The sequence below is a fragment of the Tigheibacillus halophilus genome, from assembly GCF_042683165.1.
Lineage (GTDB): Bacteria > Bacillota > Bacilli > Bacillales > Amphibacillaceae > Tigheibacillus > Tigheibacillus halophilus.
In genome coordinates, this window is the sequence record NZ_JBHUIZ010000003.1 from 146,242 (window position 1) to 261,584 (window position 115,343).

General features: G+C 41.7%; 115 protein-coding genes, 1 tRNA gene, 1 other RNA gene, 1 pseudogene and 2 riboswitches (1 of these 120 running past the window's edge). Of the genes and pseudogenes, 95 read left to right on the plus strand and 23 right to left on the minus strand.

What is annotated here, in order from left to right; translation table 11 throughout:
* Positions 1 to 454: 454 nt before the first annotated feature.
* The 6 genes from ACFSMW_RS01185 to ACFSMW_RS01210 all read left to right on the plus strand — a co-directional run bounded on the left by ACFSMW_RS01185 (position 455) and on the right by ACFSMW_RS01210 (position 7,430).
* Positions 455 to 2,203: an ABC transporter ATP-binding protein gene (locus ACFSMW_RS01185; RefSeq protein WP_390352290.1), complete on the plus strand. Its 1,749-nt coding sequence runs from the start codon at positions 455 to 457 to the stop codon at positions 2,201 to 2,203.
* Positions 2,200 to 4,230: an ABC transporter ATP-binding protein gene (locus tag ACFSMW_RS01190; protein WP_390352292.1), complete on the plus strand. Its 2,031-nt coding sequence runs from the start codon at positions 2,200 to 2,202 to the stop codon at positions 4,228 to 4,230. Before ACFSMW_RS01185 ends, ACFSMW_RS01190 begins: the two co-directional genes overlap by 4 nt.
* Positions 4,231 to 4,416: 186 nt before the next feature.
* Positions 4,417 to 4,758 carry a hypothetical protein gene (locus ACFSMW_RS01195; protein ID WP_390352294.1) on the plus strand — a complete coding sequence of 114 codons (342 nt, stop codon included), beginning with the start codon at positions 4,417 to 4,419 and terminating at the stop codon, positions 4,756 to 4,758.
* A gap of 62 nt (positions 4,759 to 4,820) precedes the next feature.
* The gene (locus ACFSMW_RS01200) at positions 4,821 to 4,961 is read left to right on the plus strand and encodes a hypothetical protein (RefSeq protein ID WP_390352296.1); all 141 of its coding nucleotides are present in this window, start codon (positions 4,821 to 4,823) and stop codon (positions 4,959 to 4,961) included.
* Positions 4,962 to 5,512: 551 nt separating this feature from the next.
* Positions 5,513 to 6,247, plus strand: coding sequence for an RNA polymerase sigma factor SigI (gene sigI / locus ACFSMW_RS01205; protein WP_390352297.1), 735 nt, complete (start codon positions 5,513 to 5,515; stop codon positions 6,245 to 6,247).
* A complete protein-coding gene (locus ACFSMW_RS01210; protein WP_390352298.1) occupies positions 6,240 to 7,430 on the plus strand; it encodes an anti-sigma-I factor RsgI family protein in 1,191 nt (396 codons plus the stop codon). The genes sigI and ACFSMW_RS01210 overlap by 8 nt, the downstream gene beginning before the upstream one ends.
* Before the next feature lie 42 nt (positions 7,431 to 7,472).
* Here the strand turns inward: ACFSMW_RS01210 and ACFSMW_RS01215 are convergent, their stop codons facing one another.
* Positions 7,473 to 7,712 carry a YhdB family protein gene (locus ACFSMW_RS01215; protein WP_390352299.1) on the minus strand — a complete coding sequence of 80 codons (240 nt, stop codon included), beginning with the start codon at positions 7,710 to 7,712 and terminating at the stop codon, positions 7,473 to 7,475.
* Between the two features lie 204 nt (positions 7,713 to 7,916).
* On the opposite strand from ACFSMW_RS01215, the gene ACFSMW_RS01220 reads away from it, so the two are divergent.
* The 5 genes from ACFSMW_RS01220 to map all read left to right on the plus strand — a co-directional run bounded on the left by ACFSMW_RS01220 (position 7,917) and on the right by map (position 12,805).
* Entirely contained in the window at positions 7,917 to 8,603 is a 687-nt protein-coding gene (locus tag ACFSMW_RS01220; protein WP_390352301.1) for a YhcN/YlaJ family sporulation lipoprotein, read from the plus strand.
* A gap of 294 nt (positions 8,604 to 8,897) precedes the next feature.
* Positions 8,898 to 9,371 carry an S-ribosylhomocysteine lyase gene (locus ACFSMW_RS01225; protein ID WP_390352302.1) on the plus strand — a complete coding sequence of 158 codons (474 nt, stop codon included), beginning with the start codon at positions 8,898 to 8,900 and terminating at the stop codon, positions 9,369 to 9,371.
* A 159-nt stretch (positions 9,372 to 9,530) separates the two neighbouring features.
* Complete coding sequence (locus ACFSMW_RS01230) at positions 9,531 to 10,901, plus strand: dipeptidase (RefSeq protein ID WP_390352303.1); 1,371 nt, start codon at positions 9,531 to 9,533, stop codon at positions 10,899 to 10,901.
* Positions 10,902 to 11,059: 158 nt separating this feature from the next.
* Entirely contained in the window at positions 11,060 to 11,821 is a 762-nt protein-coding gene (locus ACFSMW_RS01235) for a (S)-benzoin forming benzil reductase (RefSeq protein WP_390352305.1), read from the plus strand.
* Positions 11,822 to 12,052: 231 nt separating this feature from the next.
* On the plus strand, positions 12,053 to 12,805 hold the full coding sequence (gene map / locus ACFSMW_RS01240; RefSeq protein WP_390352306.1) for a type I methionyl aminopeptidase: 753 nt from the start codon (positions 12,053 to 12,055) through the stop codon (positions 12,803 to 12,805).
* Between the two features lie 95 nt (positions 12,806 to 12,900).
* Here the strand turns inward: map and nhaC are convergent, their stop codons facing one another.
* Positions 12,901 to 14,283 carry a Na+/H+ antiporter NhaC gene (gene nhaC / locus ACFSMW_RS01245; RefSeq protein WP_390352307.1) on the minus strand — a complete coding sequence of 461 codons (1,383 nt, stop codon included), beginning with the start codon at positions 14,281 to 14,283 and terminating at the stop codon, positions 12,901 to 12,903.
* Positions 14,284 to 14,686: 403 nt separating this feature from the next.
* Between nhaC and ACFSMW_RS01250 the strand changes: the two genes are divergently transcribed.
* The 16 genes from ACFSMW_RS01250 to ACFSMW_RS01325 all read left to right on the plus strand — a co-directional run bounded on the left by ACFSMW_RS01250 (position 14,687) and on the right by ACFSMW_RS01325 (position 28,509).
* A complete protein-coding gene (locus ACFSMW_RS01250) occupies positions 14,687 to 15,424 on the plus strand; it encodes an AzlC family ABC transporter permease (protein WP_390352308.1) in 738 nt (245 codons plus the stop codon).
* Entirely contained in the window at positions 15,421 to 15,714 is a 294-nt protein-coding gene (locus ACFSMW_RS01255) for an AzlD domain-containing protein (RefSeq protein ID WP_390352310.1), read from the plus strand. Before ACFSMW_RS01250 ends, ACFSMW_RS01255 begins: the two co-directional genes overlap by 4 nt.
* A gap of 150 nt (positions 15,715 to 15,864) precedes the next feature.
* Complete coding sequence (locus tag ACFSMW_RS01260) at positions 15,865 to 16,224, plus strand: phage holin family protein (RefSeq protein WP_390352311.1); 360 nt, start codon at positions 15,865 to 15,867, stop codon at positions 16,222 to 16,224.
* 211 nt (positions 16,225 to 16,435) lie between these two features.
* Positions 16,436 to 17,374, plus strand: a complete 939-nt coding sequence (gene hprK / locus ACFSMW_RS01265) for an HPr(Ser) kinase/phosphatase (protein ID WP_390352313.1) — start codon at positions 16,436 to 16,438, stop codon at positions 17,372 to 17,374.
* A gap of 15 nt (positions 17,375 to 17,389) precedes the next feature.
* The gene (gene lgt, locus ACFSMW_RS01270) at positions 17,390 to 18,226 is read left to right on the plus strand and encodes a prolipoprotein diacylglyceryl transferase (RefSeq protein WP_390352315.1); all 837 of its coding nucleotides are present in this window, start codon (positions 17,390 to 17,392) and stop codon (positions 18,224 to 18,226) included.
* 53 nt (positions 18,227 to 18,279) lie between these two features.
* Positions 18,280 to 18,933 carry a pyrophosphatase PpaX gene (ppaX, locus tag ACFSMW_RS01275; protein WP_390352317.1) on the plus strand — a complete coding sequence of 218 codons (654 nt, stop codon included), beginning with the start codon at positions 18,280 to 18,282 and terminating at the stop codon, positions 18,931 to 18,933.
* On the plus strand, positions 18,917 to 19,435 hold the full coding sequence (locus ACFSMW_RS01280; protein ID WP_390352319.1) for an acyltransferase: 519 nt from the start codon (positions 18,917 to 18,919) through the stop codon (positions 19,433 to 19,435). The genes ppaX and ACFSMW_RS01280 overlap by 17 nt, the downstream gene beginning before the upstream one ends.
* Before the next feature lie 16 nt (positions 19,436 to 19,451).
* On the plus strand, positions 19,452 to 19,997 hold the full coding sequence (locus ACFSMW_RS01285) for a glycerol-3-phosphate responsive antiterminator (RefSeq protein ID WP_390352321.1): 546 nt from the start codon (positions 19,452 to 19,454) through the stop codon (positions 19,995 to 19,997).
* 360 nt (positions 19,998 to 20,357) lie between these two features.
* Positions 20,358 to 22,019, plus strand: coding sequence for a glycerol-3-phosphate dehydrogenase/oxidase (locus ACFSMW_RS01290; protein WP_390352323.1), 1,662 nt, complete (start codon positions 20,358 to 20,360; stop codon positions 22,017 to 22,019).
* A gap of 213 nt (positions 22,020 to 22,232) precedes the next feature.
* Positions 22,233 to 23,246, plus strand: a complete 1,014-nt coding sequence (locus ACFSMW_RS01295; protein ID WP_390352325.1) for a tetratricopeptide repeat protein — start codon at positions 22,233 to 22,235, stop codon at positions 23,244 to 23,246.
* A 78-nt stretch (positions 23,247 to 23,324) separates the two neighbouring features.
* Complete coding sequence (trxB, locus tag ACFSMW_RS01300; RefSeq protein ID WP_390352327.1) at positions 23,325 to 24,281, plus strand: thioredoxin-disulfide reductase; 957 nt, start codon at positions 23,325 to 23,327, stop codon at positions 24,279 to 24,281.
* Between the two features lie 318 nt (positions 24,282 to 24,599).
* Positions 24,600 to 25,073 carry an NUDIX hydrolase gene (locus ACFSMW_RS01305; RefSeq protein WP_390352329.1) on the plus strand — a complete coding sequence of 158 codons (474 nt, stop codon included), beginning with the start codon at positions 24,600 to 24,602 and terminating at the stop codon, positions 25,071 to 25,073.
* Between the two features lie 39 nt (positions 25,074 to 25,112).
* Positions 25,113 to 25,994, plus strand: a complete 882-nt coding sequence (gene rapZ, locus ACFSMW_RS01310; protein WP_390352331.1) for an RNase adapter RapZ — start codon at positions 25,113 to 25,115, stop codon at positions 25,992 to 25,994.
* Position 25,995: 1 nt separating this feature from the next.
* On the plus strand, positions 25,996 to 26,952 hold the full coding sequence (locus ACFSMW_RS01315) for a gluconeogenesis factor YvcK family protein (RefSeq protein ID WP_390352333.1): 957 nt from the start codon (positions 25,996 to 25,998) through the stop codon (positions 26,950 to 26,952).
* 206 nt (positions 26,953 to 27,158) lie between these two features.
* Complete coding sequence (gene whiA / locus ACFSMW_RS01320) at positions 27,159 to 28,100, plus strand: DNA-binding protein WhiA (protein WP_390352335.1); 942 nt, start codon at positions 27,159 to 27,161, stop codon at positions 28,098 to 28,100.
* Positions 28,101 to 28,233: 133 nt separating this feature from the next.
* Positions 28,234 to 28,509: an HPr family phosphocarrier protein gene (locus ACFSMW_RS01325; RefSeq protein ID WP_390352337.1), complete on the plus strand. Its 276-nt coding sequence runs from the start codon at positions 28,234 to 28,236 to the stop codon at positions 28,507 to 28,509.
* 57 nt (positions 28,510 to 28,566) lie between these two features.
* On the opposite strand, the pseudogene clpP reads toward ACFSMW_RS01325, so the two are convergent.
* Positions 28,567 to 29,157 (minus strand): annotated as a pseudogene (gene clpP, locus ACFSMW_RS01330) (ATP-dependent Clp endopeptidase proteolytic subunit ClpP); the annotation flags it as partial.
* A gap of 255 nt (positions 29,158 to 29,412) precedes the next feature.
* Here clpP and ACFSMW_RS01335 point away from each other — a divergent pair.
* Together ACFSMW_RS01335 and mscL are read left to right on the plus strand one after the other, a co-directional pair.
* A tRNA-Arg gene (locus tag ACFSMW_RS01335) sits at positions 29,413 to 29,486 on the plus strand.
* 272 nt (positions 29,487 to 29,758) lie between these two features.
* Positions 29,759 to 30,193, plus strand: coding sequence for a large conductance mechanosensitive channel protein MscL (gene mscL, locus ACFSMW_RS01340; RefSeq protein WP_390352339.1), 435 nt, complete (start codon positions 29,759 to 29,761; stop codon positions 30,191 to 30,193).
* A 43-nt stretch (positions 30,194 to 30,236) separates the two neighbouring features.
* On the opposite strand, the gene dpsA is transcribed toward mscL, so the two are convergent.
* Positions 30,237 to 31,112, minus strand: coding sequence for a dipicolinate synthase subunit DpsA (dpsA, locus tag ACFSMW_RS01345; protein WP_390352341.1), 876 nt, complete (start codon positions 31,110 to 31,112; stop codon positions 30,237 to 30,239).
* Positions 31,113 to 31,287: 175 nt separating this feature from the next.
* On the opposite strand from dpsA, the gene ACFSMW_RS01350 reads away from it, so the two are divergent.
* Together ACFSMW_RS01350 and ACFSMW_RS01355 are read left to right on the plus strand one after the other, a co-directional pair.
* A complete protein-coding gene (locus ACFSMW_RS01350; RefSeq protein ID WP_390352343.1) occupies positions 31,288 to 32,004 on the plus strand; it encodes an FAD-dependent oxidoreductase in 717 nt (238 codons plus the stop codon).
* 94 nt (positions 32,005 to 32,098) lie between these two features.
* A complete protein-coding gene (locus ACFSMW_RS01355; RefSeq protein ID WP_390352345.1) occupies positions 32,099 to 33,079 on the plus strand; it encodes a diaminopimelate dehydrogenase in 981 nt (326 codons plus the stop codon).
* Between the two features lie 200 nt (positions 33,080 to 33,279).
* On the opposite strand, the gene ACFSMW_RS01360 is transcribed toward ACFSMW_RS01355, so the two are convergent.
* Complete coding sequence (locus ACFSMW_RS01360; protein WP_390352347.1) at positions 33,280 to 33,477, minus strand: hypothetical protein; 198 nt, start codon at positions 33,475 to 33,477, stop codon at positions 33,280 to 33,282.
* Positions 33,478 to 34,031: 554 nt separating this feature from the next.
* Here ACFSMW_RS01360 and rpoN point away from each other — a divergent pair.
* The 8 genes from rpoN to eno all read left to right on the plus strand — a co-directional run bounded on the left by rpoN (position 34,032) and on the right by eno (position 43,021).
* Positions 34,032 to 35,318: an RNA polymerase factor sigma-54 gene (gene rpoN, locus ACFSMW_RS01365; RefSeq protein WP_390353871.1), complete on the plus strand. Its 1,287-nt coding sequence runs from the start codon at positions 34,032 to 34,034 to the stop codon at positions 35,316 to 35,318.
* A gap of 18 nt (positions 35,319 to 35,336) precedes the next feature.
* Entirely contained in the window at positions 35,337 to 35,582 is a 246-nt protein-coding gene (locus ACFSMW_RS01370) for a glutaredoxin family protein (protein ID WP_390352349.1), read from the plus strand.
* Positions 35,583 to 35,898: 316 nt separating this feature from the next.
* Positions 35,899 to 36,918 (plus strand): sugar-binding transcriptional regulator, encoded by a 1,020-nt coding sequence (locus ACFSMW_RS01375; protein ID WP_390352351.1) that lies wholly within the window; start codon positions 35,899 to 35,901, stop codon positions 36,916 to 36,918.
* A gap of 54 nt (positions 36,919 to 36,972) precedes the next feature.
* The gene (gene gap, locus ACFSMW_RS01380) at positions 36,973 to 37,980 is read left to right on the plus strand and encodes a type I glyceraldehyde-3-phosphate dehydrogenase (protein WP_390352353.1); all 1,008 of its coding nucleotides are present in this window, start codon (positions 36,973 to 36,975) and stop codon (positions 37,978 to 37,980) included.
* A 200-nt stretch (positions 37,981 to 38,180) separates the two neighbouring features.
* A complete protein-coding gene (locus ACFSMW_RS01385; RefSeq protein ID WP_390352354.1) occupies positions 38,181 to 39,368 on the plus strand; it encodes a phosphoglycerate kinase in 1,188 nt (395 codons plus the stop codon).
* Positions 39,369 to 39,411: 43 nt separating this feature from the next.
* Positions 39,412 to 40,170 carry a triose-phosphate isomerase gene (gene tpiA, locus ACFSMW_RS01390; protein ID WP_390352356.1) on the plus strand — a complete coding sequence of 253 codons (759 nt, stop codon included), beginning with the start codon at positions 39,412 to 39,414 and terminating at the stop codon, positions 40,168 to 40,170.
* A complete protein-coding gene (gene gpmI / locus ACFSMW_RS01395; RefSeq protein ID WP_390352358.1) occupies positions 40,167 to 41,708 on the plus strand; it encodes a 2,3-bisphosphoglycerate-independent phosphoglycerate mutase in 1,542 nt (513 codons plus the stop codon). Before tpiA ends, gpmI begins: the two co-directional genes overlap by 4 nt.
* Before the next feature lie 26 nt (positions 41,709 to 41,734).
* Complete coding sequence (eno, locus tag ACFSMW_RS01400; RefSeq protein ID WP_390352360.1) at positions 41,735 to 43,021, plus strand: phosphopyruvate hydratase; 1,287 nt, start codon at positions 41,735 to 41,737, stop codon at positions 43,019 to 43,021.
* A gap of 209 nt (positions 43,022 to 43,230) precedes the next feature.
* Here the strand turns inward: eno and ptsP are convergent, their stop codons facing one another.
* Positions 43,231 to 44,946 (minus strand): phosphoenolpyruvate--protein phosphotransferase, encoded by a 1,716-nt coding sequence (gene ptsP / locus ACFSMW_RS01405; RefSeq protein WP_390352362.1) that lies wholly within the window; start codon positions 44,944 to 44,946, stop codon positions 43,231 to 43,233.
* A gap of 350 nt (positions 44,947 to 45,296) precedes the next feature.
* On the opposite strand from ptsP, the gene secG reads away from it, so the two are divergent.
* The 9 genes from secG to ssrA all read left to right on the plus strand — a co-directional run bounded on the left by secG (position 45,297) and on the right by ssrA (position 54,878).
* On the plus strand, positions 45,297 to 45,524 hold the full coding sequence (secG, locus tag ACFSMW_RS01410) for a preprotein translocase subunit SecG (RefSeq protein WP_390353873.1): 228 nt from the start codon (positions 45,297 to 45,299) through the stop codon (positions 45,522 to 45,524).
* A 106-nt stretch (positions 45,525 to 45,630) separates the two neighbouring features.
* Entirely contained in the window at positions 45,631 to 46,374 is a 744-nt protein-coding gene (locus ACFSMW_RS01415) for an alpha/beta hydrolase (protein WP_390352363.1), read from the plus strand.
* Between the two features lie 67 nt (positions 46,375 to 46,441).
* Complete coding sequence (gene rnr, locus ACFSMW_RS01420; RefSeq protein ID WP_390352365.1) at positions 46,442 to 48,655, plus strand: ribonuclease R; 2,214 nt, start codon at positions 46,442 to 46,444, stop codon at positions 48,653 to 48,655.
* Positions 48,656 to 49,301: 646 nt separating this feature from the next.
* The gene (locus ACFSMW_RS01425) at positions 49,302 to 50,045 is read left to right on the plus strand and encodes a metal ABC transporter ATP-binding protein (protein WP_390352367.1); all 744 of its coding nucleotides are present in this window, start codon (positions 49,302 to 49,304) and stop codon (positions 50,043 to 50,045) included.
* Positions 50,046 to 50,900, plus strand: coding sequence for an iron chelate uptake ABC transporter family permease subunit (locus tag ACFSMW_RS01430; RefSeq protein ID WP_390352369.1), 855 nt, complete (start codon positions 50,046 to 50,048; stop codon positions 50,898 to 50,900).
* Positions 50,901 to 50,934: 34 nt separating this feature from the next.
* Positions 50,935 to 51,888, plus strand: coding sequence for a metal ABC transporter solute-binding protein, Zn/Mn family (locus ACFSMW_RS01435; protein ID WP_390352371.1), 954 nt, complete (start codon positions 50,935 to 50,937; stop codon positions 51,886 to 51,888).
* Positions 51,889 to 52,030: 142 nt separating this feature from the next.
* Positions 52,031 to 52,498, plus strand: coding sequence for an SsrA-binding protein SmpB (gene smpB, locus ACFSMW_RS01440; protein ID WP_390352373.1), 468 nt, complete (start codon positions 52,031 to 52,033; stop codon positions 52,496 to 52,498).
* Positions 52,499 to 52,718: 220 nt separating this feature from the next.
* Entirely contained in the window at positions 52,719 to 54,410 is a 1,692-nt protein-coding gene (locus ACFSMW_RS01445) for a M20/M25/M40 family metallo-hydrolase (protein ID WP_390352376.1), read from the plus strand.
* A 102-nt stretch (positions 54,411 to 54,512) separates the two neighbouring features.
* Positions 54,513 to 54,878: a transfer-messenger RNA gene (ssrA, locus tag ACFSMW_RS01450) on the plus strand.
* A 78-nt stretch (positions 54,879 to 54,956) separates the two neighbouring features.
* Here the strand turns inward: ssrA and ACFSMW_RS01455 are convergent.
* Positions 54,957 to 55,319, minus strand: coding sequence for a hypothetical protein (locus ACFSMW_RS01455; protein WP_390352378.1), 363 nt, complete (start codon positions 55,317 to 55,319; stop codon positions 54,957 to 54,959).
* Positions 55,320 to 55,932: 613 nt separating this feature from the next.
* Positions 55,933 to 56,070: riboswitch (FMN riboswitch) on the plus strand.
* 299 nt (positions 56,071 to 56,369) lie between these two features.
* On the opposite strand from ACFSMW_RS01455, the gene ribD reads away from it, so the two are divergent.
* From ribD to ribH, 4 genes are read left to right on the plus strand one after another with little or no spacing between them, the layout of a single operon-like run.
* Positions 56,370 to 57,491: a bifunctional diaminohydroxyphosphoribosylaminopyrimidine deaminase/5-amino-6-(5-phosphoribosylamino)uracil reductase RibD gene (gene ribD, locus ACFSMW_RS01460; RefSeq protein ID WP_390352379.1), complete on the plus strand. Its 1,122-nt coding sequence runs from the start codon at positions 56,370 to 56,372 to the stop codon at positions 57,489 to 57,491.
* Entirely contained in the window at positions 57,446 to 58,087 is a 642-nt protein-coding gene (locus ACFSMW_RS01465; protein WP_390352381.1) for a riboflavin synthase, read from the plus strand. Before ribD ends, ACFSMW_RS01465 begins: the two co-directional genes overlap by 46 nt.
* Before the next feature lie 14 nt (positions 58,088 to 58,101).
* Positions 58,102 to 59,334 (plus strand): GTP cyclohydrolase II, encoded by a 1,233-nt coding sequence (ribA, locus tag ACFSMW_RS01470; protein ID WP_390352383.1) that lies wholly within the window; start codon positions 58,102 to 58,104, stop codon positions 59,332 to 59,334.
* Entirely contained in the window at positions 59,315 to 59,788 is a 474-nt protein-coding gene (ribH, locus tag ACFSMW_RS01475; protein WP_390352385.1) for a 6,7-dimethyl-8-ribityllumazine synthase, read from the plus strand. The genes ribA and ribH overlap by 20 nt, the downstream gene beginning before the upstream one ends.
* Before the next feature lie 40 nt (positions 59,789 to 59,828).
* Here ribH and ACFSMW_RS01480 read toward each other — a convergent pair whose 3' ends face one another.
* The gene (locus tag ACFSMW_RS01480) at positions 59,829 to 60,305 is read right to left on the minus strand and encodes a PCYCGC motif-containing (lipo)protein (protein ID WP_390352387.1); all 477 of its coding nucleotides are present in this window, start codon (positions 60,303 to 60,305) and stop codon (positions 59,829 to 59,831) included.
* Positions 60,306 to 60,616: 311 nt separating this feature from the next.
* Here ACFSMW_RS01480 and ACFSMW_RS01485 point away from each other — a divergent pair, with 311 nt between their 5' ends.
* Positions 60,617 to 61,672, plus strand: a complete 1,056-nt coding sequence (locus ACFSMW_RS01485; RefSeq protein ID WP_390352388.1) for a M42 family metallopeptidase — start codon at positions 60,617 to 60,619, stop codon at positions 61,670 to 61,672.
* 146 nt (positions 61,673 to 61,818) lie between these two features.
* On the opposite strand, the gene trhA is transcribed toward ACFSMW_RS01485, so the two are convergent.
* A complete protein-coding gene (gene trhA, locus ACFSMW_RS01490; protein WP_390352390.1) occupies positions 61,819 to 62,466 on the minus strand; it encodes a PAQR family membrane homeostasis protein TrhA in 648 nt (215 codons plus the stop codon).
* Between the two features lie 137 nt (positions 62,467 to 62,603).
* Here trhA and ACFSMW_RS01495 point away from each other — a divergent pair, with 137 nt between their 5' ends.
* The 13 genes from ACFSMW_RS01495 (at position 62,604) to ACFSMW_RS01555 (ending at position 74,913) form a co-directional block, all read left to right on the plus strand.
* Positions 62,604 to 63,197, plus strand: a complete 594-nt coding sequence (locus tag ACFSMW_RS01495) for a DUF1836 domain-containing protein (protein ID WP_390352391.1) — start codon at positions 62,604 to 62,606, stop codon at positions 63,195 to 63,197.
* 214 nt (positions 63,198 to 63,411) lie between these two features.
* Positions 63,412 to 64,023 carry a DedA family protein gene (locus ACFSMW_RS01500; RefSeq protein ID WP_390352393.1) on the plus strand — a complete coding sequence of 204 codons (612 nt, stop codon included), beginning with the start codon at positions 63,412 to 63,414 and terminating at the stop codon, positions 64,021 to 64,023.
* A 264-nt stretch (positions 64,024 to 64,287) separates the two neighbouring features.
* Complete coding sequence (locus ACFSMW_RS01505; protein WP_390352395.1) at positions 64,288 to 64,641, plus strand: lmo0954 family membrane protein; 354 nt, start codon at positions 64,288 to 64,290, stop codon at positions 64,639 to 64,641.
* Between the two features lie 20 nt (positions 64,642 to 64,661).
* Positions 64,662 to 65,285, plus strand: a complete 624-nt coding sequence (locus ACFSMW_RS01510) for a PspA/IM30 family protein (protein ID WP_390352396.1) — start codon at positions 64,662 to 64,664, stop codon at positions 65,283 to 65,285.
* Positions 65,286 to 65,569: 284 nt separating this feature from the next.
* Positions 65,570 to 66,295 (plus strand): cell wall-active antibiotics response protein LiaF, encoded by a 726-nt coding sequence (gene liaF / locus ACFSMW_RS01515; RefSeq protein ID WP_390352398.1) that lies wholly within the window; start codon positions 65,570 to 65,572, stop codon positions 66,293 to 66,295.
* Entirely contained in the window at positions 66,292 to 67,326 is a 1,035-nt protein-coding gene (locus ACFSMW_RS01520; protein ID WP_390352400.1) for a histidine kinase, read from the plus strand. Before liaF ends, ACFSMW_RS01520 begins: the two co-directional genes overlap by 4 nt.
* Complete coding sequence (locus tag ACFSMW_RS01525; RefSeq protein ID WP_390352402.1) at positions 67,319 to 67,948, plus strand: response regulator; 630 nt, start codon at positions 67,319 to 67,321, stop codon at positions 67,946 to 67,948. The genes ACFSMW_RS01520 and ACFSMW_RS01525 overlap by 8 nt, the downstream gene beginning before the upstream one ends.
* A 466-nt stretch (positions 67,949 to 68,414) precedes the next feature.
* Positions 68,415 to 69,716 carry a C40 family peptidase gene (locus tag ACFSMW_RS01530; protein ID WP_390352404.1) on the plus strand — a complete coding sequence of 434 codons (1,302 nt, stop codon included), beginning with the start codon at positions 68,415 to 68,417 and terminating at the stop codon, positions 69,714 to 69,716.
* Positions 69,717 to 69,901: 185 nt separating this feature from the next.
* The gene (locus ACFSMW_RS01535) at positions 69,902 to 70,489 is read left to right on the plus strand and encodes a nitroreductase family protein (protein WP_390352405.1); all 588 of its coding nucleotides are present in this window, start codon (positions 69,902 to 69,904) and stop codon (positions 70,487 to 70,489) included.
* 152 nt (positions 70,490 to 70,641) lie between these two features.
* Positions 70,642 to 71,862 carry a DUF58 domain-containing protein gene (locus ACFSMW_RS01540; protein ID WP_390352407.1) on the plus strand — a complete coding sequence of 407 codons (1,221 nt, stop codon included), beginning with the start codon at positions 70,642 to 70,644 and terminating at the stop codon, positions 71,860 to 71,862.
* On the plus strand, positions 71,855 to 73,087 hold the full coding sequence (locus ACFSMW_RS01545) for a DUF4129 domain-containing protein (RefSeq protein WP_390352409.1): 1,233 nt from the start codon (positions 71,855 to 71,857) through the stop codon (positions 73,085 to 73,087). The genes ACFSMW_RS01540 and ACFSMW_RS01545 overlap by 8 nt, the downstream gene beginning before the upstream one ends.
* Positions 73,065 to 74,009 (plus strand): AAA family ATPase, encoded by a 945-nt coding sequence (locus tag ACFSMW_RS01550; RefSeq protein ID WP_390352411.1) that lies wholly within the window; start codon positions 73,065 to 73,067, stop codon positions 74,007 to 74,009. Before ACFSMW_RS01545 ends, ACFSMW_RS01550 begins: the two co-directional genes overlap by 23 nt.
* A 97-nt stretch (positions 74,010 to 74,106) precedes the next feature.
* Positions 74,107 to 74,913, plus strand: coding sequence for a VLRF1 family aeRF1-type release factor (locus ACFSMW_RS01555; RefSeq protein ID WP_390352413.1), 807 nt, complete (start codon positions 74,107 to 74,109; stop codon positions 74,911 to 74,913).
* Between the two features lie 177 nt (positions 74,914 to 75,090).
* Here ACFSMW_RS01555 and ACFSMW_RS01560 read toward each other — a convergent pair whose 3' ends face one another.
* Genes ACFSMW_RS01560 through ACFSMW_RS01570 form a run of 3 tightly spaced genes read right to left on the minus strand, consistent with a single transcriptional unit; the run spans position 75,091 to position 77,129 of the window.
* Complete coding sequence (locus ACFSMW_RS01560; RefSeq protein ID WP_390352415.1) at positions 75,091 to 75,504, minus strand: Fur family transcriptional regulator; 414 nt, start codon at positions 75,502 to 75,504, stop codon at positions 75,091 to 75,093.
* Positions 75,501 to 76,355, minus strand: a complete 855-nt coding sequence (locus ACFSMW_RS01565; RefSeq protein WP_390352416.1) for a metal ABC transporter permease — start codon at positions 76,353 to 76,355, stop codon at positions 75,501 to 75,503. The genes ACFSMW_RS01560 and ACFSMW_RS01565 overlap by 4 nt, the downstream gene beginning before the upstream one ends.
* An 18-nt stretch (positions 76,356 to 76,373) precedes the next feature.
* Positions 76,374 to 77,129, minus strand: a complete 756-nt coding sequence (locus ACFSMW_RS01570) for a metal ABC transporter ATP-binding protein (protein ID WP_390352418.1) — start codon at positions 77,127 to 77,129, stop codon at positions 76,374 to 76,376.
* A 341-nt stretch (positions 77,130 to 77,470) separates the two neighbouring features.
* Between ACFSMW_RS01570 and ACFSMW_RS01575 the strand changes: the two genes are divergently transcribed.
* From ACFSMW_RS01575 to ACFSMW_RS01625, 11 genes are all read left to right on the plus strand, one after another.
* Entirely contained in the window at positions 77,471 to 79,870 is a 2,400-nt protein-coding gene (locus ACFSMW_RS01575) for a 3-hydroxyacyl-CoA dehydrogenase/enoyl-CoA hydratase family protein (RefSeq protein ID WP_390352420.1), read from the plus strand.
* Positions 79,871 to 79,887: 17 nt separating this feature from the next.
* Complete coding sequence (locus ACFSMW_RS01580; RefSeq protein WP_390352422.1) at positions 79,888 to 81,063, plus strand: acetyl-CoA C-acetyltransferase; 1,176 nt, start codon at positions 79,888 to 79,890, stop codon at positions 81,061 to 81,063.
* A 64-nt stretch (positions 81,064 to 81,127) separates the two neighbouring features.
* The gene (locus tag ACFSMW_RS01585) at positions 81,128 to 82,912 is read left to right on the plus strand and encodes an acyl-CoA dehydrogenase family protein (RefSeq protein ID WP_390352423.1); all 1,785 of its coding nucleotides are present in this window, start codon (positions 81,128 to 81,130) and stop codon (positions 82,910 to 82,912) included.
* A 217-nt stretch (positions 82,913 to 83,129) separates the two neighbouring features.
* A complete protein-coding gene (locus ACFSMW_RS01590; RefSeq protein WP_390352424.1) occupies positions 83,130 to 83,486 on the plus strand; it encodes an arsenate reductase family protein in 357 nt (118 codons plus the stop codon).
* A gap of 84 nt (positions 83,487 to 83,570) precedes the next feature.
* A complete protein-coding gene (gcvH, locus tag ACFSMW_RS01595; RefSeq protein WP_390353875.1) occupies positions 83,571 to 83,954 on the plus strand; it encodes a glycine cleavage system protein GcvH in 384 nt (127 codons plus the stop codon).
* Positions 83,955 to 84,125: 171 nt separating this feature from the next.
* Complete coding sequence (locus tag ACFSMW_RS01600) at positions 84,126 to 84,497, plus strand: toprim domain-containing protein (protein WP_390352426.1); 372 nt, start codon at positions 84,126 to 84,128, stop codon at positions 84,495 to 84,497.
* Positions 84,498 to 84,521: 24 nt separating this feature from the next.
* Entirely contained in the window at positions 84,522 to 84,839 is a 318-nt protein-coding gene (locus ACFSMW_RS01605) for a thioredoxin family protein (RefSeq protein WP_390352428.1), read from the plus strand.
* Positions 84,840 to 84,948: 109 nt separating this feature from the next.
* A riboswitch (SAM riboswitch) is annotated at positions 84,949 to 85,064 on the plus strand.
* Between the two features lie 147 nt (positions 85,065 to 85,211).
* Positions 85,212 to 86,246, plus strand: coding sequence for a methionine ABC transporter ATP-binding protein (locus ACFSMW_RS01610; RefSeq protein WP_390352429.1), 1,035 nt, complete (start codon positions 85,212 to 85,214; stop codon positions 86,244 to 86,246).
* Positions 86,236 to 86,904 carry a methionine ABC transporter permease gene (locus tag ACFSMW_RS01615; protein WP_390352431.1) on the plus strand — a complete coding sequence of 223 codons (669 nt, stop codon included), beginning with the start codon at positions 86,236 to 86,238 and terminating at the stop codon, positions 86,902 to 86,904. The genes ACFSMW_RS01610 and ACFSMW_RS01615 overlap by 11 nt, the downstream gene beginning before the upstream one ends.
* A gap of 17 nt (positions 86,905 to 86,921) precedes the next feature.
* Positions 86,922 to 87,749: a MetQ/NlpA family ABC transporter substrate-binding protein gene (locus ACFSMW_RS01620; protein WP_390352432.1), complete on the plus strand. Its 828-nt coding sequence runs from the start codon at positions 86,922 to 86,924 to the stop codon at positions 87,747 to 87,749.
* A 238-nt stretch (positions 87,750 to 87,987) separates the two neighbouring features.
* Positions 87,988 to 88,128, plus strand: coding sequence for a YuzK family famiily protein (locus tag ACFSMW_RS01625; protein ID WP_390352433.1), 141 nt, complete (start codon positions 87,988 to 87,990; stop codon positions 88,126 to 88,128).
* Between the two features lie 48 nt (positions 88,129 to 88,176).
* Here the strand turns inward: ACFSMW_RS01625 and ACFSMW_RS01630 are convergent, their stop codons facing one another.
* Positions 88,177 to 89,052, minus strand: coding sequence for a cation diffusion facilitator family transporter (locus tag ACFSMW_RS01630; RefSeq protein WP_390352435.1), 876 nt, complete (start codon positions 89,050 to 89,052; stop codon positions 88,177 to 88,179).
* A gap of 230 nt (positions 89,053 to 89,282) precedes the next feature.
* Between ACFSMW_RS01630 and ACFSMW_RS01635 the strand changes: the two genes are divergently transcribed.
* A complete protein-coding gene (locus ACFSMW_RS01635) occupies positions 89,283 to 89,516 on the plus strand; it encodes an IDEAL domain-containing protein (RefSeq protein WP_390352437.1) in 234 nt (77 codons plus the stop codon).
* Between the two features lie 173 nt (positions 89,517 to 89,689).
* Here the strand turns inward: ACFSMW_RS01635 and ACFSMW_RS01640 are convergent, their stop codons facing one another.
* A complete protein-coding gene (locus tag ACFSMW_RS01640; RefSeq protein ID WP_390352439.1) occupies positions 89,690 to 90,607 on the minus strand; it encodes a hypothetical protein in 918 nt (305 codons plus the stop codon).
* Positions 90,608 to 90,776: 169 nt separating this feature from the next.
* On the opposite strand from ACFSMW_RS01640, the gene fumC reads away from it, so the two are divergent.
* Together fumC and ACFSMW_RS01650 are read left to right on the plus strand one after the other, a co-directional pair.
* Entirely contained in the window at positions 90,777 to 92,162 is a 1,386-nt protein-coding gene (fumC, locus tag ACFSMW_RS01645) for a class II fumarate hydratase (protein WP_390352441.1), read from the plus strand.
* Positions 92,163 to 92,406: 244 nt separating this feature from the next.
* Positions 92,407 to 92,604, plus strand: coding sequence for a small, acid-soluble spore protein, alpha/beta type (locus tag ACFSMW_RS01650; protein ID WP_390352443.1), 198 nt, complete (start codon positions 92,407 to 92,409; stop codon positions 92,602 to 92,604).
* A 74-nt stretch (positions 92,605 to 92,678) separates the two neighbouring features.
* Here the strand turns inward: ACFSMW_RS01650 and ACFSMW_RS01655 are convergent, their stop codons facing one another.
* Positions 92,679 to 93,776: an ABC transporter ATP-binding protein gene (locus ACFSMW_RS01655; protein ID WP_390352444.1), complete on the minus strand. Its 1,098-nt coding sequence runs from the start codon at positions 93,774 to 93,776 to the stop codon at positions 92,679 to 92,681.
* Positions 93,777 to 93,905: 129 nt separating this feature from the next.
* Positions 93,906 to 94,799 (minus strand): PucR family transcriptional regulator, encoded by an 894-nt coding sequence (locus ACFSMW_RS01660; protein ID WP_390352446.1) that lies wholly within the window; start codon positions 94,797 to 94,799, stop codon positions 93,906 to 93,908.
* Positions 94,800 to 95,009: 210 nt separating this feature from the next.
* On the opposite strand from ACFSMW_RS01660, the gene ACFSMW_RS01665 reads away from it, so the two are divergent.
* Entirely contained in the window at positions 95,010 to 95,375 is a 366-nt protein-coding gene (locus tag ACFSMW_RS01665; RefSeq protein WP_390352447.1) for a YlbF family regulator, read from the plus strand.
* A 423-nt stretch (positions 95,376 to 95,798) separates the two neighbouring features.
* On the plus strand, positions 95,799 to 96,572 hold the full coding sequence (locus ACFSMW_RS01670) for an enoyl-CoA hydratase (RefSeq protein WP_390352449.1): 774 nt from the start codon (positions 95,799 to 95,801) through the stop codon (positions 96,570 to 96,572).
* A 48-nt stretch (positions 96,573 to 96,620) separates the two neighbouring features.
* Here the strand turns inward: ACFSMW_RS01670 and ACFSMW_RS01675 are convergent, their stop codons facing one another.
* Complete coding sequence (locus tag ACFSMW_RS01675; protein WP_390352451.1) at positions 96,621 to 96,806, minus strand: YhzD family protein; 186 nt, start codon at positions 96,804 to 96,806, stop codon at positions 96,621 to 96,623.
* A gap of 391 nt (positions 96,807 to 97,197) precedes the next feature.
* Between ACFSMW_RS01675 and ACFSMW_RS01680 the strand changes: the two genes are divergently transcribed.
* The 8 genes from ACFSMW_RS01680 to ACFSMW_RS01715 all read left to right on the plus strand — a co-directional run bounded on the left by ACFSMW_RS01680 (position 97,198) and on the right by ACFSMW_RS01715 (position 106,451).
* A complete protein-coding gene (locus tag ACFSMW_RS01680; protein WP_390352453.1) occupies positions 97,198 to 97,407 on the plus strand; it encodes a helix-turn-helix transcriptional regulator in 210 nt (69 codons plus the stop codon).
* A gap of 93 nt (positions 97,408 to 97,500) precedes the next feature.
* On the plus strand, positions 97,501 to 98,400 hold the full coding sequence (locus ACFSMW_RS01685; protein ID WP_390352455.1) for an ABC transporter ATP-binding protein: 900 nt from the start codon (positions 97,501 to 97,503) through the stop codon (positions 98,398 to 98,400).
* Positions 98,393 to 99,640, plus strand: a complete 1,248-nt coding sequence (locus tag ACFSMW_RS01690) for an ABC transporter permease (protein ID WP_390352457.1) — start codon at positions 98,393 to 98,395, stop codon at positions 99,638 to 99,640. Before ACFSMW_RS01685 ends, ACFSMW_RS01690 begins: the two co-directional genes overlap by 8 nt.
* 227 nt (positions 99,641 to 99,867) lie before the next feature.
* Positions 99,868 to 101,073, plus strand: coding sequence for a metallophosphoesterase family protein (locus tag ACFSMW_RS01695; protein WP_390352459.1), 1,206 nt, complete (start codon positions 99,868 to 99,870; stop codon positions 101,071 to 101,073).
* A 12-nt stretch (positions 101,074 to 101,085) separates the two neighbouring features.
* Positions 101,086 to 104,064, plus strand: a complete 2,979-nt coding sequence (locus ACFSMW_RS01700) for an ATP-binding protein (RefSeq protein WP_390352461.1) — start codon at positions 101,086 to 101,088, stop codon at positions 104,062 to 104,064.
* A 429-nt stretch (positions 104,065 to 104,493) separates the two neighbouring features.
* Complete coding sequence (locus ACFSMW_RS01705) at positions 104,494 to 105,045, plus strand: GbsR/MarR family transcriptional regulator (RefSeq protein ID WP_390353877.1); 552 nt, start codon at positions 104,494 to 104,496, stop codon at positions 105,043 to 105,045.
* 42 nt (positions 105,046 to 105,087) lie between these two features.
* Positions 105,088 to 106,077, plus strand: coding sequence for a 3'-5' exoribonuclease YhaM (yhaM, locus tag ACFSMW_RS01710; protein ID WP_390352463.1), 990 nt, complete (start codon positions 105,088 to 105,090; stop codon positions 106,075 to 106,077).
* Between the two features lie 176 nt (positions 106,078 to 106,253).
* Positions 106,254 to 106,451: a sporulation YhaL family protein gene (locus ACFSMW_RS01715; RefSeq protein ID WP_390352465.1), complete on the plus strand. Its 198-nt coding sequence runs from the start codon at positions 106,254 to 106,256 to the stop codon at positions 106,449 to 106,451.
* 95 nt (positions 106,452 to 106,546) lie between these two features.
* Here ACFSMW_RS01715 and ACFSMW_RS01720 read toward each other — a convergent pair whose 3' ends face one another.
* From ACFSMW_RS01720 to ACFSMW_RS01730, 3 genes are all read right to left on the minus strand, one after another.
* On the minus strand, positions 106,547 to 107,437 hold the full coding sequence (locus ACFSMW_RS01720) for a peptidylprolyl isomerase (protein ID WP_390352467.1): 891 nt from the start codon (positions 107,435 to 107,437) through the stop codon (positions 106,547 to 106,549).
* A 300-nt stretch (positions 107,438 to 107,737) separates the two neighbouring features.
* Entirely contained in the window at positions 107,738 to 107,923 is a 186-nt protein-coding gene (locus ACFSMW_RS01725) for a hypothetical protein (protein WP_390352469.1), read from the minus strand.
* Between the two features lie 186 nt (positions 107,924 to 108,109).
* Entirely contained in the window at positions 108,110 to 108,652 is a 543-nt protein-coding gene (locus ACFSMW_RS01730) for a DUF3267 domain-containing protein (protein WP_390352471.1), read from the minus strand.
* A gap of 168 nt (positions 108,653 to 108,820) precedes the next feature.
* Between ACFSMW_RS01730 and ACFSMW_RS01735 the strand changes: the two genes are divergently transcribed.
* Positions 108,821 to 109,222, plus strand: coding sequence for a DUF1878 family protein (locus ACFSMW_RS01735; protein ID WP_390352473.1), 402 nt, complete (start codon positions 108,821 to 108,823; stop codon positions 109,220 to 109,222).
* A 49-nt stretch (positions 109,223 to 109,271) separates the two neighbouring features.
* Here ACFSMW_RS01735 and ACFSMW_RS01740 read toward each other — a convergent pair whose 3' ends face one another.
* A complete protein-coding gene (locus ACFSMW_RS01740) occupies positions 109,272 to 109,757 on the minus strand; it encodes a GbsR/MarR family transcriptional regulator (protein ID WP_390352475.1) in 486 nt (161 codons plus the stop codon).
* Positions 109,758 to 110,291: 534 nt separating this feature from the next.
* On the opposite strand from ACFSMW_RS01740, the gene ACFSMW_RS01745 reads away from it, so the two are divergent.
* The 4 genes from ACFSMW_RS01745 to ACFSMW_RS01760 all read left to right on the plus strand — a co-directional run bounded on the left by ACFSMW_RS01745 (position 110,292) and on the right by ACFSMW_RS01760 (position 114,445).
* On the plus strand, positions 110,292 to 111,491 hold the full coding sequence (locus tag ACFSMW_RS01745; protein WP_390352477.1) for a quaternary amine ABC transporter ATP-binding protein: 1,200 nt from the start codon (positions 110,292 to 110,294) through the stop codon (positions 111,489 to 111,491).
* A complete protein-coding gene (locus tag ACFSMW_RS01750) occupies positions 111,484 to 112,326 on the plus strand; it encodes an ABC transporter permease (protein WP_390352479.1) in 843 nt (280 codons plus the stop codon). The genes ACFSMW_RS01745 and ACFSMW_RS01750 overlap by 8 nt, the downstream gene beginning before the upstream one ends.
* A gap of 66 nt (positions 112,327 to 112,392) precedes the next feature.
* Positions 112,393 to 113,304: a glycine betaine ABC transporter substrate-binding protein gene (locus tag ACFSMW_RS01755; protein ID WP_390352481.1), complete on the plus strand. Its 912-nt coding sequence runs from the start codon at positions 112,393 to 112,395 to the stop codon at positions 113,302 to 113,304.
* A 217-nt stretch (positions 113,305 to 113,521) separates the two neighbouring features.
* Positions 113,522 to 114,445 carry a glycine betaine ABC transporter substrate-binding protein gene (locus ACFSMW_RS01760; RefSeq protein ID WP_390353879.1) on the plus strand — a complete coding sequence of 308 codons (924 nt, stop codon included), beginning with the start codon at positions 113,522 to 113,524 and terminating at the stop codon, positions 114,443 to 114,445.
* A 172-nt stretch (positions 114,446 to 114,617) separates the two neighbouring features.
* Here the strand turns inward: ACFSMW_RS01760 and ACFSMW_RS01765 are convergent, their stop codons facing one another.
* Both ACFSMW_RS01765 and ACFSMW_RS01770 read right to left on the minus strand, forming a co-directional pair.
* The gene (locus ACFSMW_RS01765) at positions 114,618 to 114,977 is read right to left on the minus strand and encodes a YtxH domain-containing protein (protein ID WP_390352483.1); all 360 of its coding nucleotides are present in this window, start codon (positions 114,975 to 114,977) and stop codon (positions 114,618 to 114,620) included.
* A 165-nt stretch (positions 114,978 to 115,142) separates the two neighbouring features.
* Positions 115,143 to 115,343 carry the end of a tryptophan transporter gene (locus ACFSMW_RS01770; protein ID WP_390352485.1) on the minus strand. The gene runs 318 nt beyond the window's last position, so the window shows 201 of its 519 coding nt (coding positions 319-519); its start codon lies beyond the right edge, outside the window — the gene reads right to left on this strand; its stop codon occupies positions 115,143 to 115,145.

The following is a 115,343-nucleotide window of genomic DNA, read 5'->3' on the forward strand; positions in this document are numbered from 1 at the left end:
AAGGCGCCGCCGTTTCAGTTACATAACAAATAAATAGTTAAATTAAATTTGGAAAGAATTAAAATAATCATTGACGGATGAACATTCCGATATTATAATGAATGACAATGATAAAAGGAAGGGAGGTCACAATGATGGAAAAGAAAAATGTGTTGTTCAGTATCATGAATCAAATTCATATGAATCATCTTGTGGCCTTCTGCGGTGCCAGATAAACATATCTGGGATTTCTGCCAAAAGGCCGTATCGTCACGGCGTTTTGGCGGATACATAAGAAACCGTTGTATATTGCGGTCTCCTTTGTTGGCATACGTCCATGGACGTATGCTTTTTTGTATGTGTATAGGGCAGGCAATGCAACGACGCTGCCATTTATGGCGTTTCTTATGAGGATAACTGCAGAAGGACATGAAAATATTGGAAATCGGTAGAGAGAGAAAAGAAGGTGTTTACATTGTTTCAGGTATTTAAAAAGCTGGATTGGTTTTTCAAACATTACTGGAAGCGCTATATTTTTGCAATCATCGCTTTAATGTGTGCAAGTGCGCTTGGTCTGATTCCGCCAAAGCTGGTTGGATTCGCTATTGACCAAATCCAGTATGAGACATTGACGAAAAAATTATTGCTTATCCTGGTAGTCGGTTATTTGCTGCTGGCATTTATCCACTATACGATTTCGTTTTTATGGGATTATACATTGTTCAGTGGAGCAGCAATTTTAGAGCGCTGGACGAGAAGCCGCTTAATGGGGCATTTTTTGAACATGTCACCGACATTTTTTGGAAAGTACAGGACGGGTGACTTGATGGCAAGAAGTACGAATGATTTAAAAGCGATATCGCTTACGGCTGGCTTTGGGGTACTGACATTAGTTGATTCTAGCATGTTCATGCTGATGATTGTCGGGGTGATGGGCTTCACCATCAGTTGGAAGCTGACGGTTGCGGCATTGATTCCGCTGCCGGTGATGGCGGTAGTGATGAGTAAATACGGAGCGGCAATCCATGCGAGATTCATGAAGGCTCAAACCGCATTTGGTGATATGAATAATAGCGTACTGGAATCTATCCGAGGTGTTCGTGTCATTAGGGCTTTTGTGCAGGAAAAACAGGATGAACAGCGTTTCGATGATATGACGAGAGATGTTTACGATAAAAATATCGAGGTTGTGAAAATTGATGCCCTCTTTGAGCCGACGATGAAAATTCTTGTTGGCCTCTCTTATACAGTCGGACTCGGGTATGGAGCCATGCTCGTATTTGAAAATGCGATCACTCTTGGTGATCTGGTGACATTCAATGTGTATTTAGGGATGCTAATCTGGCCAATGTTCGCAGTTGGTGAGCTGATCAATATCCTTCAGCGAGGGAATGCCTCGTTAGATCGTGTGAATGAGGTACTGGATTATGAAGCCGATGTCAAGAATGCAAAATCTCCCAAACTGGTAGAAGAGCTTAGCAGCATCGATTTCAATGAAGTTAATTTTCAGTACCCGGCTTCCAATATCAAACAACTCCAAGGGTTCAACCTGCATGTGAACAAAGGGGAAACGATCGGTATCGTTGGAAAAACTGGAGCGGGCAAAACAACGCTTTTCAAATTGATGCTACGCCAATTTCCTGGCATTGAGGGAAGTGTATCTTATGACGGTGTTGAAATGGAAAGAATAGACATTGCTCAGCTTAGGGGATGGATTGGCTATGTTCCACAAGATCAAATCATGTTTTCCAAAACAATTCGGGAAAATATCCAATTCGGTAAACCGGATGCGAGCGATCAAGAAATTTATCGTGTGATGGAACTGGCTCATTTTCTAGATGATATTAAGCAACTTCCAAATGGATTAGATACGCAAGTAGGCGAAAGCGGCGTGACATTGTCAGGCGGGCAAAAGCAGCGGGTTGCACTGGCTCGGGCATTCATTAAGAAACCAGAGATTCTTATTTTGGATGATGCTATGTCCGCAGTGGATGGCAAAACAGAAGCGAAAATCATCCAACATTTACGACGTGAAAGAATCAATAAAACGACATTTATTGCTGCACATCGTATGTCAGCGGTTATGCATGCGGACCAGATTATCGTTTTGAATGAGGGGCAAATCCTCGAGAGGGGTACGCATAGTGAATTGATCGCACAAAATGGCTGGTACAAAGCGCAATACGATATGCAACAGCTTGATGAGGGCGAGGTGAAATCATGAATAAAAAGACAACTGAAAAAAGATTGTTGCAATATGCTATGCAATTTAAAAAAGGAATCCTTATTGGTATCGTTTGCCTGGTTATCGCTACAGCATTGGAATTGGCAGGTCCGCTCATCGCCAAGAAAATGATCGATGAACATATTGTAGGTATTGAAGGAACGTGGAATCTGGTTGCAAAGGGGGACGATCATTACACCGTTTCATTTCACGATAACTTCTATAAACGGGCAGACCGGATGAAGGATCAAGAGAAAGTATTTGGAAAAAATACAATACTGATGGTCGGGAAAGATTATTTTCTGGTGGACGGTTCAGTGCCACTCACGGGTAACAGACAATTCAAAAACGGTGAATTGCAGATAAAAACATCTTCTGCGACAAACAGCTATGCAGCCCAAAAACTGGCATTAGATGAATTATACACTTTTTTCAAACCTGAACAGCGGCCAATCATCTATTTATTGGGTTTATATGTATTGTTATTGATTATCGCGGGATTTTTCCAGTTCAGCCAAACATATTTGCTGCAAAAAACCTCCAATCAAATCGTACGCAAAATGCGTAAAGATATTTTTGCACATACACAGCGAATCCCGATCGATTATTATGTGAATCAGCCCGCTGGTAAAATTGTGGCCAGAGTAACAAATGACACAGAGGCAATCCGTGATTTATATGAGCGCGTGTTGTCGATCATTGTCACGAGCATCATTTATATGGGTGGTGTCATGATTGCATTATTCATCCTGGACGTAAAATTGGCAGCCATCTGTCTGGTGGTCATTCCACTGATTTATTGCTGGATGAAGGTATACAAATATTTTGGTTCGAAATACAATAAAGTAATCCGCTCCACGATCAGTGCTATTAACGCCAATATCAATGAAGCGATACAGGGAATGCCGATCATACAAGCATTTCGAATGGAAAATAAAACCAAGGGAGATTTCGAAGTTTTGAACGAACGGAACTTCACCTACCAGCGAAAATTGGTCCGATTAAGTGCATTGACTTCATACAATCTAGTCACAGTATTTCGCAATTTGGCGTTTGTGCTCTTTATTTGGTATTTTGGCTCATCATCCCTTCATTTGGAAGGCGTTCTTTCCATTGGAATGCTATATGCCTTTGTCGATTATCTGACAAGGTTGTTTGAACCGGTGGAAAATATCGTTAACCAGCTGCCGTTGATTGAACAAGCACGTGTCGCTGGCGGGCGTGTATTCGAATTGCTGGACCATGAAGGAGAAAATGTAAAAACAGAAAATGTTAGCCGATATCAAGGAAATATACGTTTTGACAATGTTTCTTTTGCATATAATGAAAAAGATTATGTGCTCAAAAACATTTCCTTTGAAGTGAAGGCTGGTCAAACTGCGGCGTTCGTCGGACATACAGGTTCAGGGAAAAGCTCCATCATGAATTTATTGTTCCGATTTTATGATCCACAAAAGGGAGATATCACCATAGATGGCGTGAAAACGACCGATTGGTCACGTCAGCAGGTGCGCAGTTATATGGGTATTGTACTTCAAGATCCGTTTTTATTTAGTGGGACGATTTTATCCAATGTCACGATGAATGACCCTGCAATCACGAGAGAATCTGCTATTCGGGCATTGAAAGCAGTCGGAGCAGATCGCTTCATTGAAAAAATGCCGGATGAGTATGATGAAGAAGTGACTGAGGGCGGAACAACTTTTTCTTTAGGGGAAAGACAACTCATTTCTTTTGCTAGAGCACTCGCTTTCAATCCAGCAATCCTGATTCTGGATGAGGCAACTGCTAATATTGATACGGAAACAGAAAGTATTATACAGCAGGCATTGGAAATCTTGAAAAAAGGCAGAACAACACTTGTGATTGCACACAGGCTGTCGACTATCCAGCAGGCCGACCAAATCTTTGTGCTGGAACAAGGCAGTCTGATGGAAGAAGGAAACCACGAAAAACTTATTAGTGAGAAAGGGATCTATTATCAAATGTATCAAATGCAGCAGGGGAGTTCCCGACAGGCTGTTTAAAATTTTTTTATAATATGCATTGCATAGAAGGATGTTCCTGATGGGAGCATCCTTTTGAGATGAAAGAAAGCAAAACCATAAAAGCAAGGGAATAGACAGTCATTTTTCCAAAACGATATTCAAAAATGCTAACCGTCATGATAAAATGCTTGTAACTGGTGGATGTTGAAGAATGGAGGAATTGTGGTGGGAAATTTGAAGCGTAACCTATTGTTTGCTATCCTGTTTTCTTTCCTGGCGATTGGACAGATGCAACAGGTAAATATTTCCCAGGAAATGGATATATATGACAACCCGTCTGTTTCAGCTTATCATGGCGGGATTGTTACAAACGCCATTCAAATGAACGCTCATTCCAATTTACCGGCCCACCAGCCTGATCTCTTACACTTTCCTCCCCGGGCAGTTTGGAGCGGCATAAGAAAAGCAGACTTTGATTCTACACGGGGCTATGTACCTAATGTGCCTCCAATAGATACAACGGGGTTTCTGTCCGCGAGAAAATACCAGTCGGATTATCTCTCCTGATTCCTGTTCAAGAAGCAACTTCACCAAGGTGCATCTAGTTCAGAGAAAAGGAGAAAATTTAAATGAAAAATCCAAAGAATACCCACTGGAAAGATGTAATTATTTGTTATGTGGTCATTTTTTCTTCACTAGTTTTGTTTTTTGCTTATATTGGCATGTGCAGCTGGCTGTCAGGGACAGATGGGCTTTCATTATTGTTTTAAAACGGCTCTTCCTGAATGCGTGTTTGTTACGCGTAATGTATTATTTAAAGCGGCTATCCAATGTGATGTTGTAAGAATTGCGTATCAAACAATGATGGTCCTGTTCGTAGACTTTGCAGATGGCAATTGAAAACCGGCTTCAGATTAACAGGAAGAAATTCGGTGTAAAAAGCAAATCTCCAAATCAAAAGGCCAAAATGTCCTTAATTCAAATGGACGTTTTGGCTCTTTTCATGTGTGCCACTATAGAAGGATTGGGATCGCTATGCTGAAAAGCACTAACTGGAAAAAAAGACTGATGGCATTTAAAGGTATTTTCATCAACTTTTAAATAAACTGTAATTGTTTTGAGATGGCACTATGTATCGTGCTGGGGTACTATAGGATAGTATCTTCTCAGAAACAGAAAAAGATGGTGGAAGACTTAATGATAACAAATATAGCAATTAACCATAAAATAATGAAACGAAATTTGAAACGATATAATAATGATCATACACCCACAAACGATATTAATATAACGAAAATTATAAAGGCTGGAGGTGTTCCAGTTGTTGTTGCATAAGCCTTTACGTAAGATGCCTTTAGAGGATAAGATTATAAAGGCGCAGCAAGGGGACGAGCAGTTGATGAATGAACTGCTGAAAACGTACCAACCTTTTATTGCTAAATGTGTTTCAGAGGTATGCAAACGGTACATCGATACAAGCAGAGATGATGAATTCAGTGTTGGATTGTTCGCTTTTCATAATGCGATTCAAACTTACCGTCCAGACCGCGGGAGTTCTTTTTTGACATTTGCCAAGCTGGTGATCTCACGAAAAGTCATCGACTATATCCGATATACAAAAAAAGGCCCGGAAGCGGTTTCTTTGGATGAGAGCTATGATGAAGATCAAATGGAAAATCCTATGGAAATAGCGAAGGTGAGAGAACAATACCAGCTGGAGCAGGAAGCTTGGCAGCGCAGGCAGGAAATCGATGATTTTAAACAAAAATTGAAAGAGTATAAGCTGACGCTTGCTGAATTGGTTGAGGTTTCCCCGAAGCACAGGGATGCACGTGAATCAGCCATAAAAATTGCTCGAATGCTGCATCGTGAACCGGAATTCCATGATTTCGTCATGAAAAAAAGAAAGCTGCCCATCAAGGAGATGGTGAAGGTCGTTGATGTCAGCAAGAAAACCCTGGAACGCAACAGGAAGTATATCCTGGCAATTTTTATCGTGCTTGAAAATAATTATGTTTATCTGCAAGATTATTTGAAAGGGGTAGGACATGAGTAAGGGCATCGTTATGGAACAGCATCGAAAATATTTGATTGTCTTGACGACTGAAGGCATGTTTGAAAAAGCTGTTCCCGTATCAGGTGCGGATGTCGGGGCGGAGATTGCCTACCAGCCGTTACGTCCGGAAAAAAATATTATAAATATGCTAATGCAAAAAAAGAAAAAAGCAGGGCTGCTGGTAATCGCCTGTATGCTCGTAGTATTGCTTTTTCCGGTTTATTTTCTTAGTGATGCGACGAAAACATATGCCTATGTCAATGTTGATATCAATCCAAGCTTGGAACTGACAGTCAATGGCGATATGAAAATTCGTTCCATCAAGCCTCTGAATGCTGATGCAAAAAAACTGATACATCAAATGAAAGAATTAAAGGGACAAAAACTTACTGACGGCCTCAGAATAATTATGGCAAGCAGTGAGGAACAGCATTTGATTAAAAATGGCAAGCAGATGCTTATCGGTGTCAACCAAAAATCGGGGAAGATTGAAGTGGCAGAACGTATTTCTAATTTGCTCAACTCTGACAACGGTTGGCAAATTGCGGCAATCACCATACCTGATCATCTGAGAGAAAAAGCAGAGGAAAAACATGTTTCTATGAATAAAATGGTTGCTGAGCAAACACTGGAACCGGATGCAAACACTGCTGAGAAAGAAACGAAAGTGCACATTACTGAAAAAGAAAGAGCAATTATTCATCATATATATAAACAACCGGATCAACATAAGGAAAAGGTCAAAACGCAGCAAACATCCACAACCAGCAAAAAAAAATCAGTACCCAAACAAGACACAGATGAAGTTGAAAAAAAGAATAAAATCAAGAGCGGTAATAAAACAACCGAGAATAAACCGATCCAGACGAAACATGCTGCCTCCAAACACCAGCAAAATCAATCTCAGCATGTAAAAAATAATGACCAGCTCCAGCAAAATCCGGCAAAACAGCAAAAAAAGCCGGATCGAAGTCATGCTGCCAAAAAGCAGCTAAAACATATACCAAAGGCCCCCGCTAACCACAAACATATCAGGGGACATCATAAATATCATAATGATCCTAAAGTACATCGTAAACAGAAACACAAAACAGGTCCTGCTAACAAAACAGGACGGGAACACTATCGGCAAATGAAAAAAACCCATGGTCCTGTCCATGGCAACCATCATGGCCACCGATGAAAAAAGGGAAGGCTGCTCCCAGCCTTCCCTTAAGGTGTTTTTCTACAAATGCAAGAGAGCTTCCTCAGAATCATATTTCATGGCGTGATCCAAATAATATAAAAGGTTATCATGTGACTGAATCACCTTTGTTTCATCTCCTGCATAGTGAAATGCGTGCAGGAAATGCTGGATTTTTTTGGAAAGCAAATCATCTTTCGTTCTTACCATCAAAACAAGCAAATCATCCCATTGCCCCCACAACATATAGTAAAGTGCTTTATCATAGTCCATCTGATCCATCCATTTCCCCCTCCTTCATTTCAAGGGATACATGCTGCAGCTGCGGTCCCTGAATGAGGAACCCTTCTGTTTATTGTCCCCGCATTATAATATATTTTCCCGCACAAAAATGGTGAGCATGCCAAAAAAAGGATACAGCCTCAATCGTATAATTTCCATCGCGCAATCCAAACTAAAATCAAATTGAAAAGGAGGAATAAAGTAATGAAATTCAAGTGGAAACTGTTCGCTATACTTGCTGTGCTACTGGTAGCATTGGCTGCATGTAATACGAATGGGAATAATGATAATACGGGTAAAAACAAGACGAATACAGAACCGACCCGCTACAATAATAACGATCATTACCGTACAGATCGCAACAATACAAGGGATCGTATGGATGGGTTACAAAATGAAGCAAATGATCGTTTCCGTGACAATGATCGTATCAATGATGAGAATTATACGCGAAACGATCGTCATGGGAAAAATAGCCATTATCGTGTAGCCAAGGAAGCTGCTGACCGTATTACAGATCGCGTTCCTGGCATCAAGCGTGCTTACGTGTTGACTACTGACAACAATGCTTATGTTGCTGCACAGTTGGACACGAATAACAATAACGATAACGGCAATAATGGTACAATGAACAATGGTACTAACAATAATAACAGGTTGGGAAATGCAACGGATACGGGGCATGAACTGACTGATGATGTGAAAAAGGAAATTGCTGATATCGTTAAAGGTGTAGACCATGACATCGATAATGTTTATGTTTCAACAAACCCTGATTTTTTCAATTTGACTAACAACTATGCTACCGATACAAACAATGGAAAGCCTGTACGCGGAATGTTTGATCAACTGGGCAATATGATTGAACGCATTTTCCCGCAAAACAGATAATTAGCGAGGGAACAGCCTGGGTCTGTAAAACAGAGCCAGGTTTTTTTTTACTTTTATCACACAAGCCGGTTCTGTAAATTAATTTCAAATTTAAAATTTTCATTTCTTGGCGTTAGCGTGGACTGATCACTGAATCTATATCATTTTTTATTAGCGTATTCAATATTTCCTATCAGTTGGAAGTAACATAGCTATTTTTTCAGTATATGGCCGGGTCTTCACGCTTCTCTATGCTTCACACTACTATCAGCTTTTGGTACAATGATGGCATATGGAGAAGGAGGAGGAATCATCTTGCCTGAAAAAATGAACGTGGAAAGCTTCAATTTGGATCATACAAAAGTGAAGGCGCCATATGTACGACTGGTGGGAGTCACAGAAGGCGAGCACGGGGATAAAGTATATAAATATGATATACGTTTCAAACAGCCGAATAAGGCTCACATGGAAATGCCTGGATTACATTCATTGGAGCATTTGATGGCAGAAAATATCCGAAACCATATGAATTCGGTATTGGATATCGGGCCGATGGGCTGTCAAACAGGTTTTTACTTGTCATTGATCAATCATGATCATTATGATGACGTACTGAACGCCATTGAAAAAACGCTTCAGGATGTGCTGAAAGCGAAGGAGGTTCCCGCATGCAATGAAGTCCAGTGCGGATGGGCAGCAAGCCACAGCCTGGAGGGCGCGAAAGAAATTGCTGAAGAAATGTTGCAGCATCGAAATGAATGGCAGGAAGTTTTTGCTTCCGAAAAATAAATAAAAGAGATGTATCCCGTTATGTTGTCATAACGGGATTGTCTCCTTAGGTCCAAAAATGACTAAATTTACGCTATAATTTACCAGATAATTAGCAATGTTCACCTAAAGTGAATGAATATAAAAATATGTTAAAATGAAAAAAATGGAGGTGCTTTAATGAGTGATCAAGTATTGAACTATTTAACGGAAAATCGTGATCGTCTTTTGAATAAACTAAAGGAGTTTTTGGCTATTCAAAGCATCAGTACTGACAGCCTACATAAAAGTGATGTGCGGCAGGCTGCCGATTTTTTATATGCTTACTTAGAAAATATTGGATTCGACCAAATGGAAATCATTGAAACCCCGGGACATCCCCTCGTTTTTGCGGAGTACAATCAAGCGGGAAAGAATGCTCCTACCGTATTGTTTTATGGTCATTATGATGTTCAGCCAGTCGATCCGATAGAGGAATGGAAAAGTGATCCGTTCAGCCCAGAGGTTCGCGATGGACGTCTGTATGCGAGAGGGTCAAGTGATGACAAAGGACAGGTTTTCATGCAGCTAGCTGTTTTTGAAGCATATATGAAAACCAAAGGTAAAATTCCTGTCAATGTCAAAGTTTGCATTGAAGGAGAAGAAGAAATCGGCAGTGAACATCTATACCAAACGCTGTATGATAAAAAGGATATTTTTGAAGCGGATTTTGCGGTTATTTCTGACTCGGGGATGGTTGCCAAAAATCAACCGACCATCCTCTATGGACTTAAAGGCTTCACAGGCATAGAAATCAGAGTGGACGGTCCTGATCATGATCTTCATTCTGGTATGTACGGTGGTGCAATCCGCAATCCGAATATGGCACTGGCGCATATACTAGCATCCATGAAAAATATGGATGAAGTTGTGACGGTAGATGGCTTCTATGATGATGTGGAACCATTGTCAGATGCGGAGCGTAAACTGATTGAAACGGTGGCAGGGGAAGATTATGCGCAGGCTACCGGAGCTCCGTCTACTGCTTCAGAAAAGGGTTATACAGCAAAGGAGCATACGATGGCGAGGCCGACCTTTGAAGTCAATGGCATGTATGGCGGCTATCAGGGCGAGGGGACGAAAACGATCATTCCTGCCAGTGCGACAGCAAAAATTACGTGCAGGCTTGTTCCAGGCCAGGACCCAATAAAAGTTCAACAGCTTTTAAAGGCACATGTGGACAAAGCTGCTCCTTCGGGAGTTAAAGTAACTGTCAAAAAAGAAAAGCTTTCTGCCAATGCCTACAAGGTAGAGCCGGATCATCCACTGATCAAAAAAGCGGCTGAGAGCTATACAAAAGCCTTTGGCAAAGAGACAGTGTATGTACGGATGGGCGGTTCGATTCCGGTAGTGGAATGGATTGAAGGCTTATATCATATCCCAATCGTACTGCTTGGTTTTGGCACACCGGAGGATCGCCTGCATTCTCCAAATGAAAGTTTTCCACTAGACAGTTATGATAAAGGGATGGAAACATTGGTCTATTACTGGGAAACTTTCACAGAAAATTAATCAACTTACCAAGCCTCTCCGATGTGGGAGGCTTTTGACAAAATAGTGCATACATACCACGCAAAACGGGTATATACGGTTATTACATAATAAAAACTGACTGATATCTGCTCAGTAAATGAAAATCATTTAAAAAATATAGTTCAGGGGGAAGGAATTTGGAAGAAATAGCAATTATCACAGGTGTATCCAAAGGATTGGGCGAAGCGACGGCGAAGCTGTTTTTGCAGGCAGATAAGAAGGTAATTGGCATTTCGCGATCCGTTTCAAGGCAATTAGAGAAATACGCGGAAGAAAATGATTATGAATATCAACATTTCACATGTGATTTGGCGAATATGGAGCAGTTGTTGGATACGGCAGGAAAAATAGAAAAAGAAATTGCCGATTCTAAGCCTGAGACCATGTATTTGATCAATAATGCCGCAGTGATTGAGCCGATCAAACCGGTTGGCAAAATCGAAGGAAAAGACCTTAATCATCACGTCAATGTCAATATAAGCGCGCCAATGCTTCTTTTAAATGAATGTTTAAGAATCGCGGATCGCAGTGAAAGTGATTTTTCATGTGCTATGGTTTCATCCGGAGCAGGAGACCGTCCGATTTTTGGATGGGGCGCCTATTGCAGCGCAAAAGCTGCTGTCGATATGTTTGTAAGAACAGCGGCTTTGGAACAGAAGGAACTGCAGACACAGCACAAGATCATTTCATTTAACCCGGGTATCATGGATACTGGAATGCAGGAAACCATTCGCACCCAAACAGCAGCGGACTTTGCGGACATCAAAACATTCACCGCTTACAAGGAGAATAATCAGTTGAAAAATCCGAATGAAATTGCAGAGATTTTGTTCGATTTGATAACAGATGAAAGCAACCTGGAAAGTGGAAAAAAATATCAAGCAAAGGACTTTTTCTGACTTTTTGAAGTGAAGGCTTTCCCAAATAAAACCAGGCAAGCCAGGATTTCTGCATAAATGTAATGAATGTGATAAAATAATGAAGAGCTTTCAGGCCGGAAATTGGAAGATACCTTTGCATTCTGCTTGGTCAGTGAGGAAAGTGAAAATCCCTTTCCTGCTTGCATACATTCAATAATAGCATTCATGAAGGATGCTTGGTTTTCTAAGAAAGTTGAAAGGAAGAGTCAAATGATCACTAGAAAAAGCAAGCGTGAAATTGAGGAAATGCAAAAAGCTGCCGATTTGCTCGTGCTTGTCCACAAGGAAATCGCTAAGATGATCAAACCTGGTGTCACCACTATGGAAATTGATACATTCGTGGAAGATTTTCTGAGGCAACATGGGGCAACACCGGAGCAAAAAGGTTTTAACGGCTATAAATATGCCACATGTGCTTCTATCAATGATGAAATTTGCCATGGATTCCCACGAAAACAAAAACTTGCAGATGGCGACATTGTCACAATCGATATGGTCGTGAATGTGAATGGCGGACTCGCAGATTCTGCCTGGACATATGGAGTCGGTGACGTAGATAGTGACGGCAAGCGCCTGATGGGGGTAACACTGAATTCTCTTTATAAAGGAATTGAGCAAGCAAGAGATGGTAATCGTATTGGTGATATCGGCCATGCCATCCAGACTTATGCTGAAGCCGAGGGATTTTCTGTAGTCCGTGATTTCACAGGCCATGGTATTGGGCCGACGCTTCATGAGGAACCGCATATTCCTCATTTTGGTAAGCCTGGCAAGGGCTTGCGATTAAAAGAAGGTATGGTCATCACCATCGAACCGATGATCAACGAGGGAACATGGCAAAGCAAGATGGACAACAATGGGTGGACAGCACGGACAATAGATAAAGGCAGATCTGCTCAGTATGAGCATACAATTGTTATAACAAAGGGCGCACCAATTGTATTGACCGAACAAAATAGATAAACAAAATAAAAAATGCTTGAGCACAAATATAGGCTCAAGCATTTTTTGCAATTTCCCAAAAGAAGCTATCTTTTCACCCATTCCAAGTTGTTTCTTTACATAGCTTTATCATTTTTCGCCGCAGGTGAACGTCCGCCAAAAATAATGGTGATGATCGGACTCAACAGACAGAAAAATGCGAATGGCAGATAAGAAAGTACTGATACGCCAAGCACATCGGCAATGAAGACGCCGCAGACGCTCCATGGCACAAGCGGGTTGATGACAGTGCCTGCATCCTCAAGTGTCCGGGACAATGCCTTGCTTTTTAAACCGGCTTTTTCGTAAAGACTCTTGAATGTTTCCCCTGTCAGCAAGATGGACAAATATTGTTCACCGATCAGTACATTGATACCGATCGCTGTGGCTGCGGTCGCTGCAATAATGGAACGGATTCTTTTCAATTTGTCCTGAATTGTTTTCAGGATTGACGGTATGATTCCGGTAACGAATAGCAGCCCGCCAAATCCTAACGCCAGGAGGACCAGTGAAATGGTAAATAGCATACTTTCAATCCCGCCTTTGGATAACAATTCATTGACAGGTTCAAAACCGGTATCCGCTTGATAACCAGAAAACCAAATGTCCCAAGTGTTTTTCCAGCTTATATTGTGGTGTATCAGTCCCAATGCTGTTGCCAGAAGGCTGGTACAGCCAAGTGAAATGAAAGCTGGTATTTTAAAAAACGTGCATGCAACCAACAATCCCAATGGCAGCCAAGAAGTCCAGTGAATTAATCCGGTTGCCTGCAACGCATGCTGATAGCTTTCGGTTTGGGCGGGCGAAATGGTTGTGTCGGGCGAAAGGATCATATAAACGACAAAGGAAATGATGAATGCCGGAATAGTCGTTAAGCTAATATGCTTGATATGCTCGAATAAATCAACACGGACAATGGTTGAAGCGAGATTTGTCGTGTCAGACAGCGGAGACATTTTGTCACCAAAAAAGGCGCCTGAAACGATTGCCCCCGCAGTAATTGCGAGCGAAGCATCCGTTGCATGAGCAATGCCGATAAAAGCTACCCCGATGGTTGCGGTAGTAGTTAACGAACTTCCCAATGAGACACCAATGACAGCAGTAAGAGAAAAAACGATTGCGTAAAATGCGGTCCCGCTGGAGAATGAGAAGCCAGTTGAGATGAGAACTGGGATAGTTCCGCTCAAAATCCAGCTGCTGATCAATATTCCAATTAAAAAAAACAGAAAAACAGCTCCCATGCCTGTTTTGGCGCCTTCCACCATCCCGGTTTGCAAATCAGCAAAGGATATCCTCTTGATCAGCCCGAAAATAATCAGAACAAAAATGCCAAGTAAAATCGGTATATGCGGGTTTGATCCAGTACCAATGATGAAATAACTGATCATTGCCACCAATAGGATAAAAAAGATAAATGCTTCAGCAAATGATAAGTTACACTTCGGTTTTACCGGGAACATAAGAACACTCCTTTTCTTGATTGATACTAGGGTTTAGGGGAACACAAATAAAAAAAGCCCCATCCCTTGATAGGGACGAAGCCTGACTCCGCGTTACCACCCTGCTTGCTGCCAAAGTTGCACATGACAGCCACTTACAGAAGACATATCCTTCAAACAAATTGTGTAATTCAACTATTTTCTGCCAAAGCTTTCACCAACCGCTTTGTCTCTATTGCTGCTTAGAAAACAATCTACTTCGCAATTCGGATATCCATTATTTGATTTTCATGACGTGAAAATAATTAAACCGAATATACACCCTGAAATAAAATAAGTCAATTACTATTTTCATCGTTCAAAGGCCTTTTTTATTTATTAGAAATCCGCTATAATTGTTGCAATTCATGGAAAGGAAAGATATATGGTGGAAACAGCTAAATTGAAAAGTTCTCATGATAACCAATCATCATATATGTTTCGTCAAGGTTTCCTTGTCGGTTTTCCCATCATGATAGGTTACCTGCCGGTTGCTGTGGCATATGGCGTCCTGGCGAAGCAGGCTGGATTGTCCCTGTTCGAGTTGACAACAATGAGTGTCCTTGTTTTTGCTGGTGCGAGTCAGTTCATGGCGGTCAATATGATAGCAGTAGGGACAGGTATGCTTGAAATCGTTATCGCTGTCTTTATTTTAAATTTCCGTCACTTTGTAATGAGCTTGTCTTTCATGAACCGGATGCGCCCAGTGCACCTTAAATGGAAAGCGCCGCTTGCATTAGGATTGACGGATGAAACTTTTGCAGTATCATCGCTGCACCCGGAAAAAGCAGCGAAAAAACAAGGGAGCTTGTTTTATGTCATCTTATTTTTAACAGCATACATTGCATGGATTGGGGGTTCTTTCTTAGGAGGTATCCTTGGTGAAATAATTCCGGAAAGGCTCAGTCAAAGCATGGGTATAGCACTTTATGCCATGTTTATTGGCTTGCTTGTGCCCGCTGTGAAGAAACAGTGGCGGCTGGCTTTGATCGCTTTGATGGCCATGCTGATCAATGTTATATGTTTGGAAGGTATTCATATGAGCTCCGGCTGGGCGATTGTGCTTGGTACCGTCATTGGGGGCGCTAGTGGTGTGTTCTTGTTGAAGGAGGATGACGCATGATTCTGGCAATTATTATCGGTATGGCAGCAGTGACCATGATTCCTCGAGTCATTCCTGCATTTGTAGTCGAGAAACTGCAATTTCGCGGTTGGGTCAATCGCTGGCTGAATGCCATCCCTTTTGCTGCACTGGGTGCGCTTATCTTTCCAGGTATCTTGTATGTCAAGGAAGGAACTCCCTTGGTCGGGATTATTGGAGGGGTTGTAGCGATTGGATTGGGCATGCTCGGGCTGAATGTTATTCTAGTCGTGGCTGGTGCGATCCTTACTGTGTTCCTGTTACCGTTTTAAGAAGGAAGCATCATTGCGCTTCAATAGTGCCTTGTTTAGGGTTCAGCAGATATTGATTCCCATCCTTGCAGGATGATTGAACAGGAATAGCCTGAATGGTATGCTGTATGCTATACGGATTAAGACCCGAAGATGACGGGAGGAAAAGATATGCTTTTAAGAGGAATATTGTCCATTGTATTAAATGCAGTTGCTTTGCTGGTAGCCGCCCAAATTTTCAGCAACTTCCATTTGGATGGATTTTCCACAGCGATTGTTGCCAGTATCATTTTGGCGATATTGAACGTCATAGTCAAACCGATTTTAATTATATTGACGCTGCCGATTACAGTGCTGACGATGGGACTGTTCTTGTTTATTATCAATGCTATCACATTGATGATCACCCAATCCATTATGAAACCAGCGTTTGAAATTGATGGGTTTGGCACAGCGGTGATAGCTGCATTGGTCATTTCACTCCTCAACTTATTCTTAAACAAACTGATAAGAGATACGATGAGAACGTAGGCGTTACGCCTGCGTTTTTTCTTGGGAAAGCGGAATTTTCACGCTTTGCGTAAGATTTATTGGCACCTGAGGCCCTCTATTCGCAGGAAGTCTTCCAAAGAGGAGAAAGTAACAGCCTGATTTATTTGTTTCGGATAGTATATGAATGATTCTACCGTTTGCTGAAATATGCTACAATGTAAAACAGTTAGGAATAATGGAGGTGCTCCATATGACAATGGTCGTACGCACACAGGATTTGCTTGGACAATTCAATTTGACGCTTGTTGCTGGAAAAGATGGTGTACATAGAGAAATTACAACGAGTGATATCTCACGTCCGGGAATTGAAATGACAGGTTATTTCAAATATTATCCAGCTGAAAGGCTGCAATTGATTGGAAAGACAGAAATGGCCTATTTTCTGGATTTATCAGAAGAAGAACAGTGGGATCGGGCGAAACGTCTATGTACAGATGTAACCCCGGGGATTGTCATTTCCAGAGGCATGGACATTCCACAAACCATGATTGAAGCCGCAAACGATTCTGGTGTCCCCATCTTGCATTCCCCAAGAAAAACAACGAGGGTTATTAGTCGGCTGACAAATTATTTAGAGTTGAAATTCGCTCCCTCTACTGCTATCCATGGCGTGCTGGTAGATATTTACGGGGTGGGAGTTCTCATTACCGGCCAATCCGGGGTCGGCAAAAGCGAAACGGCATTGGAATTAGTAAAAAGGGGACATCGGCTGGTTGCAGATGACAGTGTAGAGATTCGTCAGGAAGATTATGATACATTGATAGGGAACTCCCCCGAATTGATCGAACACTTGCTGGAAATTCGTGGTCTTGGGATCATTAACGTCATGAAGTTATTCGGTGTAGGGGCTATCAGAAATTATAAAAAAATCTCTTTTATCGTCAATTTGGAGATATGGGATGAAAAAAAACAATATGATCGTCTGGGCCTTGATGAACAGACATTGAAAATCATGGATGTCAGTCTCCCGATGGCAACCATTCCTGTCAGACCAGGCAGAAACCTGGCTGTCATCGTCGAAGTGGCTGCAATGAACTTTCGCATGAAAAAAATGGGCGTCAATGCAGCTGAGGAATTTTCACAGCGATTGACCACAATGATTGAACAGGGAAAAGATGAAACGGAATAAGATGGGAGTGTTTTGATGTATTGTGACGCACCGACATACAGCCGTGTTTTTTTACAAATTGGATCACTGCCGATTTATTGGTACGGTGTCATTATCGCCGCAGGCGCGTTCTTAGGGCTGCTGCTGGCCACGAGAGAAGCAAATCGGCTTGGCATGCAGAAAGATTTGATGGTCGATTTAGTCGTTTTTGCTATTCCGATTGCCATCATTTGTGCAAGAATTTATTATGTCATATTCGAATGGAAACAGTATACAAGCGGACCTTGGTGGAAGCCATTTGCTATTTGGGAAGGCGGTATCGCTATTCATGGGGCTTTAATTGGGGCTGTCCTGACGGCAATTATCTATGCCAAAGCAAAAAAAGTTTCTTTTTGGAAACTGGCAGATATCGCTGCGCCAAGCCTCATATTGGGACAAGCCATCGGCCGCTGGGGAAATTTCATGAACCAGGAAGCCCATGGAGGGGCGATGACTGAATATGCGTATACACATTTTCATCAATTTGTCCCTGACTTCATTATGAATCAAATGTGTATCGACGGTATCATGTACTACCCTACCTTTTTATATGAATCTATATGGGATTTGCTTGTACTCATCTTCTTATTGGTTCTTCGAAGAAAGAATCCATTGAAGGGCGTCGTGTTTTTAAGTTACTTGATCGCATATTCCATCGGCAGATTCTTTATCGAAGGGCTGCGCACGGACAGTTTGTATATCATTGGCTCGCTGCGTACTGCGCAAGTGATTTCTATCGTGTTGATTCTAGGGGCGGCCATTTTAATGATTTACCGCAAATTTTCCGGGCTCGCGGACGAACGCTACAACGGTGAAAAAGTTTTAAAGAAATAAGTCTATTAGGAAAAAGAACTGGGAATTCATAAAATAACGAGGGGAGCCACTCCATGAAAATAGATACGATACTATTCGATTTGGATGGGACATTGATCGATACAAATGAATTGATCAATCAATCCTTTCTATACACATTCAAGCAGTATGGCCAGCGTTTCAGCGATGAAGAAATAAGGGCTTTTAATGGCCCGCCTTTGCTCGATACGTTCCGTGCGATTAGTGAAGAAAAGGCCGAGGAAATGATTGCGGCATACAAGCGCCATAATCTGCATTTTCATGATAGGTATGTTACTGCTTTTCCGGAAGTCATAGAGACAATCAGGAAATTGAAAGATGCCGGCATCAAAACAGCCATTGTCTCAACAAAGGCCAGGGAAAGTGTCCATAAGGGATTGAACCTGGTCGGTCTTGACGGAATGTTTGATGCTATTATCACATTAGATGAAGTAACGCATGCAAAACCGCATCCTGAACCGATCCATAAAGCACTTGGCCTTCTTGACAGCTCTGCGGAACATGCCCTGATGGTCGGCGATAACTATCATGATATCGAAGCAGGAAAAAATGCTGCTGTTGCTACTGCCGCTGTCGCCTGGTCACATAAAGGAGAGGCGTTTCTTCAGACATTCAAACCGGATTACATGCTGCATTCTATGGCGGATTTACTGGATATCACAGGGTGCTGTTATGCGAAAAACAGATAGATACCCTGTCGATCACGCCAATTCCTTGTGGAAAGTGTACCATACTGTTTCTTTTTGGAAAGTGGCCAGGAATTTCATCGTCATACAAATGGCGAGAATCACACCTTTTTTTAGCGTGAAAAACTGGATGTACCGTACATTTCTCGGGATGCATGTCGGTGAACAAACAGCGTTTGCGCTGATGGTTGTCCCGGATGTGATGTTTCCAGAGAAAATAACTGTTGGAAATAATTCTATTATTGGCTACGATACGACCCTGCTGGCGCATGAATATTTGATAGGAGAATACCGGCTTGGTGAAGTTCGTATCGGGGATCGAGTCATGATTGGAGCGAATTCAACCGTGCTTCCCGGTGTAACGATCGGTGATAATGCCATTATTTCAGCAGGTACGCTTGTGCATAAGGATGTACCGCCAGGCGCTTTTGCAGGGGGTAACCCGATGCGCATCATTTATACTGCCAAAGAGATGGAAGCACGTCGCCAGGAGCGGAAACCATGAAAGGAAAGATGCTGAGATGGAAATTCCAAGAGGTGTTCTGCCTGCAGTCAGGCGTATGAAAGATTTTGAAGATGCCTTGCAGACAAAGCAGGAGACCATTGTCCTGCTAGAAACCAGGATTTCGCAGCTTAAGAGTCTTGTCACCTATGCCAGACGCACTGCGAAAACAGTTTTGTTGCATGTGGATTTGATTCAGGGACTGAAGACAGATGAGTATGCAATGGAATTCCTGATACGGGAAGTGAAGCCGGACGGTATCCTATCCACCAGAGGCAATGTCATCAATCTTGCAAAAAAACATGGTTTGCTCACCATACAGCGCATTTTTTTGTTGGATAGTCTCGCATTAGAGCATAATGTTAGTCTCGCGAAAAAACTTAAGCCGGATTGTGTGGAGGTTTTACCGGGTTTGATTCCAAGTATGATCGAGCATATTCATGATCAGACTGGTTTACCAGTCATTGCAGGCGGCTTGATCAAAAGTGCCGAGCATATCGATATGGCATTGAATGCTGGTGCTGTAGCTGTCTCCACATCAGATAAACACTTGTGGAACAAATGAGTTGATAAACCCCTTATACCGTGGTAAAATATAATTAAGTTAATAAACATAGGCCGGAGATACGGAGAAACCGCGACAGCTGAATGCTTGGCATTTGGCATGTTTGCGGTTTTTTTGTGCAATATAATAGATGCGAATCGTCCTTTCATCACGTGAAATGGGTGGCGATAACCTTACACTTTTCAATGTGAATGAAATGCATTTGCTCGTTCAATCAGTAAATGAGGAGCTGCTCCGTCCCTGTGTGAATCATACATCCATACATGATTTTCCTGTAAAAAGGGTATAGTCGTAAAGGGTGAAAGTACGTGAATGGGCACAGCCCGGGAATGAATATTATAAATATAGGAGTGACTGGCAATGGGTGAATTTTCAAGTTTTGATCGTGAAAATATCAAAGAAAATATTAAAAAAACATCATTGGATGTACTTGTCATTGGAGGAGGCATTACGGGATCTGGAATCGCATTGGATGCAGCAACTCGTGGCTTGAATGTTGCTGTTTTTGAAATGCAGGATTTTGCTGCTGGTACATCTAGCCGTTCAACCAAACTCGTACATGGAGGTTTGCGTTACTTGCAGCAATTTGAAATCAAACTTGTTGCTGAAGTAGGGAAAGAACGCGCAATCGTGTATGAAAATGGTCCGCATGTAACCACACCAGAATGGATGATGCTGCCATTTCACAAAGGCGGTACATTCGGCCCTTTCACGACAAATATTGGTCTGCGTCTGTATGATTTTCTGGCTGGTGTCAAAAGATCGGAACGTCGCACAATGCTCAGCCCGGAACAGGCACTGAAAAAAGAACCACTGATCAAAAAGGATGAGTTGAAAGGCGCAGGCTACTATGTCGAATATAAGACAGATGATGCACGTCTAACTATAGAGGTAATGAAGAAAGCAATCGAAAAAGGGGCCTTGGCGCTAAATTATATCAAGGTGACCAACATGCTTTATGATGATCAAGGTAAACTGATCGGTGTGCAAGCAGAAGACCAGATATCCAAAGAAAAAATGGAAATACACGCCAAAAAAATCATTAATGCTGCCGGACCATGGGTAGACAAACTGCGTGATCTGGATAATTCCAACAAAGGAAAGCATCTGCAATTATCAAAAGGGGTTCATTTGGTATTTCCACAATCAGTCTTTCCGCTGCAACAAGCCATTTATTTTGATACACCGGACGGCAGGATGGTTTTTGCAATACCTAGGGAAGATAAAACGTATGTAGGGACAACAGATACTTTTTACGATGGTGATATTGCGCATACCACAATGACGACAGAAGATCGTGACTACATCCTTAAAGCGATCAACTATATGTTCCCTACTGTCAATTTGACAGCAGACGATATGGAGTCCAGCTGGTCGGGTGTCCGCCCGCTGATTTCAGAAGAAGGTAAAAAACCTGGTGAAATCTCTCGTAAAGATGAAATTTTCATTTCTGATTCAGGTCTCATTTCCATGGCTGGCGGTAAATTGACTGGTTACAGAAAAATGGCTGAGCAAGCAATTGATACGGTTGTGAAACAACTGAAAGACGAAAGCGGGATTCTATATCAAGATTCGGAAACAATGCATTTGCCGATTTCAGGTGGAGAAGTCGGCGGTTCCAAAGGGTTCATCTCCTTCAAAGAACAAAAGATACAAGAAGGCGCAAAACTTGGCATTGAAGAGGCTACTGCTGCCCATCTTGTACAAAAATATGGTTCAAACATTGATGCGATCTATGCGTATTATCAAGAAAAACAAAAAGAGGCCGATACGGAAGGTATCGATCCTGTCGTGTTCGCTCAGCTATTGTACGGCTTGGAACATGAACTTGTATATAAGCCGGTCGACTTTTTCGTTCGCCGGGCGGGTGCATTGTTCTTCCATATTCAGTGGGTGAGAGATCATAAAGAAGCTGTCATTGCTTATATGGCAAAAGCCTTGAAATATAGTGATGCACAATTGAAAGAATATACGGAAGAACTGGATACTCTGCTTTATGAAGCAACACATCCGGTAGACTGATGTAATGGATAACAAAGCTCCAAGAATACTGCAGCAAGCAGTAAATCTCTTGGGGCTTTGTTTTGGCTGGATGACGGCCTTGGTCGGGGTATGCTGCTGTTTAAAAGCCCAATGCGAAACATCCAGCATTATACTGTATAAAATGATTGTAATCTATGTTATACTTGTCAACAGAAATCAAGAAACGCACGAAATAAATGGGGTAAACATACTATGCAGCAATCGCAAAGCAAAACAAATCCGACAAAAAACCAGAAGATAATCCCTTTTGTCCCGGAAGGCGATTTTTATTTTGTCCGGGGAGTCAAAGCTTTTCAAAGAAGGAAATTTGACGCAGCGACAAAGTGGCTGAAAATCGCAATTGGCAAAAATCCGAAAGATCCCGTATTCAAATGCCAGCTTTCGGTCGTATATACTGAGATCGGTGCCTATCATGAAGCGAACCAACTGTTGACGGATGTATTGATGAACGCCAAAGACGTTTACGTAGATTGTTATTATCTGCTGGCAAACAACTATGCGCATTTAGGTCTCATGGATGACGCGAGAAAATACGCAAACCAGTATTTGAAAGAAGATCCTGAAGGTGATTTCGTGGAAGAAGCGAAGGATTTACTGGAATTGATTTCTTTTGAAGAAAGTGAAGAGGAAGAAAACGCAGAATGGGATTTGGAGGATGAAGATGAGCTGTTGATTTATCAGGAGACAGCTTTTTATTATGTAGAAAGCCGTCAGTGGCACAAAGCACTTCCTATATTGGAACAACTGCTTGAATCTTTTCCACAACATCAACAGGCGAAGCATGAGTATGCGCAGGCGCTTTTTTTCAGTGGTTCGAAGCAGCAGGCAATGGATATCGAAGAAGAGAATCTTGCCTTGAACGATCATTCGTTATACAGTCATGCCAATCTGGCACTGTTTTATTTCCTGGATGATCAGGAAGAAGCATATGAAAAGCATATTCGTGCATTACTAAATGTATATCCGATGCATGAACAACAGAAGCTGATGGTTGCCTGTACCCTAGCAAGGACCGGCCATTTGGATGAAGCTTTTAGGCGGTTTAGAAGCTTGAAAAAGGGAGATATGGATAGTCAGCTCTCCTATTTTCGCTGGTACAGTTATACACTTCACATAACCGGAAATCATGAAAAAGCTGTGGCCCTTTGGGGAAAAGGGCAGGCGAAACATCCTATTTTAAATATGGAGAATGCGCCTTGGGAATGATGAGCAGATAAATGGACGAAAAACGCACCATCCTTTAAGCTAGGGTTTGGTTAATATAGAAGAAAAGAGGCGACAAACATGTCAGAAGAAACAATGTATGATGTGATCATAGCGGGTGCGGGCCCGGCGGGTATGACAGCAGCCATCTATGCTTCACGCGCCAATATGGAAACGTTGATGATTGAAAGAGGAATTCCAGGCGGGCAGATGGCGAACACGGAAGATGTCGAAAACTTCCCTGGTTTTGAAAATATATTGGGCCCTGACCTATCTAACAAAATGATGGAGCATGCTAAGAAATTTGGTGCAGGGTATGCTTATGGCGATATTAAGGAAATCATCGATCATGGCGACTACAAGACAGTGGTAGCTGGAAAAAAAGAATACAAAACAAGAACATTGATCATCGCTACGGGAGCTGAGCACAAAAAACTGGGCATCCCGGGGGAAGATGAATTATCTGGACGTGGCGTCTCCTATTGTGCAGTTTGTGATGGCGCGTTTTTCAAAAATAAAGATCTGGTTGTCATCGGCGGAGGAGACTCTGCGGTGGAAGAAGGCATGTATTTGACAAAATTCGCGGACAAGGTTACTGTCATCCATCGCCGTGATCAATTACGTGCACAAAAAATTATCCAGGAACGTGCATTTAACAATGAAAAAATGGACTTTCTCTGGAATAAACAAGTGAAAACCATCAATGGTTCTGAGGGAAAAGTCGCCAGCGTCACTCTTGTTGACCGAATGACTAATGAGGAGACGGAGTTTCCAGCCTCAGGTGCATTCATTTATATCGGAATGCTGCCATTAAATGAACCATTCCGTTCCTTGGGAATCACAAATGAAGAAGGATACATCCTGACAAATGAAAACATGGAAACAAAGATTCCAGGAATTTTCGCTGCAGGAGATATTCGCGATAAAAAATTGCGTCAAATCGTGACTGCCACTGGTGACGGAAGTATTGCCGCAGAAGCAGCACAGGGATATGTAGCAGAATTAAATGACAGACTGAAATCTGCCGCAGCTGAGTGAGAAAGAAAATGTTGTCCGAAGTGAAAAGTAATTTCATTTTAACTTAGCTGTAACACCACCGCAATAAACTTTGGGTACAATATAAATAACTAATTGACCCCCTTTTTTATAAATAGAATTAGTTGTTTTGCACAGATGCCTATCATCTGTGCCTTTTTTTTTGCCCGCTTTGAATACAGCTTTTCTTCATACAGTTCACCGCATGATTTGTTAGAAAAAATGTATTTCGAAAGTGTTTTTTGCAGGATTGTCGCTTGCGATGACATTTCCCTGTATAATGGAATCAGTATGATTTTGATTGAAAAAGGTGGTCTTGCTATGCAACGTGTTGCGAATTGTATATTAATGCATGAAGGGCAAATACTGCTGCTGAAAAAACCGAGCCGGGGATGGTACGCGATGCCTGGTGGTAAAATGGAAACCGGAGAGACAATCAAGGAAGCTGCGGTTCGTGAATATAGAGAAGAGACCGGCATTCACCTAAGGGAACCTCAGCTTGCCGGCGTGTTCACTTTTAATATTTTTAACCAGGACCACTTGGATGATGAGTGGATGATGTTTACATTTGTGTGCAAAGAATTTTCTGGAGAACTGAATGCTTATTGCAGAGAAGGTGAGCTGGAATGGCAGCCGCTGGAACAAATAGCACATTTACCAATGGCAGCAGGCGACAGAAAAATTTTTGAACATGTGCTTGTTTCCAACAAGATACTATATGGAAATTTTGCTTATACAAAAGATTATGAATTACTGCATAGCCGGCTTGACCCGCAGCAGATGGATAATGGGTGAACATAATTAAATTAAATAAATAGGAAAGGAATGAAGTCGATGGCAACTGAACAAGAAACAAAATTAGTTATCATTACAGGTATGTCAGGAGCAGGAAAGACTGTTGCCATTCAAAGCTTTGAGGATTTAGGGTACTATTGTGTCGACAATCTGCCTCCGGCACTGCTGCCAAAATTTCTTGAATTGATGCGTGACACAACCAATAACATTCATAAAGTTGCATTGGTGATGGACTTGCGAGGCAGGGAATTCTTTGATTCGCTGGTTGAATCACTCGATGTTGTGGGTGATGAGGATTGGCTCCATGAGCATATCTTATTCCTGGATGCTCATGATGAAAAGCTTGTAAGCAGATATAAGGAGACACGGCGTTCCCATCCATTGGCTGTTGGAGATCTTCCTTTAAAAGGGATTCGACAGGAAAGAAAGCTTTTGGATGAACTGCGGGGCAGGGCACAGCGGATTATTGACACGACGGACCTGAAGCCGAAGGACTTGAGAGAAAAAATATTACGGGCTTATTCTGAAGAAAAACAAGAAATTTTTTCTGTTCATATGGTGTCCTTTGGCTTCAAATATGGCCTGCCAATCGATGCGGATCTGGTTTTTGATGTTCGCTTTTTACCTAATCCGCATTATGTTGCCACTTTGCAGCCTTTGACAGGGTTGAATCAGGATGTGGCTTCATATGTATTCAAGTGGAACGATACGCAGCGTTTTCAGGAGAAAGTGCTTGATTTATTGAGTTTCATGCTTCCACTTTATAAAAAAGAAGGTAAATCACAGCTTGTGGTCGCTATTGGATGTACAGGCGGACAGCATCGATCTGTCGCTCTGGCAGAATACTTTGCTAAAAAACTATCTCCAGAGTATATAACGCATATTAGTCATCGTGATATCGACAAAAGAAAGGGTCATTAATATGGACGAAAAAAAGCGAATCGTAGTAATTGGCGGGGGCACCGGGATGCCGGTCCTGCTTCGTGGGCTTAAAAATTTGCCAATTGATTTGACTGCACTGGTTACAGTTGCTGATGATGGCGGAAGTACCGGCAGACTTCGCAGTGAAATGGATATCCCTGCACCTGGCGACATCCGCAATGTGATTGCAGCCCTGTCGGATGTAGAGCCGATGTTGATAGAGCTTTTCCAGCACCGTTTTGCAAATGGGAATGGCTTGTCCGGGCATTCCATGGGAAACCTTTTGTTGGCCGCGATGACCTCTATCACCGGTGATTTCTATACCGGAATCAAGGAGATCTCCCGTGTGTTGAATGTAAAAGGTACCATTTACCCCATTTCAGATGAAAACCTTTATTTGCATGCTGAGATGACCGATGGTTCCATCGTTTCAGGGGAATCCAATATTCCGCTGGCACAAAAAAAAATCAAGCGTGTCTTTTTAAGTCCGCAACTGATTCATCCTTTTCCAGGAGCATTACAAGCAATTGAACAGGCTGATCTTGTCGTCATTTCTCCGGGGAGTCTTTATACGAGTATTATGCCGAATCTGATCATTCCAAGTGTGGATAAGGCAATTCAAAAAACGAATGCCCAAGTGGTTTATGTCTGTAATGTGATGACACAGGATGGAGAAACAACAGGTTACACTGCATCTGATCATGTGAAGGCGATCAGCGCTCATATCGGCAATGGCACTATTGACAAAATTATTGTACAGGATGAACCAATCAGCAAAGCGATGCAAGAGCGCTATGCAAAAGAAAATGCAGAACCAGTCATCAATGATGTTGATGTGCTAAAGAAAATGGGTCTGGACGTCATTGAAGGAGATATGATAGATCACCAGCGATCAGCCCTAAGGCATGATACAAAAAAAATCGCAAAACTGCTATATTCCATTATGTCGCAGAAATGAGGTTGGTTTATTTATGTATTATGTAAGAATCACCTTTCCGCATAAATAAAATGCGGTATTAGCAAAATCTGCATGGCATGTTTTCCGGTCTCCAATTACTACATACCAGATTGGCAAAGTCATTGGTACAACCAGAAAAAGTATGACCTGTCCCATGAATGCATAAAGAAATGCGGCAGGCATTTTAAATAAAGGGGGGCATCAGCTTGTCCTTTGCTTCAGAAATTAAAAAGGAATTGACGACGATTGTATCAGATCCATGCTGTATGCAGGCTGAACTGGCCGCATTGATTCGAATGAACGGCGTCATCTCTTTTTCGCAGCGCAGGTATACACTTGATGTGCAAACAGAAAACGCAGCTATCGCACGACGGATTTATACGCTGATTAAAGCGAAATATACGATGCCGCTTGAACTGCTTGTCCGCAAGAAGATGAAGTTGAAAAAAAATAATGTCTACATCGTCAGATTGAAAGAAGAAGTGCAGGAAATGCTTCAGGATTTGGAGATTTTCCAAGGACCATACCAGTTTTCTCGGAGTATTCCCAAAGTTTATGTAGAGAAGGACTGCTGTCTCAGAGCCTATTTAAGAGGAGCGTTTTTAGCAGGCGGCTCGATCAATAACCCCGAAACTTCCTCTTATCACCTGGAGATCTTCAATATTTACGAGGAACACAACCATGCTTTATGTGAGGCACTGAACCGTTTCAATCTTAATGCAAGGGAACTGGAGCGCAAGAACGGCTTTATAGTATATATGAAAGAAGCTGAAAAAATCACGGCCTTTCTGAGTATTATCGGGGCACATAATGCATTATTCAAGTTTGAGGACGTTCGTATTGTGCGTGATATGCGCAACTCTGTTAACAGGCTGGTAAACTGCGAAACGGCCAATTTGAATAAAACGATTGGTGCAGCATTTCGCCAAATAGAAAATATCAAGTTTATCGATGAATCTGTCGGTTTGCATAAATTGCCGGATAAATTGAAAGAAATTGCCATTGTTCGGGTGGAGCATAGTGATGTTTCCTTGAAGGAGCTCGGTGAGTTGATTCCGAGCGGTAAGATATCCAAGTCAGGAGTGAATCACCGTTTAAAGAAAATCGACGAATTCGCTGAAAAAATCAGACAAGGAGAAATTGTTTAGTTTCTTTGTTCATAATGAAAAAGATTCATGATATAATATGGACAGTAAATACTGTTGCCTTAATTGATTCTACATATGGGCGGCAGTCTTTTTGTACAAGATTGACAGCGTATACATGGAAAGGATGATGGAGTTGGTTGAGAGGTCTGTGACCGTCACGCTTGAAACCGGACTGCAGGCTAGGCCTGCTGCACAGTTCGTACAAGATGCAAATCGATATGCTGCGCATTTATTTCTGGAAAAAGACGGAAAAAGGATTAATGCCAAAAGTATTATGGGATTGATGAGTCTTGCTGTAACACAAGGAGAAACGATTTTGCTAATAGCGGATGGTCCTGATGAAGAGGATGCTTTAAACTATCTCACCACATTCGTTGAACAAAAGGAAGCAATGAGCGAAGAACAGTGATAATATAGCATAAGAAAAAACCCTACCAGCAATATGCCGATAGGGTTTCCATATTGATTAGTCAGGTTTTCTCTCCAGTACTTTGTCAATCAACCCATAGTCTACTGCATCTGCAGCATCCATGAAATTGTCACGGTCCGTGTCACGGTTAATCACTTCAATTGGCTGGCCGGTACGTTCAGACATAATTTGATTTAGTTTTTCACGCATTTTAATAATTCTTTTTGCGTGAATTTCAATATCTGTTGCTTGGCCCTGTGTGCCGCCAAGTGGCTGGTGAATCATGATTTCACTGTTTGGCAGCGCAAAACGTTTGCCTTTCGCGCCAGCGTTTAGCAAGAATGCTCCCATCGACGCAGCCATACCAGTGCAGATAGTGGAAACATCAGATTTAATGAATTGCATCGTATCATAGATTGCCATCCCTGCAGTGATAGATCCACCTGGGGAATTAATGTAAAGTGAAATATCTTTCCCAGGATCCTCAGCTTCCAAGAATAGTAATTGTGCTACAATCGTGTTGGCAACATTATCGTCAATCGCGCTGCCAAGCATGATGATGCGATCTTTCAACAGTCGGGAATAAATATCGTATGCACGTTCTCCGCGGTTGGTTTGTTCGATGACAGTAGGTATCAAAGCCATAAGTGTTTCCTCCTTATTTTTCGTTTAATTTTTATCATATTTACATGATAGCTAAATGGTCAATAAAGGTCAAACAATAACGCTTCAAAAATTGAAGAAATTACCTGCAAACATATTCTCCATTTTTCCCTTGGGAAACGCAAAATAAACCTTTATCATGCCCAGGTTTTAATTTCTGGAAAAGCAATCGTAAAAAGCCTTGTACATTCTGCACAAAGGAGTTATAATAGCCTATGTGCCCAAAATAGTAATAATGATGCGCTCGTAGCTCAGTCGGATAGAGCAATGGTTTCCGGTGCCATGTGTCGGGGGTTCGAATCCTCTCGAGCGCGCTAGTAGCAAACCTAATGGTATCAAGGGATAGAGCAATTATCCTTTGATACTTTTTTATTTATAAAATTCATTTTTCTAACCGATTTTCTGCCCTCCGTGTTTCGAATTATTTTTTTATGCACGTATAAAAGGAGGAAATTCAGTCTGCAATTATTCCGGCAACGGCAACGAGGTCATGATTCTTAGTATAGGGGAGAAGGGGAAAAAGGTTTTAATACACTGTTGCTCCACATATAAATAAGTACAAGCACGACAAGGGGGGCGACGAGTTTTGTGGTCGGATTTCAAGGCTTTTGCATTAAAGGGAAACGTATTGGATCTGGCAATTGCCGTTGTTATTGGCGGTGCTTTTGGAAAGATTGTTACATCATTGGTGGGAAACATTATCATGCCGCTGATAGGTGTATTATACAGTGGGGTGGATTTCACTCATTTAAAATATACGTTTGGTGATTCGGAAATTTTGTATGGCCAATTTATGCAATCTGTGTTTAATTTTGCAGTTATTTCCTGGTCTATTTTCATCGTGATGCAAATCATTGCGAAATGGAAACATGAAAAGGAACAGGGAAAAGAAAAGATCCCAAAACAGGATAAAAAAGAAGTGCTGTTAATTGAAATCCGAGATTTGCTAAAAAATGGATTGAAAAAGGAAAATATGATTATACATATTGGTACGCAAAAGCATAAAAGTAACAAAAAATAGAAGAGCCAAGGCAGTTGCTTCACCATGGCTCATGACCCATTGCCTAGCTTAGCAATGAAACAAATGTATCAGCAATGATGCTGCCTGCAGTTTTTGGAGCTACTTTCCCAGGCAGACCGAGTGCATGAATGGTCCTGATCCCTAACTCATCAGCAACTGAGAAATCGACGCCTCCAGGACTGGAAGCTAAATCTATGATCAGAGCCTTGCTGGAGACGATGTTCAGCAAAGATTCATCCAAGACCAAATCGGGGACAGTGTTAATGATGATTTGATACTGGCCAATTTCTTCGGACAGATGGTGCGTGTAAAGTGGTTTCAATCCCATTTCACGAACTCTTGCAGCTGCGGAATTCTTGCGTATTGCGACTGATACGTTGCAGCCGACGGCTGAAAATAACCGCGCTGTTGTCATGCCTACTTTTCCAAACCCCAGCACCATGACACTTGCGCTATGCATCGTATAATCAGTCTGCTCCATTGCAAGCTGTAATGCTCCTTCCGCAGTCGGGATAGAATTGTAAATGGCAATATCCTCCCTGGCCAAAATAGAAATGATTTCTTTTTGGAATTTTGAACCCATCCGTTTCAAAAATGATCCAGAGACACCTGTATATATCTTGCATGAGGGCGGCAGCTGTGAAATCATTTGCTCCGTGAGACACAATTGCTGATCAGTAAACGATGACATGGTGATGTTTCCTTCTCCATCTGTACCCGATACCGGGAGTAAGATAGCATATAAATTGGAGAAATTGACATCCTCCAATTTACTTATTTGTACACGCCCTGATGATAGCCCGGCTTTATCATATCCTGCCAGGACAACTGACGCTCCCAAATCATCTAACTTTCTAACCACTTCTAAATATCGCTCGTCTCCGCCAATCAGCAAAATTTTTTTATCCTTCAAATTCATTCCAGCACCTCCGCAGTTTTTACAATCAGTGATTTCTCCCACGATATTAAATTATGCTGTGATACCAGTAAACATAACATATGCTGTTTCCTTCACGACAGCAAGTTAATTTTCTTTGGAACAGGGAATAGTAGCAAAAGAGATTATTTAGTAAAAATAAAGAAGGGTGAACCATATGGCTACATTTAGTATTAAATTAAAGAAAAAGAAAGAAATAGCTGCGGATACATTTGCTTTTTATTGGCAAGTCCCTGAAGATTTCACATTCAAAGCGGGTCAATTTGCTGATTTCACACTGATCGACCCGCCTGAAACCGATGAAGAAGGAAACACAAGGGCTTTTTCATTCGTTTATGCACCACATGAAAATGAACTGGTGACTACCACACGTATTCGAGATTCAGCTTACAAAAGAGTGTTGCGTGATTTGAAAGAAGGTACAGAAGTTTCTTTTGATGGACCGCACGGTGGTTTCACTTTGCATAAGACGGAAAGTACGCCAGCTGTATTTATCATTGGCGGGATCGGTATTACACCTGTTCGCAGCATGATTGCACAGGCATTGAAAGAGGGGACATCCCACCAAATTACACTGCTGTTTTCTAACAAAACTTTAAAAGATGCACCATTCTTAGAAGAATTCGAACAGCTGGCCAAGGAACACGATAATTTCACATTCGTACCTGTGATGACCAGAAGCAACGAAGATGAATGGAACGGAGAGCGGGGGCACATCAATGAGGAATTGCTGAAACGTCATGTCAAAGATGTAGAGGCGCCCATATATTATTTATCAGGACCTGCCGATATGGTTCAAGCTATGCAGGAGATGCTGATTGCAGCGGGAGCCAATGAAGATAATATCCGGATGGAGGAATTCTCGGGATATTGACCAGGAACGCCAGTTACTACGGAGTTTATTTTTGCTCCCATAGCCAAAAAAAGTTATACTATAATCTAAGTTTTCGATAAGGATGTGGAGTAAAGTGGAAAAGAATATTCGCGTAGGTATTGTTGGCTATGGCAATTTGGGACGCGGGGTTGAAACAGCGATTGAGAAAAATCCCGATATGTCGCTTGTGGGTGTTTTTACCCGTCGTGATCCAAATAGTCTTCAAACAGCAAGTGATGCATCTGTATATTCATATGACAGTATCAAAGCGTTTCAAAATGACATCGATGTGATGATACTTTGCGGTGGATCAGCTACAGATTTGCCAGAAATGACCCCGGAAATTGTCAGCATGTTTAATATCGTTGACAGCTTTGATAATCATTCCAAAATACCTGATCATTTTGCAACGGTCAATAAGGCTGCAGTGGGCGCTAACAAAATCGGCGTGATCTCCGTCGGATGGGATCCGGGCCTTTTCTCCATGAACCGCTTGCTCGGTGAAGTTGTCCTGCCAGAAGGGGATACATTCACATTCTGGGGCGAAGGTTTAAGCCAGGGACATTCTGATGCAGTACGTCGTATTTCCGGCGTGAAAAAAGCAGTGCAATATACAGTGCCTATAGAGGAAATATTAGAAGATGCAAGAAAAGGCATTGGTGCTGACTTATCGTCTGCTGAGCGTCACAAACGTGTTTGCTATGTTGTGGCGGATGAAACAGAACAATCAAGGATCGAACAGGAAATCAAAACGATGCCTGATTATTTCGAGCCATATGATACAACGGTACATTTCATTTCTGAAGATGAATTCTCCGCGAACCATCAAAAAATGAAGCATGGCGGTGTAGTCATTCGCAATGGCAATACAAGTGCTGACAACAAAGAAACGGTTGAGTTTTCGCTTAACCTTGACAGCAATCCAGAATTCACTGCGAGCGTACTTGTCGCTTATGCCAGAGCCGCTTACCGACTGAATCAGGAAGGCGGTCACGGTGCGAAGACTGCATTTGATATCCCGCTTGCATACCTTACTCCAAAGTCGCACGAGGAAATTTTGAAGAATTTGTTATAATGTGGAACAGCCATCCGCGCAATGTGGGTGGCTGTTTTGTATTCACTCAATTCCAGGCTAAAATAGCAAGTAAACCTTGACTGGAGTGGCCGTTAGAGCTTATTTTGTTTATGAGAAAGCTGCGTTATTCATTTTATTTTCAGTCATTCGTGTAAAACCATGCGACGATGAATGGTATTCCATAGCTAAACGCTACAAGTTCAATCATTTCTTTTCTCTACAAAAAGTAAGATGAAAGTGGCCAGTGGTCCTGTAAACAATGAAAGCACAAACCAGTTAAATCCTGTACGGTTTTTCCCTTGCGCAAGTGCAGCATTAATCAATGCCAATGTCCCCCAACCCACAAAATATTCTTGACTCAATGATGACACCCCTTTATGAAAACTACATAAGTTCATTGTATATCTGGGTAGATGTTTATTCAATTGTTCAAATATACAAATCAATTCGAAACGGGAGGGACTTGCCGAAATTTGTCACCACCATCATCTTCTCACTGCGCATATTTTACTTCAAACAAGCTTGGAGAATTCTGTTTTTTGTGGCAGAATAAAAGAAAAGACCTGTGGTGATATGTTAGGAGAAAAATGATTATGATATTTGATTATCAAGGTTCAGTTTGTTTAATTGTCCCAAATAATCCTAAGACCATTATCTAGGAACTTCACGGAACATCCAACTGATTGACATATGATGCAGATATAAACTCATGGATGAAAAATTCACAAATTGCGTTACCTGAAACGAAAGGTGGCGACTCCTGTTGGAAAAGCATGAGCCTTGAGCCCCTACAGCGAACGTTTTTTGTGGGCGAGAAGGCTCAAGCCATACCCACGGAAAGCGTCCGCCTGTAGTGAAAGATAACGGGGCTACACAGCTTGTATATATCAGAATGGATAGGTTGAAAATCAATGTCTAAATATACTATACGAGGGGTAATGGGGTGAGAGAAATGCAGCCGAGATTGATACAGGAACAGTCTTTGCAATGGAAGATGAATCAATCTTTATTGCAAGCGATTCAAATCCTGCAGTTTTCCAGTGTGGAACTTCTTGATTATATTAAGGAGGTTGCCAATGAGAATCCCTTGGTGGATGAAATAGATACAAACTATAATGTCTACAGTGAATTAGGAGGAAGCGGATCGCAACCAGATATCGGGGAGATCAATTCTGCTGAACTATCCATGTTTGAAAGACTAAAGCGGCAGTTATTCACCTTGAATATGCCGGAAGAGATGCTTCCTGTTGTGATTTATGGTATCGATTCGCTGGATGAATCGGGTTATTTGACCATTGATTTGCAGACATGGGCAAACGATCTGCAAATCTCGCCGGAAACAGCCTTAGAAGCGCTGTCACTGCTGCAATCCCTGGATCCTCCTGGAATCGGTGCTCGGACATTAACGGAATGTATCCTGCTGCAGCTGCAAAAAACTGCTGGTATAAATAACTTGGCTGCTGCGGCTGACTTGCTGCACAATCATCTGGATTGGGTCGCGGATAATGATCTGCGAGCAATTACCAATGCATATGACGTGGACGAAAAACAAGCTGCAGATTTAATAGAGCATATACGCGCTTGTCACCCCAAACCAGGTAATTTACTGGCAGATAAGAAAGCGGACTACATTATCCCGGAAGCAGCAATAATAAAAGAAGACGGTCGATGGAAAATCTCTTTCTACAAGTGGAGCAAGCCGACAATTTCCTTGAACCATGACTATGAGAATTTGGCAGGTCTGAAAGAGGAAGATAAAACTTATTTGAAAGAAAAAAAACAGCAGATAGAGTGGCTGAATAATGCCATTGATTACCGTATCAGTACACTTGAAAAAATCATACACTTTGTAGTGCAAAAACAGCTGCTGTATTTTGAAGAAGGCACTGAAGCCCTAAGACCTTTAACCTTGAAGGAAGCCGCAGGCGAATTGGATATCAGCATTTCCACAGTAAGCAGATCTATCCAAAATAAATATGTGCAAACAACTCAGGGTGTTACACCTATCAAGTTCTTTTTTGCACGTGGGATTGACCAGGGAAATGGGAATACTACTTCCACATTTGCTATCAAACAAACAATCGCAAAAATCATTAATGGGGAAGACAAGGGAAAGCCACTGTCTGATGAGGGGATTAAGCAAAAGCTGGCGAATGAATATGATATTCATATCGCCCGGCGAACTGTAATGAAATATCGGGAACAATTGCGTATTCCATCCTCAATGAAACGAAAATGAATAATGGAGGGAAAAATATTGCGGGTAATTTTTTATACAAAAGAAAAATGTTCGTTATGTGAGGATGCCAAGGCTTTACTTGGCATGCTGCAAAACGAATACGCGTTTGACATGGAGGAACGGGATATTTATACAAACGATTTGTGGCTGGAAAAATATCAGCTGCTGATACCATGTGTGGAAATCGGGACGGAATTTTTGGATTGTGAACAGATGAATTTGCCCCGTTTAGAGAGAGTAATACAGGGTAATATAAAGAAGTGAGAAAGTGGAGCGCTCCAGGCGCTCGCGAATGCGGGGCGGCTGCTCGTAAAATCAGAGTAGTTGCTCGCGCCTTTGGGTTGTTGGTCGTAAAAGCAGGGCAGCTTTCCGCAGGGTGTCAATCCGGCAAGCCAATCTATTACTCACCTGCAAACAAATTTACATCTTCAAATGCATTTTCGTTGTATAATTTCTTTACTATGTTACAATAATATATAGAAAAGAAGCTTACTTCTTTCATTTTTTTGCCGGTTGTGGGGCAAAAATGTACCACGTGGGACTTTATACGACCAACAAAGGGAAAAAGGAGCATCTTTTCATGACGGCTTTGGTTAATTTGCTGAAAAAAATATATCCGGATATTCTCCATGAAGTTCAACAGCGGTATCGTATTCTGCAAAGTGTGGAATTACTTCAGCCTGTTGGAAGAAGGGGTCTTGCGGAGCAAACCCGCTTGACTGAACGCAATATCAGGGGCGAAATTGACCTGTTGCAAACCCAAGGGCTGCTTACAATCACGCCAAAAGGTATGCATTTGACGACAGAGGGCACCTTATTATTGGAACAATTATCCGGTTGGATGAATGAAATTAACGGTTTGAATGTTTTAGAAATGCAATTGAAGGAAAAATTACAACTGAAGGATGCTGTAATTGTTTCCGGAGATAGCGATAAGGATGCCTGGATTAAAAAAGACATGGGAAAAGCAGTTTTTTCTCTGTTAAAAAAAATCGTCAGGCCGGATGATATTTTTGCGGTTACCGGTGGCTCGACAATGTTCGCTGTTGCAGAGGCAATGAAGCCATTTGCCTTTGAAGGAAAGAATGTATTCGTACCAGCACGGGGCGGCATTGGAGAACAGGTGGAGAATCAGGCCAACACAATAGTTGCAACCATGGCAAAAAAAACAAATGGAGAATACCGCATGCTGTTCGTCCCGGATCTATTAAGTGAAGCATCTTATCAGTCGATTATTCAAGAGCCGGCAATTCATGAAATCTTAATGCAGATTCGATCTGCTGACATTGTGCTCCATGGTGTCGGGGATGCTATGAGAATGGCTGAACGGCGCCAAGCCAGTGCAGATATTATATCCGCACTGCGAGAAAAAAATGCAGTGGGTGAAGCTTTCGGTTATTATTTCGATGCTTCCGGCAATGTGGTCCATAAGGTCCAGACTGTCGGTATGCAGCTGAAGGATTTAGACAACGATAAATATGTTGTCACTGTAGCGGGAGGCAAGTCTAAGGGAAGGGCTATCGCTTCTTATTATAAACAAGGTAAAAGCGATGTGCTAATCACCGATGAAGCTGCAGCAAAAGAGATTTTAAGGGATTAATCCCTTGAAAATATATTTGCCAAAAAATAATCATACTCATAGGAGGAATATAAAATGGCTGTAAAAGTAGGTATTAACGGTTTTGGACGTATAGGAAGAAATGTGTTTCGTCAAGCATTGAAAAATGACGAGGTAGAAATTGTGGCAATCAATGATTTGACCGATGCTAACATGCTCGCACATTTACTGAAATATGATTCCGTACATGGTATTCTGCAAGAAGAGGTTTCAGTTGATAACGATAAATTGATCGTAGACGGAAAATCAATCGAAGTATTGGCAGAACGCGATCCAGCAAACTTGCCATGGGGAAAATTAGGCGTCGACGTTGTCATCGAATCCACTGGACGTTTCGTAGACCGTGAATCTTCTCAAAAGCATATTGACGCCGGTGCGAAGAAAGTAATCATCTCTGCACCAGCCAAAAACGAAGATTTGACAGTTGTATTGGGTGTTAATGAAGATCAATATGATCCTTCCAAACACCATGTGCTTTCTAACGCATCATGCACAACAAACTGTTTGGCACCATTTGCAAAAGTGCTGCATGAAAAATTCGGTATCAAACGCGGCTTGATGACAACTGTTCACTCTTATACAAACGATCAGCAAATCTTGGATTTACCACATAAAGATTATCGCCGTGCTCGTGCAGCTGCACAAAACATCATCCCGACAACTACAGGTGCTGCAAAAGCTGTCGGCAAAGTATTGCCTGAATTGAACGGTAAATTAAATGGTATGGCAATGCGTGTGCCAACTCCAGATGGCTCCATTGTGGATCTTGTTGCCGAATTGGATAAAAACGTAACAGTTGAAGAATTGAATAACGCATTCAAGGAAGCAGCTGAAGGCGAATTGAAAGGTATTCTTGAATACAGCGAAGAACCACTTGTTTCAACTGATATCGTGGATAACACTCATTCCTCTGTTCTTGATGGTCTCTCTACGATGGTATTGGAAGACAATATGGTAAAAGTTGTTTCATGGTATGACAATGAAATGGGTTATTCTTCCCGCTGTGTTGATTTGGCAGCATTCATGGCTAAAAAAGGCTTTTAATAGTATCTTAAACCTTATTTGACTGTCATATAGGGAGGAGGAAATACCTCCTCCCTATTTCCATGAGGGAAAGCAGTCGGATTTATTCGTACAAATATACAAATCCGGACCAATAGAGCTGATCAAACTGCTTGAAATTTGGATACCGGCAATAACTCCACTATAATGATAGTGGTTAATATGTGAAGGAGGCTACTGCAATGCATAAAAAGACGCTGAAGGATCTCGAATTGCAAGGGAAAAAGGTATTTTGCCGCGTCGACTTCAACGTACCAATGCAAAATGGCACGGTGACAGATGATACGCGCATTAAAGCGGCCTTGCCGACAATTAAGTACTTATCTGAACATGGCGCAAAAGTGATACTCGCTAGTCATTTGGGCAGGCCGAAAGGGGAAGCAGTGGATGAATTGCGTCTCGATCCAGTTGCCCAGCGCCTGAGCGAGCTGCTGGACAAGCAAGTGTTGAAAACCGATACGGTTTATGGGCCCGAAGTAGACGAAGCAATTTCCAAACTTGCTGATGGAGATTTACTTTTGATTGAGAATGTGCGTTTTGAACCAGGAGAAACGAATAATGACCCTGAACTGTCCAATCATTTTGCCGCAATGGCCGACATCTATGTCAATGATGCTTTCGGTGCCGCACACCGCGCTCATGCGTCAACTGCTGGCGTAGCAGAAAAACTGCCATCAGCCGCAGGATTTTTGCTGGAAAAAGAAATTAGTGTACTTGGCAAAGCCTTGGAAAACCCTGAACGACCGTTCACAGCTATTATTGGTGGAGCAAAGGTGAAGGACAAAATCGGTGTGATCGATAATCTGCTGGAAAAAGTGGATAAACTCATCGTTGGCGGTGGACTTGCTTATACATTTGTGAAGGCGCAAGGTCATGAAATTGGCAAATCTTTGCTTGAAGAGGACAAAATCGACATGGCGAAAAGCTTTATGAAAAAAGCTGAATCAAAAGGTGTTCGATTCCTATTGCCTGTAGATGTGGTAGTGGCCGACGATTTTTCCGGGGATGCCAATAAAAAAGTGGTTGACATCGATGAGATTCCTGCTGACTGGGAAGCTTTGGATATTGGTCCAAAAACACAGGAACTTTACAGTAAAATCGTATCCGAGTCAAAACTAGTCATTTGGAACGGCCCTATGGGGGTATTTGAAATTGACGCATTCGCCAAAGGTACAAAGGCTGTTGCCGAAGCCTTAGCAAATACTGACGGATATACGATTATCGGTGGCGGTGATTCTGCTGCAGCGGTAGAGAAATTCGCTTTGGCAGATAAAATGGATCATGTCTCCACTGGCGGGGGCGCCTCCCTGGAATTCATGGAAGGTAAAGAGCTTCCTGGCGTTACCGTGTTGGATGACAACGAACGATAGATAAGATATTAAAAATAGTCCAAATGATGAAGGAGCGTTTTTCATGCGGAAAAAAGTAATTGCTGGTAACTGGAAAATGAATAAGCTTGCGGCTGATGCAAAACAGTTTGTTGCTGACGCGGCAGGTAAACTTCCGAAATCGGAAAATGTGGAAGCAATTGTTTGTGCACCATTTCTTTACTTGCCGGAATTGGTGAAGCAGACAGAAGGAACAGATTTGAAGATTGCTGCGCAAAATATGCATTATGAGGAAAATGGCGCTTTTACTGGTGAGATCAGCCCAAGTATGTTGAAAGATTCAGGTGTGACACATGTCGTAATCGGGCACTCTGAGCGGAGACAATATTTTGCAGAAACAGATGAGACAGTCAATAAAAAGGTGCATGCTGCATTTGCCCATGAATTGACCCCGATTGTTTGTGTTGGAGAAACCTTGGAACAGCGAGAAGCGAATGAAACTAACTCACATGTGGAAAAGCAAGTGAGGGCCGCTATTGCGGGACTAGCAGAAGACCAAGTTGCTGAAACAATCATCGCCTATGAGCCAATTTGGGCGATCGGTACTGGCAAAACAGCCACCAGTGAACAAGCGAATGAAGTTTGTACGCACATTCGCCAAGTAGTTGCGAAAAATGTGTCCGAGAAAGCTGCAGAACAATTGGTCATTCAATACGGCGGCAGTGTCAAGCCTGCGAATGTCGACGAGCTGCTGGCTCAATCCGATATCGATGGTGCTTTGGTTGGCGGCGCAAGTCTTGAAGTTGATTCCTTCCTGCAATTGGTGGAGGCTGGTACAAAATGACGGAGGCAAATAAATTAGCAGCCATTATTATTTTGGATGGCTTTGGTATTCGCGGCGAAGAGAAAGGCAATGCTGTCAAACAAGCACATAAGCCGAATTTCGACCGTTTTTGGAAAGCATTTCCCCATAACCAGCTTGAAGCCAGCGGTGCGGCTGTAGGCTTGCCGGCAGGTCAAATGGGCAATTCTGAAGTGGGTCATTTGAATATTGGTGCAGGAAGAATTGTTTATCAAAACTTGTCCCGAGTGAATTTATCGATTGAAAATGGTGAGTTCTTCGAGAAAGAAGTTTTTTTGCAAGCAATGAGAAACGCCAAGAAAAACGATAAAGCACTTCATATTTTTGGTCTGCTAAGTGATGGAGGCGTCCATAGTGATATCCATCATATGTATGCTTTATTGAAACTGGCCAAAAAAGAAAATCTGGACAAAGTGTATATCCATGCATTCCTGGATGGACGTGATGTCGATCAGCAATCAGCGAAAGTGTATATTAAGGAAACACTTGAAAAAATGCAGGAATACGGTGTCGGCGAATTTGCCACCATTTCAGGCAGATACTATTCCATGGACAGGGATAAACGCTGGGATCGTGTGAAAAAATCCTATAATGCCATGGTTTATGGGGAAGGACCTAAATACCTTGATCCATATGAATTGATCGATGATTCTTATAAAAACGGCATTTATGATGAATTCGTCATTCCATCTGTCATGACAGATAAAGACGGGGAGCCGGTAGCAACTGTAAAAGACGGCGATTCCATCATATTCTACAATTTCCGTCCTGATCGAGCCATCCAGATTTCGAGAACATTTGCTGATAAGGATTTCCGCGGTTTTGACCGGGGAGAAAATCCGCCAGAAGATTTGGATTTTGTGATGCTGACGAAATTCGATGAGTCTATCGATGGCTATGTCGCATATGAGCCAGTAGGACTCGACAATACGATTGGCGAGGTTTTGGCACAAAATGACCTTAAGCAGCTGCGTATTGCTGAAACAGAAAAATATCCGCATGTCACTTATTTCATGAGCGGTGGCAGACATGAAGAATTTCCGGGTGAGAAACGTATACTGATCAATTCGCCTAAAGTGGCAACATATGATTTGAAGCCGGAAATGAGTGCATATGAAGTGACAGATGCTTTAGTGGCTGAACTGGATAAAGGTGAAATGAATGCTGTCATCCTGAACTTTGCAAATCCCGATATGGTAGGCCATTCGGGCATGCTTGAGCCAACGGTAAAAGCGATAGAAGCCGTTGATGAATGTCTTGGAAAAGTTGTAGACAAAATATTGGAATTAGGCGGACATGCCATTATCACAGCGGACCACGGGAACTCAGATGAAGTGGTTACAATGGAAGACAGACCAATGACGACACATACAACCAATCCAGTGCCAGTCATTGTCACGAAAAATGATGTCGACCTCAGAGATGGTGGAATACTTGCGGATTTATCACCAACTTTGCTTGATTTGTTGGATGTTGAAAAACCTAAAGAAATGACTGGAAGCTCTTTGATCAAAAAATAACAACTATCAAAAGGAGAGAATTTGTTATGCCATACATTACAGATATTTATGCACGCGAAGTACTGGATTCCCGCGGAAATCCTACAGTAGAAGTTGAGGTTTATACAGAATCAGGTGCTTTTGGTAAGGCATTGGTTCCAAGTGGTGCATCAACAGGCGAATATGAAGCAGTTGAACTGCGTGACGGCGACAAAAGCCGTTACCTTGGCAAAGGCGTTCAAAAAGCAGTGGATAATGTCAATGAAGTGATTGCTCCTGAATTGCTTGGTGTTGACGTAACAAGACAAAATATCATTGATAATATCATGATTGAGCTTGATGGTACGGATAACAAAGGTAAATTGGGTGCAAACGCGATTTTAGGTGTATCCATGGCTTGTGCACATGCTGCTGCAAATTATTTGGAACTGCCGCTTTATAACTATCTTGGAGGTTTCAATGCCAAAACATTGCCAACACCAATGATGAACATCTTAAACGGCGGAGAGCATGCCGATAATAACGTGGATATTCAAGAGTTCATGATCATGCCTGTCGGCGCTTCCGAATTTAAAGAAGCATTGAGAATGGGTGCTGAAATTTTCCACGCATTGAAAGGTGTATTGAAAGAAAAAGGCTACAACACTGCAGTGGGTGATGAAGGCGGCTTTGCGCCAAATCTTTCTTCTAATGAAGAAGCACTTGAAACAATTGTAGAAGCAATCAAAGCTGCTGGTTACAAACCTGGTGAGGAAGTCAAATTGGCAATGGATGTTGCTTCTTCAGAAATATATGAGGGTGGAAAATACAACCTCAAAGGAGAAGGCGTTGTTCGTACTTCTGAAGAAATGGTACAGTGGTATGAAGATATGGTTAACAAATATCCAATCATTTCCATTGAAGACGGTTTGGATGAAGATGACTGGGACGGTCATAAACTGTTGACAGAACGTCTTGGGGATCGCGTCCAGTTGGTAGGAGACGACTTATTTGTAACAAACACAAAACGTCTAAAACAAGGTATCGAACAAGGTGTTGGCAACTCTATCCTTGTTAAGGTGAACCAAATTGGAACTTTGACGGAAACTTTTGAGGCAATTGAAATGGCTAAACGTGCAGGTTATACTGCTATCATTTCCCACCGATCAGGTGAAACAGAAGACGCGACGATTGCTGATATTGCGGTTGCAACAAATGCCGGCCAAATCAAAACTGGTGCACCTTCACGTACAGACCGTGTAGCGAAATATAACCAGTTACTTCGTATTGAAGATGAACTTGCTGGTCTTGGTGTTTATGGTGGTCTTGATGCGTTTTACAACTTGAAAAAATAAAGTATTTGAAACAGCTCCTTTGATCAATGATCGGGAGCTGTTTTTTATGGAGATCGTTTATAATTGTATTTGGCGACAAAATGTATATCTCTCCTCTACAAGTTGTCAGATCATGATTTTAATAAAATGCTTGAAGTCATAACAGCATCAGTGAAAGAAATATCCATCAAAAAAAGAGCCCGCGGGCTCTTTTTTTTGATTTGCACCTATTATTCTGCCGTTTTTTCCCTGATGAAGGCGACAACTTCTTCTGCAGTGCCCATCGAGAGGATTTTGTCCTTATAGGATGCCAATTTCTCTTTGGACAATTTGCTCATTTGTGTTCTTGCAGGGAGAATGGAAGTCGCACTCATGCTGAATTCGTCCAGTCCAAGCGCCAAAAGTAATGGGATAGCAACTGGATCTCCTGCCATTTCTCCGCACATGCCGGCCCATTTTCCTTCTGCATGGGCAGCTTCAATGACATTATTGAGCAAGTTCAGAATGGCTGGGTTGTAAGGCTGGTATAGATAAGAAACACGTTCGTTCATCCTGTCAGCAGCCATGGTATATTGAATCAAATCGTTCGTACCTACACTGAAGAAATCTGCTTCCTTGGCAAATTGTTTCGCAAGAACTGCTGTGGCAGGTATTTCTACCATGATGCCTATCTCGATATCATCAGAGATAGTGACACCCTCGTGCTGCAGCTTTTCCTTTTCTTCAAGCAGCATTCCTTTTGCCTGGCGGAATTCGTCCAATGTGGCGACCATCGGGAACATGATTTTCAAGTTGCCATGTGCACTTGCTCGCAACAATGCCCGCAACTGTGTACGGAAGACAGTCTGTTCATCCAGACAGAAACGGATCGCACGGAATCCAAGGAACGGATTCATTTCTTCAGGCAAGTCGAGATAGCTGATTTTTTTATCGCCACCTACATCCAGTGTACGGACTACGACTGGTTTGCCTTCCATTTTTTCAAGAACTGTCTTGTAAGCCTGATATTGTTCTTCCTCTGTCGGCATTTCATTTTTTCCCATGTAAAGGAACTCTGTACGATAAAGTCCGACACCTTCACCACCGTTGGCTAGGACGCCATCAGCATCTTCAGGGGTGCCAATATTTCCGACCAGCTCCACCTGCTCGCCATCTTTTGTAAATGTAGGCTCATCTATTAATTTTGCCCATTCTTCTTTTTGTGCCTCATAGGATGCTTGTTTGTCCCTATAAGCAGCTAGTTCCTCTTCGGAAGGGGCGACAACAACAGTGCCGTCTATCCCATCAACAATGACCAGTTCATTATTAGAAATTTGCTTGGTGATATCCTTTGTTCCGACTACAGCTGGGATCTCCAGAGATCTGGCCATAATAGCTGAGTGGGAAGTCCTTCCGCCAATATCTGTTGCAAATCCTTTGACAAATTGCCGGTTAAGCTGAGCTGTATCGGACGGAGTCAGGTCGTTTGCCAGAATGATGACCTCTTCGTCGATCAGCGCCGGGTCTGGGATGCTCACCCCAAGCAAATGCGCCATCACTCTTTGTGTAACATCCGCAATATCTGCAGCACGCTCGCGCATATATTCGTTATCCATCGCTTTGAACATCTCGATGAATGTAGTGGCCGTTTCCTTTAAAGCGGTTTCTGCAATAACGTTGTCAGCCTGGATTTTTTCCTTCATCGGTTTGATCAGTTCCGGATCACTTAAGACAAGTAAATGTGCAGAAAAAATTTCTGCGTGTTCGTCACCCAATGTTTCCAGTGTATGCTCTTTTATTTTTTGCAGCTCTTGTTTGGATTTTTCCAGTGCAGTATCCAAACGATCTATTTCCGCTTTCGGATCATCCGTCTTTTTATTTTCAAAAGTTAAATCAGGTGCAGTAAGCTGGTATGCTTTTGCAATTGCTATGCCGTTGGAGGCCGCAATACCTTTTGTGGTAGCCATAAACTATTCACCTTTCTCCTAAATGTTAGTCTGCAATCTTATTGTAAGCTGTTTGTATTCACTGATTCAAGCATTGCGTGTTGTTTTTATGATGTAAACGTTTTATTCATCCGATATATGATAATATGTTATCGGATAACAGGTTTTTATACAAATAGTGTGTCATGTTTTGGCAACTTTTGTGGTTTTGATTCTGTCTCTTTTTGTATTATTCAGGCTGTTTTCGTTACATACAAAAAATACTTGCCATCTCTATAGTATTAATGCTAAAGTAAAGAATAGATATCATCGTGAATAGTATATTTTGCACTGATTTTCGAAGGATTTCTGGGGGGTATCTGAAATTGATCATGCTCGTTAATATTTTGCTTGTGATAGACGCAATCATCATGATTGTACTTGTTTTATTGCAAAGTGGTAAAAGTGAAGGTTTATCCGGCGCTATTTCCGGTGGAGCTGAGCAATTGTTCGGCAAACAAAAAGCGAGAGGCCTCGATTTGGTGTTGCATCGCGGCACAGTAATCACCGGTGTACTATTCTTCGTACTTGCATTTTTGAGTGCGTTCATACTGCAATAAACAAAGAAACCCTTATCTTACATTTGATAAGGGTTTTTAGTTTGTATAAATCCACTGAAAGGGTAAAGTAATGTTAGCATAGAAGATAGTGTAAGGAGAATTGAAAATGAAGATAAAGAAACCAGAACCGTTTACATTTGAAGCAGGACCGAGAGCGGTGTTGCTGCTTCACGGGTTTACAGGTAATTCAGCGGATGTTCGCATGTTGGGGAGATTTCTGGAAAGACAAGGATATACCTCTCATGCACCAATTTACCGCGGCCATGGTCTGCCGCCGGAGGAATTGACCAAAGCGAATGCAACACAGTGGTGGGAGGATGTACTGCAGGCATACACCCATTTAGAGGAACTTGGCTATAAGGAAATTGCTGTCGCTGGTCTTTCATTAGGCGGGGTCCTTGGACTCCGTCTCGCGTATTCTAAAAAGGTCAAAGGGGTGATACCGATGTGTGCACCGATGTTTTTTGATAATAAAACACAACTGACAAAGGGATTTCGTTTCTTTGCCAAGGAATACAAAGAACTGGAAGGCAAAGAAGCTGCAGTCATCTCAGAAGAAGTGGACCAGTTGATGGATCACTCCGAAGAGATGTTTCAGGAAATTGCTGATACCATTTCGCAAGTGAAAGAAAATGTCGAGTTGATTTATGCCCCTTCCATGGTCGTACAAGCCAAAAACGATGAAATGATCAATATGGACAGTGCAGCATATATATATGATAATATTCAATCTGATTCGAAGGCTATTAAATGGTATGATGCTCCGCATGTCATTACACTTTCAAATGCTAAACAAGCACTGCATGAGGATATTCATATGTTTCTGGAGTCATTGGATTGGGAACAATAAGTAATGTTAATTAATTGGAATAGATTATATCTACGTAACCAATGTAAACAGAAAGAAGGTGCAAAATATGGACAAGGATGCTATTAAAGTGAAGGTCAGGGCTTACTTTGCACAAAATGATGCAAAACCGCTTGCGGTAGAAGAGCTCGAAGAAGAAATCGGGGCGTCAGATGCTGAAACGTTCAAATCTCTTGTCGTTTCCCTTAATGAATTGGAAAGTGCTGGTGAGCTTGTCAGAACCAGGAAAAACCGTTTTGGTCTTCCCGAGAAAATGAACCTGATCCGAGGCAAAATCCAGATGCATGCCAAAGGCTTCGCCTTCCTTATTCCAGATAACGATGACCAGCCTGATGTATACATACATCATTCTGATTTGGCTTCGGCTATGAATGAGGATAAAGTGCTGGTCAGGATTGAGAAGACATTGGAAGAAGGTAACCGGCCGGAAGGCAAAGTCATCCGGATACTTGAAAGATCTGTCAGCCAAATTGTTGGCACATTTGAAAACAATAAAGCGTTCGGCTTTGTGATAGCTGACGATAAACGGATTCCAAATGATATTTTCATCCCAAAGGGAAAATTCAATGGTGCTGTCAACGGCCATAAGGTCATTGCCAGGATTACCAAGTACCCCGAAAAACAAAAGAGCGCAGAAGGGGAAATCGTCCAGATTCTTGGCCATAAGAATGATCCAGGTATTGATATCTTGTCAATCATTTATAAATATGGTATTTCCATTGATTTTCCTGATGAGGTACTGGAACAGGCTCGTGCAACACCGGAGAACATCTCAGAAACAGATCTGGGAAATCGGCACGATCTGCGTGATCAAACAATTGTTACCATTGACGGTGCAGATGCAAAAGACCTGGATGATGCTGTAACAGTCACAGAAATGGACAACGGCAATTACAAACTTGGCGTGCACATCGCTGATGTCAGCTATTATGTTCCAAGAGGCTCCGCCATTGATAAAGAAGCTTATGAACGGGGAACAAGTGTATATTTGGTGGATAGGGTTATCCCGATGATTCCGCATAGGCTGTCCAATGGTATATGTTCTTTGAATCCGCAGGTAGACAGACTCACGCTTAGCTGTGAAATGGAAATTGATCCTCAAGGGACTGTTATCAACCACGAAATCTTTCCAAGTGTGATTAAGACAACAGCTCGAATGACGTATCATGATGTAAACAAAATACTTGTCGATGACGATGATGAGCTGAAAAAAAAATACAATCCACTCGTTGACATGTTTAAGAGAATGGAAAAACTCGCAGCTATTTTGAGACATAAACGAATGGGCAGGGGAGCCATCGATTTCGATTTCAAGGAAGCGGCTGTTCTTGTCGATGAGAAAGGAAAGCCAAAAGATGTTGTCATTCGGGAACGTTCTGTCGCTGAACGTCTGATAGAGGAATTCATGCTTGCTGCGAATGAAACAGTTGCGGAACATTTTCACTGGATGGATGTGCCTTTTATCCACAGGATTCACGAAGATCCAGATGAAGGCAAGCTGCAGCATTTCTTTGAATTTTTAGCTGGACTTGGTCTGAATGTCAAAGGCAAAGCAAACGATATTCACCCACAAAGCCTGCAGAAAATCATTGAAGAAGTCAAGGATGAACCTGAAGAAATGATCGTATCCAAGCTGATGCTTCGTTCCATGAAACAAGCCAAATACGATCCGCAGAGTATTGGACACTTTGGACTTGCGACAAAATTTTATACGCATTTTACTTCACCGATCCGCCGTTATCCGGATTTGATCGTTCACCGCTTGATCAGAACTTATCTGGTCAATGGTAAGCTGGATAACAACACGTTAAAATCATGGAAAGATAAACTGCCGGAAATCGCCAAGCATACATCAGAGATGGAACGTCGCGCGGTTGATGCTGAACGTGATACAGACGATCTGAAAAAAGCCGAATTTATGAAGGATAAGGTTGGAGAAGTTTTCACAGGCGTCATCAGCTCTGTCACCAGCTTTGGCATGTTTGTTGAATTGGAAAACACGATTGAAGGCCTGGTTCATGTCAGTTATTTGACAGACGACTATTATCACTTCGATGAAAAACACTATTCGTTGATTGGTGAAAGAACGAAGAAAATTTATCGCATTGGTGATGAGGTCAAAGTAAAAGTGGTCGGTGTGAACGTCGATGAACATGTTGTCGATTTTGAATTGGCCGAAAATAGGGTGAAGCGTAGGAAAAGCAGCGGAAATCATGTTGCAAACGTTGCAAAACATACTAAGAAGAAGAAAAAAAGAAGATAATTTGGCAAGAGTCACTTAAGCGTGGCTCTTTTTTTAATTTGCGATCAGCAGCCAGTTCTATCTCGATAAAATGACCGAAACAAGCAAAATGCCTGAGATAAACTAGAATTTGAAAACAAACCGTTTTGCACCAGGATAAACTTGCTCTATAAAGTGCTATAAACGCCTATCGTGGAAAGTTAATTTACTTGCACTAGTTTGTTTCTATTTTCAGGGGACGTATATTTTAGAAATATATTCATGCGTTTGTACACGTAAGTTTCCTTAGGGAAAATTAATTGTTGACATTCAAAAATTAATCTTTTATACTACTTTATAGAGTCAGGACACGAAAATGAATGATGAAAGAAAACGTAGCACTTTTATTTAATGTTGCATAAGGTAAATTTATATAATGAAGGTAAAACTAAAAATTATAAAGGAAAAAATTTACGGAATTTATCACTATAATGCAAACAAGTGTATTTTTGAGTAAATGTTTCCTTGAGTGAAAATAATTGAAAGGAGTTAACATACACATATTTTTACGAAATTTTGCATGTACGTCATGCAAGGTCAAGTAAATTGAAGTTTGTTTTTATCGAACAGGTATATAGTGATTTTTATGATTTTGTAGTTAGTCGTGAAAAAGGGGTGGAACAGAACGATGAACAACGCAATAACAGTAAATAACCTTTCCGTATCTTACACCGGGAAAACCGTAATCCGGAATATTTCGTTTTCATTTGAAACGGGAAAATTGGTTGGAATTATCGGCCCGAATGGTGCGGGAAAATCGACATTAATGAAGGCGATGCTTGGATTGATTCCAGCGGACAGTGGCAATATATCCGTTTTGGGTAAGAACATCAAACAGATGCGCAGAAAAATTGCTTATGTTCCACAAAGAAGCATGCTTGATTGGGACTTTCCAATCAGTGTACGTGATACGGTGCTTCTCGGTACCTATCCGTCACTAAAACTCTTTAAACGCCCGGGTAAAAATGAAAAAGAACTAGCGGAAAGCTGTCTGGAGCAAGTCGGTATGGCTGACTATGGAAAGCAGCAAATCGGGGAATTATCAGGCGGACAGCAACAGCGTATTTTTTTAGCAAGGGCATTGGCACAGCGGGCGGAGATCTTTTTTCTGGATGAACCGTTTGTCGGTATCGATGTGTCCAGCGAAGAAACGATTATTCGTATTTTGAAGAAGCTGCGGGATGAAGAAAAAACAGTTTTTGTCGTCCATCATGACTTAGCGAAAGTGAAGGATTACTTTGATGAACTTGTTCTGATCAATCAAGATTTAATCGGTGCGGGAGCGGTACAGGAAGTTTTTCGCCCGGAACAGATGACCAAAGCTTATCGCGGTAATTTTTCCTTTTTGGAACAGGTTGGAGGTCGTTTGTAAATGGAATTTATTCAAGACATAATAAATTATGGATTCTTGCAGAAAGCCTTATTTACTTCCATCATGGTTGGCATCATTTGCGGTGTAATTGGTTGTTTTATTGTCCTTCGTGGACTGTCGTTAATGGGTGATGCTATCTCACATGCTGTTTTACCCGGTGTTGCAATTTCTTTTATGCTTGGTATCAACTATTTCTATGGGGCGGTTGTTTTCGGGTTATTGACAGCAGGTGGAATCGGATTCGTCAATCAAAATAGCCGCATTAAAAGTGACGCTTCCATCGGAATTGTATTTTCTGCTTTTCTTGCATTGGGGATTATTTTGATGACACAGGCGCAAACAGCGATTGATTTGACGCAAATTTTGTTTGGTAACGTGCTTGCTGTTCGATCTTCGGATATGTGGCTGACATTGGCGATTGGCATAGTAGTATTAGCAGTGATTACGCTTTTGTATAAGGAGTTTTTAATCACCACATTCGATCCGGTTGTTTCCAAGGCATACGGCTTGCCGACAAAATGGATTCATTATCTGCTGATGATCTTATTGACATTAGTTACAGTTGCTTCTTTACAAACGGTTGGCGTTATTCTTGTTGTTGCAATGCTGATCACACCTGCGTCAACTGCCTACTTATTGACAAACCGTCTTTCCATCATGATTGCCTTATCAGGTTTTTTCGGCGCATTATCTTCAGTGATTGGACTATACATGAGCTTTAAATATAATTGGCCGTCTGGTCCGGTGATTGTTATTGCGACAACACTTATTTTTATATTCACTTTCTTATTTTCACCGAAGCAAGGAATTATAGGGCAAGCAATACGCACGTGGCGGCGTCGTTCTGCGGCATAAAAAAATTATAGGAAATACAGGAAGGAGAAAGAGAATGAAAAAAAGTTTTCTATGGATTGTTTTTTTGTTAGGGTTGGCATTATTACTCAGTGCTTGTGGAAAGGGTAATGAAAAAGGAAATGAGGATGGGAAAAAAGGTGCGGATGATGGTTCCTTGAAAGTAGTTACTTCGTTCTCTATCTTGGACAACATGGTGAAGGAGATCGGCAAGGAGCACCTTTCTGTTCATAACCTTGTTCCAATCGGAACAGACCCACATGAGTACGAGCCACTGCCGGAGGATATAAAGAAAGCGACGGATGCCGATTTACTATTTTACAACGGCTTAAACTTGGAAGGCGGAGACAGCGGTTGGTTCCATAAATTAACAGATTCTGTAAAGCAATCGGATGAACATATTTACCAAGTGATGGAGGGCGTGGAACCGAAATATTTGAAAGGTGAAAATGGGCATGAATCAGAAATCAATCCCCATGCTTTCATCGACCCAAATGTAGGCATCAAAATGGCAGAAAATATCCGCGATGCATTGATGAAAGCTGACTCGGATCATAAGGGTGACTATGATAAAAACGCGAACGATTTCATTGCTAAATTAAAAGATATCGAAAAGGAGTATGCCGAAAAATTTGCTGAAATCCCGGATGAAAAGCGAATTTTGATAACGAGCGAACGTGCTTTTCAATATTTGGCCGACAGTTATGACATCAAAGAGGGGTATATTTGGGAAATTGATACTGAAGAAAACGGTTCGCCAGAGCAAATCAAGTCATTGGTAAAGTTCATTAAAGATAACCCAGTGCCTGCACTATTTGTAGAATCCAATGTGGATACAAGGCCGATGGAAACAGTCTCTAAAGAGACAGGAATAGACATCTATAAGGATTATATCTTTTCTGATGAAATCGGCAAGAAAGGTAAACCGGGAGACACCTACATCAAATACCTCGAATGGAATATCGATAAATTGTATAACGGGATGAAGTAATAAATTGTATCAGTATTTTGATCTGTCAAAGATGCATGAACTATTCATGCGTTCTCCCTCTTGTGAAAGAGCCAAATGCATTTGTTGGCTTTGCCGGCAACTTTTGATAGAATAGGCATACACATAACGTGGAGGATGTAACATGCCAAAAGGACACGGAAAAGTTTACGCACAGAATAAAAGAGCGTCTCATGATTATTTCATTGAGGAAACCTACGAAGCGGGGATTGTATTGCAAGGGACCGAAATCAAATCGATCCGCAATGGCCGGGTGAATCTGAAGGATGCGCATGCGCGCATTGATCGCCGTGGTGAAGTGTATTTAATCAATATGCATATTTCCCCGTATGAACAAGGGAACCGTTTCAATCACGACCCGACCCGTTCGAGAAAATTGCTGCTGCATCGCAAACAGATCGATAAGCTGATCGGGATGACACAGCAACAGGGATACGCGCTCGTCCCTTTGAAGCTGTATATCAAAGACGGTTATGCTAAAATTTTGCTCGGCCTAGGTAAAGGGAAAAAGAAATACGATAAGCGGGAAGACCTCAAACAGAAACAGATGAAGCGCGATATTGACCGGGCGATGAAAGAGCATGTCAGGTAAAAGTTTTGCCGGAACTTATGTTTCTTTGATTTTCCTGTTATCAATTGAATCTGCTGTACAAAAAGCCATCACGAACTACAGGATACTCACCTATCGTTTGCTGGTGGTTTTTGTATATCCAGGTCTATCAGTTGTCCTGTGTACGGATTGGCTTTGCCTAAAAAGGGAACCTAAAAGACAGTGAAGAAAAGCACCCATACTGAGTGAGGGGGAAGTTCTGATGGCAGCTGTGCATAAAAGTATGTTTTCAAGTGAGGATGAATTGCTTGCTTTGACAAAGCGGCTTGTACAAATGAACAGTATCGTTAATACTGAAGGGGAAAATGTGATTGCCCATTCTATTTATACGTATTTGGCGTCCTTGGCTTACTTTCAGGAAAATCCCACTCATCTGGCTATTGTCCAAACGGAAGATGATGAGCTGGAACGTTGTAACGTACTGGCTTTTGTTAAAGGGGAAAAAATGAAAAATAATCGGGCCGTGGTGCTGATGGGCCACATGGATACAGTCGGAGTCGATGATTTTAACCAAGAACAGGACTATGCGTTTTCTCCTGATGAATGGATGAATTATTTGAGAAGCGGAAAGCTTGATCTGCCGAAGCCAATCAAAGCACAGGCTTCTTCAGATGATTGGCTGTTTGGTCGTGGTGTGCTGGACATGAAAAGCGGACTGGCGGCGAATTTATATCTTATTTCGTATTACGCAAAGCACCCTGAGGAGTTAGATGGGAATTTGCTGTTATTGGCGGAGTGTGATGAAGAGGATAGTTCACACGGTGTTTTGTCAGCCTTGAAGACGTTGAAACAATGGAAAAAGGAACATGATTTTCATTATGCTGCAGTGGTTAACAGCGATTTTGTGGCACCTTTATACAAAGGAGACCCACATCGATATGTGTACAAAGGGACTGTCGGCAAATTACTGCCTTCTTTTTTTGTAACTGGGGCAGAAACGCATGTAGGTGCGCCATTCGAAGGACTTGATCCTAATTTTTTGATAGCTGAACTGACGAAGCAAATCAGCTATAACTTGGATTTGTGTAACGAAGCTTTAGGAGAAACGACCATGCCGCCGGTGTCGTTGAAACAAACGGATCTGAAGCCGGTTTACACCGTACAAACAGCGTTGTCCGCCTTTGCTTACTATAATTTCTTCACACACTCATGGACTCCGGAAGAAGTATTGGAGAAATTGCGAGGCCAAGCAGAAAACGCTTTTGAAAGTGCGGTGGCACAATACACTGAACGTTATCAAGCCTACTGTCAGATGCATGGATATCCAGTGGAGTCTTTGCCGTGGAAAACACGCGTTTTCACGTATGAAGAAATGGATAAAATGCTGACAGCACTGCATGGAGATGCCTACACGAGCCATATGGCAGCTTTCAAACATGATTTGATGTATGACGAAACATTGGATGGACGCATGTATGCCGCCAGAGTAATTGAAGAAGCGTGGAAATGGATGGAAGATAAGCGTCCTGCTATCTTCGTATTTTATACTTCTTTATATTCTCCACGTGTAAAAATGGGGGAGGAAACAGAAGACGAACAAATTTTGGCCGATGCGCTTGAACAAGGTGTCAAGCATGTGCAGCAATCCTATGACCATCCAATCGTCATTAAGCATTTTTTTCCTTATATTTCTGATATGAGTTTTGTTGCGATGAGTGATGGTATGGATGATATCGAAGCCTATAAGCGTAACAATCCTGCATGGGGGACAAAGTTATATGTCGCCTATGAAGATGTGAATGATCTGAATATCCCAGTCATAAATATTGGGCCGTACGGTATGGATGCGCATAAAAAATATGAGCGGATGGAGATTACCTATTCCATGAAGGTGGTACCGAATTTGATTGACCATGTGGTGCATGAGGTGCTTCGGAAAGGGAAAAGAGGATAAAGCTTCCAGGCGGCTCAGGTTGATTTTCAACGGCAATATGTTATAATGAATATTGTAGTTAGGACACACCAATGCTTGACTGTCGTAACTCCTTTTTATGAAGGGGACGTTACGGATTCGACAGGGATAGGTTGAGCTTGGGTGGCGCGTCGAGGTTACGTCTCGTAAAACGTTAAACGCCTATAATAACTGGCAAAACTAACAATCAACCAGCTTTAGCTGCTGCGTAAGTAGTGCTTTAGCGATCCTTCCTGCTATCGCCCGTGTGGCAGATCGAAGGGTCTCAAATGAAGCGGGCTATACTGTTGGCCACCGTCTGAGACCAATAGTTGAAACCAATCAGACTAGCTGCTTTGGAAGCCTGTTGACAGGCTGAAAAGACAGTGAATGATAATATGTCAACTACACGCGTAGAAGCCGAAGTGGCAATATCTCTGGACGTGGGTTCGATTCCCACCGTCTCCACCAATACATAATTGGTGGTTTTTTTGTGAAAAAAAATGACAGGAACCATAAAATTTCCGTTTGGAAACGTTATGGCTCCTTTTATTTTACGGGTTTAAAAATCAAAGCAATAAAACTAATCATAGCAAATAGGATAAACATGGCTTTATAACCTACAACTCCTGCAACACCCCCTCCAATCAGTGAGCCAAACACTTGACCTAAAGCTAATAATAAAAACGGTAAACCGAGCCCGAATGAAGGGTTTGTTTGAAAAATATGGATACCCCAAATGATCAAAACACCTGTCATGAATATATAAGAGCTTCCAAAAGAAATTGCTGAAAAGACAACAGGGAAGATGTTTGTAAATAAACCTATTAATAAGGAAGAAGCCCCCAGCAAAATGACACTTAGCCGGTAGGAAGGCACTAATCCGATTTGCGAGCTAAAGTATCCGTCCAACCCATCTGATACACCTGCAATGCCAATGATAATCCAACAGCCTTGTGTGAGAGCATTCAGGAACACTGTCCATTTGAAACACAGAATCCCGTGAAAATGTCCAGTAAGCCGCGCTCGAAACCCCTAATAGTAAAGAAGACAGAATAAGCGTTAATGAGCTCCTTTTTTGCCACTTGGAAGATCTGGGTCTCAACGCAATTTTCGTTCTTATGCTTTGTTTGAGGAATGATCTTATCATTAAGTATTAATATAACGATTGCTATGAGTGTAAACAAAAGGTACGTCAATCTCCAGTTGGCAGCCAAAAAATAACCATAACCCCTGTTAATGCAGTTCCCAAACCAACCATGCTTAGTTTTTTTGGATTCATTCATAACACCTCTCAATATATAGAACGGTCATTACAAAAAAACATAGGATCACTTCTGTTGCAATGTTATCAACAATTTCCTGCTGTCTATATCCTTTGTATTTATTCTATCCCTTGGTATCATTTATGGGGAAAGTAGTATTGTTTTTTGGATAACGATCAGTCCTACACTTTCCTGTGATAAATCATATTTCATTTGACATTCAGTTCCAGAATGGTGTAAGGTAACTTTGAAAACTAAATACGATTCTTCGGGGCAGGGTGCAATTCCCGACCGACGGTGACAATGGAAAACCATTGAAGTCCGTGACCCGCTCGAGCAGCGGTTGACCCAGTGTGAGTCTGGGACCGACAGTATAGTCTGGATGGGAGAAGAATAGAACGAAAATGACGTTTCATACATTTTTGCAGTAAGGAAGTATAATTCTTTTTCTGCATGTAACTAAGGCATTTGCAGAAGCTAATGCCAAGTTTTTTAAATGTAGCAATGCCTGTTTTAGGTGTTGTCTATGTTTTTTCCTGTATGAAATCTTATTTGGCGATCACATATTTATGCCCCGTATTCACTACGGGGCATTTTTGCGTTTTTAGGAACATGTCCTGAAGATTTCCTGGAATGCAGCCAGGCCAATCGCTACGGGCCCAGCGGTTGCCGGCAAGTTTTTAAATGAGGTGACACCATGACAAATGAACAGCTGATGATGTTAGCGATGAAAGAAGCTGAAAAGGGACGATTGCACACGTATACCAATCCGATGGTCGGTGCGGTTATCGTAAAAGGTGGTGAAATCATCGGCAGGGGGTATCATAGTCATTTTGGCGGAGACCATGCTGAAATTGACGCTATGAAAAATGTTGCCAATCGAGATCAATTAGCCGCTGCGAAAATGTATGTGACGCTTGAGCCATGCTCTCACACAGGAAAAACCCCTCCCTGCTGTGAGCATATTGTCGCCTCCGGAATAACGGAAGTCCATATTGCACAGCTGGATCCAAACCCGCTCGTTGGCGGCAGAGGCAAGAAGTTTTTGGAAGCAAATGGCGTGAAAGTTTCAGTTGGAACGATGGCGTCTGAAGCAGTTGCTTTAAATCGAATGTATAATTTTTACCATCGGAAGAAGAGGCCATATGTCACATTGAAATATGCAATGACTCTTGATGGTAAAATCAATCGCACACCGGGTGAGCGCAGTATCATTACAGGTGAAAAAAGCATGATGGATGTTCAGCAACTGCGCAGCCGATACCAAGCCATTTTGATTGGAGCAGAAACGGCTCTTGTAGATGATCCACAGTTGACAGTCAGGACGGTAACTTTGCCATATCCGCCGATTCGGATTGTAATCGATCGGAGAGGAAGGCTCACAAACAACCTGAAATTGTTCCAGCAAGGCGAAGCACCGACGTGGATTTTCACTGAAATACCACAGTATCCGGCACATGACGCGCAGACGACGCATGTAAAGGTATTTACAAATAAGCGTTGGACTGTTGAGCACGTGATAGAAGTATTGGCAGAAAATGGGGTGCAGTCCGTACTGGTTGAAGGGGGCGCGCAGATGCATCACGCATTTTTGGAAGCTCAACTGGTTGATCAAGTTACGGTATACATCGCACCAAAATTGTTCGGCGGCAACTCTCTTTCTGCTGTCCAAGGGAAGGTTTTCGGACAAAGAGAAGTAGATTTCCAGAATTTGGAGGTAACAACGCTTGGAAAGGATTTGAAAATCACCGTCTATGGAAGGGAAGAGTTCACATGTTTACAGGAATCATACAAGACATTGGGCGTGTCAGGCAAATAGCGAAACAAGGTGATACCATCAGGTTGTCCATCAACATGAACAAGCTGGACCGAAACAATTTGGATGTAGGCGACAGTATTGCGGTGAACGGTGTTTGTTTGACAGTTTCCAGCTTATACACCGATGTATTTACCGCTGATGTGATGCCGGAGACATTTCATAAAACAAATCTTGTTTATCTACAGCGTGACTACCCGGTAAATTTGGAACGTTCTCTGGGAATAGCTGGTCGCTTTGACGGGCACATCGTCACAGGGCATGTGGATGCTACGGTGGAGCTGCTAAATAAGAAGCGCGAAAGCAATGCATTGACATTGCAAATTGCGCTGCCTGAACAGCAGCGGCCACAGATTGTCGAAAAAGGATCAGTTGCTTTGGATGGGACCAGCTTGACCGTCATTGATGTTAGCGCGGATGGTTTTTCCATATCGTTAATACCACATACACAGGAACATACGATTTTGGCAGATAAGCATCTCGGAGATTTGTTGAATATAGAAACAGATATTTTAGGAAAATACGTTACGACATTGATGAATAGTAAAGAATCGGGCCCTCGTATTGACAAGTCTTTCTTGGATACGAACGGGTTTTAGAGAGGGGAAAAACGATGCAGATGGAAAATGTGGAAAAAGCGATTCAGCATTTGAGGGAGGGAAAATTGGTCCTGGTTGCCGATGATGAAGATCGTGAGGCTGAGGGAGATCTGATTGGAATAGCTGAATATGCCACGCCCGAAACGGTTAATCGGATGATTACTTCTGCCAGAGGTTTGCTTTGTGCCCCCATTTCAGCTGACATTGCACAAAAACTTAAGCTGGATCGGATGACACAGCATAATAGTGATCCGTTTGGGACGAATTTTACGATAAGCATCGATCATAGCGAAACGACAACAGGGATTTCTGCAACGGAACGTGCAAAAACAATCTGTGCTTTAGCTGATGATGCAACAAGCGAACAAGATTTTCTGCGGCCTGGTCATATTTTTCCGCTTGTGGCAAAACAAGGCGGCGTATTGGAACGCCGCGGACACACGGAAGCCGCAGTTGATTTAGCAAGATTGGCAGGGGCGGCACCAGCCGCTTATATCTGTGAAGTTTTAAAAAAAGACGGTACGATGGCTCGTCGCAAGGATTTAAAAGCCCTGGCAGAGGGATTGCAAATCCCGATGATTACAGTGGAGGACATTGTAAGGTACAGGTATATTAACGATCCGTATGTGCTTCAGCGTGAAATAAAGGTGCAATTACCGAGTAGATATGGACGCTTTGAAGTGGAAGCAATCAATACAGTCAAAGACGATCAAACACAATTGTTCATCAGTAAAGGCGATATGGAAAATAAGCAGAATCCTCTTCTGTTAAGACTTCATTCCGAATGTCTTACCGGCGATGTGTTTGGTTCCAGTCGCTGTGACTGTGGGGACCAGCTGCATATGGCGCTAAGGAAAATTGAAGAAAACGGACACGGTGCTGTATTGTATTTACGCCAAGAAGGACGGGGTATAGGCCTGGTCAATAAATTGCACGCATACGCCTTACAGGAAAAAAAGGTAGATACTTTTGAAGCGAATATTCAATTAGGATTCCAACCGGATGAAAGGGATTATGGTATTGCTGCAGCAATGCTCCATGCCAAAGGAATCAAGCAGGTTCGGTTGATGACGAACAATCCGGATAAAATGGAAAAGCTGGCATATTACGGCATTGAAGTCGTTGAACGAATACCACTGGAAATGGCAGCGAAAGAAGAAAACATCCATTACTTACAGACGAAAAAAGAGAAATTTCATCATTATTTACATGTGGAGGGGTACAACAATGAGAGTATTATCAGGTAATCTAATCGGCAGGAATATGAAAATTGGTATCGTGGCAGCAAGATTCAATGAATTCATAACGAGTAAATTATTGTCCGGAGCGGAGGATACCCTGATACGCCATGGTGTGGAAGGCGATGACATTGAAGCAGTATGGGTCCCTGGTGCGTATGAAATCCCGCTGATAGCGAAAAAAATGGCTGACAGCGGACGGTATGACGGCATTATTACTTTAGGTTGTGTCATTCGCGGGGCGACCTCACATTATGATTATGTTTGCAATGAGGCTTCCAAAGGTATCGCAAATGCCAGCTTGAATAGTGGCGTTCCTGTGATATTCGGCCTGCTGACAACAGAAAATCTGGAACAGGCGATTGAGCGAGCGGGAACGAAGGTAGGCAATAAAGGAGCTGCATGCGCTGAAAATGTCATTGAAATGATTGAGGTCTGCAAGCAGCTGGATTCATCCAGGTAAGAAACTGCCGCCTAAGGGAAGCCTTGGGCGGCAGTTTTAATCAGATCGCAGGTGTCGGGGTAGGCTCTGCGTAGCCTTCCTTGTATGCTTCATCGATTGCCCTGCGAATATCCTTTAACGGGGTTCCATCCATGGATTGACTGATGGATTCCGCCGCAATATCGAGACAGGCTTGGCATCTTGTGGCATGATCATCCCATGTTACGGATTCTTTTCCGTTATCGTGTATGAAGCAGTCATAATTGCTTGTATGGTCCGCAGATTCTCCGCAGCCGCAGTAGCAAGGGATTTGCTCTAATAATTCCCGATGGCTGGCAACTGCAAGATAAAGAGTTTGCATATTCTTTTCACTCTTACTGAGAAAATCAGGAAGATCATCCTTTGAAGCTGTTTGTTCCCAACTATCTCCTGTTTTTGGATTGTGATCTTTTTGGCTTGTTTCGCTGTCATTTTTTCCAGAACATGCTGCCAATACAGCCAGCAGCAGAATACATACGATAAGTATTGGTTTGCGCACGATTATGAAAACCTCTTTTCTTCATGTTATCAAGCATTATTCATCATGATAGCATGTTTAAAAGCATTCTATTCAAGAATTTTTGACTTTTTTTCAAAAATTTCCTGGGCGTTCCAGAGCATATTTCTTTGTTTAAATCAATGTGCTATCTGAGAAAGTTTGATTTATCTTCGTGCGGCTGTACCAGGGTTTACTGCAGAAAATATGTGTAGAACTTTTTAATGAATTTATTTCGTGCCGCAGTAATATCTGTTGAGTGTGGACGCATTTCAGGCTAAACTTGAGGCAGAGTACATGAAAGGGGAGTACATATGACATTTAAACCTGATACAAACGAAACCAAAGAATTGATTAAACAGCTTGTCTCTATTCCGAGCCCGTCAGGTTATACAAAACAAGTAATTTCATTTGTAGAGGAATTCCTGAAACAGTACAATGTGGAAACAAAACGGAATCGAAAAGGCGGCCTGATTGCAACGCTTCCTGGGGAAAATGATAACGAGCATCGGATGTTGACAGCACATGTAGATACACTTGGTGCCATCGTAAAAGAAGTGAAAAATAATGGGCGTTTGCGCTTGGATCTGATTGGAGGCTACCGTTATAATTCCATTGAAGGCGAATATTGTGAAATTCACACCAACTCAGGAAAGATCTTTACTGGAACCATATTGATGCATCAAACATCTGTACACGTGTACAAAGATGCTGGCAAAGCGGAAAGAAACCAGGAAAATATGGAAGTCCGTATTGATGCGAGAGTGAAAAATGCCGATGAAATCAGGGCACTAGGCATCGAAGTAGGGGATTTTGTCTCACTTGACCCACGTGTAGAAGTTTGCGATAACGGTTTTATCAAATCACGTCACCTGGATGATAAGGCAAGTGTTGCGATTTTGCTGCAGCTGATTAAGCATATTCAGACAGAAGAAATAACTTTGCCGTATACCACTCACTTTTTGATTTCCAATAATGAAGAAATTGGGTATGGCGGAAATTCCAACATCACACCCGAAACTGTAGAATATTTGGCTGTAGATATGGGTGCTATGGGGGACGGCCAGTCAACGGACGAGTATACCGTTTCGATTTGTGTGAAGGATGCCAGCGGGCCGTATCATTATGGATTGCGTAAGCACTTGACCGGAATCGCTCAAAAGAATGATATCGGCTATCAGCTTGACATCTATCCTTATTATGGTTCAGATGCATCGGCTGCAATCAAATCCGGACATGATATTATCCACGGACTGATTGGTCCCGGGATTGATTCTTCCCACGCTTTTGAACGTACACATGCAGATTCACTTGCATGTACATTGGAGCTGCTTTACCACTATGTACAGTCCGATATGCAGCAATATTGATAGGAAGGGCGTAAGCGCCCGTTCAGCGCGTACAAACTGGAAAGCTTCTGGGACGCGGTTACTCCTCCCACCAAAAAACCTGCTAGTTGCTGAGTGCTGAAACTGGATATAAAAAACGCGGATCTGCTAAACAGAACCGCGTTTTTTTATATCACATATCCAAATATGCAGAAAAAGTGAAATAGGGTACCAAACATGATGAAAATATGGAAAACCTCATGAAACCCCATATATTTAAATTCAAGGAACTTTGGTTTCAGCCAGTAGATAAAACCGCCGATTGTATAAAAAATCCCGCCAATGATAAGCATCGTGATGCCACTGGTACTGATAATGGCAGCAAGCTTTGGGATGACAAGGACCACAATCCAACCCATGGCCAGGTACAGCAAGGTGGATAGCCATCTTGGTGCATGAAACCAGACTAGTTTATAAATAACACCTAACAGTGCTAGTCCATTGACGATACCGAATAATGTCCAGCCGAGTGTCCCATTGAGACTGATCAGACAAAGGGGGGTGTACGTGCCAGCTATCAATACAAAAATCATTGAATGGTCTACTCGCCTGAAAAAAGCGATGACACGATCTTTGGCAATCACCATGTGATATGTTGCTGATGCGGCATACAACAAAATCATGCTGATGCCGAACATGATAACGGCCATGACAGCCAACGCGGATTCAGTTGTTGTGCTTGCTTTAATCACTAATGCCAGCAACCCTGCAAAAGAAAGTAAAGCACCAAATAAATGTGTCAGTCCATTGATTGGTTCCCGAATATAAACGTTCATGTTTTTAATCCCTCCACTTATGTAGTTTCGATTACTATGTTAAATGATACACGTACTCCATCAAGTAGTCAATGATTGTATTGTGTTTTTTTTTCGGTATAATGGATATACAGATTATTTGAAGGAGAACGGAATCTATGAAAAAAGATGCAAGCCAGCTGCTTGAAGAAATGAATCTTGATCATTATTTATCCTTAGAAGATATTCCGGATATTGACTTATACATGGATCAGGTTATCCAATTATTTGAAAAAAAATTCGCTGGTAGTAAGCGGAATGACGAAGAAAAAATTTTGACCAAAACAATGATTAATAATTATGCAAAAGGGAAATTGTTTTTTCCAATACAAAATAAACGCTATACAAAGGAGCATCTGATATTAATCAGCTTGATTTACCAACTCAAATCCGTGCTTTCAATTAGTGATATCAAGGATTTACTGGGGCCGCTGAACCAAAAAGTTTTTGAAGATGGACTGGATTTGGATCAGTTGTATGAAACATTTCTGCATATGAGAGAAAAGGATGCGTTTGGAACAAAGAAAAGCATGCAGGAAAATGTTGAAATTCTCGATAGCATGCTTAAAGAATCCGATGCCGCTGATAAAGATGATATGCATCGATTGTTGCTGATTACTTCATTTGCCAATATTAGCAACTTCTATAAACGAGCAGCTGAAAAATTGATAGACGACATGAATGAAACGAAAGAACAAGATACTTCAAAATGAGCGTACTCGTTGCAATGGTTTTAAGGTGCGGTCCCAAATCCGTGGGATCACACCTTTTTCATTGTTTGTGTGTATCATGGTGCAAGGCATAAAGGCATACCTTCTATTGTTAATTCTCTTGAAAATGCACACAGATGGCAGTCATAAATTGGATAAAACTTGCTATATTTAAGAAAAGGACAAGTTTAAATATCATAAAAAGAGGTTGATTTTTTTGCAGAACTGGATTATGGAAGTGATGGAGCAGTTTGGTTATGCTGGCATTCTACTGATGATGGCTCTGGAAAATCTGTTTCCCCCCATCCCGTCTGAGGTGATACTTCCTTTCGGCGGGTTTATGACAAGCTATACTTCAATGACATTCACTGGTGTTCTGGTTACATCGACGACAGGTTCCTTGCTGGGAGCCGTTATCCTTTATGTGGCGGGAAGGATGTTATCCGTAGAGAGACTCGGGGACATGGTGGACCGGCATCGCAGGATTTTTCCATTCAAAAAAAAGGATTTGGAACGCGGTAATGACTGGTTTTTGAAATATGGACCATGGACAGTGTTGTTTTGCCGAATGATTCCATTAGTTCGCAGTGTGATCTCCATTCCTGCTGGTATGACGAAAATGAACGTTACCTTGTTTACAACGTTGACGTTGATTGGAACACTGATTTGGAATTTCCTGCTCGTATACATTGGCGTATTACTAGGCAATTCCTGGACAAAGATTTTCTACTACATGGAAATTTACTCATCAATTGTATACTTATCCCTCGGTGCAGGTATTCTCCTCTTGCTGGTCGTTTGGATACGCAATAAAATGCTGAAGCAGTGATCCCAAGAGATTACTGCTTTTTGGGTTGGATTAATAGGTGTCGCACGAAATGCATTTGGGGCGCTCATGAATCCGGGAAGCTGTTTGAAATCGATTAGTTTCGCTCGCAGATCCTGAGTTTGCTCGAAATAGACCCAGCTGCTCAACTTCGTTGCATTGAAAATCCCCATATATACGCCTTAAGTCTTATACAAAATATGCCTTAGGTACATTATGAGGTTTCCATCTATTTCGTATGATAGAGATACGGAAGGAGGAAACGATATGAAAAAGTTTTTATTTTTTGTCGGTGCATTGACGGCTGGTCTCGTGCTTTTATTCAACATTGGGCCGATGATCTTGCTCGTCGCGGGAGTGGGATTACTTTACATCGTGTTCAAACAATTTATGAAAAGCGAATCGACAGCAGGTAAAATTGGTTGGTTCATCGTTGGTCTGGTTGTTTTATCGGTGACGCTTGCCAATGTGTATGCTGTAGTCGGTTTTGTAGCGGCTTATGTGTTGTATGTCTTGATTAAGAAGTGGAAAAAGACAGATAACATCATAGATGCGGATCCCAAGGACACCGATCCTTTCAATCAATTTGAACAGCAATGGTCACAAATGAACCATTATTAATGAAGAAGGAGCGAATAATTATGACAAATGTATTCACCAGAATAAAGGACTCGATTTCAGCAGATATTCATCAACTGCTTGATCAAAAGGAACAACGCAGCCCGATTACTGCGTTAAATCAATATTTGCGCCAAAGTGAACAGGAAAAAGAGAAAGTACGTCGCTTGATTGAACGCCAACACCGTTTGAAGGAGCAATTTGCCAGTGAATATTTGAAGGCACAGGAGCTAGCGGACAAACGCAAGAAACAAGCTGACATCGCAGAAAGAGCGGGAGAAGAAGAGATGCGCGACTTTGCTGTAAAAGAATTTGAAGAATACAATGCAAGAGCTTCCCGGATGAAGACAGCTAAAGACGATGCAGCAGCACAGCTTGAATCTTTAGAGCGGAAATATGAAGAAATGAAACATAAGCTCAAAGATATGCACTTACGCAGGATGGAATTGATGGGCAGAGAGAACATGATTCATGCCAATCACCAAATAAACCGGGTATTGGATGAATCATCGGATAAACCTTTTTCAAAGTTTGCTGAATTAGAGAGATACATGGAAAACCTGGAGTATAAAGTGAACAGTGCATACTATAGAAGTACATTCGACAGTAAAATTGCACGTCTGGAAAAAGAGATGGACGAATCCTGACCGTGCAGCAATGAGCCCAAAAAACCTCTCCTATACGGGTCTCTAACCGATGCCGGCAATTGAAAAACATGCTATACTTAGCAGGCACAGGACATGTGTCTGCTTTCCTTATTTTGTCAGTTACTTGCTAAGGAACAATTATTTTGCATTTTCTAGCAACTGGCACAAGAGAATATGATATTTATAAAGGCATAGTGATCCTTTTTTACACAACGTCATGTATACTGCTTTGTAGTACTATGCAGTTAAGTAAGCATCAGTATTTGCAGAAAGGGGATTATCACTTGTTTGACAGACTTTCCACTGATAGATTGAATTGGATTCTCATCATAGGGGTAATCCTTTTTCTCGTTGAAATTTCTTTTTTTCATGGGGGCATGATCATTCCGGCACTTTTTTCTGCTTGTATGGTCTATATCGGTTATAAACATTTTAGGCAATTATGGGGGAAAATCTTATTTTGGATTGGTGCAATCATATTTGTTTTTTCCGTGCTGAATTTGCTTGCAGTCAGGTTTTTGCTTATCGCAGCAATTGTCTGGTTTGTCCTGGAATACTGGCATAGGAAGAAAGAGGCTGATTATATACAACCGACAATCGAAATGAAAAGCGCTGATGAAGAAGTCTACGAAGTAGCACCTTTGTTTGATTTGCGATTGTTCGGAACACAAAAAACGTCGGACCATGCATACAAGTGGAACGATATTAACATTCATGGCGGAATCGGCGACCGTATCATTGACTTGAGCAATACAGTGCTCCCTGGGGATACTGCAGTCATTTCCATTCGGCATCTTTCTGGAAATATTGAGATACTTGTTCCTTATGAAGTAGAAGTCTGCATCCACCACAGTGTCGTTTTTGGACGATTCCAAGTTTTTGGGAAACGACATCGTAAGCTGGCAAATCAAACGGTCACCTTTAAAACAGAGAACTACGATCAGAAAGGCCCGCGCGTGAAAATCGTAACAAGTTTGTTTTCGGGTGATATCGAGGTGAGGCGGATATGAATACCTTCCTTCGTCACGTGATCACTTCTATCATATTCAGCTTTCTGTTGACAGGAATTGTTATCGCCATCATGCTGGCAGCTTTTCCGCTGAAACATATATCATTGCTGTGGACAATTTCCTTCTTCGATATTCCGTTTATCATCGTTGTTGCAAGTCTGGCTTTGGTGGCCGGACTAGTACTTGGCATCTCGCTTGCTTGGTATTGGCAACAAAGAATGAAGCATGTAGAAAGAAGATTATCTGAAATCGTCAAGGGACAGCTGACAGAGGAACAAAATCCATATACAGAGCTGGACAAGATAGAAATACAAATGCGTTTTATTCAGCAAAAATTACAACAACACGCTCAGCTGGCACGTAAAACCGCGACTGAAAGAGTGACAGAAAGAGAAAAATTCCAGGATATCGTTCTGCAGGAAAGAAACCGTTTGGCTCGCGAATTGCATGACTCTGTCAGCCAGGAATTATTCGCTGCTTCGATGATGATGTCTGCTATTATTGAAACGAATCCTCCGAAAGAACCGGCACAACGGCAATTGAAGCTAGTCGAAAAAATGATTCAACAATCTCAGCTTGAAATGCGGGCGCTGTTGCTTCATCTCAGACCTGTTGCATTGAAAAATAAAACCATACAAGAAGGAACAAAACAGCTGCTGCAGGAACTAGCGCAGAAAGTGCCGTTGCAAATCACATGGAAAGTGGAAAATTTTGCAGTGGAAAAGGGTGTGGAGGATCAGCTTTTCAGGATTTTACAGGAATCTGTCTCTAACACTTTACGCCACGCCAAGGCTTCCAAACTGCAAATCATGCTGATCAAACGAGATGAACACATCATTTTGCGTGTGGTAGATGATGGTATCGGTTTCGATTTAGCCAAAGCGAAAACGGGATCGTATGGATTGAATAATATGCAGGAAAGGGCCGAGGAAGTTGGGGGTATATTGAAAATCATCAGTTTGCCTAAGGAAGGAACTCGTTTGGAAGTCAAAATCCCACATATCGGCAAGGAGGAATCGACAGATGATTAGTATATTGTTTGCAGATGACCACGAAATGGTTCGAATAGGGGTAGCTTCTTATTTAAGTGCCCAGGCGGATATGGAAGTAATCGCAGAGGCGGATGATGGGGCTGAAGCTGTTGAAAAAGCACTGCAGCTCAAGCCTGACATTATTTTGCTGGATCTTGTCATGAAAGAAATGGACGGGATCGAAGCAACCAAACATATTATGGCAAAATGGCCAGAAGCAAAGATTATTATCGTCACAAGTTTTTTGGATGACGAAAAAGTTTATCCTGCATTGGAGGCGGGGGCCACAAGCTATATGTTGAAAACGTCTAAAGCGAGCGAAATAGCTAATGCAATACGCAAAACATATGGTGGTGAACCCGTTTTAGAGCCTGAAGTTACCGGGAAATTGATGAATCAGATGCGGCGGCAGAGCAGTCCAATGCTACACGAGCAGTTGACGAGCCGAGAGATGGAAGTACTGCTGCGGATGTCCGAAGGAAAATCGAACCAAGAAATCGCGGATCAGCTTTTCATCTCCCTTAAAACTGTCAAGGTACATGTCAGCAGCATCCTTGCTAAGCTGGAAGTGGCGGATCGTACGCAGGCTGTCATCTATGCCTTCCAACAAGGATTGGTATAATCGGTCCAGCAGATATTCCAAGTTTTAATAGATAGACAGGAATTTGTATTGTAAAATTCTTCCTCCATGGAAGACTTGATAGGAAAAAAATAATACTTTTTTATGAAGATGTTTTAGAATCTGCTTTATTAAAATAACGCAGGCTCCGTCATACGACAAAATCTCCCCAACCCCCATTTCATCAAGCTTTTATTAAGACAATTTTCGAGTGATTTTGGTGAAAAAAATGCAAATGTAATGGGTATAACTGTGAAAAAAGCCGATTTTCGTATCTTTTGAAATGTATTTGTAACATTATCATAACAATAGTGAAATCATCACATGTTATACTTCATTTGTGAAATCGATAGAGATCACAATAATAATACATATACATATTGTCTCACTGCAATTACATAGATGATCACATCATATGAATAGATAGAGATAGATGCAGGTGCGGCAAGGGGGAAGCGGGGAAAAAAGATTGAAGAAAACAATTATGACATTAGCTACAGTTTCTGTAGTTGGTTTGAGCAGTGCTCTTTTTACACAGCCTATCCATGCTGAAACACTTGATCAATTACATAGCAAACAATCAGAAATTCAAAATGAACGTTCTTCTGTCAAGTCGAATCTATCAAAATCTGAAGCTAAGATTACGAAGGTGTTGATGGATTTGGAAAAACTTCAAAATGAAATTTCCAAAACAGAGGCTGCTTTGCAGAAGAACTCAGATAAAATTGGTGAAACAAAACAATCTATTAAATCTACTAAAAATAAAATTGATGAGCTGCAAAAATCAATCGATAAGCGTTTCGAGATTTTGAAAGAGCGTGCTTCATCTTATCAAAAAAGCGGCGGTAACATCGGATATCTGGATGTGCTGCTTGGTTCTAAGAGCTTCAGTGATTTCATCGGCCGTGTGTCAGCCGTTTCTAAAATCACAGAGTCCGATCAGGACTTGATGAAACAAATCGAAAAAGATAAAAAACAAGTCGAAAAGAAGCTTGGCGATCTGAAAGACATGCAAGCAGAATTGAAAGGCATCCAGCAAACAATTCTGAGCCAGAAGAAAGAAAATGAAAGTAAGAAAGTAACGCTGAAGGATAAAAAAGCAGAGTTGGAACAGAAGAAAGATGAACTTAAAATAAAAGACAGCAAGCTTGCTTCTCTGGAAGCTGATGTAAAAGAAAGCATTGCTGAAGCAACTGCACCTGCACCAGAAGTACAGGTTGCAAGTACGACCGCTGAGAAGAATGATGCTGACACTGCCGATTCACCAGCTGCATCAGAACCGGCAGAAACAAAAACAACTGCTTCGACATCAAAGGCAAAAGCAACGACATCAAAAACAACAACATCTACTAAGCAAACCAATGCTCCTAAGACTGTTGCTAAAGCAGCATCGAATCCTGCACCAGCGGCACATGGCGGTTCTGCCATCAGCGCTGGCTACAGTGTAGTAGGTACACCTTATGTATGGGGCGGAAAATCTCCAGGCGGATTTGACTGTTCAGGCTTTGTGTCATGGGCATATGGTCAGGCAGGAGTATCACTCCCATCCAGTACATCAGCTATGTCGGGTGTTGGAACAAAGGTCTCTTATAGCAATATTAAACCTGGTGATTTGGTATTCTTCAACACTTATAAGCATGACGGACATGTTGGAATCTATGTAGGCGGCGGAAACTTTATCGGTGCCCAAGATAGTGGCGTGGGCGTTGCAAGTATGAATAATTCATACTGGAAGAGCGTTTTTAGCGGACATGTACGCCGTGTGAATTAATGAAATATGAAGTAGGGACTGTCCCGAAGTCTTCCTCAAGGCTTCGGGACAGTCCTTTTTGATGGTTCAAATGCGTGTTTCCCTTTTGAGCATAATGTTTCTCACTGTATGGGCTATCTAGTATAATCTATAAAGGCTTCTTTTTTTGAAAAATATCAATTCATATATTTTCAGGAGGTATATACGTGGATTTATTGCAGGAAATACGTAAGACAGCATATCAGATCGATCCGATTTATACGAAGCGCTGGTCTCCAAGATCATTCTTGGATAAAGAAGTGCCCAATGATGTGTTGCACAGTTTATTTGAAGCGGCAAGATGGGCCCCTTCAGCAGCAAATGTACAGCCGTGGCGCTTTGTATTTGCCAGAAAAGACGAGGACCGTGAAAAGTTCATTTCATTTATCAATGAGTCAAATGTAGTTTGGTGTAAAAAAGCCCCGGTACTTGTCGCTATTATTTCAAAAACAGATGAAGAGCGATTTGGCGGAGCGAATCCGACACATTCATTTGATACAGGGGCTGCTTGGGGATTTTTGGCTCTGGAGGCGACACGTAAAGGGCTAATCACTCATGGAATGGGTGGATTTGACAGGGAAAAGGCGAAAGAGGCGTTGGGCATCCCTGAGAATTATTTCGTCAATGCTATCGTCGCTGTCGGCTATCAGGGAGAAAAGGAATTGCTTGAAGAAAGCTACCATGAACGTGAAAAACCATCTGACCGGAAACCGATTGAATCGTTTGTTTTCGAGGGAGCATTTCAAGAAAAATAGAATGTAGAGAAACACCAAAAAAACTTTCCTTACTTATATAAGGAAAGTTTTTTTGAAACCTTTTTATTTGATGTACGTATGTAGGATTAGTATTATTATTTAGAATAATTAAATGATGAACGGGATTATATTTAAGAAACCGGGGTGCTGGGATGTGGAAAAAAGGAGTGACTTTTAATCCTTCTGTCAATATGGATTTTTTGTTGATAGGCCTTGTTTTCCTTCTGGTGGGAGGGATGATTTTCAAATGGACGATTCTTTTAGCGTTTGTATTGCTCTTGTCGGGATATTTTTTGCTGCATTCCTTTTATGACCGTCAATTGGATAAAAAACTTTCCATGAATAACGAACGGAAAACAATTCGTCTGTTTCCACAAGATGAAACAGAGTTGCCTTTTATATTTGCAAATAATGCCGTATTTCCGTATTTGAACGGTGTTTTTCGTTTTCAGTCTGGGTCTTCTATCACTTCAGTGGATTATCTGCATTCTAAAGGCAGATATATACATACATATGAGATCCCGTTAACGATCGCAGCGAAGGGCAGGACAAAGCTGCAGGTGCCGGTTCAGGCGCAAAAGCGCGGTGTTGTCACACTGAGAAATATTTCTTTTACATTTGCCCACTTGACAAGCTTTCATTCAGCCGAGCTTACTTATGATGCATTTTACCCTCTGGAAATACTCATTTATCCCGAGCCGCGGCAAGTAGCAGGGATAGAAAAGCTGGTTAAAATGAATGAGGGAACAGCCGTAACCAATATGGCCATGTTTGAGAATATACAAAACAGGATTGGTGTCAGGGATTATCAGCCGGGAGATCCGTTTTACAGAATCAACTGGAAGGCCACTGCGAAAACACAAGAATTGCAAACGAATGTTTTCGAAAAAGTGGTGGATAGATCTTATGTTTTTATGATTAATATCGCCCCGGAGCCATCTTCCATTTACGGGAGCACAAGCAGCAGGCTTGAAGACTTGCTTGCATATACAGCTTATCTCTGCCAATATGCTTACAAAAACAATCTTCCTTTTTCTATGTATATCAATGCCCGGACATTTAGTGAAACCGATAGGAATGGTTGCGTTAAACTCCTTGAAGGAGAAGACAGGGTACATTACATGCAAGCCCTTGATATGCTTGCGAGAATACATACGCAAGGAATGGTGCTGCCTTTTGAACAAATGCTGATGTCTAACAGCAGTCAGTCTGGACGATCGAAGACAATAGTGATTGTTGGGCATACGGATAACCAATCAAGTGATATCCTAACGGCCTGGGCCTGCCAGACTGGTATTTATCAAGTGAACGTCCGCGATGGAACCCCGGTACTGGAACGGTTCTTGGTAAAGGAGGCAGTCACAAATGGATAATAGACAAAGTTTAGTGATAAAAGCTGCTTATCATTTTCTTTGTGAGGCTTATTTACTGTTTTTGTTGTTCATCCCTGTCATGCATTATCGCTATAGCTTCATCCCATATTGGCGTTATCTTTTGGTTCTAAGTGCTGTATGTCTTACGATAACGGTTATTAGACGAAGGACTAGTGTAAAGCTGTTCACTATCTTTTTAGCAATGCTGCCGGTATTGTTGTTGCTCTTTATTGCAAGTGGTATCCCAATTGGCTTATCCGCTGTATTGGCTATTGCGTTGACTTGGCGCTATATGTCTATCAGCAGGGAGGCTGGATTGGAAAGAGAATTGTTTTATCTGAAAGCAGCCTTTTTCGTAGCTGCCTTTGATATTATAGTAGTAAAAGAGTCCATGGCGTTCGTTTATACTTGTTTCATTTTTTTAATCGTGATAAGCGGCTATTTTACAAGCCAGTTTATTGCTGTGGATAGAAATTCACGCAAAGAGACTGCAAAAATATGGAAAACCGTACTATATTTTCCTTCGCTGCTGCTTGGGCCGGTATGTTTATTCCTGTGTGTTAAAGGCGATCAGTTTCTATTTTGGCTGTGGAATAAAATAATCAACACGCTGATTTACGTGGCAACATTGCCACTATATTTGCTGCAGCTGTCAGATTTTGACTTCCAAAAGTTCAAAGCGAAAGAGGTAAAAACGCTGGAAGATAATGGGGAAAGGCTTTTGCCGGAACCGGGTGACAACGGGCAGACCATATCGGAGCAAGCTGCAGCCTATGTAAAATGGATGTTTATTGCCCTTTTGCTGATTGCTTTGCTCTACCTGGTTGTACGTGTTTTGAAACGGAAACATCAGGTATATGATACGACAGTCAGCCAATTGCCCCGGATGCACTTTGAAAAAGAAATGAAGGAAAAAGAGGCGCACAAAAAGTTCAAACATAAACTGCGGCAGTTTGCTTTGAAACCGCGTCATCCTGTCCGCAGGATGATGCTGGCATTTGAGAAGGGAATGCGGGAGCAAAAATTCGGGAGAAAGTACAGCGAAACAGTCGAAGAGTGGCTAAGACGGATCGGCTTGGATGATCAGCTGGAAGTCTATCAAAAGGTCCGGTATGGAGAAAAAGAAGTCAGCAAAGATGAAATAAATGAATTAACAAGCAAGCTGCGCCTTTTTAAACAAAAAATGAAAGAGGGGACGAAGGATGAAAAAAATAGAAAAAGCTAAAGAAGCCCTGGATCATGTCATTTATACAAGACCCAAAATAATCGAGCTTATATGGACTGCCCTGCTGGCGAAAGGCCATGTGCTGTTGGAGAGTGTGCCAGGCACAGGGAAAACGAAGCTTGCGAAAACCTTTGCGAAAGTTATCGATGGCGAATTCCGCCGCTGTCAGTTCACTCCCGATGTTCTGCCAAGTGATTTGACTGGAATCAGGTTCTTTAATCCTAAACATCAGGAGTTCGAACTGCGTGTCGGTCCAGTTGTAACGAATATTTTACTGGCAGATGAAATCAATCGTGCCACACCGAAAACACAATCGAGCCTGCTGGAAGTGATGGAGGAGTCACAAGTGACTATTGATGGGGAAACAATAATGATTGATCAGCCATTCATGGTGTTGGCGACGCAGAACCCAGTCGAAAGCAACTACGGCACTTTTCCACTGCCGGAAGCCCAACTGGACCGATTTTTGTTCCAAATCGATTTGGGGTACCCGCAGCGTGCCCAGGAAAAGAACATTCTGGAATCTTACCGTACATCTGATCCATATGGTGACATATCTTCCGTTTTGTCTTTACAGGAAATTGTTGCGATGCAAAATGATGTCAAACAAATTCATGTCGGTGAGACAGTGATGGATTATTTACTGGACCTGGTCAGCCAGTCACGAAATCATCCTGATATCGAGCTTGGTATCAGTCCAAGAGGTACGCTTGCTTTCATGCGCGCTGCTCAAGCGTATGCGTATATTCGCGGGAAAAATTTTGTTACGCCAGCTGATTTGAAAATGCTTGTTCCATATGTATTTACGCACAGATTGCGGTTGACCATGGAAGGAGCAATGAAAAAAACAACAAAGCAAGTTGTGGAAGAGATTCTAAGCGATGTGCATGTTCCTGTAGAAGAAAAGGTCGTCCTGAAGTAGTATGATCATTTCTATTTAAAGTTTAATTTTATCCCTATTAGGTTAAATAGATATTAAAATATCCATTTATTAACCAAAAAAGGGGTGCAGACAACGGATGACTCTTGAAAAAATACTCAGTCAACTGGAAAATGTCAATAGAGAGGGAAAAAATAAGATATTTACGATGTACTTGAACACCGATCCGACAGATCCTGATCAGCAAGGCGGCAAATGGCGGTTGCAATTCAAGAACGGTATGCGAAACTTTGAAGAATATCTGCAGAAGGATCAAGATAAGGAGGAACTGCATAGCTTCCAGCATGTCAAACATAAAGTAGAAAAATTCATGGATGAGCATGAACAGCATTTGCAGCGAAGCGTGATTGTTTTTGCAACGGCGGATGAAGAAGTGTGGTTTGCCCAGTGCCTGCAAGTGAGGGTTAAGTCAGAATTTTATTGGCAAGAAACTGCGGAGACTGCGCAATTGGAAACTATCTTGCAAAATTATCCGATGATAGGAGTTGTACTTGTTCAGCAAAATGAGATTAAAGTCGTTGAAGCGAAGTTGAATAGTATTGAAAACACATCACATTATGAATTTGATATCGATCAGGAAAACTGGCATGTCAAGCAAAGTACATCAAAAGTAGGCCAGGCAGCGGCAGCCAAACAAAAGGCTGGTGCCCAAAAAGATAAATTCAGGGCCAAATTCAAAGCGAATTTGCAGAGATGGTACAAAACCATCGCACCAAAGCTGGACAAGCAGGCAAAAGAAAATGAGTGGCAGCAGACGTATATTGTTGGAGAAAAAGAAGTAACCACCGCCTTAAAACAACAAATGAACCAGCCTGTTCAAAGTACCATCTACAAAAATATGTTGGATGCGGAGGGTGACAAGGTTCTGGCGGAAATATACGGTTGATTGGCAAGAACTTGTTACACTGATACAAACACTGCGTACGAATTGCATGGCTTCGTAACTAAATTTATCTTGACTTGAATAAAGCCGGCCGATCCAAAAACATCGAAGATCGGCCGGCTTTATTTTTATTGAATTTCAGCCATCAGAAATGCTCTCAGAAAGGAACTAAGTTAGCGATCAAGCAGTTTTACATTGTGGGCAAATACCATAAATTTCAAATTTATGATTTTCTATGACACAGCCGGGCAATAGATTGTTGATGTCTTGCATCGGACATACATCGATTTCTTTAGTCTTGCCACAGCGGCGGCAGATGAAATGATGATGATGGTGATGCGCGCATGCGATTTGGAAATGTTTCTCCCCATCCAGTTCAGTCGATTCCAGGATGCCCATCTCGTGAAAAAGATGTAAATTGCGGTAAATCGTGTCAAAACTTACGGCCGGTTGTTTTTGTTCGATAAAGGCAATTAATTCCTTTGCTGTCCGGTAACCATCCGCCTCAGCAAAGAATTTCAAAATATCTTTGCGTCTGCCAGTAGTTTTATAGCCTTTTTCTTTTAATAGCTCGATAGCTTCTTCCATGTTCATTGTTTATTCCCCGCCTTCAACCAATTTTTCTGGAAAGATTTATAACCAATCACTGTAAGCAGCATGATGATGGAAGCAATCACGATGGTTCCACCTGGTGGAATGCTGAAATAATATCCGCTAACTAATCCTATCATAACAGCTAATTCTCCAAAAATGACTGAAAAAAAGACAGTTTGTTTGAAACTTTTTGCGATACGCATGCTGGCTGCGACAGGAAGGGTCATTAATGCAGACACGAGCAGCACTCCGACAATGCGCATAGAAGCTGCAATTACCAAGGCAGTTAGAATGATGAACAGCAAGTGAATGCGCTTGGCATGGATGCCGGAAATAGACGCGTGTTCTTCATCAAAAGACAGAACGACGAGTTCCTTATAAAAAAGAACAATCAGGATGACAACGACAACAGCTATCCCCAGTATGCTTAAAAAGTCATTGTAGCTGACAGCAGAAACAGAGCCGAATAAATAGTTGAAAAGATCCGTATTGAACCCATTCGCCAGCGAAATGAAAATGACACTTAAACCGACCCCTCCTGATAAGATGATCGGAATCGCAATTTCCTGATATGCTTTGTAAAGTCCGCGAAGTTTTTCTATAAATATGGAGCCGGCGACGGAAAAGAACATGCCTCCATACATTGGCGTAATGAAGCTGACAGCAGTTTTCTTTTCTAGAAATAAACCGAATGCAATACCAGCCAGCGTCACATGTGAGAGTGCATCTGCAAGCAATGACAATCTCCTGACAACAATAAAGGTACCAAGTAATGGAGCGATCAAGCCGATCAGCAATCCTGTATAAAAAGTATTTCGTAAAAAATCAAATGCAAAAAAATCATGAAGCATAGCTAATTTCCTCCAACCTCAATGGTCATGTACGACTTTGTTTACATTGTAGCCGTACATATTCGATAAGTCAGCTTTATTCAAAGCCCTATAGGCATCCGGTTCGCCATGAAAATGAATCGTTTGGTTCAAGCAGGCAATGTCTGTGGCAAATTCTGTAATGATGCCAGTATCATGTGTGATCAGAAGCATCGTGATGCCTTGGTCCTTGTTGAGGCGATGCAGTAATTCATAAAAACGTTGTACGTTTGCAGAATCGACTCCTACTGTAGGCTCGTCCAAAATCAATAGTTTGGGATCACTGACCAAAGCCCGGGCAATGAACACACGCTGCTGCTGCCCACCTGATAATTCCCCGATATTTGTATGAATATAATCAGTCATTCCTACTTGTTCGATTGCACGTAAAATAAGTTGCTTGTGTCTTCTGGTGAAAAACCTCAAGTATCCGACCTTGGCAGTCAACCCCATAGAAACGACTTCGTATACTGTTGCCGGAAAGCCTTTATTAAAAGCATTAGACTTTTGCGATACGAATCCGATACTGTATTTATCTTTAAATTGAGCTGCGGGTTTTCCATATAAGCGGACAGAACCGTATGTGGGTTTTAACAATCCAAGGATCAATTTGACTAAAGTAGTTTTGCCGCCGCCATTCGGCCCAAGCAGTCCTAAAAAAGCACCTTCCGCAAGCTCAAAATTTATATTTTTCAAGACTAATTTTTGATCATAGGTATAACTGACATTATTCATTGAGATAACTGAATTCCCCATGTTTCGTATCCCTTCCATCTTCTTTAACTCTTTCATTCTGATATATTAAAACAACATACTCTTATTGTATCGTAACCATTACGTTTTGTTAAGTGGAAAATCCTGATCATCGGACTTTTCGGCTCATTTTTATAAGACGTTATTTCATACAGTAGGATTTTTCCATTTGAGTGAATCCATATATGCAGCAGTGTGCAGAAAAAAATCTTTAAAATGCATTTTGTCACTTGCGAAATATCTGATAATAATTTATAGTTATAAATAGACAGATAGGAATGACTATCTTTTCTTTTTACCATAAAATGAATGAGTGTTCATTCAAATTGATTGGGGGATAAAAAATGAAATGTTCGATCAAGCGGGCGGCAGTACTAGGATCCGGGGTCATGGGTTCAGCGATTGCAGCCCATTTGGCAAATGTCGGCATACCCACCTTAATGCTCGATATTGTCCCGCGAGAACTGACAGCCGCAGAACAGAAAAAAGGAATGACACTGGAAGATAATACGGTAAGAAACCGAATTGCAGCACAAAGCAAGAAGGCGCTTTTGAAGCAAAAGCCGTCACCGATCACTTCTATGAAGAGTATGGATTTAATCACTGTAGGCAACATGGAAGACGATATGGAAAAATTGGCTCAGGTTGATTGGATTATTGAAGTGGTCGTAGAGAATCTCGCAATCAAGCAAAAGGTCTTTGAACAAGTGGAAAAATACCGCAAACCAGGAACCATTGTTACCTCGAATACGTCAGGCATATCTGTAGAAGAGATGGCTGAAGGGCGTTCAGAAGACTTTCGCAAGCATTTCATGGGTACGCATTTTTTCAACCCGCCACGCTATTTGAAGTTGCTGGAAATCATTCCTGCAAAGGATACTGACCCCGAGGTACTGGCCAAAATGAAAGCGATCGGCCAGGATGTATTAGGAAAAGGTGTTGTTGAAGCAAAGGATACACCGAATTTCATTGCCAACCGAATTGGAACATACGGTTTGCTTGTCACGGTCAAAGCCATGAAAGAAGGAAATTACAGTATCGGCGAGGTAGACTCTGTCACAGGTCCATTAATCGGCAGACCAAAAAGCGCCACGTTCCGAACATTGGACGTTGTTGGCCTTGATACATTTATCCATGTTGCCAAGAATGTTCATGACCAGGTGGAAGGAAAAGAAAAGAACGTGTTCGAGATACCCGATTTTATGAAAAAAATGCAGGAAAAAGGCTGGCTTGGTGCTAAAAGCGGCCAGGGATTTTTCCTCAAGAAAAAAGGTCAGGACGGCAGTGTCATTTATGAATTAAACCCGGAAACGCTGGAGTACCAGGATCGAAAGAAATTGAAAACTGCTGCTGTAGAAACAGCGAAGCAGCAAAAGGGTTCTAAAAATAAATTGAAAACGCTTGTTTATGCAGAAGGCGATCGTGCATCGGATTTGATATGGTCGATTATCAAGCCGGTACTATGCTATTCAGCTGAACTTCATGGAGAAATTGCAGATGATATTCCTGCTATTGATCAAGCTATGAAATGGGGTTTCGGCTGGGAAATGGGACCATTTGAAACATGGGACGTCATCGGTCTCCGTAAATCAGTAAAGCGGATGCAACAAGAAGGAGAGAAAGTGTCCCAGTGGGTCCTAGACATGCTGGAAGCGGGAAATGATACATTCTATAAAACAGAAAATGGAAACGTTTACTATTATAATGGCAGCTCATACAGACAACAGCAATTCAACCATAAGGAAATCAATTTAAAACGCCTGAAGGACCAGAAAGGTGTCCTGAAAAAGAACCCCGGTGCAAGTTTAATCGATATTGGCGATGATGTTGCCCTGCTGGAATTCCATTCCAAAAGCAATGCCATCGGTTTGGATATGATTCAAATGGTAGACGAGGCGTTGCATGAAGTGGATAAAAATTATAAAGGATTGGTGATCGGCAATCAAGGCAAGCACTTTTGTGTAGGTGCCAACCTGGCTATGATGCTATTTGAAGCCCAGGATGACAATTATTTTGAACTTGATATGGTTGTCCGCAAGTTTCAGCAGATGGCTTTAAAAATCAAGTATAGCGAAAAACCGGTGGTTGTCGCACCTTTCAATATGGCTGTCGGAGGCGGTGCGGAAATCTCTCTGCCTGCCGCTGCCATTCAAGCTTCAGCTGAAACATATATGGGTCTTGTCGAATTCGGTGTGGGACTGATTCCGGGTGGCGGCGGAACCAAAGAGCTTTACTTGAAGATGCTCCGGAACATGCCACATGGCGTGAAATTCGATTTGACGAAGGTTGCTAATGATGCATTTGAAAAAGTAGCTATGGCAAAAGTGTCGACATCTGCAGAAGAAGCAAGAGAAAATGGCTTCCTGAACAGCAAGGATGCGATAAGCAGCAATTTCGACCATTTAATATTTGATGCGAAGCAAAAAGTGCTTGCACTTGCTGCCACCAGTTACCTGGCACCAAAAATTGAAAAAATCCCGGTAGTAGGTGAGCCTGGTTATGCAGCAATGCTGCTCGGGGCGAAATCACTGCAATTCGGCGGTTATGCCTCAGCGCATGATGTCAAAATCGCGGAAAAACTTGCTTTTGTTTTGTCTGGCGGCAGAGTACGCGAAGGTTCACTCATTGCAGAACAGGATATGCTTGATCTGGAAAGGGAGGCATTCCTGAGTCTGATAGGCGAACCAAAGACACAAGCAAGAATGCAGCATATGCTCGTTAAGGGAAAACCATTACGCAACTAAGGAAGAGAGGGATGAACGTGAAAGAAGCAGTAATTGTTGCAGGCGCAAGGACCCCTGTCGGAAAAGCGAATAAAGGGTCGTTGGCACATATGCGACCGGATGATCTGGCGGCCCTGACGATCAAAGAAACACTGAAAAGAGCTGGAAATTATGAGGGCTGCATAGATGATGTCATCATCGGGTGCGCCATGCCAGAGGCAGAACAAGGTATGAATATGGCGAGAAATATCGCCGGGCTAGCCGGATTGAAAAATGAAGTTCCCGGTATCACAATTAATCGCTATTGCTCTTCTGGACTGCAAAGCATCGCCTATGCTGCACAGCAGATTATGTCCGGATTTGGAGAGACGATTCTTGCAGGTGGTGCGGAATCGATGAGCCTGATTCCAATGGGAGGGCATGTCATCAAACCGAATGCCAGACTAGTGCAGAATGCTCCAGGCTACTATATGCAAATGGGCCATACGGCTGAAGAAGTGGCAAAGCGCTTTGATATCTCCCGGGAAGATCAGGATGCTTTTGCTGTAGAAAGCCATAAACGGGCAGCACAGGCAATTCAAGATGGCAAATTTAAAGAGGAAATCGTCCCTGTTGAAGTGACGGAAAACATATTCAGCAAGAATCATAAAATAGAAGAAAAATCCTTCACTTTTTCGCAAGATGAGGGTGTAAGACCGGATACTTCCATAGAAGTGCTGGCAAAGCTACGGCCGGCATTCAGTTTGAAAGGTTCCGTCACGGCAGGAAACGCATCACAAATGAGTGATGGCGCTGCAACGGTGCTCGTCATGAATAAGGAAAAAGCAAATGCAGAAGGTTTGCAGCCATTGGTGAAATTCCGTTCCTTCGCTGTTGCTGGTGTGGAACCGGAAATTATGGGCGTGGGACCCGTGGCAGCGGTACCGAAAGCGGTTGAACAGGCAGGCTTGTCTTTAGCTGATATTGGCTTATTTGAGCTGAATGAAGCCTTTGCTTCGCAATCCGTCAGAGTGATACGTGCACTTGACTTAGATCCTGCCATTGTCAATGTCAACGGAGGAGCGATTGCACTTGGTCATCCGCTTGGAATGACGGGGACAAAATTAACACTGACTCTCATCCATGAGATGAAACGCCGTAACACGCAGTTTGGTGTAGTCACCATGTGTATTGGTGGTGGGATGGGAGCTGCAGGTGTATTTGAACTGCTTTAGCTTAGAACGCTGATAAGCAACGTTAAGAGGGTAAAATATCATTCTAAGGAGAGAAGGATGAAAAATGAGCGAAACAAAAGAAAAATTATTTAAAGGCGGCGCCTTTTTAATAGAAGATCTGGACAGTGATGATATCATCACTCCAGAGGACTTCACAGATGAACATAAGATGATCGCTAAAACAACGGAGGATTTTGTTGCAGGCAAGGTATTGCCGGTCATTGATAAGCTGGAAAACCACGAGTTCGAATATTCTGTTGACCTATTGAAAAAAGCTGGCGAACTTGGCTTGCTGGGTGTGGATGTTCCAGAAGAATATGGCGGGCTCGGCTTGGATAAAACCAGTTCATCCGTAGTGACAGAAAAAATTTCCCGTGCTGGCGGTTTTTCTATCAGTCACGGTGCACATGTGGGTATCGGTTCATTGCCAATTGTTTTTTTCGGCAATGAAGAACAAAAGAAAAAATATCTGCCAAAACTTGCTTCCGGAGAATTACTGGCTGCTTATGCATTGACAGAACCGGGTTCAGGCTCTGATGCACTGGGCGCCAAAACAACAGCTGTCCTCAATGAAGCGGGTACACATTATATGTTGAACGGTGAAAAACAATGGATCACGAACTCGGCATTTGCTGATGTATTTACGGTTTACGCCAAAATCGATGGGGAGCATTTCTCTGCTTTCATCGTCGAGCGGGATTTTCCGGGAGTTTCCACCGGTGCGGAAGAGAAAAAAATGGGTATCAAGAGTTCTTCCACCCGTACATTGATTTTGCAAGATGCTGAAGTGCCGGTAGAAAATCTGCTTGGTGAAAAAGGCAAGGGACATAAAATCGCATTCAATATTTTGAATGTCGGACGTTATAAATTGGCGATTGGCGGTGTTGGCGGATCAAAACACGCGTTGGAGGTTGCAACAAAATATGTTAACCAGCGTAAGCAATTCGGCAAAGCTATATCTAGCTTTACATTGACACAGGAAAAACTTGCGACGATGGCATCTCATATTTATGCTAATGAAAGTGCGGTATACCGTACAGTTGGCTTATTCGAACAACGCATGGGAGCATTAAACAATGAGCAACTAAAAGATGGACGCGAAATAGCTAAAGCTATTGCTGAATACCAGATTGAGTGCTCCATGAATAAATATACTGCAACTGAGTGCTTGGATTATGTAGTAGATGAAGCGGTACAAATGCACGGAGGCTATGGATTCATGCAGGAATACGAAGTGGAGCGCATGTATCGGGATTCCCGTATCAATCGCATTTTTGAAGGAACAAATGAAATCAATCGCCTGATTGTACCTGGAACATTGTTGAAAAAAGCGATGAAAGGTGAATTGCCTTTGCTGCAAAAAGCACAAAGCCTGCAGGAGGAACTGATGATGATGATGCCGGAAGAACCGGGGACTGAACCATTGGGTCAGGAAAAATACTTGCTGAAAAATGCGAAGAAAATCATTCTGCTCGGCGCTGGTCTTGCTGCACAAAAGTATATGCAAAAATTGGAAAATGAACAGGAAATCCTTGTGAACCTTGCAGATATGACAGCTGAAGTATATAACATGGAAGCGGCTGTTCTGCGTACTGAAAAAGCTATGGGGAAATCGGGAGAAGAGAAAAACAAGCAGAAACTCTTATACACCCAAATCTATGTCCAAGAAGCCTTCAACCGGATGGAGGCGTGGGCGAAGGAAATCCTGGCCGGAGTTGAAACAGGAGACAATTTGCGCATGATGCTTTCCTCTTTAAGAAAGCTGACTCGTCATACTCCAATTAATGTTATCGCTAAAAAACGTGAGATTGCAGCAAGTATTATTGCAGCCGAAAAATATACAGTTTGACAAATGAAATGGACGGTGTTTGTAGAGATGAAGGGTTTTCAGCCAGTCCCTTGCAGGCAAATCAGCATCATTTCACCAGCGTATGTATCAGGTATGGCCCGGCGTATTGTTTGGGCCATACTTTTTTATCGAATGCAATGAGTGCGAGGTTTCCTCTGTCGTAATTGACAGGAATTTTTGATATAATACAGTTAATACATAGCATGGAGGGAATTGCATGACGCTGAGATTTTACTGGTATCCGAATTGCGGAACGTGCAAAAAGGCAAAAAAGTTTTTAGATGAACATCATGTTTCCTACCAGAGCATACACATCGTGGAGAATACACCGACCAAGGATGAAATGTTGAAGCTAATCCGGAAGAGTGGCTTGCCAGCCAAGAAGTTTTTCAATACAAGCGGGAAAAAATACCGCGAAGGGAATATGAAGGAAAAGATTGCCAATGCCTCTGAAGAAGAGATGGCAGCAATACTTGCCTCAGACGGCATGCTGATCAAAAGACCGATCGCAACAGACGGTCAGCGTGTAACTGTCGGTTTTAAAGAAGATACATTTGCAGCAGAATGGTTGTAATGAAGCAGAAGTACTGGTAAAAGGCTTTGATAACTTGTATATTAAGATTGCATGGATAGGTTGCAATTTATGGAGGGATAAATGATGGAAACACCAAAGGAATTGCTTTATTCTGAAGAACATGAATGGGTCAAAAAAGAAAATGACAAAGTCCGAATCGGCATTACGGATTTCGCACAAGATGAACTGGGGGATATCGTTTTTGTTGAACTTCCCGAAGTCGGAGATGAGTTGAAAGCTGATGAGCCATTCGGCAGCGTTGAATCTGTGAAAACCGTGTCTGAATTGTATGCCCCGATCAGTGGCAAAGTGGTGGAAATCAACGAAGACTTGGAAGATAGTCCTGAATTTGTTAATGAATCTCCATATGAAAAAGCCTGGATGGTCGTGGTTGAACCCTCAGATGAAGCAGAATTTGACGAGTTGCTTTCTGCGGATCAATACATTAAAGCAACAGAAAATGATTGATTGTAAGTGATGGAAGGCCGACTGGTATTTTTTATGAGTCGGCCTTTTTCTATATATTGTGAGATGCCTTCATACGATTACAGTCTGGTCCAAATGATAATTATTTCTAGCGCAAAATCATATAATATGGAAACAACGGTGTTCGAATATTCATGATGCGAGGTGCTTTATGTGGGTCATGTTGATGCTGACAAAATAATTATTGTGGAAGGATTGACAGATAAACGGCAGATTAGCAAAGTAATTACCGAACATGTTATTATTGTTTGTACAAATGGTACATTCGGAATTGAGCGCTTTGATGAATTGCTTGAGACATATCATCTGGATGAAAAGGAAGTATTCATCCTGGTGGACGAGGATGACTCCGGCATAAAGCTTCGAAAACAGCTTGGGCAGGAGCTCCCTCATGCGAAACATATATATGTAAGCAGTGAATTCAGAGAAGTGGCTAAAACTCCGATCCATATTCTGGCATCCATCTTAACGAGAAAAGGCATCGAAGTGGATCCGTTGATTTTAGGCGGTCCTGGACTTGCTTGACATTGCATAAGTGAAGGTGATTTAGTGGAAAAAGCGACAAAGGATATGCTGCAAGCGGATCATTATATATTATTTATACATTCACCTTTTTGCGGTACCTGCCAGCTGGCGAGATCCATGCTGCATCAAATCGAAGAGGTACATCAGCAAGATATATTTTTGGAAATGAATGCATCGCTTCATCCATCATTCATGCAGGAAAACAAAATTGAAAGTGTCCCTTGTCTATGTATCAAGGATCAGGGACAAATAAAGGAAAAAGTCTATGTCTTTCATTCCATTGCAAATATATATCATATCCTGCTGCAATATGAGCGGAAATTGTTTGTAAACAGCCATTGAAATGGGTCTAAGCCTCGATTGGCGCATCCAAAATAAACATTGACTTCAGATACCAACAATGCTATTATTTAATCTATCAATTTACTATTAAAACTGAATGAATGTATTTCTCTTATCTTGAGCGGTGGAGGGACTGGCCCTGAGAAACCGCGGCAACCTTTGGACAGTATTTTGTCTGAAACGGTGCTAATTCCTGCGAAGCAATGATGCTTTGACAGATGAGGGAACATAAAGATGATATTGATGTCTTTCTGTTCGCTTACAGGAGGACATCTTTTTTTAGAGGCAAAGGATACAGTCCTTCATGTCTATTCAATTCCATCAGAAAGGGACGTGCTATGATGAAACACGGAGCGTCCAGGAGGTTTTAACATGATAAAGATTGATTCCCTGACAAAGGAATTTACAATTGGGGAAAAACAAATCACTGCTGTCGATCAGCTTACCATGGATATTCAGACTGGAGAAATCTTTGGCGTGATTGGCTACAGTGGTGCCGGAAAAAGCACGTTTATCCGTATGCTTAACAGGCTGGAAGATCCGACTTCAGGTACTGTTACGATCGGGGAACAAGAAATTACAAGCTTATCCAAAAACCAGCTGAGAGAAGTAAGACAAAATATCGGTATGATTTTTCAGCATTTCAATTTGCTATGGTCACGGACGGTGCGGGAGAACATTTCTTTTCCGCTGGAAATAGCTGGAGTCAAAAAATCGGAAAGACAAAAGCAGGTCCAGGAATTGATCGATTTAGTCGGTTTATCTGGGAGAGAAGATGCATACCCGTCCCAGCTAAGCGGAGGGCAGAAGCAGCGTGTAGGCATCGCAAGGGCACTGGCCAATAAACCGGATGTCTTGCTATGCGATGAAGCGACGTCGGCACTGGACCCGGAAACGACGAATGCTATTTTGGATCTGTTGGTAAGTATTAACCAAAAACTTGGATTAACCATTATCATCATCACCCATGAAATGCATGTCATTCGTAAAATTTGCAATCGGGTGGCAGTGATGGAGAATGGAAAAGTTGTGGAACAAGGGAATGTGCTGGAAGTTTTTTCCCGTCCAAAACAGCCTGTCACAAGAAAATTTGTGGAGCAGGTAATGGGGAACACAGACGCGGATACGGAAGAAATCCATCAATTATTTCAGGCTGGCAGCGGAAAGAATATCATTCGTCTGCATTTTATCGGAGAGACGACAAATCAGGCATTGATCAGTCAACTGGCTAAGCGATTCGATATTGATCTGAACATTCTTCAAGGCAAGATCACTCATACACAACACGGGGCCTATGGTACGTTGTTTGTGGAATTGATAGGCGACCAGCAAGAAATAGACCGCGCTCTCGATCATGTTGAAAAGCAGACCTCAATAGAAATGGAGGTCATAGATAATGAAAGATGAATTCTTTGCGAATCTGGATATGGGCGAATTATATCAGGCCATTTACGAAACGTTTTATATGACAATACTAAGCTTGATCGGTACTTTTATTTTGGGGATTATGCTTGGGCTGTTGCTCTATTTGACGATGAAAGGCGGCATTTGGCAAAATAAGCTAATTAACTTGGTAACCGCTGCGGTAGTCAATATTTTCCGGGCGATACCATTCATTATCTTGATTCTGTTACTATTTCCTTTCACCAATTTCATTGTCGGGACCATACGCGGTCCGAACGCTGCGCTTCCCGCATTGATCATCGGTGCAGCGCCATTTTACGCTCGCCTGGTAGAAATCGGGTTAAGGGAAGTGGACAAAGGTGTTGTAGAAGCAGCAAAAGCGATGGGTGCCAAAACAAGTACTATCATTTTCAAAGTGCTGCTGCCTGAGTCTATGCCGGCACTAATATCCGGCATCACAGTCACAGCTATCGCTTTGATCGGATATACTGCCATGGCAGGAGCCATCGGAGCCGGCGGGCTTGGAAACTATGCATATTATTTCGGTTTTCAGCGACGTGCTTTCGATATCGTATTTGTTTGTTCTGCAGCAATTGTCGTGATTGTTTTCATATTCCAATTCATTGGTGACTTCATAGCAAATAAAATAGACAAAAGGTAAAAGGGGATAAAAAAGAGATGAAAAAGATACTGCTTTTAATCAGTGTAGTGCTTATTTTAGGATTGGCTGCCTGCGGCGGCGATAAAAAAGATAATGCAAAAGGCGAAAAGGAAATCATTGTAGGAGCTTCCAGTGAACCGCATGCGGAGATTTTGGAGAAAGCAAAGCCGATCTTGAAAAAGAAAGGTATTAAGTTGACAATCAAACCTTATCAGGATTATGTGCTGCCAAATGACGATTTAGCAAATGGCGATCTGGATGCTAATTATTTCCAGCATATACCATATTTAGAGCAAACCAAAAAAGATACAGGTTATGATCTGGATTATATAGACGGCATCCATATCGAGCCGATGGGTGTTTATTCTAAAGATATCAAAAATGTCGATGATATCAAAAAGGGAACAGAAGTCATCATGAGTAACTCAGTGGCTGACCACGGCAGAGTACTTTCCTTATTTGAAAAGCAAGGACTGATCAAATTGAAGGATGGGATTGATAAAACGAACGCCACAATCAAGGATATTGCCGAAAATCCAAAAAACTTGAAGTTTTCGGCGGATAATGAAGCTGCGTTCCTCCCTGAGCTTTATAACAGCGAGAAAAACGTGCTTGTTGCAATCAATACGAATTACGCTATCGGAGCAGGCTTGAATCCGCTGAAGGATGCATTATTCATTGAAGGTAAAGATTCACCTTATGTCAATGTTATCGCTGTTCGTGCAGAAGATAAAAAGAACAAGGAATTGAATAAGCTTGTCGATGTGCTGCATTCGAAGGAAATTCAAGATTTTATATTGGATAAATATAAAGGTGCCATTGTTCCGGTAGGCGGGGATAAGTAAAATCTGCCGTTTGCTTCATATTTATAGGAATAGCGAGGAATTCGTCAAAAATGTGGCGGATTCCTCGCTATATATTGGTGAGCGCGTGAGAGCATGCATCAGCAGATGTCATCCGTTTATTTGAACTTTGAACAGGGTATTGTCTCTGTGTTAACATTTTATTTAAGGTTCAAGAAAGGGATGGTTCACTATTCTTAGTGGCATAAAAATGAACTACACTCCAGAAATGGAGAAAGCTATGCAACAATCTCATAATATCAGCTTCGCTGAATATGGGAGGAAACTGACAGAACGGATCACAGTTGAAAAAAGACGGCAAAAAGAATACCAGCAATCAAAATATATTCGCGCACAATTACAAGCACAATTACCAAGGTGATTCATGCGTATACCGGCATCCATATATCTAGAATGCCGGTATATTTTTTTATGTTTCCTCATAATATGGTTCGATATGAATTTGTGCGTACGAAATGTGATGTTTTTCTTCAAGCAGTCCTTCAATATTCTCTGTAATAGCGTGACTTTCGGTCACATTCAGTGTTGGATCCACAAGTATAGTGATATCCACAAAGGCCTGGTTTCCCAAAATCCTCCCCTTGATGTCTTTTACTTCCTTTACTTGTTTTACATCTGTGACGCTTTCACGGATTCTTTCCAGTTTATTTTCGTCAAAGCCATCTGTTAGTGTTCGAGTCGAATCTGCGAATATTTGCCATGCAGTATGGCAAATGATGACGCCGACAATAAGACCGGCGAGTGGATCCAGCCAGTATAGCCCAAATTGTGCGCCGATAATCCCGATAAAAGCGCCAATACTGACAAGTGCGTCAGATTTATTATCCTGGGCAGCTGCATGAATGGCACTGCTGTTGATTTTTTTCGCCAGTGATAAATTGAAAAAGTAGACGATAAACATGATAGCTGCTGCACCGATGGCAGTCCAGGCGGTAAGCATGCTTGGCTGCTGGGTTTGGTGGCTGAAGATTTTTTGGATGGTGTCAATAATAACTTGTATTCCAACCGCAATCATGATGAATGCTGCAAATAAGGACGCAACTGTTTCTGCACGGTAATGGCCATAACGATGTTCTTTATCTGGTGGTTTTCTCGATATTTTTAATCCGACTAAAATGGCGATGGATGCCACCACATCGGTTGAGTTATTCAAGCCATCAGCCCGAAGTGCATCAGAATGGCCCATATATCCAATGAAAAGTTTCATCAAAGCTAAAAAAAGGTATGCAAAGATGCTGATGATTGCTCCTTTTTCTCCGCGCTTGATATCTTCTGTATGATTCAATGCATGTTCCTCCATTAAAATTACTTTGAAAAATGCTTACATGACAGCTATAACATTTTAACAAATCGTATAACGGTGAGTCTAGAGAAACATAACAGCCTTCGGTTATATCTGTTGGCATGGGTAAATCCTTTTAGTATCCTGCCAATAAAAAGAAAATGTTATTTACCTATTGCAATTATACATAAAATTTCAGATAATAGAATAAAGGAGACTAGGGGGAGTGTCCCATGAAAAAAGAAAAGGTCATTTATCGGTTTAATCGGTATATTGGAAAAACGCTCTATGCGAAAAAAGAAATGCCTTTTGAAATTAGTCTCAATTCCCGAATGCTGCTTGATGAATTATGCTTCAAGGAAAATAAAAAAAGATTAGAGCAGCAGCTGAATACCGCACTCGATCAAGGTAATGCCGAAGCGTTTCATAAATTGAGTGAGGCATATAAGCAGTATGTATGGGAATAATAAGTGCCAAATCAGATAGCGTATAATATAAAAGCCCGCCAAACAGGGTGCCGCCCCCGAAAGTTAGAGTAAAAATCTAATTTTCGGGGATCGATACCCAAACAGGCAGGCTTTTTTGTGTGCAGCGAATTACATTGGTTGAGGTTTCTAAAGACGGCAAAAAATTTATCATATCAATTGGATTTTCCCGTCACTTCGGCCATGAATTCGGGTCCATTTTTTGATTGATCAGCTGGTATGTCAGTTAATTGTTGGAAAAGTTGTATTAAAACCGTTGGCAATGCATTATTGCTTTGGTCCCAATAATGCATGACAAGCGACAAAATCTCCAGTGCGGTACTTCTGCTTCTGTTGTATAAATCAAGGAAACTGTCTGTGCTTGTTTTACCAGTAGTCGGATGGTGCCATGCATGATGCTCAAGGTTCAGGTAATCCTTTCCTTGATCCAGCAGTTCATGGGAGAAAGGTGTGAAAAAGTGTTTGAAAAGCTTGTTTTTCCATCCACTAGGGTCTGCCAACAAACGCAAGGTAAGCTTCATTTCTCTGTAAGCCATTTGAAATTTTTTATCAGTAATTCTGGTAAAAGAAGGGAAATGGTCCGCAAACAGGCGATGAAGTAATGTGCAGATATCTTTATTGATGGAAAATCCGACATCTATTTCTTTATAAACACGTGAAGTCCATGCTTTAAGATTATGAAATTTCTCCATCATGATGGTATCAATAGCTATATCCATTTTATCAGTGGAATTCGTTATATTTTCAGCACCATATCTCATATATGGGCAAATATGTTTTAAGAGAATGAAATGCGTGATAAAGCCGAAAATATATGCCTTAGCTTCATCATCCATTTTTTTCGCTTCTTGAATCATATCTATTATTAATGCAGTTCCATTTGTCTGCAGTTCAAGGTCGCATTGTTTGAAGGGCAGTCTTTTTCCAAGCCAGAAATGTCGGAAATACAATGGGTTAGTTCCTTGTGATCCTAGCTTCATGTAGGTGTCATTGGCGAAAACGCTGTTTGGAACAGTTCGGATCGTATCTGCTATATCTTCACAAAACAGCATATGAGTCCAAATAGCAGGCAATTTGAAAAAACCTCCTTTTTGCCCTCTTTAGACGGCAAAAATATTACTATGAACAGTATAAAGGATAAAATCGCTTAGTGAATGGACAAAGCGTACAATTTTGTGTCTTTCAATATATTTCTGATACAATAGCTTAAGAAGTAACATTCACTTTGGGGAGGAATCTGATATGGAATACCGCGTGGAACATGATACGATAGGGGAAATAAAGGTACCTGCTGAAAAATACTGGGGAGCTCAAACACAACGAAGCAAACAGAATTTTCCAATCGGGAATGAAAAGATGCCTCAAGAGGTCATCCTGGCGTTTGCGATTTTAAAAAAAAGCGCTGCCAAAGCAAATAGTGATCTTGGATTGTTGGATAAACAGAAAGCCGAAGCTATTGCATATGCAGCAGATTTGGTTATATCGGGAAAACTGACTGAACATTTTCCATTGGTTGTCTGGCAAACGGGGAGTGGAACACAGTCGAACATGAATGTGAATGAAGTCATCGCGCATGTAGGAAACAAATGGCTGCAAGAGCAGGGAAGCGATTTGACTTTACATCCAAATGATGATGTCAATAAATCACAAAGCTCCAATGATACATATCCGACTTCATTTCATGTCGGTGCTGTTCTAAAGTTGGAAGACCAAGTTTTGCCGGCAATCAAACAGCTGAAAGCCACATTGAAAGAAAAAATGGATGCATTTGCAGATGTGGTAAAAATCGGTCGTACCCATTTGCAAGATGCCACCCCACTGACGTTGGGACAGGAAATCAGTGGCTGGCACCGTATGCTGGAAAGAGCGGAAATGATGGTGGCAGAAAGTGCCGATCATTTGAAAGAACTGGCTATTGGCGGAACGGCCGTAGGGACAGGTTTAAATGCACATCCCGAATTTGCAGCTCGTGTTTGCGCTGAAATCAGTAAAGAAACGAATAAAGAATTCATCTCTGCTCCGAATAAGTTCCATTCGTTGACAAGCTATGATGAAATGGTTTATGCGCATGGCGCATTAAAAGCACTTGCAGCCAATATGATGAAGATTGCCAATGATGTCCGCTGGCTTGCAAGCGGGCCAAGATGCGGCATTGGTGAACTTGTCATACCTGCGAACGAACCTGGCAGCTCAATTATGCCGGGAAAAGTTAATCCGACACAATGCGAAGCAGTCACTATGGTAGCTGTCCAGGTAATGGGAAATGATGCTGCTATCGGTTTTGCAGCCAGCCAGGGGAATTTTGAGTTGAATGTTTTCAAACCTGTAATGGCCTATAATTTCATGCAATCCAGCCAACTGCTAGCCGACAGCATTCTGTCTTTCGACGAGCGTTGTGCGCAAGGGATCGAGCCGAATCATGAGAAAATCGACAATCATTTAAATGATTCACTTATGCTGGTCACCGCATTGAACCCGCATATAGGTTATGAAAATGCAGCAAAGATTGCCAAAAAAGCATTCGCGGATAACACCACATTGAAAGAAGCTGCCATTGATTTGGATTTGCTGACAAGCGAGCAATTTGATGAATATGTGAAACCGAAGGAAATGACACAGCCAAAATAAATGATATCAATCATAAACATAAACAAGGAAAGCGGCCGGCTCAAAAGAGCTGGCCGCTTTCCTTTGGTATATGTAAAAGCAATAATGTAATGGCTAAATCATTGCAGCCACCCACTTCTGCAAAACAAATCAGGATGTTAAATTTGATTTACCATATTTGCGGTGAAGAAGCACAAATTACCAAGTGCTTTTTGTGATAAGTCTTAGAGATATGCAAACAATATGATTACAGGAGGTGATAGACATGGCTAGCAACAATTCAAATCAATTGGTTGTACCTGGCGTACAGCAAGCATTGGATCAAATGAAATATGAAATTGCCCAGGAATTTGGCGTGAACTTAGGTGCTGACACTACTTCCCGCGCAAACGGTTCTGTTGGTGGTGAAATTACGAAACGCCTGGTTGCAACTGCACAACAACAATTTTCTACTCATAAATAATAATGGCTAGAGGTGGAAGACCTCATAAAGGGGAAAGCTTAAAGGCTTTCCCCTTAAATTATGCGGTCAAAATTTTAACGAATTCTTCGTTCGGATGCTGTATCAAAGAAATGTGCGTTATTCATATTGAATGCCAAATCAATTTTTTCACCGCCATGAATGTCTGTACGGGAGTCGACCCGGGCAACAAAATCCTGGTCATTGATTTTCGAGTAAAGATACGTTTCAGCACCCATCAATTCAGCAACATCGATATGGGCGGTAATTTTTGTATCCGGTGTGGAATCGATAAATACAGGTTCGTCATGGATATCTTCAGGGCGGATCCCTAAAATGATTTCCTTATTCTCATAATCCTGCTCACGAAGTACCTTCAGTTTTCCTTCAGGGATTTTGACTTTAACATCTTCCATGACAAAGCAGCCATTTTCCAGTTTTCCAGATAAAAAATTCATGGAAGGAGATCCGATAAATCCGCCGACAAATACATTATCAGGATTGTCATATACTTCTTTTGGAGAGCCTACTTGCTGGATGACACCGTCCTTCATGACAACAAGCCGTGTTGCCATGGTCATCGCTTCTGTCTGATCATGGGTTACATAGATTGTGGTCGTTTGCAGCCGCTTATGCAATTTTTGGATCTCAGCGCGCATTTGTACACGGAGTTTTGCATCCAGGTTTGACAAAGGCTCATCCATTAAAAAGACTTTTGCATCACGGACGATAGCACGTCCCAATGCAACACGCTGACGCTGGCCGCCGGACAGAGCCTTTGGCTTACGGTCAAGGTAGGCTTCCAGCCCGAGTATTTTGGCTGCATCATGTACACGCTTTTGGATTTCTTCTTTTTTGAACTTGCGCAATTTCAGACCAAACGCCATATTATCGTATACGTTCATATGTGGGTATAATGCATAGTTTTGAAAAACCATGGCAATGTCCCTGTCTTTAGGTGCGACGTCATTCATTTTCTTATCATCGATATACAGCTCACCATCTGAAATTTCTTCCAAACCGGCCACCATACGCAGAGTGGTGGATTTTCCGCAGCCAGATGGACCGACAAACACGATGAATTCCTTATCTTGAATATGAAGATTGAAATCGTTGACAGCGACAACTTTTTTATCATACATTTTTTGAATATGTTCTAAACGCAGTTCAGCCATTTTACCATTCCTCCTGTTTGATGAAAACGCTTTAGCCTGATTCCATTATATAAATGTCGAATAATTACGTAAATGACAAAAATGCACAAAGATAGCAGCTTGTTTCGTGCACATTTACAAAAAGAACGGTTATCGGAAATGCTTGAATAAGATGCCCAGGTAAACGGTCACTGCTTGGTGGAAATCTCGGACATCAAGTCCAGTTTTCTGTCTGAATTTATCGAGCCGGTACTGCAGGCTGTTGCGATGCATATATAGCTGTTTGGCGGCTTCGGAAAGGTTCAGATTACATTGAAAAAAAACTGTCAATGTATCTAGAAATGGTTGATCATCTGCGAATTCTTGAAGAGTCATGGTGCTGACTGATTTGATGTCCGCGGCGTCTGTATGGGACAATACACTGAAAACGATAGCTTCCATATAAGTTAGCACATTTTTATCGGTCCTTTCAAACGCACTTCTCGCAAAAGTGACCAGTTCCTGGTAATAGGCAGGCGCACGGGTCAAATTTGATTGAAAGGGACCAGGAAGAAACTTGATGTTCACATACAAGTCGCTCGTCAGCGTATCAATAATCTGACTGTAGGAAATCTGGTCTTCTGCTTCATTGATTTCTTCGATCAATACGCCCTCATTAGGATGAAGCCAGAGTATTGGAGCTTCATAACCAAAGAGCACGTGTAAAGCTTCTTTAAAGGAAATTGGATCAGCCTGCTGTTCAGGCATAATGAAATATACAAAGCGATAAGGAGATGCGGTGCTTTGCGGTTGTTTAGATTCTTCAGTGTTGCTGATTCGTTTCCACCATTCGTTTTCTTTTGTAGTAAGTGAGGGCAATAGCGCCTCATATGGTTGTGTGAAAGCTTTCAGCAGCTGTAAATCTCGTTCTGAGAGTTCTGCTTTTTCCACACCAAATATCGTTTGATCTGGTGTAATGAACCAACGATATTTTTTTATGTTTTTGTCGCTGCAGTTTTCTTTCAAAACAAAACTTGAAAAAAGATTTTTTAGTTGTGTAAGCATTGCAAAATCCTCATTTCCATCGTCTTACAGCAATTATACCAGTGGATTTGCATATTTTTAAGTGGTCTGAATTTTTATTTTGTAATTTCGCATACTATACATTCATCAACGGGTTTGTTATAGTTAGTGCATGAAGTGACCCGTACCTCGGGGTTTTTTTCGGGTTAAAATTTCAACATACATAGAAACCAAAGGAGAGGTTTAAACGCTATGCCTAACATGTATGACAGTGCATATGACTTAGAAAAAGCAATTCGGGAAAGCGAAGAATTCAAGGAATTGCAACAAGCTTATGAGGCAGTCATGAGTGATTCGTCTGCGAAAAAAATGTTTGAAGAATTCCGCGATACACAAATTGCTCTTCAGGAAAAACAAATGCAGGGTGAAGAAATCACAGAGGAAGAAGTTGAAAAAGCCCGCAAAATCGTTGAATTGGTACAGGAACACCCCGGCATTTCCGGATTAATGGATAAAGAGCAGCGCCTTAACATCATTATTAATGATATCAGCCGCATTATCACAAAACCGCTTGAAGAATTATATGGTACTACCAGTGAAAATGATCAGCTGAATTAAAATAACGGAACGATAGAAAGAACTCAGTTAAATGAGTTCTTTTTTGCAAGTTGGAACACTCCTTTCCCAGGAGTGGTTAACATGTTATGATGAGTAATAAGAATAATTAAATAAATATGATAGGAGAGATAGGCCACTATATTTGACTGTACGGCAAAGGAAATAGTTTATTTGGCCTCACGTGGGCTGAGAAGTTTAGCTGGATTGTGTATCTAATTCGATTTAATAATGAAATGAGTGATTGTTCATTCATATATTCCGTATCAATGAAAAAGCGATTACTTTTCAGGCATGAAGAGACTTGCATATCACTGTACACGGATAGTGGTAAACAGCTAAAACATGTTTGATTGGTTCCGTTAACGACTCAGCGGGGAGAAAATACCACTGAATAATATTTCATTTTACTAGAAGGAGGAAATTATGTTGCGGACGGTCATATATCAAAGTAAAGAAGGTATTTCTTATATTCAACTGAACAGACCGGAGCAGTTTAATGCTTTGAATCGGGAAATGTTGGATGCATTGCTGCATGCCCTCCAGGAAACGGAACAAAACACAGATCGTATCATGATTCTAACTGGTGGAGGAAAAGCATTTTGTGCCGGCGGTGATATAAAGATGATGAAGGATTTCGCCGAAAAGAAGGAATTTGAAACAGTCATGAGCTTGATAGAAGAAATAGTGCTCACATTATACCGTATGCCGAAACTCACTATAGCTGCGATTCATGGCTCTGCTGTTGGGCTTGGGTTGAGTCTTGCGCTTGCGTGCGACTATGTGATCGCAAATAAGGAAGCACAAATGGGAATGCTGTTTATTGGTATTGGCCTTGCCCCTGATGGCGGCGGTCATTTCTTCCTTGAACAGCGAATTGGTTTAAATGCGGCTAAACAATTCATATGGAGTGGAAATACAGTTTCAGCTGCAGAAGCAAGAAACATCCAGCTTATTGACAACATCACAGAGGGAGAAGTGCTTAGTGCTGGGCAGAAGATTGCAGGAAAATTACAGCATTCGCCGTTGATTGCCATGCTCCAAACAAAGGCTCTTTATCATCATCAGAATATGGATAAACTGAAAAACATACTAGTGGCTGAAAAAGAAAATCAATGGTATCTGCGTAATACAAGTGACCATGCGGAAGGAGTCCAGGCGTTTCTTCAAAAGCGCAAACCTGTATTTAACGGAGAATGATACAAATAATAGGGGCTTTGCCATCCCTGGCCAAGCCCCTTCCCAGCTTTAGCGATGGAATAGAACAAGCTTGGCATCAGGGGAAACGCAACGATGTGTATGTTCAGTAAAGCCTTTTTCGTCTAGTTTTGATTGGCCAATTTCCTTTGCCTTTTCATCGTTTTCAGCAACAAAATTTTCATCAAGCAATTTTTCTCCTGATTTGTCAAAAACAGTTAATACATATGTTTTCATGTAAATACCCTCCTGTCTTAGGCATGAAATGGGATTTATCCCGCTTGCATGGAACTTGGGACATGCAGCTCTGCTGAATGAATCCCAAGTTCCATGCTTGTTCATCTGATTTTCAGCCTGGTTGCTCGAATTTCAAGTTTATTGTCTTGATCCAGGTCTGCGGACCTTTGAGCTTGTCGTTCATGGTGCTGACATATTTCATCCACAGCTTCATACAAATTAAAAATATCTTCATATCAAAATGAACAATCGTTCACCCTACTCATACTATTCGACAAAATTGACAAAAACTCCTGCTTGGATTTAAAAGTTGTGTGTAAAGCAAACTTGACAAGGGGAAGAGAATTTTTTATACTCATGTAAAGTTCACTACACAAGGGAAAGATCAGCTGTGAAGACATGTATCAGAGACAAACGCTTGCAGGCAAAAATGACACAAGAAGAACTGTCAGAGATATTGCAGGTATCCAGACAAACAATCATTTCACTGGAAAAGGGAAAATATAAACCATCTTTGGTGTTAGCACATAAAATGGCGCAGGTATTCGATTGTTTGATTGAAGAACTGTTTGTTTTCGAGGGGGATGAAAATATTAAGTGATATACGCAAGGAGAACCTGAAAAAGATGCTTGTTTTACAATTGTATCATTCCCAAAGGGACTGACCAAAGGAAAACACGAGGGGGGAAAGGTTTTGACTTTGTTTTTGCAGGAGGTAACAAAACGTTTTGGAAATTTAACAGCTGTCGACCAGCTTTCATTGGAAATACCGGAAAAGGAAATGTTCGGTTTTCTTGGTGGCAATGGGGCAGGAAAAACCACTACATTTCGGATGATTTTAGGGCTTTTGGACATCACAGAAGGAAAAATAACCTGGGATGGAGAATCGATCGGTTATAACAAAAGTCATTTGATCGGGTATTTGCCTGAAGAAAGGGGATTGTATCCAAAGCTGAGGGTTGATGAACAGCTTGTCTACTTGGGCAAATTGCATGGTATGACTAAAAAAGAAGTACTGTCAGAGCTTTCTTTTTGGCTGGAAAGATTTAAAGTACCAGAATATAAAGAAAAAAAAGTGGAAGAACTTTCTAAAGGTAACCAGCAAAAAATTCAGTTCATCTCTGCTGTCATCCATAAACCGAAACTGCTTATACTTGATGAGCCGTTTTCAGGGCTTGATCCAATCAATGTGGAGCTGCTGAAAGAAGCGGTAATCGATATGAAAGAACAGGGGACCTCTATCGTTTTTTCTTCACATCGGATGGAGCATGTCGAGGAGCTATGTGAGCATCTTTGTATTCTGCAAAAAGGTAAACAGGTTGTTCAGGGATCTTTACGCGACATCAAGCATTCCTATGGGAAAAAGAATCTGATCATCCATGCCGATTTTCCGCTGGAATTTTTGCAGCAGTATCCAGGGGTAGTGCAATTTAAAAAATCGGTTAACGGCTGTGAATTAAAAATTGGCAGCGAGGACGTGGCAAAGAGTATTTTTTCCGCGTTGGAGGGGAAAGGTTTTGTCCGCAAATTCGCGATTGAGGAACCTTCCTTAAATGATATATTTATCGAAAAGGTGGGTGCTTCTTATGAGTAAATTCCGCATCATCGCGTCTCATACTTTTTTGAACAAAGCGAAGTCAAAGACCTTTATCATCACGACAATTCTTACCCTGGCCATGATCTTAATTGTCGGCAATATCCAGTCCATTATTGATGTATTCGCAGACAATGGAAAGAATAAGGTGGCTGTTATTGATGAATCCCAGGCATTTTACCCACTATTGGAAAAAAGCATGGCAGGGAATGAAGACATCCAATTAAGTAAATATGAAGCTTCCATGGGAGAAGCGAAGGAAGCAGTGGCTGACGGCAAATACAAAGCTTTGTTAGAATTGAAAATGAATGATGAAAAATTGCCGGAAGCAACCTTCTATGCCAAGAATATCGCATCATCTTCCATTCAGGAAGATCTGGAAAAGCAAGTTCAGGATGTGAAGACTGCCATTGCAACACAGCAGGCCGGCATTGATCAGGAAACCGTCCAGAAAATATACCAACCGGCCGTTTTTCAAAAAGTAGCTTTGGATAAATCAGCTAAGACCGAGGAAGAGCTAAACCAGGCGAGAGGCATTGTTTATGTGATGCTGTTCATTCTATACATGGCAGTTATGATTTATGGGCAGATCATCGCAACAGATGTGGCAACAGAAAAATCGTCTCGCGTCATGGAAATCATCATTTCCAGTGTGTCACCGATCACACATATGTTTGCTAAAATTACCGGCATTGCGTTGCTTGGTCTGTCGCAAATTGTACTGATTGCCGCAATGGGATATGCTATGATCAGTTTGAAAAAGGATGAACTTGTCGGTGGTGTTTTCGAATTTTTCGGCATTCAAAATGCTTCACCGAAGATTTTCGTTTATGCGATTGTGTTCTTTTTGCTTGGATTTCTGCTTTATGCAACGCTGGCCGCAATGCTGGGTTCTCTCGTCAGCAGAGTTGAGGAAGCCGGTCAAATGGTGATGCCGATGACGTTATTGGTGGTTGCAGCGTTCATGATATCCATGTTTGGAATTGGTATGCCTGATTCGGGTTTTGTCACTATTTGCTCCTTTATTCCTTTTTTCTCCCCCATGGTGATGTTTTTACGGATTGGAATGCTGGATGTCGCTTTTTGGCAGGTAGGCCTTTCCCTGATCATATTGATTGCCACGATCGCTCTCATGGCATGGATTGGTGCAAGAGTCTATCGCGGAGGGGTATTGATGTATGGGCGTTCCAGTTCACTGAAGGATATTCGTAAAGCGTTCCAGTTGACTAAAAATGAATAATCCCTCTTATCCACTGCACAGGGCAGTGGAATACTGTAACGGATCATTTCAGAAACCGTTCAAAACGAAATAGAATGCTCGCGTGACAATAAGACCTGGCTTGAAGTTCAAGCCAGGTCTTATCATTATATAACAGGCAGTTAGATAGTAATTTCTAGCGAACGTGCATTCGCAACGGAATTTTGATAGAATAAGGTCATAGGAAAATATACGGGAGGTGCACCTGGATGCCAGAAGAAGTTTCCTTTATCCATGCAGCTGATCTGCATCTTGACAGTCCTTTTAAGGGGTTAATAGATATCCCGGAAAATATTCTGCAAGAAATCAGGGAAAGTACGTTCAAGGCTTTGGATCAATTGGTCGAACAGGCAATCAGGCTGAGGGTTGATTTCGTATTGCTGGCTGGAGACTTATTCGACAATGAGCGGCAAAGTCTGAAAGCCCAGTTACGGCTGAGGCATGCTTTTGAGAGATTGAAGACATATGATATACCAATTTATTTGTCCTATGGCAACCATGACTATCTACAAGGAAATATCCATCCAGTTTCCTATCCGGATAATGTTTACATTTTTCCTGATGGGCAAATCCGTCATTTCGTTTATGAAAAAAATGGTAAAAAATTGACTGCCATCTATGGTTTCAGCTATGAACAGCGTGCTGTGACAGAAAATATGGCAAAACGGTTTCATACGATGAGGGATGATGGGCAAATTCCTTATCATATAGCCATGCTTCATGGCAGTTTGGGTCACAGTACAGAACATGATACATACGCTCCCTTTCAAATCACTGATATGACAGAGAAAAGTTTCGATTACTGGGCACTTGGCCACATTCATCAGCGGGAAATAGTACGAGAACAGCATCCTGTTATTGTATATCCTGGGAACACGCAAGGACGCTCTATTAAAGAGAGCGGACAAAGAGGCTGTTACCATGTCATGATGCGCAATCAAAAAACAACGCTAAGCTTTCTTCCGCTGGCAAGTGTCGAATTTCACACATTGGAAATCACAGTAAACCACAGTAATGAAATTCATGAGCTGGAAAGGTTGATCCTGGAACGGATACAGCAAATCAAATCAACAACGGTGGCGCAGTTGGTCAAGTTAAAACTGATCGCTGAAAGATTTGATTTCTATGAAGAACTGATAGAAATTGTCAATGAACAAATTATGCATGATACCTGCTGGCAATATATCTACCGTTTCGAACTGCAAACACTTGACAAAGGGGCGATGGTTAAAGGACAGTCCTTTGTGGGAGAACTTGCAGAGCATTTTTCCGAAGTCTCTATCCAACCTTATATACAGGAGCTGTTCAGTCATAAAATAGCAAGGAAATATTTGCCTGCTGTCACATTTGAAGAGGAAAAAAGTTGGAAGGAAGAAGCGCAGGCACTGCTTTTGCAGGAACTATTACGCCAATAGGAGGGATAGGCAGTGAAAATCAAACATGCGTACATTTATGGATTTGGAAAATGGGTAGATTTTTCTTTTGATTTCTCAAACGGCAATTTTCAATTGGTATACGGAGAGAATGAGTCTGGAAAATCAACCTTGCATCATTTTCTCTTATTCATGTTTTTTGGGCTATCTCCAAAAGAGCGTGCTTTTTTCCATCCAAAGACAAGCAGCAGACTTGGGGGCAGGCTGGTTGTCGCAGATGAGACTTATGGTGAATACATTATTGAAAGAGTCGAACAGCATAAAAAGGCAGAAGCTGTTTGTATAACTGCAGATGGCCAATCTCATGATGAGGCTTGGCTGAAGGATCGGCTAAATGGAATGACAGCAGAAATTTACCAGTCCATCTATGGATTTTCAGCTGATGATTTGTCTGAAATTGAATACATCAAGGAAGAAAACCTTGGCGAAGTGCTGCTTGGCATCGGTTTTACCGGCGCCAGCAAGCTTCATCAAATTGAAAAACGTTTGTCAACAAAATTGGGAGAATTGTTTAAGCCAGGGGGAAAGCTTCCGGAAATTAACCGGGAGCTTGAAAAATTGGAGCAATTGCAGGAAAAAATAGCCGTTTATGATCATGAAGAATCTGATTACCTCGATAAAAAGCAAGAGATGCACGATTTAGAAAACCGGATTGATTTGCTGCAGAAAAAGCAAAAAGATATACAAGAAAAACATTTGCATTTGGAAAAACTCCAGCATGCACTTCCTGCACTAAAAGACTATCAAATAGCCAGGAAGCAATTGCAAAAAATGGCCGGTGCGCCTTCATTTCCGCAAGAAGGGGTAAAACGCTTGACAGCATTGAAGGACAGATTGTTGCCCATTCAAAGTGAGCTATCGGTACTTGAAAAAAATAGGAAGGCTGATCTTCATGAAATTCGCACCCTCAAAGAAAAAATAAAAGACTTTCCCCAAAAACAAGTTGAGGGGCTTCAACACGATTACATACAGTTTCAGCAACGTCAAATAGAAATAACGCAATGTAAACAGTTAATACAAGCAGATACGATCGGATTAAAAACAACCCTGGCGGATCTGGATATTGGTCTTTCCATCGAAGATGCAACGAAAATGCATTTGCCATTTCATATTGAGAAAACATGGGAGCAGCTAAAAAATGACCATGAAAAATCAGTGATGGAACAAGAAAATGTTGCCAAAGAAAAACGATATTTGGACGAGCAGCAATCTTACCTGGAGACACAGCTTCAGGACCTGCAAGCGGAATTGTTGTCCAGAGATAAACGCGCAGCCTTGGAACAGGAACAAAAAGCTTATCAGGAGTATGGAGGCCTGGAGACGACTGCAGCCGGTTCAGATCAGAAGGGATCTGAATGGACACAATTACTGCTTCGAGGGGCTAAAAAATCCAAAACTTATTTATACCTGAGTCTGATGATTTGTATTGCTTTCTTGGCTTGTGCGGTTATGACGGAACAGATTGGCTTTGCGGTTGCTGCAGCAGGAAGTGTATTGTTTGGAATCATTCAATGGAACTGGCAAAAAAATAACAGTATCTCTATAGAGAAAATAATGAACGAAATTCAGGCAGGAACGGATAAACAAACCGTTTCAAAGGAAGCGTACCAATATGGAAAATATTTATTGGACGTGGACGATCAAAATCTGCAAGATGCAGAGTCTCTATATGAGAAAATTAAAGAATTGGATATCCAGCTAATCAGGTGGAAGGAAAGTGAAAGACTTATACAGCAGCAAAAAGGACAAATCGTTTCAAGAGTGGAAGAGCAAATGAAACAGTATCCTTTTCTGAGCCATGTCGATCTCTCTTCTTGGCTGTCGCTATACCATGCGTGCAAAAATGCCCAGCGCATCGCTAAAGAAATTGAAAAACAAAAAATGAAATTAACACAGCTGCGCGGCTTAGATAATGATTTTCACCAAGGTCTTGCATCGTTTTTCCGAAAAATGAATTGGGGCTCAGATAATAGCGAAAAAAACGAAGATAAATCGGTTGAAACGCTCATGAAGAGAATAGTTGAGGCAGAAAAGCAGTTTCACGGATGGCAGCAGCGAGTGTCTGACATTGACAAGGCGCTCGAAAAAAATGATGCTTCCAAGGAGACGCTGGAGGAGGAAATGACTGTATATCAATCTGAAATGAAACGCTTATTCCAAACAGCCCAGGTAGAGGATGAGGAAGCATATTATAAAGCTGCTGAACAATCACAGTCATATGAAAACCTCAAAAAGGAAAGCCAGCGTTTACGAAAGCAATTTTCCATATCTTTTCATGATGAGGAATGGGAACAACTTGCCCAGGATATTCCGCAGCAAAGTGAACTGGCTTGGGATTATGATCAAACAGGTAAATTGTTAAACGAACTGGAGCAAAAAATGGTGAAATATCGCAAAGACCATGCCAAAGTCCAGGCAGAATTGTCACAGATGGAGGGTGCACAAGCCCATTCCGCATTGTTCCACCAGTCACAAATGCATCAAGACAAGGTAAAAGAATTGGCCAGGCAATGGTCCATTACAAAAATGGCTAAAGAAATGCTGGAGGAGACAAAACGAAGTTTCCGGGATAAACATATTGATCAGGTGATGGCACAGACCTCGATCTATTTTAAAGAATTGACAGGCAATGCATACGAAAGAGTAATTGCACCAAGCGGCAAACAGCCTTTTTCAGTGGAAAGCTGTGGAAAAACTGTTTACACAGTCAGTGAGCTATCCAAAGGTACGATGGATCAGCTGTATGTTTCTCTGCGGCTGGCTATCAGTGAAGTAATCAGTGGGGAAAATCCTCTGCCATTTTTAGTTGATGATGGTTTCGTCCATTTTGACATGCTACGTAATAAAAGGATGATGGGGATCCTGAAAAAAATGGCCGACAGAAGGCAAATCATTCTTTTTTCTTGCAGAATATACCGCTCCGTTCAGGAACATGAAAATGTCATTGAACTGTCGACTCCCGTTCGCATTTGACTGAAATCCATGGTAAACTAGTTTCGTATAAATGAATGTGAAACGTTATTCAGTGTCTTTTTCACTGAATATTAAAGGAACAAAGAAACTAATGGTCAACATCTATTGCAACCTTTACGACCTGTATCTTACTGGTTTCGTGTTGCGCTTTTCCCTTCAAAGGCTTGGTTTAAATTAAATGTATAGTGGGAGTTTTACAGCGCGAGAAGGATGAGAGGTTGCACATTTCTTGTTGGTTAAGATTCTACCCCTGTGTGTACGTCTGCAATGCAAATAGCATTCTTTTGCCGGCAACAGTTTCCTGAGGGAGATTATTTTCATTGATAACGCGTGGGGGAACGGGTTAGAATATGGCTAAGTAAAGAAATTGCAATAGATTGCAGTGTATGATAATAGCAGTTGGAGGGACTTCCATTGCCTGACAAACAGATGGAAAAAGAATGGGAAATATACGAAGATACAATTGAAAAATTTGTCCAGGTTATTGCGAAAAACATGAACCTGTACGGCATCACTTCATCAGTTGGGAGACTATACGGCACATTGTATTTTGCTGACGAACCGATGACACTAGATGATATGCGTGATGCCTTGGAAATGAGCAAGACCAGTATGTCGACTGGCGTTCGCGCGCTATCTGAAATGAAAATGGTTGAATCGACATTTAAAAAAGGAGTACGGAAAGATCTCTATCAGACAGAAGAAGACTGGTATAAATCATTTACTTCCTTGTTTGGGCATCGTTGGCGCCAATATACTGAAACTAATATTGAAGAGGCGGAAGAAGCGATCGATATTCTGAAAAAAATACAGGGAAGGACAAGCGATCCGTTATTGAAAGAGAAAATCGAAGAAGACTTCAATAGGCTTTATTACGCGATGAATTATTATAAATGGCTGATGCAATTTATCCAAATAATCGAATCTGGAAAGATTTTTGAATACATCCCTAAATATGATACACGACTGGATAAAGATTGATCACTGTGTTCATGTTTTGTGAAAAGAAATGGGGGAGGATGCATGCAAAAAGGAATCATGCAATATAAAATTGGCGATGCATTTGACGGTTTCATGATGATCAAGGAATCGGTGAAAGGATTAACTAGTAATGGAAAACCTTTTCTGACTTTAATTTTGCGGGATGTCTCAGGTCAAATCGAGGCAAAATTATGGGATGCGACAGCGGAGGACAGTAAAGTCTATACAGCTGAACAGATTATCCATATCAAAGGGGAAGTCATTCAGTTTCGTGACAAAGCACAGTTGAAAATATTTGGCATTCGTCCGGCGCAGCCGGCAGATGGTGTCCGGGTAGCTGATTTTGTAGAAAAGGCTCCTGTTCCAATGGAAGAATTACAGGAAAAATTGACTGCAGCAATATTTGAAATGGAGAACCCTGCCTTGCAGCGAATTGTAAGGGCATTTATTAAAAAATATCAGGAGCCTCTCCTGCTTTACCCGGCTGCGACCAAGAACCACCATGAGTATGCCTCAGGGCTTGCACATCATATTGTGAGCATGCTTGCGATTGCCCGCGAGCTTTCACTGCTTTATCCTGATATCAATCGTGATCTGCTATATGCAGGCATCATTTTGCATGATATCGGAAAATTGAAGGAGCTTTCTTCTGTTGCTACTCCAACATATACTTTACCGGGCAAATTAATTGGACATATTCCAATAATGGTAGAAGAAATTGGCAAAGTTGCTGCAGAGCTGCAAATTGAGGGAGAAGAGGTTCTTATTTTGCAGCACATGGTGCTAAGCCATCACGGCAAAGCAGAATGGGGAAGTCCGAAGCCGCCACTTGTCAGAGAAGCTGAAATACTGCACTTTATTGATTTGATAGACGCAAAAATGAATATGTTGAATCGCGCCTTAAAAAATGTAAGGCCGGGGGAGTTTACAGAAAGGCTGTTTGCAATGGATAATCGATCATTTTACAAGCCACTGTTTGAAGCAGAGCGCCTTCCATCCCAAAAGCAAGAATTGAGCCACAATCATAACTAGTTGATTGGGCTCTTTTTTGTTAGATTGAAGTTGAATAAGCAATATGCCACAGCCGAGTGCCGGAAAAAAACGTTATTTGAATGAATTATACGTTAGTCTTTTTTCATACTGCGAGTCATGGATTTGCAGCTTGTTTCATATACTTAAATTAAAGAAGACGGACAAGGAGGGTGAACATGATATTAGGCATGCCTTGGTGGATTTTCTTGATTGTGTTGTTGATTTTCCTGAGCGGGTATATGGCATTTCGTGCCATGCGGGCCGAAAAGCAGCTGGAACAGCAGTTTATTGAAAAAGAGGGCAATATCTATTTGCAGCGAATGGAAGATGAGAGACAGCGAAAGGCCGAAGATCATCGTGGAATTTCCAGTTGAGAGACGAATAATGCTGAGAAAATAATGTAGATGGATTGTCTTCGGAGAAATTGCCGAAAAAAACCTGTCCAGCATGTGGACAGGTTTTTACTTTATTATTGGGCAGCCTTTGTTTGCTTATCTAGATCTTTAAACATATCTTTGAATTGCTTAATTTCAATTTTAATGTCTGCATCCTTCAGAATTTTGTTCAATTTTTCTTGTTGTTTGTCTGAAGGAAGCTTTTGGTTGCGGACATCATTTTTGATTTTGTCTTTATTATCTTCGAAAGAGCCCACATCATTTTCTGATTTACGAGTGTCCTCCAATTTGATGATATGGTAGCCGTAATCAGATTTTACCGGTTTGCTGATCTCACCCTTTTTCATTTTGTAAGCAGCATCTTCGAATTGCGGCACCATGCTCCCAGCGGAGAACCATCCCAATTCGCCGCCTTTTTCAGCGGATGCAGTATCAGTGGAATACTTCTTAGCCAATTTAGCGAAGTCTTCTCCTTTATCAAGTTTCTTCTGGACATCTTTGGCGGTTTTTTCATCCTTTACAAGGATATGGCTTGCCTTCAAGTCTGTTTTCATGCGATTGTACTGTTCTTTCATTTCTTTATCGGTCACTTTGACGTTGGAGAAGATCGCTTTCTCCATCAGCAATGAGTTTTTCACTTGATTGCGGAAATCTTTCTCATCAGCGTAGCCTTGCTGTTGCAGATAGCCCTGGAACTGATCGCCCAGTTGATCTTTGATTGTTTTTACTTTCTTGTCCACTTCTTTATCACTGACATTATATTTGTCCCCAAGCACTTTGACGATGACCATTTCCTGGAGGACATTTTCTCCATACTGGTCTTTCATTTTATTATAAAAATCTTCTTTTTTAATATCGCCAGCTTTGGTCTTGACGACGACATCGGGATCTGATTTTCCTGAACTGCAAGCGGAAAGGGTGACAATTCCTGCGATAAGCATTACAGCGATCACTATTTTCTTCATGTAAACACTCCTAATCTGATGATTACCTTAGTGGGTGCAGTGGGTTCATTCAATAATACAGCAAAATCACACAGGATCTTTGAAGAGTGATACGCTTTTTGCAACCGCATGAATACGGGTCAAGTTTGCCCAGAAGCGATCGCGTGCCAGAAAAAGCTTCACTTTCTTCCATCTTCAGGTGGTTTACTTTATTGTTGAACACAAGCATATGGTTAAATATAACATATTTGCACGCTAAAAAAAATAATATGGTTGAAAGCGGTGTACAGATATTGAAAATTTTTCTTTATGTATACTTTGCTAATTTGCCGTGTTTAATACATCGATATACGATGTTACCAGCATAATCAAAATCATGATGTTGGTGAAGCGCAGTACACCGTTTTGTTTTGTTGATTTAATACCCATACGCAAGCAAAAACGCAGCATAAGGAAATTGAAAACAAGAAAAATGAATAGCCCATACACGGGAAAAACAATTGCCATTAATACCCCCCCTTACGCTCAAATAACTCATTCATCTAAAAACCATATGATCACTTTACCAGATTATCTGCATGTTGGGTAGGGGGGCGTTGCCTGCTGTATGGAGAGGGCTCATTCATATGAGGTGAGATGCAACTGTCTGCCAACAACAAATTGAGACAAAAAAATGGAGGGAAGCCAGATGCTTCACTCCATTTCTGTCAATATATCAAAGTCGTGTGGGCCGTTTTCGACAAATGATTTTTTAGGTGCTTTTGAAATATGGGCGACAAATAAGAAATCGATAAATGAAAACCCGATATGCGCGCTTGTGAATAATAAAATATACACATCATAATCTACGAAAAGATAACTGGCGAGCATTCCGGGAAAGGTAATAAAAAGGGTTGGCGCCAGTGCAATCGCTATCGACATCCGCTTGGATAAAAATTGCTGTGTATAGGCCAACGATGGCAGCAGCAAGCTTCTCGCACGGTATTTTTTTAGATTAATACGTTTTTTAACCAAAATTAATGGTAAAATATGCATACAGGCGTGCACAATCGGCAGGAGCAGTATTGCCGCAATAAAACCAATCATACCGATTTCTTTGACGGCATGTGTGCCGTGCATAATGGAAACAGGTACATACAGGATAATGAAAGACAGCAGACCAGTCAAAAATGAAATGAAATATAATCTGTGCAGCCCATATTGTTTCGTTACATTGATAGATTTCCAACAGTTCATTTTTGCGGTCACTCCTTAGATGTGATTTAAATCCTTAGATGATAGTAGTACGTTTGCAAGGAAAAATCAATAGTTTTTTATCCACTTTTTTCGACACTTGAAAAATTGTTAATTTCTAATTTTTTAAAGGGGTCTTACAGTAGCATAAAAGTAGTATGGGGGGTGCAGATGTTGCGGGCAAGTGAAGATGATCAGATTGCATTCCATTTACAGCTCCTAATGAATATCATAGATTTCAGCCGTTACCCTTTTACAAAAATGATTATTGAAAACAGGGTCGGCAGGCAAACCTATCAGGACTTGATGGAAAAGCTGTACGAGCTTGAACAACAATATCAATACCAAAAAGAAGAAGGACTGCTTGATTATTCTTCTCTTTTGCAGGAGTTTACTGCGCATTTACCGCGGCAACTGACAGCAGAGGAGACGCTGGCAGCTTTGAAAGCTGAAAATATTTGCCCAATGCTGATCAGTGAGTTCTGCCAAATTATATTAGAAAAAGATGACAGACTGAGCAGACTGCGTTCCAGAAAAAGAAAGCGCGTCATGAAAGAAGGAAGACGAAAATAAACTCCTGTACTGGTTGTACAGGAGTTTTCGGCTTCACGTTGCAACAAAATCAGCCCTCTTTCATCTCTTTAAAGAAATCTGCGACATGCTGGTGGAATTCAATAATATAATCCAGCCGTTCGGAGAAATTGGCGTACGAATGTAAATTAACAGGAGTTTCTATTTTGCTGTAGTCATCTTTAATTTGTTTCAATACTGTTTGCTGGTGGACGAGAGCATCTATCCATTTATTTGTGTAAGAGCTGATGAAAAGGTTGAACAACTGCGCATTTGCCTCATAAACATCCTTTCGAACGCCTTTTACCCATACTCTGCTTACCAGATTTAAATCGGCGAGGGCACGGATAGACGTGCTCATCGACGTTTTGCTTTTGCCGAGTGCCTCACTCATTTCATCGAGTGTCATGGTTTTCCCAGTTAAATACATATACGCGAATAGACGTGCTTCCAATGGGTTCAAGTCAAACAATTCAATGGTCTTCGCAAATTCTACGATAATTTTCTTTGTGGCATTTTCCATGTCCCGAGTCGTCATGATTGCCTCCTAAAACATTGGTATTTCAAGGTTACAATATATTCCCAAAAATCTCCAAAGGATCATTGGTCAGTATTTGAAAGCAAAATGGAGTATTTAAAAGGAAATACACTGATAAATTTGTACAGTTTAAACTGTACATAAAATATAAACGAAATTGACGGTTTATAAAGTTTGAAAAGTACAATGGAAACATTATATAGTTAATTGGCGGAAGGATTTACGACCAGTACGTTTAAATGAATAAGGTGCGGAAATGCAATAGGGCCTTGCTTAGCAGATGGTCTTTTGATGATAAGCCGGTTTTACCGGTTTTATGCATTTATCAAGTACTACCATTATCAACAGGGTTGGTAAGGGAAATTTATGCAGTAAGTCTTGAATCACAGTTCTTACAGGGCAGCAGATTGTCTCATTGCTTGTTTGCAGTTTTTCTACGATAAGTACAACGGAGACCTTCTCTAAGCGTGCCTGTGAAAAACAAGTGCTTTTTGTGCTTACTCGCATATAAGAAGCGAACGAAAGGGTGAAGACATGCCGATTATTGAGGTAGAAAATTTAACGAAAGTTTTCGGAAAAAATACGAAGCAAGCTATAAAGCTACTTGGAGATGGGTTGTCCAAGAGTGATATATTGAAGCAGACAGGGTGCACTGTAGGTGTCAACCGAGCCAGCTTCTCTGTAGATGCTGGCGAAATTTTTGTGATCATGGGTTTGTCGGGGAGCGGAAAATCGACGCTGGTAAGATTGATAAACCGTTTGATTGAGCCGACCCAGGGCTCTATTTTGATCGATGGTGATGACTTGTCCAGGATGGATAAAACAGCACTGAGAAAAGTCCGCAGGGAAAAACTGAGTATGGTGTTCCAGCGATTTGCATTATTTCCGCACAGAACCATCCTGGAAAATGCAGAATTCGGTCTGGAAATACAAAAAGTAGATAAAAATGAGAGGAAAAATCGTGCAAAAAAAGCCCTGGAAATGGTCGGGCTTGGTGGTTATTTGGAACAGACACCATCCCAACTTTCCGGCGGGATGCAGCAGCGTGTCGGACTTGCAAGAGCATTGGCAAATGACCCGGAAGTACTGCTGATGGATGAAGCCTTTTCTGCGCTGGATCCTCTGATCCGCAAGGAAATGCAGGATGAACTGATTGATTTGCAGGCAACCATGCAAAAAACGATCATTTTCATTACTCATGATTTGGATGAAGCCCTCCGACTTGGAGATCGTATTGCACTGATGAAAGATGGTTCGATTGTACAAATCGGCACACCTGAAGAGATTCTTGTCAATCCGGCTAATGATTATGTGGAGAAATTCGTAGAAGATGTGGATCGTACAAAAATCCTGACAGCGCATCACATTATGAAGCGCCCGGAAACAGTCAATATTGATAAGCATGGTCCGCGTGTGGCGTTGGAACGAATGCAAAAAGAAGGAATCTCGAGCATCCTTGTCGTTGATTCAAAAAGAAATCTGAAGGGCTATGTGACAGCCGATGATGCATCTGAAGCGAAGAATAAGGAAATACGCGATTTGCATGAGATATTGAAAACAGACATCGCTAAAGTAGAAAAAGATACCTCTATGCAGGACATTTTCAATATCATCAATGGTTCGCCGATTCCTGTCGCTGTTGTAGAAGAAGAAAGACTTTTGGGAATTATCGTCCGTGGTGCTGTCATCGCAGCACTGGCGGGAGACAGCGAGGTGATTTTGGAAAATGCTTAATATCATGGCGAAACTGCCCATTGCAGAAAGAACAGATTGGATAGTGGATAAGGTAACAGATAAATTATCATTTTTATTTGATTCCATCAAAGACAATTTTGGAGACTTCATGGAATTTCTCTCGGGTTCTCTTGCAGCAATTCCTCCGGTTGTCGTCATCATTATTGTCGCTGTACTTGCTTTTTTCCTGACTGGAAAAAAAATCGGCCTGGCAGTATTTTCAATTGTCGGTTTGTGGCTGATTCATAATCAGGAGCTGTGGGATAAGTTGATGGATACATTCACACTTGTGCTCATATCGAGTTTGCTTTCTGTCATTATTGGTGTGCCGTTTGGAATTTGGATGGCTAAAAGCCGCATTGTGGAGGCAATACTTAAGCCGATTCTGGACTTTATGCAGACAATGCCTGCATTTGTATATTTGATTCCGGCTGTGGCATTTTTTGGAATTGGCATGGTGCCGGGGGTGTTTGCTTCACTCATATTTGCCACCCCGCCGACAGTACGTTTTACAAATCTGGGAATTAGACAGGTCTCTGAAGAACTTGTTGAAGCTTCTGAGGCTTTTGGCAGCACGGGGGCTCAGAAGTTGTTCAAAGTGGAATTGCCGATGGCGAGACAAACCATCATGGCAGGTATCAATCAAACGGTTATGTTAGCCCTTTCGATGGTTGTCATCGCTTCAATGATCGGAGCGAAGGGTCTTGGAAGGGATGTTTTATCCGCACTGCAGCGTGCAACTGTAGGTTCCGGATTTGTAGCAGGTATCGCTATCGTCATATTGGCAATCATCATTGACAGATTGACACAAACTGCAAACAGCAAAAAAGACTAATGTGGTTATGAATTGCCTTGTAAGGCGAATGATTTTCATAAATAAATATAAAAGGGGAGTTATTTCATGAGGAAATGGAACTGGAAAAAATTCGGCATGGCAGCTGGCCTGGCTTTGACACTTGCCGCGGCTGGATGTGGTGCTGATGATTCAGCAGATAAAAATGCGGACGGTGAAACAGATTACAGTAAAGCGGTCGATTACCAAGTGACAGGAATCGAGCCTGGCGCCGGTGTCGTTAAGGCTTCAGAGAAGGCAATTGAAGAATACGACAACATGAAAGGCTGGGAAGTGGAGACATCTTCCAGCGGAGCTATGGCCACAGCATTGGGTGAAGCAATCAAGAAAAAAGATCCGATTGTGATTACCGGCTGGTCTCCACACTGGATGTTCGCCAAATATGACTTGAAATATTTGGATGATCCGAAAGGAGTTTTCGGTAAGGCGGAAACTATCAACACGATGACCCGTAAAGGATTGAAGGATGACATGCCGAATGCTTATAAGGTGCTGGATAATTTCAAGTGGTCCAAGGATGACATTGAAGAAGTCATGCTCGATATTCAGGATGGAAAAGACCCCGAAGAAGCCGCACAAAAATGGATCGATAAAAATAAAGACACCGTCGATAAATGGACAAAAGGTGTAGAAAAATCAAATGGAGAGAAAGTTAAACTCGTCTATGTAGAATGGGATACCGAAATTGCTTCTACAAATGTGATCGGTAAGGTTTTGGAAGATCTTGGTTTTAAAGTCAACATCACACCTCTTGATAATGCGGTCATGTGGAAAGCAGTCGCTGATGGCGAAGCGGATGGCATGGTTGCAGCATGGCTGCCGGCGACACATGGTGATTTGTACGAACAATACAAGGACGATGTGGATAACCTAGGTGAAAATTTGGAAGGGGCTAAAATCGGCCTTGTCGTACCGAAATATATGGACATTGATTCCATTGAAGATTTGAAACAGAAATAATAACAGCGAAATGATGAAGTCTGCACCGCAACAATGGTTGCAATCTCTCATTTGGAAGGAAGGATAGCTGGTATGCTTTCTTTCCTGCATAAAGGTGGTTGCAGGCATTCACAATTGCATGAGTGAATGCCTGCAATTTTTAGATAAAAATTGAAAGCGCTGACTGTACCTGAGTATTTGTATTTGGCGCTAAGGAGGAGAAAAAAGTTTGAAAGCAATGTATCTAAACCGGAAATGGTTGATGTTTAGTATCACTCTGTTTTTTATATTAGCAGTGGCTGCAGGCTGCAGCTCAGAAAGTAAAAACGATGGCAGCAAGAAGAATGATTCAGATGATTACGGAGAGGCAGTCGATTATACTATTACTGGAATTGAACCTGGCGCCGGAATCACCGTGACAACGGAGAAAGCACTGGAGGAATATGATAATTTGCAAGGTTGGGAATTGGAACAAGCGTCTACTGCAGCTATGGCGGCAGAGCTGGATAAAGCAATGAAGAAAAAATCACCGATTATCATCACTGGCTGGAATCCCCATTGGACATTTGCCAAGTACCCGGACATGAAATATTTGGATGACCCCAAAGGTGTTTATGGCGGGGAAGAAAAAATCAAAACCCTTGCCAGGAAAGGATTGAAAAAAGACAAACCAGAAGCATATAAATTACTTGATCAGTTTCACTGGGAAGTAGAAGACATGGAAGGAATCATGTATGATTCTAAAGAATCAGGAGAAAAGATCGATAAAGTAGCTAAAAAATGGGTTGCCGATAATCCTGATAAAGTAAAAGAATGGACAAAAGGAGTCCCTGATGTCAATGGAGTAAAAGTAGAGCTCGTTTCCACCCCTTGGGACTCTGAAAGAGCCTCCTCAAGCGTAGTGAAAGAAGTCATGGAGAAGAAGGGGTTTGATGTGACAGTCACACCAGTTGATGTTGCTGTCGTTTTTGAGTCAATTGCACATGGCGATGGAGATGCGACACTTGCTGCCTGGCTGCCGATCACCCACAAAGATTTTTATGATAAATTCAAAGGGAAATTCAATGATCTTGGAGAAAATCTCACCGGTGCCAAGATAGGACTGGTCGTACCGGAATATATGGATATTGATTCTATTGAAGACTTAAAACCGAAGAAGTAATCATGCGAAAAGAAAGCAGCCTGTCTTGAATGATATGCTGCTTTCGATTTGAAAACCATTGTTTTGGAACCGGAGAGAAACAATAGCTTTAAAGGTAAGCTGATTGTCCTCCCGTAAGTAATGAAAAAGTGTCCCGGCGAAGGAAAAATTCACGCCGGGACACTTTACTATACTATTCTTTTTTTACTTTTTCTTCCAATTCCTTTAAACTGCCTTCGATCTGTTCCAGATAGCTTTGAATTTTCTTCTGATGCGGTTCGACTGACTCTTTCCATTCCGTAACGGATGTTTTGATTTCCTGTGTCAAATCCTTGATCATGACCACACCTTCTTTAGAGGTTTGAGCAATTTGGTCTTTTAATTTCAGACCATCATTCTTTACATTTTCAAGCAGATCGAGCCATTCCGCTCCCTGTTGTTTCGCACGTGTGCGTAAATCCCTTCCGGACAATGGTGCTGTGAACAAAGTGGTCGTTGCACTGACTACGCCACCTACAGCAATACCGAGCAAAAAAGATTTCGTCTTGGACATTCAAATCAGCTCCTTTAATTTGCATGCACGGTTAATAAATATCGTGCACAAGTCATGTATTGTCATTATACTACATATTCCCATAAATACTTGTAATGACACATGTCTTCTAAGTAAAAAAATCCTCCGATCATCTGCCGGAGGATTTTGGATTTTACGTTAAAATCACACTGTTGCTGGTTTTGCCCGTTTCAATATGCCACGTACGACCGGAAAAACAACGATCATTACAAGCGTATTCACTGCAGCTGCAGGCAGTACGATGCCGATGAATAATGCCAAAAAACCTCCCTGCATCAGCCCGACGATAAACAAGGCTACGCTGAGAAAGATACTGCCGCTGATGATAGTACCAACCGCTGTCAG

What these genes read in the sequence shown, in the direction of transcription:
- ACFSMW_RS01190 (WP_390352292.1), top strand. Translation starts at nt 2,200, where the DNA reads ATGAATAAAAAGACAACTGAAAAAAGATTGTTGCAATATGCTATGCAA.
- ACFSMW_RS01200 (WP_390352296.1), top strand. Translation starts at nt 4,821, where the DNA reads ATGAAAAATCCAAAGAATACCCACTGGAAAGATGTAATTATTTGTTAT.
- ACFSMW_RS01210 (WP_390352298.1), top strand. Translation starts at nt 6,240, where the DNA reads ATGAGTAAGGGCATCGTTATGGAACAGCATCGAAAATATTTGATTGTC.
- ACFSMW_RS01215 (WP_390352299.1), bottom strand. Translation starts at nt 7,712, where the DNA reads ATGGATCAGATGGACTATGATAAAGCACTTTACTATATGTTGTGGGGG.
- ACFSMW_RS01220 (WP_390352301.1), top strand. Translation starts at nt 7,917, where the DNA reads ATGAAATTCAAGTGGAAACTGTTCGCTATACTTGCTGTGCTACTGGTA.
- ACFSMW_RS01230 (WP_390352303.1), top strand. Translation starts at nt 9,531, where the DNA reads ATGAGTGATCAAGTATTGAACTATTTAACGGAAAATCGTGATCGTCTT.
- map (WP_390352306.1), top strand. Translation starts at nt 12,053, where the DNA reads ATGATCACTAGAAAAAGCAAGCGTGAAATTGAGGAAATGCAAAAAGCT.
- nhaC (WP_390352307.1), bottom strand. Translation starts at nt 14,283, where the DNA reads ATGTTCCCGGTAAAACCGAAGTGTAACTTATCATTTGCTGAAGCATTT.
- ACFSMW_RS01250 (WP_390352308.1), top strand. Translation starts at nt 14,687, where the DNA reads ATGGTGGAAACAGCTAAATTGAAAAGTTCTCATGATAACCAATCATCA.
- ACFSMW_RS01255 (WP_390352310.1), top strand. Translation starts at nt 15,421, where the DNA reads ATGATTCTGGCAATTATTATCGGTATGGCAGCAGTGACCATGATTCCT.
- ACFSMW_RS01260 (WP_390352311.1), top strand. Translation starts at nt 15,865, where the DNA reads ATGCTTTTAAGAGGAATATTGTCCATTGTATTAAATGCAGTTGCTTTG.
- hprK (WP_390352313.1), top strand. Translation starts at nt 16,436, where the DNA reads ATGACAATGGTCGTACGCACACAGGATTTGCTTGGACAATTCAATTTG.
- lgt (WP_390352315.1), top strand. Translation starts at nt 17,390, where the DNA reads ATGTATTGTGACGCACCGACATACAGCCGTGTTTTTTTACAAATTGGA.
- ppaX (WP_390352317.1), top strand. Translation starts at nt 18,280, where the DNA reads ATGAAAATAGATACGATACTATTCGATTTGGATGGGACATTGATCGAT.
- ACFSMW_RS01280 (WP_390352319.1), top strand. Translation starts at nt 18,917, where the DNA reads ATGCGAAAAACAGATAGATACCCTGTCGATCACGCCAATTCCTTGTGG.
- ACFSMW_RS01285 (WP_390352321.1), top strand. Translation starts at nt 19,452, where the DNA reads ATGGAAATTCCAAGAGGTGTTCTGCCTGCAGTCAGGCGTATGAAAGAT.
- ACFSMW_RS01290 (WP_390352323.1), top strand. Translation starts at nt 20,358, where the DNA reads ATGGGTGAATTTTCAAGTTTTGATCGTGAAAATATCAAAGAAAATATT.
- ACFSMW_RS01295 (WP_390352325.1), top strand. Translation starts at nt 22,233, where the DNA reads ATGCAGCAATCGCAAAGCAAAACAAATCCGACAAAAAACCAGAAGATA.
- trxB (WP_390352327.1), top strand. Translation starts at nt 23,325, where the DNA reads ATGTCAGAAGAAACAATGTATGATGTGATCATAGCGGGTGCGGGCCCG.
- ACFSMW_RS01305 (WP_390352329.1), top strand. Translation starts at nt 24,600, where the DNA reads ATGCAACGTGTTGCGAATTGTATATTAATGCATGAAGGGCAAATACTG.
- rapZ (WP_390352331.1), top strand. Translation starts at nt 25,113, where the DNA reads ATGGCAACTGAACAAGAAACAAAATTAGTTATCATTACAGGTATGTCA.
- ACFSMW_RS01315 (WP_390352333.1), top strand. Translation starts at nt 25,996, where the DNA reads ATGGACGAAAAAAAGCGAATCGTAGTAATTGGCGGGGGCACCGGGATG.
- dpsA (WP_390352341.1), bottom strand. Translation starts at nt 31,112, where the DNA reads ATGAATTTGAAGGATAAAAAAATTTTGCTGATTGGCGGAGACGAGCGA.
- ACFSMW_RS01350 (WP_390352343.1), top strand. Translation starts at nt 31,288, where the DNA reads ATGGCTACATTTAGTATTAAATTAAAGAAAAAGAAAGAAATAGCTGCG.
- ACFSMW_RS01360 (WP_390352347.1), bottom strand. Translation starts at nt 33,477, where the DNA reads ATGAACTTATGTAGTTTTCATAAAGGGGTGTCATCATTGAGTCAAGAA.
- rpoN (WP_390353871.1), top strand. Translation starts at nt 34,032, where the DNA reads ATGCAGCCGAGATTGATACAGGAACAGTCTTTGCAATGGAAGATGAAT.
- ACFSMW_RS01375 (WP_390352351.1), top strand. Translation starts at nt 35,899, where the DNA reads ATGACGGCTTTGGTTAATTTGCTGAAAAAAATATATCCGGATATTCTC.
- gap (WP_390352353.1), top strand. Translation starts at nt 36,973, where the DNA reads ATGGCTGTAAAAGTAGGTATTAACGGTTTTGGACGTATAGGAAGAAAT.
- ACFSMW_RS01385 (WP_390352354.1), top strand. Translation starts at nt 38,181, where the DNA reads ATGCATAAAAAGACGCTGAAGGATCTCGAATTGCAAGGGAAAAAGGTA.
- tpiA (WP_390352356.1), top strand. Translation starts at nt 39,412, where the DNA reads ATGCGGAAAAAAGTAATTGCTGGTAACTGGAAAATGAATAAGCTTGCG.
- gpmI (WP_390352358.1), top strand. Translation starts at nt 40,167, where the DNA reads ATGACGGAGGCAAATAAATTAGCAGCCATTATTATTTTGGATGGCTTT.
- eno (WP_390352360.1), top strand. Translation starts at nt 41,735, where the DNA reads ATGCCATACATTACAGATATTTATGCACGCGAAGTACTGGATTCCCGC.
- ptsP (WP_390352362.1), bottom strand. Translation starts at nt 44,946, where the DNA reads ATGGCTACCACAAAAGGTATTGCGGCCTCCAACGGCATAGCAATTGCA.
- secG (WP_390353873.1), top strand. Translation starts at nt 45,297, where the DNA reads ATGCTCGTTAATATTTTGCTTGTGATAGACGCAATCATCATGATTGTA.
- ACFSMW_RS01415 (WP_390352363.1), top strand. Translation starts at nt 45,631, where the DNA reads ATGAAGATAAAGAAACCAGAACCGTTTACATTTGAAGCAGGACCGAGA.
- rnr (WP_390352365.1), top strand. Translation starts at nt 46,442, where the DNA reads ATGGACAAGGATGCTATTAAAGTGAAGGTCAGGGCTTACTTTGCACAA.
- ACFSMW_RS01425 (WP_390352367.1), top strand. Translation starts at nt 49,302, where the DNA reads ATGAACAACGCAATAACAGTAAATAACCTTTCCGTATCTTACACCGGG.
- ACFSMW_RS01430 (WP_390352369.1), top strand. Translation starts at nt 50,046, where the DNA reads ATGGAATTTATTCAAGACATAATAAATTATGGATTCTTGCAGAAAGCC.
- ACFSMW_RS01435 (WP_390352371.1), top strand. Translation starts at nt 50,935, where the DNA reads ATGAAAAAAAGTTTTCTATGGATTGTTTTTTTGTTAGGGTTGGCATTA.
- smpB (WP_390352373.1), top strand. Translation starts at nt 52,031, where the DNA reads ATGCCAAAAGGACACGGAAAAGTTTACGCACAGAATAAAAGAGCGTCT.
- ACFSMW_RS01445 (WP_390352376.1), top strand. Translation starts at nt 52,719, where the DNA reads ATGGCAGCTGTGCATAAAAGTATGTTTTCAAGTGAGGATGAATTGCTT.
- ribD (WP_390352379.1), top strand. Translation starts at nt 56,370, where the DNA reads ATGACAAATGAACAGCTGATGATGTTAGCGATGAAAGAAGCTGAAAAG.
- ACFSMW_RS01465 (WP_390352381.1), top strand. Translation starts at nt 57,446, where the DNA reads ATGTTTACAGGAATCATACAAGACATTGGGCGTGTCAGGCAAATAGCG.
- ribA (WP_390352383.1), top strand. Translation starts at nt 58,102, where the DNA reads ATGCAGATGGAAAATGTGGAAAAAGCGATTCAGCATTTGAGGGAGGGA.
- ribH (WP_390352385.1), top strand. Translation starts at nt 59,315, where the DNA reads ATGAGAGTATTATCAGGTAATCTAATCGGCAGGAATATGAAAATTGGT.
- ACFSMW_RS01485 (WP_390352388.1), top strand. Translation starts at nt 60,617, where the DNA reads ATGACATTTAAACCTGATACAAACGAAACCAAAGAATTGATTAAACAG.
- trhA (WP_390352390.1), bottom strand. Translation starts at nt 62,466, where the DNA reads ATGAACGTTTATATTCGGGAACCAATCAATGGACTGACACATTTATTT.
- ACFSMW_RS01495 (WP_390352391.1), top strand. Translation starts at nt 62,604, where the DNA reads ATGAAAAAAGATGCAAGCCAGCTGCTTGAAGAAATGAATCTTGATCAT.
- ACFSMW_RS01505 (WP_390352395.1), top strand. Translation starts at nt 64,288, where the DNA reads ATGAAAAAGTTTTTATTTTTTGTCGGTGCATTGACGGCTGGTCTCGTG.
- ACFSMW_RS01510 (WP_390352396.1), top strand. Translation starts at nt 64,662, where the DNA reads ATGACAAATGTATTCACCAGAATAAAGGACTCGATTTCAGCAGATATT.
- ACFSMW_RS01520 (WP_390352400.1), top strand. Translation starts at nt 66,292, where the DNA reads ATGAATACCTTCCTTCGTCACGTGATCACTTCTATCATATTCAGCTTT.
- ACFSMW_RS01525 (WP_390352402.1), top strand. Translation starts at nt 67,319, where the DNA reads ATGATTAGTATATTGTTTGCAGATGACCACGAAATGGTTCGAATAGGG.
- ACFSMW_RS01540 (WP_390352407.1), top strand. Translation starts at nt 70,642, where the DNA reads ATGTGGAAAAAAGGAGTGACTTTTAATCCTTCTGTCAATATGGATTTT.
- ACFSMW_RS01545 (WP_390352409.1), top strand. Translation starts at nt 71,855, where the DNA reads ATGGATAATAGACAAAGTTTAGTGATAAAAGCTGCTTATCATTTTCTT.
- ACFSMW_RS01550 (WP_390352411.1), top strand. Translation starts at nt 73,065, where the DNA reads ATGAAAAAAATAGAAAAAGCTAAAGAAGCCCTGGATCATGTCATTTAT.
- ACFSMW_RS01555 (WP_390352413.1), top strand. Translation starts at nt 74,107, where the DNA reads ATGACTCTTGAAAAAATACTCAGTCAACTGGAAAATGTCAATAGAGAG.
- ACFSMW_RS01560 (WP_390352415.1), bottom strand. Translation starts at nt 75,504, where the DNA reads ATGAACATGGAAGAAGCTATCGAGCTATTAAAAGAAAAAGGCTATAAA.
- ACFSMW_RS01565 (WP_390352416.1), bottom strand. Translation starts at nt 76,355, where the DNA reads ATGCTTCATGATTTTTTTGCATTTGATTTTTTACGAAATACTTTTTAT.
- ACFSMW_RS01570 (WP_390352418.1), bottom strand. Translation starts at nt 77,129, where the DNA reads ATGGGGAATTCAGTTATCTCAATGAATAATGTCAGTTATACCTATGAT.
- ACFSMW_RS01575 (WP_390352420.1), top strand. Translation starts at nt 77,471, where the DNA reads ATGAAATGTTCGATCAAGCGGGCGGCAGTACTAGGATCCGGGGTCATG.
- ACFSMW_RS01585 (WP_390352423.1), top strand. Translation starts at nt 81,128, where the DNA reads ATGAGCGAAACAAAAGAAAAATTATTTAAAGGCGGCGCCTTTTTAATA.
- ACFSMW_RS01590 (WP_390352424.1), top strand. Translation starts at nt 83,130, where the DNA reads ATGACGCTGAGATTTTACTGGTATCCGAATTGCGGAACGTGCAAAAAG.
- gcvH (WP_390353875.1), top strand. Translation starts at nt 83,571, where the DNA reads ATGGAAACACCAAAGGAATTGCTTTATTCTGAAGAACATGAATGGGTC.
- ACFSMW_RS01610 (WP_390352429.1), top strand. Translation starts at nt 85,212, where the DNA reads ATGATAAAGATTGATTCCCTGACAAAGGAATTTACAATTGGGGAAAAA.
- ACFSMW_RS01615 (WP_390352431.1), top strand. Translation starts at nt 86,236, where the DNA reads ATGAAAGATGAATTCTTTGCGAATCTGGATATGGGCGAATTATATCAG.
- ACFSMW_RS01620 (WP_390352432.1), top strand. Translation starts at nt 86,922, where the DNA reads ATGAAAAAGATACTGCTTTTAATCAGTGTAGTGCTTATTTTAGGATTG.
- ACFSMW_RS01625 (WP_390352433.1), top strand. Translation starts at nt 87,988, where the DNA reads ATGCAACAATCTCATAATATCAGCTTCGCTGAATATGGGAGGAAACTG.
- ACFSMW_RS01635 (WP_390352437.1), top strand. Translation starts at nt 89,283, where the DNA reads ATGAAAAAAGAAAAGGTCATTTATCGGTTTAATCGGTATATTGGAAAA.
- fumC (WP_390352441.1), top strand. Translation starts at nt 90,777, where the DNA reads ATGGAATACCGCGTGGAACATGATACGATAGGGGAAATAAAGGTACCT.
- ACFSMW_RS01650 (WP_390352443.1), top strand. Translation starts at nt 92,407, where the DNA reads ATGGCTAGCAACAATTCAAATCAATTGGTTGTACCTGGCGTACAGCAA.
- ACFSMW_RS01655 (WP_390352444.1), bottom strand. Translation starts at nt 93,776, where the DNA reads ATGGCTGAACTGCGTTTAGAACATATTCAAAAAATGTATGATAAAAAA.
- ACFSMW_RS01660 (WP_390352446.1), bottom strand. Translation starts at nt 94,799, where the DNA reads ATGCTTACACAACTAAAAAATCTTTTTTCAAGTTTTGTTTTGAAAGAA.
- ACFSMW_RS01665 (WP_390352447.1), top strand. Translation starts at nt 95,010, where the DNA reads ATGCCTAACATGTATGACAGTGCATATGACTTAGAAAAAGCAATTCGG.
- ACFSMW_RS01670 (WP_390352449.1), top strand. Translation starts at nt 95,799, where the DNA reads ATGTTGCGGACGGTCATATATCAAAGTAAAGAAGGTATTTCTTATATT.
- ACFSMW_RS01675 (WP_390352451.1), bottom strand. Translation starts at nt 96,806, where the DNA reads ATGAAAACATATGTATTAACTGTTTTTGACAAATCAGGAGAAAAATTG.
- ACFSMW_RS01690 (WP_390352457.1), top strand. Translation starts at nt 98,393, where the DNA reads ATGAGTAAATTCCGCATCATCGCGTCTCATACTTTTTTGAACAAAGCG.
- ACFSMW_RS01695 (WP_390352459.1), top strand. Translation starts at nt 99,868, where the DNA reads ATGCCAGAAGAAGTTTCCTTTATCCATGCAGCTGATCTGCATCTTGAC.
- ACFSMW_RS01705 (WP_390353877.1), top strand. Translation starts at nt 104,494, where the DNA reads ATGGAAAAAGAATGGGAAATATACGAAGATACAATTGAAAAATTTGTC.
- yhaM (WP_390352463.1), top strand. Translation starts at nt 105,088, where the DNA reads ATGCAAAAAGGAATCATGCAATATAAAATTGGCGATGCATTTGACGGT.
- ACFSMW_RS01715 (WP_390352465.1), top strand. Translation starts at nt 106,254, where the DNA reads ATGATATTAGGCATGCCTTGGTGGATTTTCTTGATTGTGTTGTTGATT.
- ACFSMW_RS01720 (WP_390352467.1), bottom strand. Translation starts at nt 107,437, where the DNA reads ATGAAGAAAATAGTGATCGCTGTAATGCTTATCGCAGGAATTGTCACC.
- ACFSMW_RS01725 (WP_390352469.1), bottom strand. Translation starts at nt 107,923, where the DNA reads ATGGCAATTGTTTTTCCCGTGTATGGGCTATTCATTTTTCTTGTTTTC.
- ACFSMW_RS01730 (WP_390352471.1), bottom strand. Translation starts at nt 108,652, where the DNA reads ATGAACTGTTGGAAATCTATCAATGTAACGAAACAATATGGGCTGCAC.
- ACFSMW_RS01735 (WP_390352473.1), top strand. Translation starts at nt 108,821, where the DNA reads ATGTTGCGGGCAAGTGAAGATGATCAGATTGCATTCCATTTACAGCTC.
- ACFSMW_RS01740 (WP_390352475.1), bottom strand. Translation starts at nt 109,757, where the DNA reads ATGACGACTCGGGACATGGAAAATGCCACAAAGAAAATTATCGTAGAA.
- ACFSMW_RS01745 (WP_390352477.1), top strand. Translation starts at nt 110,292, where the DNA reads ATGCCGATTATTGAGGTAGAAAATTTAACGAAAGTTTTCGGAAAAAAT.
- ACFSMW_RS01750 (WP_390352479.1), top strand. Translation starts at nt 111,484, where the DNA reads ATGCTTAATATCATGGCGAAACTGCCCATTGCAGAAAGAACAGATTGG.
- ACFSMW_RS01755 (WP_390352481.1), top strand. Translation starts at nt 112,393, where the DNA reads ATGAGGAAATGGAACTGGAAAAAATTCGGCATGGCAGCTGGCCTGGCT.
- ACFSMW_RS01760 (WP_390353879.1), top strand. Translation starts at nt 113,522, where the DNA reads ATGTATCTAAACCGGAAATGGTTGATGTTTAGTATCACTCTGTTTTTT.
- ACFSMW_RS01765 (WP_390352483.1), bottom strand. Translation starts at nt 114,977, where the DNA reads ATGTCCAAGACGAAATCTTTTTTGCTCGGTATTGCTGTAGGTGGCGTA.